Here is a 115,343-nt window from a genome sequence, read left to right on the forward strand (position 1 = left end):
GCCCACAGACTCAACCCGAGGCGGCCATTAGAGCCGAGAACGCACGATGGGCCGACGCCTTCCGGCGCGGGGATTATGAAGCGATAGGCCACCTCTATACGGAAGATGGCGCACTCTTACCGCCCGGGGGCGACAGAGTCATCGGGGCCAGCGCGATCACCGAATACTTCACTAAAGGCTATGCAGGCGCCAAGCCGGATACGGTCTCCTTCAGCCATCCCGAGTTCTATGGCGACGATCGGATCGTGACGGAAGTTTCGGATACCGAGATCCGCGATCACAGTGGAAAGCTTAAATCTCGCGGTAAACAGATTCTCATCTTCCAGAAGCAGGACGGCATCTGGAAACTACATCGCGACATCTGGAATGCTTACGCGCCCGTGAAATCTGACGACCATTGAGCCAGCGGTGAAAGTACTCCGCGCGGCGTGGTTTGAAATCCGTTAGTGCGCCGTCGGAGGATCAGCGCCCCGAGCTCAATCTACTCGTGCGCCGGATCGATTGCGGCGGATGTCCGTGCAGTTTGACGAACGCTCTCCGCATCCGTTCCGGATCGGAAAATCCCACGGCCAGAGCAATCTGTTCAATCGGTTCGCTACCATCCTGAAGGCGCAACCGCGCGGCTTCAACGCGCAAGCGCTCGACCGCCTTGGCCGGTGTTTCACCCGTTTCCCGGCGGAATGCCCGGCCAAATTGTCGCAGACTTAAACTTGCGGCTTCGGCGAGTCGCTCGACAGGTAGCGCCTCCGCCAGATGTTCTCGGGCAAAATTCAAAGCAATGCGAATGCGGTCCGACTCCGGTTCCATTTGCGACATCGCGGAGAATTGGGACTGACCGCCTGGTCGACGGTAGGGAACGACCAAAAGCCTGGCGGTTGCGCGCGCAACTGTCGCGCCCATATCCGCTTCGATCATGGCAAGCGCGAGGTCTATTCCCGCGGCGATGCCCGCCGATGTCCACATGCGTCCGTCCGCTATATAAATGCTATCGCCCTCGACCTTGGTGCGAGGAAAGCGCGACTGCAATTGAGCAGCGTAGCGCCAGTGCGTGGTTGCTCTCCGCCCATCCAGCAAGCCGGTTTCCGCCAGCAGAAACGCGCCCGTACATACGCTTGCCACTCGCGAGGCGTTGGCAGCCAATCGCCTGGCCGCGGTGATGTTCTCTGGTGTCTGCATCGGATCGATATCGCCGCCCACGAATACGACCGTGTCGAACGTGCGCCTCCGCGCGGGCTTCGTCTCGATAGAAAGGCCCGTGTTGCCGACAATCGGGCCTCCGGGCTGCGAGATGACATGGAGAACATAGGGAGTCTGGCCGGCGGCCATTGCCACCTGATTAAACGCCGAAAGTGGTCCGCCAAGATCCAGAGCGTCGTGGCCATCGCACACGAAAAATCCAATTCGATGCGTCATGAGGGAGTTAACCGTCAACACGTTGAATGACGTATTTTACCGAGAACCCTTAGATTGCGCCATTCGAGAATGGCGTGTTCGATGTGGCGCCGAACCTATTCAAACAACAGAGCGATGTCTTCCGCGGTCTCCAGCAACTCTTCACGCGACGCACCGTCGCGCGCCTGGATGGAGAACCCGAGCAGCACGGACGCCAGATGTCGTGCGGTGGATGCGAGCCGAGGATCCTCCAGCCATGGCGTCAGTACCGCAGCAATGTCCTGCCGAATCCCGTCACGGCGCTGCGCCAGTTCCGCGATCAGTTCGTGATGATCGGGGTGCGCGCAGAGCATGCCGCTTGACACCATGCAACTACGTTCACCCTCTTCGGCGGTCACCGTGTCGATCGCGGCGGCCAGCAATCGGCGCACCGCATCGGCGAGCGAATCAGCCTCCTGAACGGCCGACCGGTCGACCAGGTTGAACGCTTGCGAATAGCGGTCAAGCGCGCGACGGTACAAATCGGCCTTGCTGCCGAACACACCGTACAGGCTAGGCGGCGCCACACCAATCGCCTTGGTGAGTTCGCTCATGCCTACACCTTCGTAACCATGTCGCCAAAAAAGCCGCATAGCCGTCTCCACCGCCGTGTCTTCATCAAAAGCGCGCGGCCTGCCGGTCTTACGGGTCGAAGCGGATTTCTCCGCTGGAATCGTCTGTTTCATAGCGATCATTAAAAAACACTTGACGATGCCTGTCAAGGCCACCAGAATGCGTTTTTTAACGATCGCTAATAAATACGTATGACCAGGTCTGATTTCACTTCCACGATGCTCGTCCTGGTGCGTGATGCATGGCACGGCGGCCGCATGATCGATATGCCGCAAGAAACAGCGGATGTGATCGAGCACGCCGGTTTCGTGGTCGGCCAATCCGCCGCGCTAGAGGAGTAGATCATGTCTTCCCCAGCCTTTTTTCCGTCGTTGCAGCGCATCGACATCGAGGCCGGTGATGTGCGGTTTGCCGGCGCGATGGGCGGCGACGGTCCGCCTTTTTTGCTACTCCACGGTTATCCGCAGACCCACATCGCGTGGCGAAGGCTCGCTCCGGAACTCGCGAAACACTACTCAGTCGTCATTCCCGATCTGCCAGGCTACGGTGCCAGTCGGCCCCGCGACATGTCGCCGCGATGGACCAAGCGACGTGCCGGCGATGCGCTTGCCGCGCTCATGACCCATCTCGGTCACGATCGCTTTGCTATCGTCGGTCACGACCGCGGTGCGCGCGTGGGATATCGACTCGCACTCGACCATCCGACGAGAGTAACGGCCTATACCTCGCTTACCGTGATACCGACCGCGGACGCCATGGCAGCGATCGACTATCGCTCTGCAGCGCACGCCTTCCACTGGTTTTTCTTCGCCCAGGAGGCGGACTTGCCCGAGCGCCTGCTTTCGGCCGATCCAGACGCTTTCATTGCACAGGCGCTGGCCAGGATGACCGACGGCCGGGACGTGATTGAGCCGGCAGCGCTGGATGCCTACCGAGCGGCGTTTCGCGACCCCGTTGTGCGACATGCCATCTGCGAAGACTATCGAGCCGCCTTAAACGAAGACCTCGCGCTCGATCATGGCGACCTCGCAGCGGGTCGAAAAATGCCATGCCCGGTACTCGTACTCTGGCCGCAGGTCGATCGCGTGTCGGAGCAACAGACGCCGGTCGATATCTGGCTGCGGTGGGCAAACGACGTAAGCGGGAATGCGACTTCCGGCGGCCATCTCCAACCCGAAGAGGCTCCGCAAGAAGTGTTGGCGTCGCTACTACCGTTTCTCGCACGGCACATTAGCGTCTGATTCGAAAAAATTAGTTAGCGTCGAATGTCCGCTCCATACGGCGCAAATCTTCTTCAATAGTTAGTCATTCTTACGAAGTAATCTGTTCATTTTTTAAGGACTTTATGATGTTCACCCGAATGCTGAATTACCTGTTGACCGCCGCAGTCTCGGTGGCAAGCCTGTTGGCGATCACACCTGACGCAATAGCCACTCCCTCGAACTACATGGTCACATCGAAGGACGGCGTCAAGCTCGCAGTTCAGGAAAGCGGCAATCCAGATGGTCCGCCGATCATTTTCATCCATGGTCTGCTCGGCAGTCGCCTGAACTGGGAAGAACAGATGCAGAGCCCCGAATTGCGTCAGTACCGACTCATTACGTACGATCTCCGCGGTCACGGTCTCTCGGATAAGCCATCCGGCGCCGAGCCTTATCATGACGGGCGCCATTGGGCCGACGACCTCGACGCCGTTATTGAAGGCTCGCATGCGAAAAAGCCCGTCGTAGTCGGCTGGTCGCTGGGTGGCGTCGTGATATCCAATTACCTCGCAACCTATGGCGATCGCCATATCGCCGGTGGTGTGTATGTCGATGGCGTGGTCGAACTTGCGGCGGGTCAGATCGTCGATCATCCCGACGTCTATCGGGACATGAATTCGCCGGACCTGAAGACGCATCTCGACGGCGAACGCACTTTCGTCGGACTGTGTTTCAACCATCGGCCGGATAGCGACACGTTCAGCCGACTGCTCGCGAATGCTGCGATGGCTTCGTGGGACATGCAGAAAGAAATCCCGACGATGACGGACTTCGCCGCCGAGGGGATCAGCAAGGCGCACGTGCCTCTGCTGTTTATCTATGGCGGCCACGATGCGCTGGTCGACACGCCTAGAACACTGGCTCGCGCAGCCGCGCTGAACTCACATATCGCGACCAAGGTGTACCCCGACGCGGGCCACGCGTCGTTCGCTGAAGAACCCGATCGCTTCAATCACGATCTGGCGGAGTTCGTCAAATCGACGTCCGCAAAATAACTCGCGGCGCCATGGCAATCGTCGCCGCTTAAGTGAGGGATCGGCGACATAGGCGAAAGCCGATCGAACTCACCGACCAATGGACGATTCCCTCTCGCCCGCTTCAACGCGGTCCTCCCGAAGCGCAGCCTGCCGCGCCGTTGCATCGCGCTTCGGCGACGTGCCGAACATGCGGGCATATTCACGGCTGAACTGCGAGGGACTCTCATAGCCGACCTCAAACGAGGCCGTCTCGACATTGGCGGCACACGAAATCATCAATCGGCGAGCCTCGAGCAAGCGGAGTTGCTTTTGATACTGCAACGGTGTCAATGAAGTCAGCGCCTTGAATTGACGATGAAAAGCCGACGCGCTCATCTGCGCAATATCGGCAAGATCCTCAATTCGGACCGTTTCCCTGAAGCGACTCCGCATGTGCATGGCGCTGATCACACGGTGCGACGGCCCGTTTGCCAGCGTCAATCTGGCAACGTCGGCGCCATGCGGCCCCGTGAGAAGCCAGTAGCAAATCTCCCGCAGGATGAGCGGAGCCAGCGTGGGAATCGCCTTGGGCGTGTCGAGTAGGCGCGCGAGGCGTAGCGCGCAATCGGCCAACGGTCCCTGGAAGTCGGTCACGAAGATGCCGCGGATCGCCTCCTCGCTGGCGAGAGGCATTGCATCCAGTTGGTCCGCGACACTTCGCATGACCGCGAGATCCAGTTCGAAGGCCAGAACGAGACAAGGCTGACCAGGGCTGGCCTCGACCACACGTCCTATCGAAGGCGTCTCGACGCCGATCAGCAGCGCCTGCCCGGCGCGGTAGACCAGGCGGCTGCCGCCGAACGTCGCCCACTTCGCACCCTGCGCCACGATGCATAGCGCGGGCCTGGAGATCCGGTGCGTGGGTTGCTTGGGGTGGTCTGATCGAAGGATGGCCAGTCCGTCGATCGCCGTCATGAAGGGGCTCTCCCCAGGCTGACGATCGGTATAGCGCAGAAGCGCCTCGGCCAACTGATCCGGCATCTCTGGTCTCCTTTCACGCCGCTTCTGCACTGGGCTCCGGCACGCCCGCAAGGAACGGGCAGGAACGAGTAGGAACGAGTAGGAATAGGCAGGAAATTGGATGGTTTCGGCATTCTCCCACCGGCATGCCGTCGACATAATAAGCCCATACGTCGACAGCAGATGACGGAATCCTAACGGGAAATAAGCTATGCCAGCCAACAAAGTCGCTATCGTCACCGGGGGCAGTCGCGGAATCGGCCGCAACGCGGTACTCCGTCTCGCCAAACAGGGCGTGCATGCCATCTTCACGTACAAGTCGAGTCGGGCAGACGCTGACGAAGTGGTTGCGCTCACCGCGGAATCGGGCGCCCAGGCCATCGCGCTGCAACTCGACGTAGGCGACACGAACACGTTCGACGGGTTCGTGAACGACGTCCGAAAAGCGCTTGCCGAACTCGGTGTCGAGCGTTTCGATTACCTCGTGAACAATGCCGGCACCTCATCCGGCGCGAGCCTCGCAACGATCACCGAAGCGGAGATGGACTCGCTCTATCAGGTCCATTTCAAGGGTGTATTGTTCCTGACGCAGAAGCTGCTTCCGCTCATCAACGACGGCGGCCGCATCGTCAATATCTCCTCGGGACTCGCTCGTGTGGCCATGCCCAATCGCATCGGCTACGGCCCGATCAAGGCGGCCGTCGAAGCCTTGACCCGCTACCTGGCAGTAGAACTGGCCCCGCGCCGGATCGTTGCCAACGTGATCGCACCGGGCGCGATCGCGACGGATTTCAGCGGCGGGATCGTCCGCGACAATCCTCAGGTCAACAAGGCGGTCGCCGATATGACAGCGCTGGGCCGGGTGGGTGTGGCAGACGACGTCGGCCCCGTCATCGCGGCGCTGCTGTCCGACGATTTCGGCTGGGTCAACGCGCAGCGTATCGAAGTCGCGGGCGGCATGCATATCTAGGCGCCAGCACATCGAAAGCGTCAGACCGCCGGGTTTCGGCCGGCGGTCTCTTCCCTTTACTTCGAGATGACTTCCAGCTCAAGCCCCTTCGTGCGCGGCCCCAGCAAGCCAATCGCCAGCATCACGATCAGCATCGCGCCCGCAATAAACACGAACGCGCCAGTATGTTTTGAGGCAAACGATGTGTCACGAACCGACGTCAGTTCAGAACCGTTTCTAGCAAAGGCATCAAGCCGCCGGTCCGGTCAAGCCGCGACAGTTCATCAAACCCACCGACATGTGTTGTACCGATGTAAATTTGAGGAACCGTTCTACGGCCAGTTCTCTCCATCATCTCGGCTTTTCGAGCAGGGTCTTTGTCTACAAAGATTTTTTCAACCTCGTCGACACCTCGAAGTTTCAACAGGCGCTGGGCTTGCTGACAATATGGGCAAACCTGCGTGCAGTACATCGTAATCTTGGACATCTGTGACCTCCTACGAAGATTTCGGGGGAACCATAACCTTTGTAAAACGGCGCTCCCGTTATTTCCGGTCCCCACAACAGCCTATGACCGGAGATGGCGACGTTGCTCGCAATATGACTACGCATGCTGCCAACAACCATAAAACGATTATACCCATGCTCCAGATTTTTTCTCTGCAGGCAATCGCAAAAAATCCAGGCAGTCGCGGACGCGCTGGGAGTCAGAGTCTTCGCATGGATCACGGTGGCATCAAGCGTTTGGCCTCGTCCCTAGAGTCGGAAGGGCGAGTGGCGGCGCAGCAAGATCAAAAATAGCCTCTTCGATTTAGAATAATGCTATTGAACAAATAGAAAGAAACATTCGTAGTGCCAGTTTCGTTGGGCCGAAAAACCGATGACTGCGTGGTGAACGAATGTTGATCTTCTGACAAGAAGATGTCTGTTTTTCTGGCGAAGCAAAAGCGTAGAAAGAAAGTAACAGTTGAGCAGCGCTAGAGCCATGCCTTTCATGATCCTGCTCCAGGCAACCGCCTCGATCGAAACCTGGAAAACGGACCGATCCACTATGTTTACGGCTCGAAGCCTCGCAACGCAGGCTGGATTGGAGCCCCGATACTTCGCTCGACTTTTGCAAGCTGAATGGGCGTTACTCATGGCTCTATGCTGTTCACAGAACTCCGCTCGCCGGCTAGATCAACGTCGCTCGGGCTGCGCTGGGCAAAATATCAGCAGAGCAGCCGACATACGGATGATGCCGGCTGCAATCCCGAACGCTCGCTAGCTTAGTTCAAATCCTTGTCCAGCCGCCCCATGGTCTCCGGAACAATAAGAGCCCCAATCAAAAACAAAACACTTACTGAGACTAGCGCTCCGGCGAGGATCAATGGGAGTTCCTGTGGCGTACGGGCCAGCACGGAAACCACTGTCGGCATAATTCCGCCAATGGCGAATCCGATATTCCATGAAAGCCCAGTACCAGATGCGCGTATCGCAGTCGGGAAGCGTTCATTCAGAAAAATAAGGATCGGAGCATAGCTCGCGCTCCCAATCGAGCTTAGCAAGACCGCATAGAGTCCAATCATCCAGATGTTATCCGTACCGGCCATGGCAAGGTAAAACACGGGAAAACAGACGAGCCGGCCTACCCCAAGCCAGATGAAACTGCGTTTTCGTCCGATCAAGGTGCTTAGGTGGCCGGCCGCCGTCGAGGCCAACACAACTGCCACACTAGACACCAGGAGCACAAGCCCAGCGACGCTGTTAGGTGTGTGGTTGATCACTTTCAGGAAAGTGGGAAGGTACCCGGAAGTCAGATAGTATCCGCTCCCTCCCCCGATAGTTAGCAGCAGGTTCACAAAAAGGATTGACCGGTATTTTCTTGAGAACAACACGCGTAGCGGTGATTCAGCAGGCTTCTCGGCGACGTCCTGAACTGACGCCAGCTCCTTTCGCTTTTCCCTCGCAAGTGCAGCCCAGACCGGCGACTCCTCGAGACTATTAAAGACGAATACTCCGAGTACTGAACTTAAGATTCCGGCAAAGAACATGCAACGCCATCCCCATACGTCGAACAGCGCCCCTGGGAATGCTGCCGACGTTGCCAGATATACGAGGGATGCAAGCAAGGCGCCCAAGCCTGCGCCTCCGCCGCCGACAAATCCGGAAACCGCGCCGCGATACTTGAGGCTGACAGTTTCAGTGCCGATTGTGTGCGTCGAGGCGACAACACCACCCACAAATACGCCCTGCACCAGACGCAGCAGAAGAAATAGGACGGGCGCGAGAAACCCCACCTGTACGACGGTCGGCAACAAGCCGAACGCCGCTGTCGAGACACCGACGCCAACAACTGACACAATCATCGCCCGCTTTCGACCGTGCTGGTCTGCGAACGAGCCGAAGATCGCCGATCCAAGCGGCCGCATCAACAGCGTCACTGCGAATGATGCATATACGGCCGCGAGCGAAAGCATGGAATTCGTCGATGGGAAAAATAGTCGTCCCACGACCGGAGCCACAAACAACACGACGAAGAGATCGAACAGGTCCAATGCCCACCCAAGACAGGACGCCATGACGGCGGCGAAGACCTGTTTCCCGCCGACCGTGCTTACTATTTGACCACTACGAAGAGCCTCTTCCATTTTCTATCTCCATCCAATGTCATTTATTTAGCGATACTATTTATAATGTATATATTTAGAACGTGAATTTCATGTGGCCGGCTACCGCTTGCTGACGTCCGAAACAACCGCCTCGGTCGGGACGTAATCGCCCCCGGACAACTTGCGGCGCAGAATCTTTCCTACGGGAGATTTCGGGATCTCCTCCACGAAGACGTATTCGCGTGGACGTTTGAAATTCACCAGATCGGAATCGCGGCAAAAGGCATCGAGAGCGTCCCCGTCGATATGAGTGGATCGCTTGATAAATGCCACGACCTTTTGCCCCCAACGCTCATCCTTAAGTCCAACGACAGCCACCTCGTCCACCGCCGGATGCAGCGACAGGAGCGATTCGATATCCACCGGCGATATGTTCTCGCCTCCGCTGATGATCATGTCATCAACGCGTCCGGTGACAAAAAGATCCCCGTCGGGGTCGAGATAGCCGGTATCGCCCGTGAAGTACCAGCCGTTCCGCAACGACTTCGCGTTGGCATCGGGACGATTCCAGTAACCTTCAAAAGCTTCGTCGCTGGCCAGTTCGACGACGATCTCTCCTTCTTCTCCCGCTCGTGCGATGTCGTCCGGACCCATTGCATCGAGCCTCACGACGCGAAGTCGAGTGTTGAATCCTGCTCGCCCGGCGCTTCCAGGTTTTTTAGTAGCGTTCTGGTCCACAGCGACCGTGTACACCTCCGACGAACCATAGTGATTGACAAACAGCTTCGGCCTGAAGGCGGCCGAACACCGTTTGAGCAGCCCGTCGTTCATCGGGGCTCCCGCGAACCCTAGCTTGGTGACCGAACCGATATCGGTTTCCAGGAATTCAGGCGCCGCGAGGAGATCGTGATACAGCGTCGGGACGAGATAGAGGCAGGTAAGCCTGAAGCGGTCGATCGAGGCCGCCGCGTACGCTGCATTCCAGCGGCGAACGCAAACAAAAAGACCATCGACCATCGCCATCGCGATAAGCGATCGGACACCCATCGTGTGATAGAGAGGCATGACCCCGAGCGTGCGCTCCCCCCGCTCATAGAGATTCTGGGCAACGTGAGCCAGTGCCGCAGCTCGTTCCTGCCGATGCCGTCGTGGGACGCCCTTTCCCATACCCGTGGTTCCAGACGTATAGAGCATCACCGAATAATCTTCAGGACTGGCCAGCGGGGTCAACGGTCCTTTACCGACCCTGTCATGGACATCCGCAAGGAGATCGTCAAGGCCGTACGACGCGCCCTCGACTCCATCCAGTCCGATTCTGATCGTGCGTTGAGCCGCCTCACTTTTTGACACGGCGTCGCTAGCTATCGGCTCGTACACCATGACCTTTGCACCCGCATCGGTCACAGTGTAATCAAGCTCTTCGGGCTTGGTTCTCCAGTTGATGGGGACCATTACGACACCGGCCATCTGACACGCCCAGTGCAGGGTCGCCATTTCCCATCGGTTCTGAAGAACGGCAATCAAACGATCGCCTCGATTGAGCTCGAGCCGACTCAGGATACTTATGAAATCTCTGATTCGCGTGTGCCACTCCGCGTAAGTCAATTGGAGATCGCCGTCGACGAGCGCCAGCGCATTCGGACTGCGCTCGACGGCCTGCAGGAATGTACGCCCCAAATCAAGCATGAGTCACCTCTTCCACGACACGTTCATTGCGCCGCAAAGCAGCCACGTCAAGCACGGCCTGCACGATTGGGGTGTATCCCGTACATCGGCAAATGTGCCCTGACAGCATTTCGCGCACATCGTCTTCTGTCGGATTGGGTTCGCGCTGCAAATAGTCTTCACACGACATGAGAATGCCGGCCGTACAGAATCCGCATTGAAGCGCATGGCGCCGACGGAATGCCAGTTGCAGGTCGCTCAGCGTGTTGCCGTTCGCGAGACCCTCGACTGTGTCTATCCGACGCCCATCGGCCTGAACCGCGAGCATCAGGCAGGACCTTCCCGCAACGCCGTCGATATGGACCGTGCAGGCGCCGCAGACTCCGTGCTCACACCCTACGTGAGTACCCGTCGCGCCCAGCTCGTTCCGGAGAAAGTCCGACAGGAGTTCGCGCGGTTCACACTCAGCTCGACGCGTACGTCCGTTTAAAGCGAGCGTAACGACGCGTGTCTCTCCTTGCGGATGCGCTGCCTGCAATGGATTACTGCTTTTTCCTCTAATCACGTCGCCTCCTGTATAGCCTTCCAACCAAGCTGTCGAACCAGATGCCTTCGATAAGCCGCACTGACATGAGCATCGTCCTGCGCACAGAGCTTCCATGCGAGGTCATTGAGCGCGCCACGTAGATCATCTCCGTCCAGTTTTGGCAATGTTTCTACGACTGGACGATCAGATACTCCGCCGACGCCAATTCTTATCGCCTCATCCGTCACCACCGCCGCACACGACACCAAGGCAAAGTCGCCGTGTCGTGCAGAGAGTTCGGTGAAACCAAAGCGCTGCCCCGGCCGCGCCAGGGGGAAACGTACGGCGGCAACAAGCTCATCGGGCTCGCGCGCAGTCATCAACATCCCCTGGAAAAAGGCCTCAGCGCTCAAGACGCGCTTGCGCTTTTTAGACCTCAGCATGACGTCTCCTCCAAGCGTCGCCAACGCCAGGGGCAATTCGGCACTAGGGTCTGCGTGCGCGACCGAGCCACACACCGTTCCACGGTTACGAATCTGAAAGTGGGATATATGCGGAAAAATGAGCGTCAATAGCGGAACCTCGTCGGCGAGCGTCTTTCGCCACTCGACCTGCCCCTGCGTCGCCGCGGCGCCAACAACGAGATGACCACCCGGTGTATCGGCCTCCACGACGTTCAGGTCTTCGGTACGGGAGATGTCGACGAGCCAGCGAGGCTGTGCCAATCGCATGTTTAAGACCGCCATAAGCGACTGGCCGCCGGCCAGGACACGCGCATCCGCGCCGCCATGATGCAGCGCCTCGAGCGCATGCTCTGTATCCATCGCGCGCAGGTAACTAAACTCGGGCGGCTTCATGAAGACCTCCTGAACCATCCCGCAATTTTTTTGAACCAGGAATTGCTGCCCTTGATCGGCATTCCGGACGCCTGCCGGCCCAAGGACTCGAACAACTGCGAAAGCACGACTTTTGCTGCACCCTCCAGCATTCGCCCTCCGACCGCGGCCACTTTCCCAGACACCTGCGCCTCGTAGTCGTACGACAGCAAGGTGCCTTTCGCGGTCGGCGTGAGTTCGACGAGGCCCTCGCCCTGAGCGCTTCCTAACGACGACAGTCCCGCGCCGGCCAGACGCAATCTCTTCGGCGCTTCGATATCCGACAGCCCTATCTTTGCTTCGAAACGGGCTTTGATCATGCCTACGCCAACGGTCACATCGGCCCGGTACTGGTTCTCGCCAATGGTCTCCAACGCATTACAGCCCGGAACCACCTTCGCGAGCGCAGCAGGGTCCATCAGAACGGCGAACACTGCTTCCGGCGTGGCTTCGATCTCGACGCTGCCTTGCGCCGTCAGCGCCTTCCCCGCTCCCGCCTGCTTTTTCTTCGGTGTCGCCCCACGATATTCGGGTCGCGACGGTTCCGGTTCGTCGATGCCAATCATCTCCATTACCTTTGCTGGAGTGAGCGGCAGCCGAATATCCTGGACGCCCAGAGCGTCCGCCACCGCGTTAGCCACGCAAGGCGGCGTGCTCATGTTGTTGCCCTCGCCAAGCCCCTTCGCACCAAGCGGCGTGAAAGGCGAAGGGGTTTCCAGGTGGATGATGATCGGGTCGGGCACTTCGCAGGTAGTTGGCATCAGATAGTCAGCGAGCGTGCCCGACTGGAAGCTTCCGTCCGCGCCATATCTGAACTCTTCGTAGAGCGCCGCACCCAGTCCTTGTGCGAAAGCGCCACGAATCTGGCCGTCGGCAAGGGCGGGATTCAATAACTTGCCCGCGTCATGGGTGGTCACGTACCGGTCAATGCGAATGCGCCCCGTCGCCGGGTCAATCTCGATTCCGCACATATCAAATGCGAACCCGTAACAGGCGGACGTATTGATCCTGTCCTCCGCATCGGGCGGTTCCATATTTGGCGGCGTCCAGAACACGGTCTCGCGAAGACCCGGCTCCTCCCCTTCGGGCAACAGTGAGGGAGCCCAGTGAGCTGCATTGCTAGCAACACGGTTGAACGGGAGTGCCTTCTCCGGCTGCTGCTTCGAGAAAATCCGCCCGTCTTCGAAAGCGATATCCTCCGGCTCGCACCCGAATTGAGCAGATAAGATGCGGCTAAGCTTGTCCTTCACTCGCATTGCCGCGAGATGGACCGTCCCAGCTACGGCGCCCGCAAATCGACTCGAGTAGTTCCCGGACGCGATCGACCAGGCATCCTTGTGCGTATCGAACTCAACATTGACGACGATATCCGCCGGGTTCAAACCGAGCGCGTCTGCGACGACCTGCGCGCAAACGGTCATATGGCCTTGTCCCGCCGGCGTGGAGGCCACAGTTACCACAACGCCCCCAAGCAGGTCGACGCTCACGGTCGCGCTGGCGATCGCACCGCTTTTTGGCCCAGCTTTGCGACGAGCCTCGACCGGCAACACGGTCGAGATATATCCCATGTTCGATACCGATGGTTCCACGATTGCGGCGAAGCCTATTCCGTAGAGTCGCCCTTCGCTACGCGCAAGCTCACGGCGCTTAACGAGTTCGTCATAACCTCCCTCAGACAAGGAACGCCGAAGCGCTTCCTGATAATTCCCCGAGTCCAGAAGCGCACCCGCCGGCGTCCGATACGGAAACGCGTTGGACGCCACGAAATTCCGGCGATATACGTCGAGTACATCAAGCTGCAACTCAATGGCGATTCGTTGCACGAGTCGCTCGAGCGCGAAATACACCTGCGGTCCGCCAAAGCCTCGCACGAGCCCGGTCGGCGTTTTGGTTGTCAGGGCGACACGATTGCGCACGAGGAGATTGGGGATTGCATACGCCCCGGTCAGGCATCCATGCATCCGGTAGAAGGTCGCGGGCTCCGGCGCACGCAGATAGCCCCCGCAATCCTCAATCTGGTCGTAGGACAGCGCAGTAATACGCCCATCGCTCTCAACGGCGGCATCGATGGTGCTCCAGCGTGCCGTCGCGGACGTGGCGGCGGTAAGATGTTCGAGCCGGTCCTCGACCCATTTGACAGGCGCGCCGGCCTTACGTGAGGCGAGACACATCAACACGACGTACGGAAAGACGGCTTGCTTCACGCCAAAGCTGCCACCGGAATCACGCGGCGCTTTATGGCGCAAACGATTCGCCGGCACCTTGAGCGCCATCGACATCACCGCGTGGAGCGAGAAAGGCCCCATGAAATTCGACGTCACCTCATAGCCTTCATCCCCTTGCAGATGCTCGGCAATGACAACCGCGCATTCAATCGGCGTACAGGTGTTTCGGGGATAATGCGCCTCAATCGATACGCGATGAGGCGCCTTCGCGAATGCCTCTTCCGGCTCTCCATATCGAAAATTCCGGTCGCTCACGATGTTCGTCCCAACCTTTGGATGCAGGATTGGCGCATCGTCGGCCATGGCCGCCTGAATCGAAGTCACGGGAGCGAGCGGTGTGTAGTCGACCTTGATGCGCTCGATTCCGTCTTCGGCCATTGCACGTGACTCTGCAATCACCACCGCTACGGGTTCGCCGCTGTAACGGACACGGTCGATCGCAAGCGACCAGTGCTCCATGGCCGACTTCACACCAACCACAAACGGCTGCGACCACTGTCGAATATCCTCGCCGGTCAAGACGGCGTGCACCCCTTTTTGTGTGAGCGCCGCGCTGACGTCAATGCCGTTAATCTCTGCGTGAGGATGAGGCGAGCGGAGCACTGCAGCGTGCAATGTGCCGGGCTTGACTGCGATGTCGTCCCCGTACCGACCTCTTCCCGTCAGAATGGCCGCATCCTCAAGCCGTTCCATGGATCGCCCCAGGTAAGGAGTGCGCTCCGGCGTGGCCTCGGGGGTGGCGGGGATGGACGTACGGTTTGCGTGCCGCTCAACCAGTAATTCGGTCACGGATTCGCTCATTTGTGTCTCCTGCATTTTTCGTCGCGCTGCCGCATCAAAATTTGCGACTCGTGTCGCTTGTGCGCGCGCACGGGCATATCTCGAACGACTGATCACCTGACAGTCAGGCGCAGCCACTTTCGACCCGCACGAGAAATGTAACGCGGAGGGGCCGGGATCGGCTTACCTCAACGTCGTCCCAATTACCCTGGAGTCTGATGCTTTGCAGTCGACGCGTTTCCGGCAAAGACGCTTTCGCCGCCCGCAAATCGGGTAGGCGTCGTCGTTTCGCCGGCGGGTTGCAGACGATAAAACCTGGGGGAAATTTTGACCGTCCCGTTCGCTCGCGTCAGATTTCGACCTGATCGAGATTGGGATCGTAGATATCCACGACCTTGCGGTATTCACTCGGCGTAATGCCGAGATGCTGACGGAAAAACCGCGTGAAATGCCCAGGCGCCGAAAATCCCAGGTCGTACGAGATATCGGTCATCGAATTGCTGGTTGAGGACAGGTCTTTGATGGCTGCCTCCATACGCAATACGTTGAGGTAGACGTTGGGGGTGACGCCGGTGCAGCGATGAAACAGCGCGAAGAAGTGAGCACGTGACAAGCCGCAATGCTCCGCCAGTCCGTTCATGTCCGGATCGGCCCCGGTATTCTCGCGAAGCCAGGATATCGCCTTCCGGATGCGAGGGTCACTCGGGCGACGGCTGGCGACTTCCATCTGTCTCGACAATTCACGCCAGCTCTTTCCGGGGTCTATGACCGCGATCATCAAGTCGCAAAGCAGCCCCTCCAGACGCCCCGCAGCGATACTATCGGACCACCACATCTCAAGTCCAAGCTCCTCCGATAGTTTTCGCGCCGAGGCAGACATGGGCACGCAGGGCTGCGGGAAAAACTCAGGGCGTCCAGCGTGTCCGAGCGGATGTTGCACTTGAGCCAACCAGTCGGGCTCGATATACATCGCAAGAATGATCGTGTGCTGTTCCGCCTGGCTATTGTGTACGTAGGCGTGCGACTCCCAAGGATTTACAAGCACAGCCGTATCGGCCGTCAGGGGCTGCAATTCATCACGCACAGCAAAGAATGTGTCAGGTCCGGCCGCTTTTATCAGCAAATGGCAATGGTGATGAGCGTGCTGAACCAGCGGTGCGTCCATATCCAGCAACGCCACCCGACCGAACCTGCCCTGGTAAATTTTGATCGCACTGGACACTTGTCTGGTCCCTCATAGCAGACACATCGCATCGAGCCACGCATGCGATGTGGTTGTCTCCTTCTTACCCGTAGCGCCCTCGACTGCTATCGAAAATCCCGTGGCGGCTATGAGCTTTCTTTCCTCGTATGCGACCCGCACTTCGCCGCGATGTGTCTGCCCGCCCAGATGGACCGGACGAGCAGTCGATTCAACCTTCCTCTGCTGGCCATCAGGGCAGAACACTCGTTGATGCGCCCAGGAAATGGGAACTAATCGCCGTCATTTCAATTCGCAGACGCGCCACGAGAGTATCGCCGGTCATCTCACTGAAGCGTTCAGCGGATCACGTATCGTGCCACAAACGCGACATGCAACCGGTTGGTTGAATCGGGTCGCCTTAGCTACCGTTGAAAACAGCCTTGCGTTTCTCATGGAACGCCTCGACGCCTTCGCGGAAGTCGTTGGAACTACGCAGACGGCTGTAGCTGTGGCCTTCGAGTTCAATTGCAATCGACAACGGAGCATCCTCCGTGTCGTTCAGCAGCTTCTTCGCGGTACGCTGCGCTAAAGGCGAGAACGCAAGCAATTCACGGACAAGAGAATCTGTCGCACTTTCCAGTTCTGCGTCCGCTACCAGTTCGGTCGCAATGCCCCAGTTGTACGCCTGCTCTCCGGTAATGCGACGTGAGCGCATGACGATATCCTTCGTACGCCCGATCCCTACCATTTTCTGCAGACGCGCGGAGCCACCAGAGCCCGGAATCTGACCAAGCTTTTGTTCTGGAAGCGCATACAGCGTCGTCTCTGTTGCGATTCTGAAGTCGCACGCAAGCGACAGTTCGAAACCGACGCCGAAGCAGTACCCCCGATTTTCAGCGATTACCGGCTTACTGCACCGCGCCGGCGCCGCGATGTTCCATGCCAGCTTCGAGACATGTTCAGGCGAGGCTTCGATAAACCCTTTGATATCGCCACCGCTCGAAAAGTGCTCGCCAACAGCGCGAACCACGATCACGCGAACCCTCGGATCATCGTCCAAAGCCTCGAATGCGGCACGCAGCTGATCGCGCTGCAACATGGACACGATATTGAATGGCGGCCGGTCAAATACGATGTCGGCACGGGAGTCCGCCTCTTTAAACTCCACCCGAAAGCCATCGGGTTCCGCAAGCAGTCGTTGAGCGGGATGAACGATTCTGGTCATAGAAGTTCCTGTGTTGACGATGGTAAGGGTTACCCTCTCACTTGACCTGCCACTCGAAGGCATGACGAACGGCGGGATGTCGATCGAGCGTGCAGTCAAGTCTGATCATTGACAGCAATGAGGCCGGTAAAGCGTTGGACGCATTGGCCGCGCAAGTGGAAGATGTCTCGCAAATTATGTTGGTCGTTCCTGCTCAGGGCTCAGCCGAACCACCCGGCACCTGAGGCAGAAAATCGTTAATGCAGTATCGGACAACACTCAAGCGGCTGCTTACCAGCGAGTTCGGCGAGTTACCCTGGAGTCTGATTTTGTGACTCGGCGCGGGTTGACCGCGAAGCGAAAGGGCAATGTTTCGGACGGCGTTGTTGGCGGAATGGCGAATCGGGTCGCCGTAGACAAGAGCGCCAAGCAAGCCCGGCGTCCGCATGCAAACACCGCGCACATCCTATGTCGCAAGTCACCTCAGCCGATAATTCGGAGCTTCCCTGGTGATTTGAACGTCATGCACATGTGACTCGCGAAGGCCTGCACCCGTGATCTGCACCGTTTCCGCGCTGTCCTGAAACTCTTCGACGGCACCGCATCCGCAGTAGCCCATGCTCGCACGCAAGCCTCCAGCCATCTGAAAAATGATCGACGCGATAGGTCCTTTGTACTCAACCCGTGCCTCGATACCTTCCGGAACGAGCTTGTCGAGATTCGCAGAATTATCCTGAAAGTATCTGTCCGCCGATCCGTCTTTCATCGCCCCGATTGAACCCATACCGCGATACGCCTTGAACTGGCGTCCTTCGTACAGAAAAACCTCACTGGGCGACTCTTCGGTACCGGCAAGCAAGCTGCCCATCATCACGGAGTCTGCGCCTGCAGCCAGGGCTTTACTCGCGTCACCGGAGTACCGAACGCCCCCGTCCGAGATAACTGGAACACCTGAACCGCGAATCGCATCAGCGACAGATGCCACGGCAGTAACCTGCGGAACGCCGATCCCCGCCACGATGCGGGTGGTGCATATCGACCCTGGCCCGATACCAACTTTAACCGCGTCCGCGCCTGCGTCGACGAGGGCCTTTGCCGCCGCTGACCCTCTAAGCCTATGAGGCATTGGCTCGGGATTCGAGCGGGTGCATTCCCGCCGGACTGCTTCAATCGCATGCGTCGCAATCGCTGTATGCATTTGATTTTCGATGTCGAACGCCAGCACTTCAGGACGCGGTAGCGTTAGGCCTCAACTGCAATCTATCCCTGAATTTCATGCCGGGTGCAAGTTGTCACCCTCTGTACGGAATCGACGCACTTCGTTCAACGGGCATCGATCTAATGCAGGGATTCTTCTTTTCCAAACCGCGCATTGGAAGCTTGCCCCAGTTCGACAGGAGCTGGTCGACGATATAGAAAGCGCCTCAACGTTCGCGTGATTCGTTCGGATAGTTCCACTCTTTCGCACCCGAACTTCGTCTTCATGGCCCGCCACCTGTCAGGGCGTGACGAAATGTTTCCTGAATGCGCAACACCCGCCCGTTGATCTGTCAGGGCGTGCCCTTCGGAGAGTCATCTGCGCATGATCTCGGCACAATTTCGGCGAAACGTGCACCGGCGCGGGGCCCCTGGCGAGCGGATATCGCGACCTCTTTAAAGGCGGTCGCTGGCTGGATTTGACCAATCCGGCAAATCTGGCACTTTGGCACAGCGATTCAAGCCAAATGCTTCACGCGTCAAGCCAGTTGAGTCTTGTCGGCCCGAAAGTCGCTCTGTTTGCCTCATCTTCCGGCAGGTGTGCCGAAGAATATGAGGAGAGTGAAGATGCGGCTCAACAAAATTCCGACCACGGTGATCACCGGCTTTCTCGGCGCCGGCAAGACCACGCTGGTCAATCACATTCTTGAACATGCGCGCCCTCTCCGCATCGGCATCATCGTCAACGAATTCGGCGAAGTCGGTGTCGATGGCGAACTGATCGTCGCCGACGAAAATGCGCTGGTGGAGATCAACAACGGCTGCGTATGCTGCACTGTTCGCAAGGACCTCGTTAAAAGCGTGTCCGAACTGCTCGAACGCCCGGGCGAGCCGCTAGCGCGTTTGATCGTGGAAACCTCCGGGCTGGCCGATCCCGCCCCGGTGTTACAGACCTTTCTTGCCGACCCGGATGTTCGCGAACGGGTGGAGCTGGAGTCGGTGGTCGCCGTCGTGGACGCGCATCATTTTCACGAGCAACTCCACAATGAGATTGCACGCGAGCAAGTCGTGTTCGCGGACCACATCATCATCAACAAGACCGATCTGGTTGATGCGCAGGAGGTGACGAGCCTCATCGCACGCATCCGCACACTCAACCCTAGCGCAGTTATCGACATTGCTCGTCACGGCGCGATCGACGTGAAATCGGTTATCGGCACACGGCATTTCTCGCTGGATACGTTGCTCGCGGTCGAGCCGGATCTACTCGACGAAGGCGCACATGACCATGAACACGATAGCTCCATCACATCGTGTGCATTCGTTCTTCCAGGGCCACTGGACGCCACGCGCTTCAATCGCTGGGCCAACCAGCTCGTGCAGACCCACGGCCAACAACTCTTGCGCATGAAAGGGGTGCTGAACCTGCACGAAGAGCGTCGTCGCCTGCATTTCCATAGTGTCCACATGTTGCTCGACTCCAGCTTCGGAAAAGCGTGGGCGCGGGACGAACCGCGCGACAGCAAGTTCGTGATGATTGGCCGGGACCTCGACGTGCCGACCTTGCGCGATGGTTTGCGGGATTGCATGGCCTGAGTGCCTATTTTTTTACCCACGTTCACTTACGTCCGGAGTTCAAAGATGAAAAAGTCAGAAGCCTATACCTTCAGCATCGGCGTGCTCGCGGTGGCCGATACATGGCTCACCGCCACCGTCTTTCCAGTGCCCGTGTGGGTCACGTTCATCGCGTGGGCGTCGTTCTTCGTACTCGGCGCGGGACGTGCAGGTTTCGTCAAATCCGTGGCGTCGAATCTGGCCGGCGCGGTGATCAGTTCACTCACCCTGCTTGCCATCGCAACGACTAGCGGCAGCGCGCTGGCGGTCGCTATCCTGGTCGGTGTCGGCAGCGCTGCGATGGTCCAGGCATCGAAGATCAAGCTGCTCGATGTACTGCCGGCGATCGTCTGGGGCTTCGCCTCGACGGTGGGCACAACCGTCGCGACCGGCAAACCCATCACCACGATCGGTCTGAGCAACCCCGGCCTCGTCGCGGCCGCGGCGCTCATAACCGGTGCCGCATTCGGGTTCGCATCGGAACTGCTGGGCAACGCGCTTGCATTCAAACATGAGCACAAGCTCGGATAGGGCGTATGCGCCTCGCTTCCCCTACTCGCTAACTTACTGGAGTCAACTGTGAAACTACAGCACCACCTCGGCGGCGTCGAGAATCTGGGCCCCGTCAATGTCGAACCGCGTGTCTTCGTGGAGCCTTGGGAGCGTCGCATTTTCGGCATTCACACTGCCATGATGGCTGAGAGCAATCACCTCGGCGATGCGTTGCCGGCTTACCCGATCAAGACACTGCCGACCGCATTCAATAGCACATGGACATGGGCGTCGTTGCGCACCGGCGCGGAAGACATGCAACCTTTCGAGTACTTCAAGTACCGTTACTACGAGAAATGGCTGATGGGTATCTCGCAGTTTTTTGTGGATCAGGGGTACATTACGGCCGCTGAACTCGCCGAACGCACTTCGCTCTATCGCGCCAATCCTCTGGCCCCTTTGCCAGAAAAACCCAGCGATCCGATCAGAGCGCAGATCGACGCTTATCTGGAGAAAGGCGATTCCGGCTATCACGAGCCGCGTGCTCCGGCGCGCTTCTCGAATGGAGAAACCGTGCGGATCGCGGATCCCGAAGCGGTCGATCACACCCGTTTGCCCGGGTATTTGCGCTGCAAGACCGGCAAGGTCGTCGAGGTGTATCCCGGCACATTTTCGTATTTCGTTTCAACCGGTGTGGATGGAATCGGCGAGCCGATGGCGGTCTACCGGGTCGCCTTCGACGCCGCCGACATTTGGGGCGAGGGAAAAAGCGAGCCCCACACCACGATCTACGCGGACCTGTACGAAGCCTACCTCCAGGCAACCGTCTAACCAGCGCAAAAAAAAAGGGAATTGTCATGACTCAACTGTTTCAGTATGACGGCGACCGTGAGGCGTCGAGCGCCGCCAAAGTGCGCGCGCTCGAAGCATTGCTGATCGAAAAAGGGGTAATCGGCAGCGACTCCGTCGACGCGGTGCTCGGCCACTTCGAAACCGCGGCGGGCCCGTTCAACGGCGCAAAGATCGTCGCCCGGGCGTGGGTCGACGAGGCGTTCAGGCAACGCCTCGTCGAGGATACGCCAAAGGCGATCGCGGAACTGGACCTGCCGGCCGGCATGTCCGGCGCGGAAGGGGAGCACATGGCGGCCGTGGCAAACGGCGACGGTGTGCACAACCTGATCATCTGCACGTTGTGCTCGTGCTATCCGTGGCCTGTGCTTGGCTTGCCGCCCTACTGGTACAAGGACCCGGTGTTTCGCGCTCGGGGCGTCCGCGAGCCACGAGCGGTATTGCGCGAATTTGGCGTCGACGTACCGGCGGAAACCGAGGTCAAGGTGTGGGACAGCAGTGCGCAGATTCGCTGGTTCGTCGTGCCGGAGCGTCCCGCGAACACTGAACACCTGAGCGAACCTGAGTTGGCCGCGCTCGTGACACCGGAATCGATGATGGGTGTCGCGCTGGTCGCTTCGCCCGCTGCCGCGTGAGGTCGATCATGTTTACGCGCTTCGAGGAATATGCAGCGGCGTCGATGCTCGGCGCTGACGACTCTCCGCCACGGCTGGACGGCAAACTGGTGTTCTCCAGTCGTTGGGAGCGGGATGTGTTCGGCCTTGCGCTGTCGCTTTCGAAAGCGGGCTACTTCGAGTGGGAAGAGTTTCGCCAGTGCCTGATCGCGGCGATCGCGCGCTGGGAGTCGGCGCCGTGCGAAGGTCAGCCACACTGGGATTACTACGAGCGTTTTCTCGAAGCACTGCTGGAGGTGGTCGAGTCGAGCGGAGTTCTGTCGCGCGACGAGCTCACGCAGATACTGGTCGCCAGACGGCCGGCGATAGCAACGGCAACGCATGCGGCAACGAGTCCGGCACACTTAAAAAGTCATTGAGTTTGAGTCTTCCCCAACCAGGAGAAACACATGGAAATGCTTAACGCCGTGATGACACGCGCCAACTCGCCTGCGCGCCGGAAGGTCGTCGCTATGTATGCGGCGCTCGCCCTCATCAACATTGTCGCGTGGGGGTGGGCGTGGATCGTACTGCGAGCGTCGCCCGCACTGATCGGCACCGCGTTTATCGCCTACAGTTTCGGCTTGCGCCACGCGATGGATGCAGACCATATCGCCGCGATCGACAACGTGACGCGCAAGCTGATGAACGACGGAAAACGTCCCGTGACGGTCGGCTTTTTCTTCGCGTTCGGCCATTCGCTGACCGTGGTATTCGGGGCGGTGGCCGTGGCGTTTACGACCAAAGCGCTGGCCCATCATTTCGATGCGTTTAAAGAAACCGGCGAGGCGGTTGGCGCCGTCGTATCCGCGTCGTTTCTGATCATGATCGGCGCGATGAATATCGTGGTGCTGCTGGGGCTATTCCGCGCGTTTGGACGCGTGCGCCGCGGTCAGCGTCACGACGGCGACCTTCGCCTGACGCAGTTCGACGGCAATCTGCTGGCGCGTCTGTTCAAGCCGCTGTTTCGTCTCGTCCGTTCGAGCTGGCTAATGCTGCCGCTCGGCATCCTGTTCGGGCTCGGCTTCGAAACGGCCACCGAAATGGCGCTGTTCGGCACTTCGGCCGCACAGGCATCGGCCGGCTTTTCGATCTGGACCATCCTGATGTTTCCGTGTCTGTTTGCGGCCGGCATGATCACCATCGACACGACCGACGGCATCCTGATGCTAGGCGCCTACGGCTGGGCCTTCGTCAAGCCCGTACGCAAGCTTTACTACAACCTGACGATCACGCTGATTTCCACGGTCGTCGCGCTGCTGATCGGCAGCATCGAGGCGCTCGGGCTGCTGGGCGACCAGTTGAGCCTGGCCGGTCCGTTCTGGCAAGCGATTGCTGGTCTCAACAATAATTTCGGCTTGCTAGGATATGGCATCGTCGCGGTGTTCGTGACCGGCTGGCTGGTGTCCGTTCTGCTTTACAAGTTGAAGGGATACGATCGCGAGACCGCCTCGGCCTGAGCGGGCGCCCACCATCCCCGACGATACCGTGGACGCTCCGTGACCTTGACGACCTGAACGCATGAACACAATGAAGCAGATCAAGATAGGCATGATTGTCTTTCCGGGCTTCCAGTTGCTGGATATCGCCGGGCCTAAGGACGCGTTCGCGGAAGTCAAGGTATTGAGCCAGGGTGAATGCCAATACGAAATGCTGACCGTGGGCACCACGCGCGGCAGCGTGCAATCGTCGAGCGGGCTGACGGTCGTGCCGGATCGTACGATCTTCGACCTGTGCCCGCACTTCGACACCGTGATCGTGCCCGGCGGCCTCGGCATATTCGACACCTTCGACGATCCGGCGCTCAGTGATTGGCTCAAGGAACAGTACAAACACGCCCGGCGCGTGTCCGCCATCTGCAACGGTCTGTTCGCGCTCGGCTCGGCCGGCCTGATCAACGACCGCGTGGTGACCACGCACTGGATGGATGTGCCGCGTCTGGCCGCGACGTTTCCGCGCGCCCGGATCGAGCCGGATCACGTGTATGTGAAAGACGGCAGCGTCTACACCACGGCAGGCGTGACCGCAGGGATCGATCTTTCGCTGGCGATGATCGAGGAAGACTTCGGCAGAAAAATGGCGCTGGACGTCGCCAAATATCTGATCGTGTATCTGCGAAGAGCAGGTGGCCAATCACAGTTCAGTCCGCTGCTCGAAACCCAGGCCGCACCTGATTCGCAAATCGTGGTGATCCAGCAATACATGCTCGACAATCTTGCTGTCGAGCAGACGTTGGCGTCGCTCGCCGAGCGCGCTCATATGAGCGCGCGCAACTTGACCCGGCTGTTCATGAAGGAATGCGGCCTCAGTCCGGCATTGTTCCTGAACAACGCGCGTATCGACGCCGCAAGGCGCTATCTGGAGAGCACCGACCTTCCGTTGCGCGACATCGCCCGACGGTGTGGATTCGATGGTGCGGAGGGACTGCGACGCACTTTCCAAAGGCGGCTGCAGATCAATCCCGCTGACTATCGGAGTCGCTTCCGTTCAGCGGGTTCGCACGATCGTACAAAGAACGTTGCCGCCGAGGGGCGGTAGGCTTGGGTGGGCTACGCACTCCACCTGAGGCCGATGCCGATCGCCGCCTGAGTACGGCCCACTGCACGCAAACGCCGACAGGCGTCGAAACCGCGGCAGGTCAATGGCCGCTTCCTTGCCTGAAAGTCCCCCTGAACGTCCACACCGAATCTTCCCCGCGCCGCGGAGAGACGCAATCTGCACGATTGTGGAAACACCGCTCGCCGCCGTGTATAGCCAACTGGAACTGCACGCCACCGCTGTGCATTGACCGATGCTCTGCTCACTGCGGACGGATTGGTGCTGCGGCGTCACCGAAAGAGGCATAGTTTTCTGGCGGCACACTCTCAGCATCACCCGGGCACGCGCGCATTCGGCCGGCACTTTGGATTACAATAATAATCTTAAACAGTCCCGGCACAGATTGGCGTCGGGCTTCATCTGATGAAATATGGCGAGTTTCATCGCATCTGCACGCGAGGATTGAGGTTATGTTCGAACGTTTAAAGTCTGACGTTTCTTGTTTTCGCAGGTGCGGCCGAAGCTGTCTTGTCGACGGAATATTCAAGGAGCGACGTTGGAGGCAACATGGCAATCGCGTATGAACTGCTCGGCGCGCCGACGGGAAACTGCCAGCGTGTCGCCGTGGCGCTGGAAGAGGCGGAAATACCTTACAAGGCCACCTTCGTTGATTTGTGGTCCGGCAGGCACCGCACCCGGGAACATCTCCGTTTGAATCCGGCCGGCAAGGTTCCCGTGCTCATAGAGCGCGACGACGCGGGCAACACCCGCGTGATATCCCAGTCGAACGCCATCTTGCTGCACGTTGCGCGGAAGGGGGCTGTACCGTTGCTGCCCAATCCGAATGAGCATTCGCATGCGATCGCACTCGAACGCTTCATGTATTTTGTCACCGATGTGATTGGGCCGAACTATGCGGGGCATGTCCTGAATGCGTGGCAGCAACCGCGTCAGGCGTCGTTGTTTCAACAAATGAGTCTGGAAGCATTTGAATTGGCCGAGTTTTACCTGGCAGACTCCCCATATCTCGCCGGTGAGCACTATTCCCTGGCTGATATTTGCGCTGCCACCGTTATCGCTCCAAGCGCCGGTGAGGTCGACTGGGAAAGGCTGGGCAACTTGAAGACCTGGTTTGACAGGGTGACGGCCCGGCCTGGATTTGTCAGGGGCATGCAGGCGTTTAGACGGGGCGCGTAGGCCCCAACGCTCTGAATCCGGGAGCCGTTCGTCGAGATTGAATCCGCTCGATATTCATCATTTTCGTCAGCAATCGATTTCCAGCTGCGATACCCGGCCAACCAGAGCGCTTCCAACCTCCCCTCTTTTCTTTACATACAAACAAGATTACGATAATGCTTTAGATTTCACCGCCTTCTCAACCGAGCGAAGAACCATGGGACACTCTCAAGCAGACAAGCTTGCAACGCATGAGCGTATTGTCAACGTTGCAGCCCAACGTTTCAGAGAGCTGGGGCTTGAGGGCATCAGCGTAGCTGACCTGATGACGGAGGCCGGCCTAACCGTTGGCGGCTTCTACAAGCATTTCGGCTCGCGCGACGAATTGGTCGTCGAAGCTCTAGCAGCTGCCCTGGTTGATTGGGATATCTGGGAGTCGACGGTTAAGACGAGCTTGCGCAAAGCAATTCGTTCATATCTCTCGGATGCCCATCGCGATAACGTCGCGACAAGTTGCGCCTTTGCAGCACTTGTGAACGATGTTAGTAGAAGCAGCGATGCGGCGCGAGACACGTTCGCTGGGCACCTTCAACGCATTTTTGATGCAACGGAAAAGGCGTTGCCGTCGGCCACGTCGGAAAACCGACGGAACAAATCAATCCTGCTGTTCAGCGCTTGCGTGGGCGCGCTTGCCTTGTCACGCTCGGTAGCAGATCCCAAGTTTTCCCAACAGATACTGGACAGTGTCGCCGACGAACTCGTCACGCTGTTTGCCCCCAGAAAAAGCCGCTCCCAAGGGTAGTGGCCAAGCCGGCGCAACAACATAACCTGCAGCCAACTGGGGGCCGACAGCGCCGAGACCCGCAGCGACGTCTTCAACATCGGCGATGACCTCGTCATGCCTCGACAACGCCGTTCAGTGATTCCGTGTTGGGCACAAGGCCGATTTGCACGAATGTGCCTGAAATTTCGAGTTGTTTCGTGTCGCCCGACTGCACGTCCTTGTATGTAATTCCGTTAACCTTCTTGCCGTCACCCACCACTTCCATAATCTGAGCTTGCGTGATCACCAGCACATTCGCCAGGCTATGCAGCTTGCGTTGCAGTACCGCGTCACCGGGTTGAGCCGCAATCTATTGAGCAGATCGCACTTTGTACTGAACTCACTATGCGTTTGTGCTAAACGGTTTGATCTTTCTATTAATGATAGACGTTCGGATTTCTTTCGGGACAATCGATGCGTATCGGAGCCCCAAACTCTGCCCGTCTCGCCCTCGATCCAAACTTATCGTCAGGCTTCGAAAAAAGCCGGCCCTTCAGGTCCACCGTTCGCCTGTTACGTCGCTTAGTGCACTGTTCTCGACGTCGCTGCAGGCTCGAGAAAGTGCTCGGTCGCTGAACGTAAGATCGCCTCGCGCGCGTCGATCGATTTGAGGGTGTGAGCACGTGAACGAGACCGTTTTAAAGGGTACATCTCCTCCAGCTTATCGACATCGAAAAGAGTAATTCCCAATATGGCAGGAAAATACCCGTCGACAATTGTCAGGCAATCCACGTCTTTCCACAGGCTTTGAAGTAATAAATCGGACAGTACGTCGACATCGCTTCCTGACGCTTCGTGCGCAATATTGCCCATCGACTGCGTTAAAAAAAATCGTGCAGAATGCGGGGCAGTCAATACCGCACTCGCTGAGCGCAGCAGCGCTTCACCGAACACCCGATCCTCCGATTCGGCAAGGCGCATTTCCAGCCACCCATGAACCAGGCGAGCATAGTCAGGATGCTTGCGTGCAATAGCAGTCATGCCCAAAACAGCGTCGAAAGAACTGAGCGGTGTCCTCGAAGTTTCCAGAATGTCCAGATACCGCTCCAAAACGGGCGGCCCAAATGCCGAAGCCGCAATGGCGCCCTGGATCGCCGGCACGAAAGACCGCTCGCGGCACAGTCTAAGCGAAGGCGTCCATGAATACCAAGGCAGATCAAACGCCATGTCCTGGAGCCAGGTTCTATCCTTGCTGCTACACACGAGCATCATCAAGGCGCCGATCGCGTCTATCGTTCGCACGTAAAATTGCACCGAATGTTCTTGCGCGATATCCCGCTGCTTCACGCTCTTCTTCAGGCCAGCTCGATCCGCTTCGAGGCGCATCGACGCCAGCGTGATCCACCGATATGCGAGCGGCGCATAAAAATCTATCCAACGTGAAAGCTGACTGAAGGTAGATCGAGTTAGGCTGCCTGGCTCGCCCGTGACGTTGTGTATCCATTCTTGCGCAGTTTCGCGAGCACCTATCTCCCGGATTGCCTCGGCGATCGGGTCGATCTCACCTCTACTCAAGATTGATAGCGGTCGACACGGAGGCGCCAGTTCTTCCGGGTACAGGAGCGAGGTTTCTGCTACTCCCTTTTCATCAAGGAAGACGACCGGTCCCCGTGGATCGATCGCAATCACCCGAACCATCGCGCCATCCTCCCGGAGCACAAGCTCCGAGAACTGCATTGCCAAATCAGGTGACCTTTCCAACCCGATAGCCACTGACAGACGCTCCACCATCGAACCCACGATATCCTGCATTTCCCGCGAGTATTCCGCAATTCCTAATTTTGATCCTTCGATCATGCCTGGCGCCCCCCCGGCGATCACCGGCAAGCACCCGGATGATGCCGCCTCTATTCTGGCTCACAATCATACTCCTCTTATCAAAGAGACGACGGATGCGTAGTGCACGTTTTTAACCTGCAACCGGTCCTCGTCGATCCCTGGCGCAGAAGACCTTTAGACGCAAATCGGGCGGGCGTACCGCTCGAGCCGTCCCTCTTCCGTGCGGCAATCGCCACGACCTATGGTTTGGTCGACCGGGCCACAGGGCACAATCGAGATTCAGTTTTTCTGCGTTTCTAACTGCCTTATGCCGCCGGAACGAGATTGACATTTGCCGCGTCGGAACGCGGAGCAATGCGTCGTTTTTTAAAGCGCATCCTCTGATCAACGAAACGCACCCGAGAGCAAACGTGGATGTACCTTAGCTCTGGAAAAATTGGCGTCGTGGGTGACGAGCTTCCGAGAATTTCCTATAATCCTCAATTGAACTTGTCGGCTGCGAACTATTGCTGACGAACCGATCAGGTAATGCTTCGTAGCGCGAAATTCAAGGTGCTACGAGGTTGATGATGGTGAGAACCATGGACCGGCTACAAGCAATGCACGTATTCACACGCATCGTCGAGATGAACAGCTTTTCTCGCGCTGCCGACTCTCTAGACCTCCCTCCTGCGACCGTAAGCACGATTATCAAGAATCTGGAGTCGCATCTTCACGTTCGGCTCATGCAGCGGACAACAAGACGGCTCAACCTGACGCCGGAGGGCGCCCAGTATTACGAGCGTTGCGTACGAATTCTCGCCGAGGTCGAGGAAACTGAGGGAGCACTGGCCAATACTGGAAACGGACCACGCGGGAAGCTAAGAGTCGAAATGCCGCCATCGATCGGGCATCTCATCGTGATGCCCGAGATTTCTTCCTTCAAGAAGATGTATCCGGATATTTACCTCACGGTTGGCTTCGGCGATCGCCGCGTAGATCTGATACAAGAGGGTGTTGACTGCGCCATCCGCGTCGGCCCCCTGGAAGATTCGACCCTGGTAGCCCGACGCCTTGGAAATCTTCAGACTGTCACGGCGGCTAGCCCCGAATACATCGCTGAATTCGGAGAGCCAAAGTGCATCGATGACCTGCAACACCACACCGCGGTGCACTACTTTTCCAGCAGAACCGGCAGAGTTCTGGATTTTTGCTTCGAATACAACGACAAAACGACCGACGTCAACGTGAACGGAAGCTTGGCGGTCAACGACGCGGAAGCCTATGTCAGTTGCGGTGTCGACGGAGTCGGATTGATTCAACCGCCCAGGTTTATGATTCAGAACCACCTGGATTCAGGAAGATTAATCGAGGTGTTACCAAATTCCAGACCGCGGACGATGCCTGTTTCTGCGGTCTATCCGCACAATCGTCATCTCGCTGCGAAAGTTCGGGTCTTCGTAGAATGGATTGCGACGTTGTTTGATACCAGCCACCTGATGTCGTTGGAGCCGAAAGAATCAGGAAATGCGTACAGGAGCAACGCTTCATCAAATCCCAGTCACGATCGCACTCGCGCCGAAGCTCACGAAATCATCTTATGACAAAACAATGAGGAAGCATTCGACAAGATCTCACACAAATGCGTCGTCTCATCGCGCCAAGCCGCTGTTCGGCTCAGGCAACGCAGGATCACCCAGTCATTTCCATGTTTCCGCAACACATTTCATGCCGTGAAGGACTTCGGACAACGAGTCCCATTCATCGGGCCAGTCGCGGATTTATACGCGGCGGGGTTGTGTGATCCTCCAATCCTGTCAAATCCTTGACGCGGGCACGGCCTTAGGCCGTGCTTTTTTTGCAAATCATGCGGCACGGATCGCATCGGGCTTTCATAGCTCATGGCTCTTCACTGCACAGGCCTTCGCGACATGAAGTTCCAGTTTTTTCCAGGCGGTCAATGATGAATTCTCGATTTGAAGTGGGAACAGGTCGTCGACGAGCTAACGCCCAATCGACGAACCGCCATCTTTAGATCGAAAATCACCCCCGATCGCAGAGAGGGAAAAGTCGATTCCGGCCGTAACACAGAAGCCGCGGAAAATCGTCCGCCTTCCACGTGAATCCGGGCTAGTTCGGTACTTGCCCGTTTAGCAACAATCCCACGCCGAACCGCGAATCACGCTGCAAAAATTTCCCGGCCGGAACGACGGATCTTTATCCACGATAACGTCGGCTTTGACGTTCCCAAAAGTCGTCTCGGGCTTATGTTTGATTCCGTCGTAGAAAGCCTGGATGATGTCTTCCTTGAAATTTCCGCCACGCGGATGCTCACGCACTACCTGCTCCCGCTCGGCATCGCTGTACTGCGAATATGTCAATCCGAGCACGTCCATTTCCACACCGGCAGTCACGAGAGCAACGACCGGGTGCATGTGTTGAGGAATGCCCGGCGTGGTATGCAATGCAATCGCTGTCCATACAGTGTCGATGTCTTGCTGCGATATGCCATGTGTCTTCAGGAAATCGCGCGCGGCATTCGCCCCATCCACTTCGAATCGCTCGTCCCGGCTGCTGTGTTTGTGCGTCAGACCCATGTCATGGAACATGCAGCCGCAGTACAACAACTCCGGGTCGAACTTCAGGCCCCGCTGTTTTCCGGCCAATGCACCGAAGTAGTAGACGCGACTGGAATGGTGGAACAACAAAGGCGAAGCAGTGTCCCTTACCAGCTCGGTTATTTCGCGCGCTATCTTGCTGTCGGGAATTGAAATTCCGTCAACGTTGAAACTCATGGGTGATCTCCTGATAAGTGAACTGGCGTTGGTTGCGGCTGAAGCTCGAACCCCTGCGCCGTCCGCGCGTGGGTTCGAGCAAGCGGATAAGAGAGTGAACTCATCTCCCCACCGGCGTGGGAAGAAGCTTGAGATCCGACTATCAGCTATTCGGATCGGCTTAAAGCTCCGGCTCGGAACGGACGGCCGTTGTACCTGGTGCGTTGAGCGACTCCAGTGCCAGACGAACTCCCACCCCGTACGCAGCATCAGCTCGGGTGCAATGCTCGATATGCAACTCACGGATTGGCGTCGATACGCCGTGCATGGCCCGAGCCGTGTTCTCAAACAGAACCGTCTGTTGCTCGCGTGACATTAGACGGAACAGATCGCCCGGCTGCGAAAAGTAATCATCGTCGACCCTGTGATTCCAATGGTCGGCAGCACCCTCGATAGACAAAGGTGGCTCGCTAAAGTCAGGCTGGTCGAGCCATGCTCCCCGAGTGTTCGGGTTATACGAGGTGGTGCCGCCTTTGTTCCCGTCAACTCTCAAAACACCATCACGGTGGTAGCTGTTGTAGTGCGTCGCGGCACGCGGCGAGTTGACCGGGATCTGATGATGATTGACGGTGAGACGGTAGCGCTGCGCATCGCCATACGAGAACAGACGGCCTTGCAGCATCTTGTCGGGAGAGAAGCTGATGCCCGGGACAACGTTCGCCGGATTGAACGCCGCCTGCTCTACGTCTGCAAACCAGTTTTCAGCGTTCACGTTTAGCTCGAACTCTCCGACCTCTATCAACGGGTAGTCCTTCTTTGACCAGACCTTCGTCAGATCGAAAGGATTCACCTTGCAATTCGCTGCTTCGTGTTCGGGCATGATCTGGAAGTACATCTTCCAACGCGGAAATTCCTTGCGTTCGATCGCCTCATACAGATCGCGATGATGTGTTTCGCGGTCGGCGCCGACTACTTCGACCGCCTCTGCGTCCGTCATATTTTCCACCCCCTGCTGGGTACGCATATGAAACTTGACCCAGAAGCGCTCGTTACTGGAATTGATCAGGCTAAACGTGTGGCTACCGTAACCGTGCATATGACGATACGTACGCGGAATCCCACGATCGCTCATCACGATGGTGACCTGATGGAATGACTCTGGAAGCTGCGTCCAAAAGTCCCAATTCCCCTCGGCACTGCGCAGACCCGTTCGCGGATCACGCTTAACCGCGTGGTTGAGGTCCGGAAATTTGAGCGGATCACGCAGGAAGAACACCGGGGTGTTATTCCCTACCAGATCCCAGTTCCCTTCCTCGGTATAAAACTTGAGGGCGAAGCCACGAATATCACGCTCGGCATCAGCGGCGCCACGTTCGCCCGCAACCGTCGAGAACCGGGCGAACATCTCGGTGCTCTTCCCAACCTCGGAGAAGATCTTTGCACGCGTATATTTTGTAACGTCGTGAGTCACGGTAAATTTTCCGAACGCACCCGAACCTTTCGCATGCATACGCCGTTCAGGTATCACTTCACGATCGAAGTGTGCGAGTTTCTCGAGAAACCAGACATCCTGAAGCAGAGCCGGTCCACGAGGCCCCGCGGTCATCGTGTTTTGATTGTCCGGCACCGGTGCGCCGAACGCAGTCGTCAGCTTGCTCATCAACATTCTCCTAGGGTTCAAGTTGGCGTGAACTATCGTTTCTCTGGGGGGATACGCTCATGGAACTACTTGATATGAGGGACGGGAAAGGTGATCGCGGAACCGCCGCCGTGCCTCAAAAAATCTCACGGGCACGCCGGAACACACATCGAACGGCCTTCAAACCGATCGCGAGGACCGAATGACTACGGCGCTATTGCATAGTCCAATCTTGCCGCAAATGGATGGCGGATGACATAGCAGGACGGCCCATGTTCCGGGACACCAAAAAATCCGTTCCGCGTAGAGATATTGGTCTTCGTGGGGAACGGATAACGTGATCACATCCGCTCGCGCGAGCTGCATGAGTATGAAAGATGGAGATCTGTCGGCACGGACAGCTCGGCGATCGGATGTCGGACCTCACAGTCGTGTGAAAGTAAAGACCACAGCGCTGCTCTCGAACTGACGACGTCAGCGCTCCGCCCTACGACGGATGGACACTGACATATGCACTTGTCGCTGTCGGGACGCTCTGAACGCGAGACTGTCGCGTTCGAGCATTGGCTATCGAACGATGGAACCTAAATGGATTGGATGTTATGAAACTTACTGAAAACACAATCTTCATTACCGGCGCAACGTCTGGAATCGGTCGCGCGCTCGCCGAAGCTTTGCACCGCAAGGGCAATAAAGTCATCATTAGCGGACGCCGAAAAGCCCTGCTGGATGAAGTTGCTGCGGCAAACCCCGGGATCGACACCGTTCAGATGGACGTCACAGACCCCGCTCAAATCGCCGACGCGGCGAAAGACCTGATCAAAAAGTTTCCGTCCCTCAACGTCGTTATCAACAACGCCGGGATCATGCCGCTGGACGATGTAACGGGACCGCTAAACGACGCCGAGTCGATTCACCTGATCAACACAAACCTGCTTGGACCGGCTCGCATAAGCGGCGCGTTTGTCGAACACCTGAAGAAGCAGCCCGAGGCTTACATCATCAACACCAGTTCGGCGTTGGCCTACATTCCGTTCTCCGTTGCGGCACTGTATTCAGCAACAAAGGCGGCGATTCATTCTTACTCGCTTTCCCAGCGTTTTGCATTGCGTGACACGTCGGTACGGGTACTTGAGATCGCACCACCATGGGTTGATACGGATCTGGTCTTCAAGAGCGGAGACCCACGTGCAATGCCGCTTGAGGTGTTCATCGAAGAAACGATGGCGCTGCTGAAAGATGCGACTACTGAAGTCACGGTAGGCACTGGCAAGCAACTCAGAGATGCCGCTGGTCCCAACGAACATGGCTTTGTGAATCATCTGAACCAGATGATTGCCGATAGTCCTTTGCCGACCGCCTGACGCACGCCGGAAGAAACATCGGCAGGCGAACAGCTGCAACAACCTGCTCTGTCGCCTGCTTCACCTGAAATGCGTCTGTCGCCTTTCGTGTTCCACGTTGTTTGCGCCGCACTTTGATTTCGCGTGCGCTCACGCTCAATGAGACCGGGGCCGCACGAACAGCATTCGTGCGGCCCCGGCGTTCATGCTCCCGCCAGATCAGGCATGGCTACCGTCCGGCAGCGCCGGCGGCGGTTCCTGCGGATGCGGCTCGATCACATGCGTGCCCGCCGGCGGTTCATCGTTCGGCGGCTTCACTTTGAACCAGATCGCGTAGAGAGCAGGCAGGAACACCAGTGTGAGCACCGTGCCCACCGCTGTCCCGCCGATCAGCGTGTACGCCATCGACCCCCAGAACACCGACGTGGTCAGCGGGATGAACGCCAGCACCGCCGCCATCGCCGTCAGCAACACCGGCCGTGCACGCTGCACCGTCGCCTCCACCACTGCGTGATACGGGTCCATCTTCTCGTCGTGCACGTTGTTGCGGATCTGCTCGATCAGGATCAGCGTGTTGCGCATCAGGATCCCCGCCAGACCAATCAGGCCCAGAATCGCGTTGAAGCCGAACGGCTGGTGGAACAGCAGCAGCGTCGCCACGGTCCCGATGATGCCCAGCGGACCGGTCAGGAACACCATCGCCATCGTCGGGAACGAGCGAGTCTGCACGATCAGCACCAGCAGGATCAGCATCAGCATCACCGGGAAAATCGGCGCGAGCGCCGCATTCGCCTTGCCCGCCTCCTCGATGTTGCCGCCCATCTCGATCTTGTAGCCCGGCGGCAGTCCCGCGATGATCGGACCGAGTTGCTTCTCCACTTCCATCGACACCTGCGGCGGCTGCATCGTCTCATCGATGTCGCCACGCACCGTAATCGTCGACAGTCGATCACGGCGATGCAGGATCGGCTCCTCCGGACGCATCTCGATGTGACCGATCTGACTAATCGGCACCACCCGCCCATCGTGATTCACCAGGTTCATACCCGACATCTTCGACGGGTCCAGACGCGTGTCGCCGCCGCTACGTGCAACAAGCTCCACCGTCCGGATGTCCTCGCGCACCTGCGTGACCGGAATACCCGTGAGCAGAAACTGGATCTGCTGCGAGGCATCCTCCGAACTCAGCCCAATCTGTCGCAGCCGGTCCTGGTCGAGCACGAAGTGCAGCGTCGGCACCCGTTCCGCCCAGTCCTGGTTCACCTGGCGCATGTGCTTGTTCGCCTGCATCACCGCGAACACCCGTTGTGCGATCGCCCGAACTTGCGTCTGGTCCGGGCCCATCACGCGAAACTCTACCGGGAAGCGCGTATAGGGGCCAAACACCAGTTGCGTCACCCGCACCCGGGCCTCCGGCGCCAGACCATCGGCCACCGCCTGACGCATGCGCAGCTTCAGTTGCTCTCGCGTTTTGGCATCGGGCGTGAGCACGATGATCTTCGCGAACGACGGGTCCGGAAGCTCCGGGTTGTACGCGAGGAAGAAGCGTGGCGCGCCCTGTCCGATGTAGCTGGTGACGACTTTCGCCTCCGGCTGCTTCTTGAGCCACTGTTCAACCTCGACCGTTGCCTTGCGCGTCGCCTCGATGCTCGTACCTTCAGGCATCTGCACTTCGACAAGCACTTCGGGACGGTCCGACTCCGGGAAGAACTGCTGCTTCACCGCACCCATGCCCAGGATAGCCAGTACGAACAGCACCACCACCGTACCCGCCACCCAGAACTTGTGGTCCACACCGGCGCGGACCAGTCGCCGCATGCGCTCGTACATCGGCGTGTGATAGATCGAGTCGTAACCGTGCGCGAGCGGCTTGATATCCGGCAGCAGCTTCACCCCGAGATAGGGCGTGAAGGTCTGGGCCCCGAGCCACGACGTGAGCAGCGCGAACGCCACGATCCAGAAGATGTTGCCCGCGTACTCACCGGCGGTGGAGCGCGCGAAGCCCACTGGCGTGAAGCCGATCACGATGGTCAGCGTGCCGGCGAGCATCGCGGGCGCCACGTGGTTCCATGAGTAGGTCGCCGCCCGTATCCGGTCGTAACCCTCCTCCATCTTCACCACCATCATCTCGATGGTGATGATGGCGTCGTCCACCAGCAACCCCAGCGCAATGATCAGCGCCCCGAGCGTAATCCGGTCGAAGATGCGCCCCGTCACACTCATGATCACGAACACCACGGCGAGCGTAAGCGGCACGGCTGCGGCCACCACGATCCCCACGCGCCAGCCCAGACTCACGATGCTCACGAGCATCACCACGCCCAGCGCGACGAAGAACTTCAGCATGAACTCGTCGACCGCATCCGCGATGTTCACGGCCTGGTCGGTGATCTTGCTGAACTTGTAGCCGACCGGCAGCGACGCCGAGATCTTCGTCTGCTCCTGCTGCAGCGACTTACCCAGTTCAAGACCGTTCCAGCCATCCTGCATCACCACGCCCAGCGCGAGCGACGGTACGCCGTTGTGACGGATCAGGAACGTCGCCGGATCCTCGTAGCCGCGCGAAACCTCCGCGATGTCCGAGAGTTTGAGCGTGCGTCCCTTTGCGACGATCGGCGTATCGCGGATCTTCTGCAGGTCGTTGAGTGCGCCGTCGAGACGCGCGTACACCTGCGGACCGTTGGTGTCGATCGACCCAGCCGGGGTCACCGCGTTCTCCTTCTGCAGCGCGGCGAACACATCCGCCGGATTCACCCCCAGGTTGGCCAGGCGCGCATACGAGAAATTCACGAAGATACGCTCGGGACGCTCGCCCAGAATCGTCACCTTCTTGACGCCCGGCACCTTCAGCATGTCCTGGCGGATGTTCTCGGCTTCGCGCGTCAGCAGTCGCGGCGGCAGGCCCGGCGCTTCGAGCGCGTACAGCGCGAAGGTCACGTCGGAGTATTCGTCGTTCACGAAGGGGCCCAGCACGCCCTGCGGCAGCTTCGCGCTCTCGTCGTGGAGCTTCTTGCGCGCCTGGTAGAACTGCTCCGGCACGTCCTTGGGCGGCGTCGTGTCCTTCAGCGTGAGTTGCATCAGCGCGAGGCCCGGCCGCGTGATCGTTTCGACCCGGTCGTACCAGTCCAGCTCCTGCATGCGTTTCTCGAGCGGCTCGGCCACCAGGTCCTGCATCTCCTGCGCAGTCGCACCCGGCCACACTGCCGTCACCGTCAGCACCTTCACCGTGAACGCCGGGTCCTCGGCCCGTCCGAGCTTCAGGAACGTCAGCACCCCGGTCAGAACCAGCGCAATGATCAGGAATAGCGTGACGGCCCGCTCCCGCACCGCTACCGCGGAGAGATTAAAGCCGCTCATTTTGTGTCCCCTTGCGCGCCGGGACTGCCGCTTACGTCAGCACTTCCTTCCGTCCACTGTTGCGTAGCAACCCGGACCTGCTCGCCATCGGTCAACTGATGGGCGCCGAGAGCCACGACCTTCTGGCCAGCAGAAAGACCCGAAGCCACCGTGGCGGTCTCGGAACCGGCGGAGCGAACCTGGACGGGGCGATATGTCAAATGCCCATCGCTTCCGATCAACCATACGCCCGGGCCTTTTCCGCGGTCCAGAATTGCGCCTAACGGGACAACCATTTCGTTCGCGTTGTCAGCTCGCTGCAAGCTAACGGTTACTGTCGCGCCGAAGGGCGCGTCCGCGGCAGCTCCGCTGAGCACATAGCGAGCGGCATAAGTGCGCGTGAGCGGGTCGGCCGCGTGAGACAACTCTCGCAGCTTCGCGGGGAAGCCCCCCGTGCCGTCGCCGCCGTACAGCGACGCCGTCGCGCCAGAACCGAGCTCCGGACGGACCATTTCAGGCAACGTAACAAGCGCCTCGCGCGGACCGTCCTGAGCCAGTACGAGCACCGTCTGGCCTGCGTTGACGACCTGCCCTGCATCCGCGTTCCGGCTAAGCACGACGCCGTCGACGTCAGCCCTGAGGATCGCGTACTCGTCTGCATTACGAGCAAGCCCGGACTGCGCCTGCGCCGCCGCGAGTTGCGCCTTTGCGCTGCGTGCCGCTTCAACTGCCAGATCGTAGTCCTGCGCAGAGACCGCACCCTGCTGCACCAGACCTTGCAGTCGCGCGAGATCGGCGTCGGCCTTGGCTGAGCGTGCATGCGCCGCGTCGACTGCGCCCTGCTGGGCGGTAACTCCCAGTACGAGATCGTTCGGGTCGAGCCGCATCAATGGATCGCCTCGATGCACGTGCTGACCGACGTCGACATAACGACGGATGATCTTGCCACCGACCCGAAATCCAAGGTCGCTCTCCACCCTGGCGGCAATGACACCGGTAAAGCTACGATCGGAAGTTCCCGCAGGCCTCACCGTAAAAGATTCTACGAGCGGCGGCCCGGTACGCGGATCGGCGGGGTGCGACTGGCTGCAGCCTGCAAGTACCCCGACAACGCCAAGTGTCGCAGCCCGGCGCAAAACGTACATGTGCATGATGGCGCTCCATCCAAGAATGAGATAAAGCGACATTTTGTTGTCGAGTTACGCATGTGTCAACTCGTAACTTGAAAACTTAAGGGGCAAGACTGCGTAAAATGAGACTCGCCACGGCAGCCAGCGCGGTCTCCAGTTGCTCACGCGAGCGATACTGCAAGGCGACCGGGTGCGAAAACAGTCGAAGCCCCTCGGCAATACCTGCCGCGACCTCATCGAGCGGCGTCTTTCGCTCGAACTCTCCGGACTCTCGCCCCGCTTGCACCAACTCCCGCGCCATGGTTTGAAGCGCGACTTCGTGAGCGGTCGCGGCACTCCAGGATTCTTCCATTGCCGAGATCACCAATTCGTGCAATCGCGTGCCGTCGAAAAAAATCGCAAGACTTCGCTCCAACGCAAGCTGCATGAACCGGCGCAGCCGGTGGGTCGCGGCGCCAGGCCCGTCGACGACCTGCCGCAACTCGGCGTCCATCTGACCGAGCACCGTCGCAGACACCGCTTCCCCAATGGCCTGCTTCGACCTGAAAAACCGATAGAGGTACGTGCTGGATACGCCGATAGCCTTGCCGAGATCCGCCACGGAGGTTTTGCGGTAACCGTACAGACGAAAATGCTCGTCCGCCGCCGCAATGATCTGGTGGCGCCGTTCATGGTCCGCGCTGCCGCGCTGCCCCGAGGTCGGCGACTCGGGCGGCCGGTTGGGTGATTTGTTCATGCAACGGATTATGACGTCAATCAGACATTGACAGGAAGTTACTATTTGTTGAAAATGTAACTTTCCTGTTCGGTGTTAACTTGCCATGCGTGCCACAATCAAAATGAGTGCCAGTTCAGCCAGTGCGCTGTTCGCCGCGGCCGTCCTGCTGGCAGGATGTGCGGTGGGCCCCGACTATCACAACCCGTCGGTGTCCTTGCCAGCGACCTTCGCTCACGCCCCCGAAGTCGCAAGCCGTGCCACGGCCCAGCCCGGCCCTTCGCTCTCCACCTGGTGGCAGGGCTTCGCCGATCCCGAAATGAACCGCGTCATCGATATCGCGCTCGCCCAGAACCTCGATCTCGCCCAGGCCATGGCCCGCGTCAGCGAAGTCCGCGCCGGCCTCGAGAGCGCACGCTCCGCGCTACTGCCCTCCGCCGAGTTCGACGCCCAGGCCGCTCGCGCCCATCTCTCGCTCGAAGACCCCAACGTCGCCGCCCAGGCCGCCTCGCTGCCCGGGTACAACCGCAACTCCTACGACTACAGCGTCACCGCCGGCGCCACCTGGGAGATCGATCTCGCCGGCGGCCTGCGACGCAGCGCAGAAGCCGCACGCGCCGACTACGAGGGAAGCCAGGCGGCCATGGTCGCCGCCCGCCTCGAAGTCATCTCCTCCGCCGCCGATACCTACGTGCTCACGCGCACGCTGCAGGCGCGGCTGCAACTCGCCCAGCAGGAAACCGCCACCCAGCAGGACCGGGTCCGCCTGGTCGGGCTGCTCGCCGCGCGTGGTCTCGCGCCCGACTTCCAGCTACAACAGGCAAAAGGCGCACTCGCCGCCGTGTCGGCCTCCATGCCCGCGCTGCAGGCCGGCCTCGTCTCCGCCCGCAATGCACTCGACGTCCTGATGGGCCGCAATCCCGGTACGCCCGACCCCGCGCTTGATTCGGCCGCACCGATTCCCGGCGCGCCCGCAATCAATACCGCCACCGGGCCGGCCGAACTGCTGCGCCGCCGCCCCGACATCGTCGTCGCGGAGCGTCGCCTCGCCGCATCCAACGCCCGTATTGGCGAAGCCCTGTCCGATTACTACCCGAAGTTCTCGCTGTCCGCTCTAGCCGGCTCGACCACTACCGTCGGCGGCCACCTGTTCGAGTCGCCCGCCAACGAGGCGCTCGGCGTGTTCGGCCTGCGCTGGCGCCTCTTTGACTTCGGTCGCGTGGACGCCGAGGTCAAGGCCGCGCGTGGGCGCAACGCGGAAGCGCTCGCCGCTTACCGCCAGAGCGTGCTGCAGGCCAGCGCCGACGTCGAGAACGCATTCTCCGCGCTCGCGAAGTACGACCAGCAGCAGCAGATCCTGAAAGACGGCGAGAACTCGCTCGCACAGGCACGTGCATCGACCTCGGCTGGCTACCGGAACGGCAGGAACAGCCAGCTCGACCTCGTGGAAGCCGATGCGCAGCTTCAGCGCATTCAGGAAGCGCGCATCCTCGCCCAGTCCGCAACCGCCCGCTCGGCGATCGCCTCGTTCAAGGCCCTCGGCGGCGGCTGGGATGCCGACCCCGCCACAGCACCGCAAACCGTCGTGAGCAACTAAATGTGCGGGGCGTCCGCAAAGCTTCAACGGACGCAAGGAAAGAAAGCGCTCTCGAAAGCCGGCGACGCTTTCGTCGACCGCGGCGATCGAGAAGCAGCACGGCCCCCTCTGTTTCCCGCATATCGGCGTGATCAGAGGGACGTGCATTCGATGATCAACCTCGCACCACGTCCGAAGGTCGCCGATTCATGCATACCCACCTTCTTGAACGAACGGGACGATCATGAACGATATGAAGACTGTCGTTTCGACCGAGCGGGTCCCGCCGGCATCTCGCCTGGATTTCTGGACGCGCCACGTGAGAAGTCATTTGACCGAACTGGAGTGCTCCACTCCTATCGACGGCGACTTCCTCGGTTCGATCGTGGCCTATCCCGCTGCCCCGGCGGGTTTAATCGAAATTGAAACGGCCACCCGATGGATTGCGCGGGCAAATCCAACTGCCACGTCAGCCAACAAAGAGCGGGCCTTCGTATGTATCCAGATCAAAGGGGTTGCCATTGTCGAGCAAGACAGCCGTCAAGGGATTCTGCGTGCTGGGGACATCACCCTGCTCGATGCATCGAAACCCTTCGTCGCGGACTTTTCACTCGAAATGGCCCAACTGGTGCTCCAGGTGCCCCGGACTCTCATCCGCAAGCAACTGGGCACGCTGGAGCGCTTCGTAGCAACGGTCGTGCCCTTCGAAAGCCCATTGGGGAAAATGACAGGCGGATTCATTCGCGCATTAACTCAGAATTTCGAGCAGTTCCCCCCTGAGACCGCTCGACGCCTCAATGAACAGGCGCTCGATATGGTGGCCATGGCGTTCATGTCGGTATTTGATAGAAATCAGCCGGCAACGTCTTCTGTCAGCCGATCGATGCTTGCTTGTCGCGCACGGGCGTTTATCGAAACCAACCTCCGGGATTCCTCGCTCTCGCCGACGGACGTTGCTCAACATCTGGGCATTTCGACACGCTACCTAAGCAGCGTCTTTGCCGGCGACGGGCTATCTTTCGAGCGCTTCGTCCGGGAACGGAGACTGCACAAATGTGCAGGGGACCTGAAGGACCATGGCCAGGCGATGCGGCCGATCGGCGATATTGCGTACGCGTGGGGCTTTAATAATGTGACGCACTTCAGCCAATCTTTCAAAACAACCTTTGGAACGACACCCAGAGACTTTAGAAAACAGGCTGCGCCGCAACGTTCAGTCAATTCCTGACAACAAGGCCGGGGGCGAATTCGAATGACCCAACTCGCCCCGGCTTCGAAAACGGATAAGTGCGAAAATCGTGAAGAGCATAATCAACCTGCTTTCATTCGGGTCGGCGCTGCCCGGCGTTGCCTGAGTCTGCAAATGACAACGCTGCCAGACTATTTATCACCCGTTGCGCGTCAGTGCCGACTTCGCGAGAGAGGTCATTCATCGTGCTCTCCCAGAGTTGCATTGCGACCTCAAGTAAATCCCGACCTTGCGGGGTAAGCTCGACGCGTCGGAAGCGGCGATCGCGCTCCACATGCAATTCAAGCAGCGCGCGGCGCAGAAGAACGCCGATCTGAGCCGAGACGCGCGTCTGGTCGCAACCCAGGTTCTTAGCTAATTGCCCGACAGACAGGTCAGTCGTGCCCCGCAACTGCTCCAACACCGAGAACTGCACGGGGGTTAACCGCATCGGCTCGAGAGCGAGGGACAGGCGATGGTGCAGCGTCCGAAAGCCACGCTGGGCAAGCATAAATTTACTCGATATGTGCCCGGCATTGGCGAACTCCGCATTCTCTTCCGAGGGATCGTGTTCTTGCATGATAGATCTTCGAACTACATCGGTTAAACAGTCGTATGGAGCGAGGGGGAGCGACTCTACGTCTATCATCGTCGATGATCCATACGTCGTTGCACTCATTCGGAGTTGAAATGAAAGTTCGGAGGCCGCGAGTCGGCAACCATGTCACGCCACGCAGCGTGCAGACAGCGGGTATGAAGACGTAGAAACATCAAAATTGCAGCAGCGTTGCTTTACGCCTCCCGAGTCGGGGTGCAAGCCACCTCTGGAAAAACTCCGCCACCTCCGCAAGTACGTGGAAGTTCGACGCCACCGTCTCGTGTGAGGCATTCGGGCAATGAAAAATTTCCGTCGGCACGCCTGCGGCACTCAATTGGCTGGCGTATCTCTCACTTTCGGCATGAAGAAAATCGCTTTCCGGGGATCCGATAAACGCTGGAGGCAGTCCTTTCAGGCGCCTTGACTCAATCGGTGCCGCGTACGGATGCATCCCTACCACTGGATCAGGCAGATACGCTCGATACCCACGCGCACACTGGCGAGCGTTCAGATCCGAGGTCCGAGCGTCCCAATCTCCCGCAACCCGTGTCAAGCTCGGGTCAAGCAAAGGTGCGAGAAGCGCTTGAGCTGATATCTTGAATTCTGCTCGGTCGCGCACGACAGCGGCGAGACATGTTGCAAGGTTTCCGCCGGCATCGTGACCCGCCACTCCAATTCTCCCGGGATCTGCGCCCCAGGCTTTTGCGTTCCTAACCGCCCATTGCATGGCAATAAAAGTGTCCTCAAGGGCTGTTGGAAACGGAAACCGCGGCGCCAGTGAATATCCGACGGATACGACCCAAGCGGGTGTGATGCGCGAAATTTGCGTGGCCGCTTCTGCTGCGTCGTCCAGACATCCACTCGTAAAGCCGCCTCCGTGAAAGTAAAGCACGATAGGTAGCCCTTTCCCATCGTCGGGCCTGTAGCTCCGCATCGCGATGACCTGCGAGTGCCCCACCAGAGAAAGTACTTCTGTCCTGATCGTCGAGTCGTTTCTCACGTACATGTCGGATTGGGCGCTGGCGCCCTTTTTCGTTTGCCAAGGACGTGATTTTGACGTCTGGCACCTTTCCGATAAATGCTTTTAATCCAGAACACAATTCGCCAGCGTGGAACAATAAATGTCCGCACCCGGTTCTCCAGGCTTCGCGACATTGTTCTTGCCGCCCCGCGACGTCACGCTGGACAGAGGCCAGCCTTCCATCAGCCCGGCGAGCGGCTCAACTTCTCAACAACACATTGGCGTACTCGCGCAAGCCCTCCACTGCGGAAGACGACGCCACCCGACTGACGAAGGCTGCGCTCAAATCGCAGACTGGTACGTTTGTACAACAGATCACGCTCATCGCTTTCAAGACCTAAGTCGCCCTTCGTCGCAACGCGGTCGAACACCGGCAACAAGATTTGTGGATTTGTTCTATACTCCACATCACGATCTTCCCATGCGAAGGTATGGGGTTGCAGGATTGAATGAGCGCGGAGCGATTTGTGGACCCAGGTGGCCGGGGCGTATCGCTTGTAACGCACGAAGGCTTGAGTATGGCGAATCCGCCGAGGCTAATTTAGCTAACCTTCACGCTGACCGCCGTTGAGACATGACATCGATCCAAGCCTCCTTGACGACTTATTGACGGCCTCTTTCTACCCGACAATTCGCACTTCTATCAACCCGAACGGAAAAAGTATGAACATCTCAACAAAAGCGCTGCTTGCCCTGCTTTTCGGCGTCGGGCCGTTACTCGCAAATGCGCACGACATCCCGAATACGGAACCCGCGGTGATTTCTCATAGCATTGACACCGGGCGCAAAACCACCGGAATAACTGAAGCGGGAAATTCTCCAGAAATGGCGGATGATCTAGCTCGGACGACTCGCTCCACAGAGTACCGTGGTGGCGCTGCGGGACGATCCACGGCAGGCTCCAGAGCAGTGTTCACGCCGACCTCATATTCGCCGCCGGTTTATATCATCCGTTGAACTGCTTCGCTGTTGAATAGATGAAGTATGCGGCGGCGCCCAAGGAAATCAGCTGACGAGAAGTTCCGAGTAGCTGCCGGTACGTGCACCGCGAATCGCGCACAAAATTTATCTTGCTGGATGTAAAGTTCCTTGGTTTCGTTCGCGAGTGCCACCGGCGCCGCCAAGGTTTCTTCCAACCTGTCATCCGGGAAGCGCCCAGAGAGACCTATGGCCGTTTCGCCTTCTCCGGCGCAAATGCAGCGACAAACACAAGTGTTTTCACGTTGCGCAAGCCCTCTGTCAGCCCAGCCTTGCCCGAAGTCGGCCGAGCGAGTCGCGTTGACGAAAAAACACACTCAAGGAGCCAGATGTGATCAAACAGATCCAGGTTTCACAGGTAACGATCTCGACAACCAGACCGTTCGATGACGTGATCCATGCCTTCGAGTCACAAGTGGGTTCGCTGGAAGAAACGGACTGGCAACAGGTCGTTTCCGACTCGTCTGATAAGGGCGCCTTTGAGCAACGGATCAACGAAAGTCTCGGGTCGAGTGGCTTCACACGATTTTTGACCGTCGACCACGGGAAATGGATGGCGCTGCAAGGACACCCATCCAGGTTTGTGACGTATACCATCGGCAATCCGTTCATCGCGATCACGATGCTACGGCATGATGTTGAAGCGGGACTCGATGTTCCCGTACGAATTGCAATCTACGAGCATCGCAGCGGTGACACAAGGTTCACCTACAACATTCCATCCAGCTTATTGAGTGGCATAAACAATCCCTCGTTGCACGAGGCCGCACTAAAGTTGGACTCCAAGCTCATGGCGCTCGCGGAATCAGTCACGGGATCTATTGCCTGATAGTTGCCCGATAGCGGGATCGCCGTCCGTCGATGGAATCTCGCACCGTCTAGCGGGGCATCTGCGTCTGGCCGAATGAGGTCAACGAATCCAATCGGTGGGTAGATGTCAATCAGGATCAAGCGCGCTGGCGTGTCCCGCAATGGGTCTCGTTCAAACTCGCATTGAGTTCTGCCTCCGCTGCCCTAGCCGCATCATTTGCCAAAGTCGCACCGCCGCTTACGAGTGCACCAGCCATCGCGTCATCCAGCAAAATCATCTATCGACGCGATAAATTCACTGAAATCGACTTCCGCGTCTGGCTGGGGATTCCATTGCCGGCTTTCTAAACCAACCGATCGCGTTGCAAGCGCACGAACTCAAGTAACCGCTCCTTGTGCCTCCTCGCAACAAGTCGGATCGGTCATTGCGAAACTTAATTTCCCCTGAAGCCTTGAGAAAAGCGCATCCGTGGAGATACCCCGGACGTCTCGCTGTCTATGCTGTTTTTAGACTTTAATCGCGAGCGGCCCTTCTCTTACCCTCGTCCCCAGGCGAGTCCGTCGCGCTGGAATTGGTATCGGCCGAGCAGCGAGTCGACAGGCAATTGTCTTAACTCAAACCGTTCTGTACAACGTCCGCACTTTCGCAACATTTCACGGAGACTTTCATGCGGCGTTCCGCGACGCTCACCGCCGCGAAGGTGGCAACGTTGAGCAATAACGCAATAATTCCAACGTTCACGTCACGAACTCCAGCCGGTAACTGCCGTAGCAGTGTGCTTAGATGAGCATTGGCAAACGTCATGAGCGCAACTGAGATGGTCCCAACACCAATTCCGGCAATCGCGCCCCTCGCCGTACCCGGGTTTCGTCGCAACAAGCTGGCGAACAATGAGGGTGCAAGCTGAGCAACAAAGTTATAGCCCATCAACAGCAGCGCCACGACAGTCTGGTTCCCCGAAAGCGCAAACACAGTACTAACGACAACGATAATCGGCACTAGCGCCTTTGCCAGACGACCTGAATGATCGTCCGCGAACCTGGGATAGGCAGTAGCCAGAACGTTTCTGGAAAGAAGGATGGCTGTTGTGAGTACCAACATTGACCCAGGAACAATTGCACAGAGCGCTCCCGTAGCGCCCAAAACTGCAATCATCCAGGAGGGCAATGCTTGCATCGACAGCGCAAACAAGCTCAGATCTGCTTTCGATCCTTTCAGTTCGGGCAGCACACCGACCGCGGTAAAGCCCACGAGAAATACCAGGGCGAGTAAAAGACTATAGATAGGAAGCAGGCAAGCATTGCGGCGCAATATCGCCACGCCACCCGATGTGAAGGTAGCGGCAAAAACATGAGGCCACATAAAAAATCCAAGCGCCGACAGAATAATAGTCGAGCTGAACCAGACGGCACTGAACCCGCTTGACGAAATCGCCAGAAAGCCCGGCCTACTGCTGTCTAACGAGGAAAACATGGCAGGAATGCTGCCGTAGAAGTGGATAGGAAGGAAGAGACCGAGAAAGACGACAAGGCACAGAATTAACACGTCCTTGACCGACGAGACCCATGCCGAGCCGTGCACGCCAGACAGCAGCACGTTCAACCCAATGGCGACGGCCCCCAGTAGCACCCCTACCGTCGGAGAGAGCGCACCGTATGAGGCCGTGCCGATAATTATCCCCATTCCTTTCAGTTGCAAGACGATATACGGAATGAGCGCGATGATTCCGACCACAGCCGCAAGCACACTTAAGGCTCGGTTGTCGTATTTTTTTCGCAAGAAATCCGGCAAGGAGACGAGTTGATGTTTCGTGCCGTATCGCCAGATAAGCGGCAAGAGCCAATAGGACAGCGTATATGCGATGCATTCATAGGCCAGGATGTAATACACGGCCCCGCCATGCCCATATGCGAACCCACTCGCGCCGAGCACGGTGAATGTGGTGAAACTTTCGCCAGCCATCAGCAGAAAAACGAACAGTGTGCCAAATCGCCGATTTCCGACGCTCCACTGTTCGAAGTTCATCTGCCGCCCCACGCGCGCGACGGCGCTCAATAGGACCGATGCCAGAATCGTGATGACGATGACAGACACAGAAAGATTCACGACCGCTCTCCACTCTCGGCGTCTGCCTCGGAAGGGCTAAGCAGGTTGATCAAGAATAAAGCCAGAGACGCCGCTATCACACAAGCCACGATCCAGAAAAACAGGAACGGCATGCCGAAAACAAACGGCCTGACCTTATTTTCAAAGAATATTCCGACGAATATGCCTACACACGGGAGGACTGCGATGTAGCCGATCCATGACATGACTCACTCTCTGAGAAGAAACCGTGCATGCTCGGATTCGGTCTGAATGGGTAACAGCTTTCGGACGAGTTCCACCCAGTACGACACTCCGAGGTCAACGAGTTGATCGTTAGATTCATGCTTAGGATGCTGACGCTGGTGTGACGCTCCACCTTCGTCACTGCCCAGCCAGACATAACAACCGGGTCTTTCCCGCACGAAATACGAGAAGTCTTCAGCAGCCATGGACGGCAGCATGCTTTGAAAAACATTGCCCTCCCCGACCACGGTCTCCGCTACTTTTGCTGCGATCCGCGCCAGTTCCAGATCATTAATGGTCGGTGGATAGTTCCGTTGATACCGGATGTCTACGGTCGCACCGAAAGCCGCCGCAACCGAGCGAGAAAGTTCACGAACTCGCAATTCCAGCACTTCCAGCACGGACTCTTTGTGCGCACGCACTGATCCGCTTACCGTCACTCTTTCGGGATGCACATGATATTCATACCCGCCGTGAATTTTTGCAACGCCCACCACCGCAGAGTCTCGCGGGTGGACATTGCGTGTCGGAATCGATTGTAAGGCCGTCACCAGGTGAGAAGCCGCCAAAATCGAGTCAACGCCTTCCTGAGGCATCCCTCCGTGGCAGCCCTTGCCGATCACATCGATATCAAAATAGTCGACGGCCGCCATGCACTCGCCGCTGTGCACTGCTGCGGTACCCAATTGCAATCCGGGCCAGGCATGAAGGCCCCAAAACGAATCGACAGGAAAACGCTCAAGCAATCCGTCCTCGAGCATGGCCTTCGCGCCGTAGGACCCCTCGTCGGCGGGCTGAAAAATCAGGATGAGCGTGCCGTCGAAATTTCTGGAGTCCACAAAGACCTCGGCGGCGCCCAGAAGTATCGCCGTATGAACATCCTGGCCGCGACCGAGCATTCTGCCTTCGCAAAGAGAATGATGTGCGACATCTTGGTGATCGGGAATCTGCAACGCGTCCATGTCCGCCCTCAGCCCAATTCGCAAGCCGCTCGACTTCGACCTCCCTTCGATCACGCCCACCACACCGGTCTGGCCGATGCCCGTGTACACATCTACCCCGAGCTCTTTCAGACGTGCAGCAACAGCAGCAGCCGTGCGATGCTCTTCAGGCACGACGCCCAGACCTCCGCACACATGCCGCCGAACCTGAACCAGGTTATCGATCTCCAATTCCGCTTTCATCATGATGGTAGCTCCATGGCGCGTCAGGTCGGATCGCAAGGTGGGCCCGCAGTACGCTACATGCTTTGTGTTTCTATTTAATGTACGTATCGTAAACTTATATGTCAATGCGGTAAACATATATGTCACATACGAAAACGGCGTGCGCCCGACTCCGCTCTCACACCCACTCAGGAGTTTATCCGCTCTCTTGATCGGTTGTGCGCTCGACGTACGAATGCATGCATTTGTGGGCGTCGACACTTTGCCACATTTTCGTCTGCTTAAACCTCGAAGATCTGGAGATTTGTACGCTCGACGCCTCTCTTTTCGTTACTTCACGTAAAGTAAATATATGGAATGGCGTATACAATGCACGACTGTGGCACGAAACGCCTTGAAAAATAATTCGGGAGCGCTATGAAGAAAGCAAACACTAGCCGGGAGATCCCCGTCGATACAGCCTCGGAGGTCGATCAATCACTCGAGAAGACCGCCCCTACCCGGGGCCGGCCTCGGTCCGAGGCCGCAGCTGCGTCAGTTCTCAACGCGGCGTATGCATGCGCTGCCCAGGAAGATGCACGCAACGTAACCATCGAGGCTATCGCCAAGGCATCCGGGGTCTCGAAGGTGACGATTTACAGATGGTGGGAAGACAAGCAGGCGCTGCTTACCGACGCCTTCCTTTGGCACATCCAGCGTCAGGTTCCGCTTTCAGAAAGCGGCGATCCGATTCGTGCGATCCATCGGCACGCGGTCCTGTACCTCTCGCAATTGAACGGAGAGATGGGGCGTGTCCTGAGGGTAGTCCTCGCCGAGTGCCTGACGAAGTCGGGTGACACATCAGTGTTTTGCGAGCGCTACCTGAATCACCGGCGCGAGCTTGGCGGGCGCGTAATCGCGGCCGGGCAACGTTCGGGCGCAATCCCCTCGAAACGCTCACCGTTTCTTTTGTATGACCAGATCTACGGAACGATTTTTTATCGATTTGTGTTCGGCTTCCCGGGCCTGAACACCCGATTTGTCCGTGAGCTCATCGAGCACACGTTCCACGGCCCATGAATACTGAAAGGCGTGCGCGGACGAGTTGCCAAGCATGCAACTGCGGCGACAGAAGCACGGTCCAGCGGCGGGTTAATGTCGAATGCGGAAACGAGGTCGACGCGTTTATCGACATCGCGTCTAATCTGGGTGATGCCGCAGTGAAGTATGCGGATGGCCAACAATGCGAGGTCTCCCGAAAGTTGGCCGCCCTGTGTCGATAGCTCTCTGCGAGATCAATGCACGCCATCAAGGAACGCGTTGGCCTCTGCCACGAACAGGTCGTGATACTGAAACAACGAGCCATGCCCCGAGTCAGGATAAAGAATCAGGCGCGCGTTCGGAATATGTTGGAACAGCACATACGAGTTGACGGTGGGAATGATCAGATCGTGGCTACCGTTCACGATAAGTACTGGCTGCTTAATCGCCTCAAGTTGCGCAAAATTGGAAGTCGACATTCCCCACGTGATCAGCGCCTTGGCCTGCGCCCCGATCGACTCCTGCGAAGCCTGCTGCTCGACGTCAACGGTATGGTTGTTACTCCGTTTGACATACGCATTCCCCGCAGCGATACCCGCATCAGTCGCTGTAAAGAACAACGCCACCTTCGGATGAACCTTCATTTCGCCGGCCCGTTTAATCCCATCGGCGATCACGCTCTGGAGATCCTTGATACCCTCGCCGCCTTGCGGTCCAGCACCGACGAGAATCATCTTGCGGGGGAGATCCGGACGATCGGCGACTATTTGCTGGGCGACCGAACCGCCAATCGAAAACCCGAGAATATCAACCGACTTCAGGTTCAACGCGTCGATGAATCCTTCCGCCAGATGCGCCATCCCGGCGACAGAGTCCGGCGCCGGGCCAGCCGATGCACCAATGCCCGGATTTGCCAGAATGATGACGCGACGTCGCTTGGCAAGTCCATCGATCAACGCGGAATCCCAATCGTCCATTGTCCCCGTGAAGTGCTGCAACAACACCAACGGCGGCGCGTTTTCACTGGCACCGAGGCTACGGTATGCAAGCCGGACACCATCAACGGTTACGTATTGGTTGGGCGTATTGACGTACTTTTCCGCAGCTTCTGCGGCACCAGGCAGTGCCGCGCTGACCATAGCAAACGCGCCAACCAAACCACCCACCAGCCAGGAAGAGATTTTCATAATTGGAATCCAGTAAAGACATACATCTTTGATATCTCGATGAGAAGAGAACGCTGCCTGCATCCACCCTGAAACCGAGGGGTAGCTTTCATCAGCGCACTTGCAAATTGCAAGTTCAAGACTCTAGGGTATGGACTTGCAATTTGCAAGTGGATTTGGATTATCTTCCAGATCGCCAGATTCGGTGTTTGCCGATCCACGGTCGTGCGGAACGCACGTTAGGGATCACACGAGTCATGAGCGCCGGCGCAACTCCAGCCGCGCTGATAATTGGGATCGGACGTGCTTGGGTCTTTCGAGGCGCAAGAGACGATGGCCGCACGAACAGGATTTGTGTGGCCACGGGATCGGCGCTCCGCTACATCAGGCGTCGCTACCACGTGCCGGACGGCACGCCGAGCGCCTCAGTACGGAGGAAAACGTGCAAATGCACGATGGCGCGCTATGAAAAATGAGCGGCTATTTTGGTTTTCATGTTACGTTTTCTAAAAATCGTAATACACTCCTTCTCTTGCTATGGAGCGAGACTTCGCAAAACGAGGCTGGCGACGGCAGCAAGTGCCGCTTCCAACTGTTCACGTGGACGGAACTGAAGGGCCACCGGATGCGCAAATAACCGCATTGCCTCCGATATACCAACGGCCACCTCGTCGATGGGCGTTTTGCGCTCAAACTCACCCGATGACCTTCCCGCCTGCACCAACTCGCGCGTCATGCCGAGAAGCACGGACTCATGTGTCGTCGCGGTGCCCCACGACTCCTCCATCGCGGAGATCACCAGTTCGTGAAGCCGGGTGCCGTCAAAGAAAATCTCCAGACTGCGCTCAAGCGTCAGTTGCATAAAGCGCCGCAAGCGTTGCGTCGCTGTGCCTGGCCCGTCGACCACGCTTCGCAACTCAGCTTCCATCCGTTCCAGCACCGTTGCGCAGACCGCCTCTCCAATGGCCTGCTTGGAGCTGAAAAACCGATAGAGATACGTGCTGGACACGCCGATTGCCTTGCCGAGATCGGCCACGGAGGTCTTTCGATAACCGTAAAGGCGGAAATGCTCATCCGCTGCCGCAATGATCTGGTGGCGCCGCTCATGGTCCGCACTGCCACGCTGGCCCGGAGACGGCGATTCGGGCGCCTGGTTGGTAGTCTTGTTCATGGCCACGATTATCCCTCAATACAAGGTTGACAGCGAGTTACTACTTTGCAAATATGTAACTTTTCGTGTGTCGGTTAGCCATCACCTATCGATGTCGTTGCCGGCGACCTTCGCTCACGTCCCCCACAAATTCGCAAACCGGGCCGCCGTGGTCACTCCCCGCCTCGAGGTCATTTCGCCGCTGCCGACACCCGACGATGATTTGCCGCCCCCTCCGCATTGCCTCTTCGTCAGCCGCATCCGGGAAAAATCGAAGCAATCAGGAAAATAAACGAAATCCACTTGCAAAACGCAAGCGAAACATTTACAGTGAATTCAACTTGCAAAACGCAAGTGAATAAACGAAGTGCAGACCGCAAATAGTTGAAGCACAGCGCTCCGCAGAATTGCCTCACTTACCTCTAAGCACAACGCGCATCTTTACAGGAGCTTTACCATGAACATGTCCTCTGGCTACGTGACCGCGCCGAATCAATATGTAACGGTTGATGGCGTGCGACTCGCATATCGCAGTATCGGGTCCAACTCGAACGTGCCGCCGCTGGTGTTGTTCCATCACTTCACCGCAACGATGGATGACTGGGATTCGGCGCTCATCGACGGACTCGCGAAGCAACGACGTGTGATTATCCTGGGGAACCCCGGCATCGGCGCCTCCGGCGGCAGCGCACCTGACTCGGTTGCGGAAATGGCGCGATTTTCCGCAGGCTTCATCGACGCACTTGACCTGAAGTCGGTCGACGTAATGGGTTATTCGATCGGCGGAGCCGTGGCGCAACAGGTCGCGACGGATCGGCCGGAACTCCTGCGCAAAATCATTCTGGCTGGCAGCGGTCCGCGAGGTGGCGAAGGCATCGCAAATCTTCAGACCGTGATCAGTACCGGATTCGCGCAAGCCGAGCAGATGAAAGTCCACCCCAAGGTGGCGCTTTTCTTCACGACGACAACGGCCGGCATCGCTGCCGGGAACGAATTCGTCAAACGCATTAACAACCATACCGTGGACGTTGAAGAAGCGGCATCCCAGGAAGCAATGGGGGCGCAGGCCAAGGCGCTGATCACTTGGGGCATGTCGCCGTCGAACTTCGAAGAACTCGCAAATATCAAGCAGCCGGTGCTCATCGTCAATGGCAAGCAAGACCTGATCATTCCGACCGTCAACTCGTACGTGCTGTATCAGCATCTGGCAAATGCACGCCTTGTTCTCTACCCCGAATCCGGTCATGGCGCGCTGTTCCAGTTCCACGAATCGTTCGTCACCGAGGTCAACACGTTCCTGGACGGATCGAATTGAGTCGAACGTCGCACGGTCTCCAGCTTGACCAGATTTCCGAAGAAACGGGAGCCCATGGCGGCTGCCAGCCTAACGAGATATACGCGAAATTCGAGCGACTCGACCGTTGAAACTTAGTTGACGACTGATCCGCATCGGGCCGAGCAGGTACAATCGTCTATCAGCATCATGATGCCGATGACGAAACTACCGCTCGGCCTGCTACCCGTTTTGAAGGATTGCTTAGAGGCACCGCGAAGCAGCAGTGAGCGTCACGTCCTTCAAGTCAAGAACAGGATCGTATTCAATGAAACAAAGGAATAACAGCAACTGCCCGATCTGCTACTCACTCGATATCTTCGGGGATCGATGGACCTTGCTCATCGTCCGCGACATGGTGGCTAACCACAAGCAGTACTATCGGGAATTTCTGGGTTCGGACGAGGGCATCTCCACGAACATCCTGGCCGATCGACTTAAAAATCTCGTCGAACACGGACTTGTGACGAAGGAAGACGACCCCGAAAACAGAAGCCAATCGGTCTATCACCCCACGGAAAAAGCCTTGGCGCTAGGACCAGTGCTCGAAGCCATCATGGATTGGGGACTTAAATATGGTCCGGAGTCGTTGACACCTCCCCCCGGATGGCAAGCGGGCACCGCGGCAAGTTAATCGATACGTAAAGATATGTTCATTTCGAATGGGCGATCCGGCTAACGGAACGTTGAACGACGAATTCAGCTACTCGCGCGAATATTCTGGCGGCGTCAACTCGATGCCGTCGCGCGTTGTACCGCCGCCCCGCTGCGAGATACCGTTTCGCTCCACTCCATAGCGGCGAAACCTCTCGATTTTTGCGTAGCGGCCTGGGGTGATACGCGCTCCTCCCAAGCGCCTTGAGAACCTCAACGCAAAGACTCCTCCCTCGCACAAAACCTATACGGCTTTCCGTTCACTAGCGGACAGTCTCCCTCCGAATCAGCGGTCATAGCGCTCCCTGCCAGCGCACTCTTATCATGACAATTGTCATGTATAATATCGAGGCTAAACGAACGCATTTTGGGGGAAGAATGAAGGTCAGTCGCGAACAGGTTGCCGCGAATCGGCAAAGCATCCTCGAAGCCTCGGGCCGTCTCTTCCGGGAGCGAGGTTTCGATGCCGTCACGGTCGCAGAAGTGATGAAAGCAGCCGGCCTAACGCACGGCGGGTTTTATGGCTACTTCGAGTCCAAAGACGATTTGATAGCACAGACCTTGGCGCATGTGCTCGCGCAGGACGATGAGCGTCCCACAAACCCGATCGAGTACGCCAGGGCATATCTTGCTCCGGCGCATCGTGACGACGTTGCCGGCGGCTGCCCGACTGCGGCGCTTGGCGCAGAAACCATCCGCCAATCTCGTCAAGCTCGCGCGGCAATGACCGAAGGGCAACGCAGAACATTTGAACGATTTAGCGAAGGCTTGCCTGACGCAACTCCCGAAGAGGCACGACGCGCCGCGATTGGAAGTTGGGCTGCAATGGTCGGCGCAATGGTGCTGGCACGGCTTGCTGATGACCCAAAACTGTCCGACGAAGTACTAGACCAAACTTACGCCTGGATTCGCGACAAAAATACTCATACCCTGTCAAACTGACTCGCATCCTGCGGGGAGGCACAGCGGCACGCCTACCTAAATACGAATGTGAACAGCACTCGTAGCCTCGCCGGCGTGCGCAGGCAATCGCGCTGGTTGCTGCGAAACGCCGGCAACCACAAGCTCTTCGCCCATCCTCGCGCTGTCACGCGCAGACAGGTCACCGGCCGCCATGTGGCGCCGGAAAAGCGCCCCCCCCAAATCGGCACCTCCGCCGCGAGAACCCAGGCCAGCAGAGCTTTTCCTGTCGCGCCAGTGGTTAGCCTCACTTCGCCTCTCACTGACGCCTTAGATCGCGACCTGGTAAGCGATGTTTGCGTCACCTCTCTTGCAGAGAAAGTGATGCTTCGATTTACTCGTCCAGGAACTGGATTGCGTGTTTCAGGAAGCGCTCCGGATACTGGAAGTGCGAACCATGGCCTGCGTCGGGATACAAAATAACTTGTGAGTCGGGAATGTTTTGCCCGAGGTAGAACGAATTGACTGTCGAAATCATGATGTCTTCAATGCCGTTTACCACTAGCGTCGGCTGCTTGATAGCTTTCAGATGTTCGTAGGGCTTGTCGCCCCCGATTGGCACCATATAGGCTTGGTAACCGTCCCATTGTGCTGCTGCCACTTCCGGCGAGCTAAGCGGATCGGCATCTTTCCGCTGATGACGGCGCTCCCAAAACTCCAGACCGGCCTTTCGGGCCTGCTCCGAACGGCCGAAGAACAGGAAGAGAAAATCCTCTGCATCATGCACCGGCTTGGGTGCAATCTCAGCCATTCCAGGATCGATCCAGGGATCACCGCCGCGCGGACCCGTACCGAGAAGCAAGAGTTTGCGGACGAGTTCCGGGTGACGCAGAGCGACCTCTTGTGCCTGGAACCCACCAATAGAGAATCCCACGATATCGACCTTTTCGATTCCGAGCGCACGGATCACCGATGCGATGTCATCGGCCATATCTTCGAAACGATTCCGAGGGGCTCCTGACGAACTGGCGATTCCACGACCGTTGTACAGAATGACCTCGCGACCCTCTGCGAGCCCGTCGGTCATCAGCGGATCCCAGTGATCCATGCCGCCGCGAAAATGCTGGATGAAGAACAAGGGCGTCGTGCCCTTCTTCCCCCAGCGTCGATATGCGTAACGAACTCCGTCGACTTCGACAAATTGGGTCGGTGCTGTGACATGCGAGACAGACATAGTGCATCTCCGATTTCTAAAAAATTGACAGTAGTGAAAATTCATAATCATGATGCGCATCATGATTAACGTAATCATGATCACTATCATGTATAGTGTCAAGCATGGGTTGATGGCCCTGGCAAAAAAAGAGGACGTCTGTCACGAGCGGGCTGCCACGGCCCCAAACTTTCCGATGAGGTCTTGAAAGAAACCTATGCGTGGTTTCGAGCCGCCAACGTCGGTTATTCAACAAAGCGACCCGCGACGATGTCTCTGGCCAAACTTGTCGAACGTATGACGACATCGCCGCGTCACCTGATGCGGTTTCTAGTCCCCGGGCGTCTGCCGCTCCTTAACGATAGGCCGGCAAAAGTCGCCTGTTAACTTATATGTGCCTACGGACTGGGACAGTTCGTCGGACACTTACCTTAGGAGAAGTAGACCCATGCAAGCACCAGGATCAGCAGTCACATTTTCGCGTCCGGACGGAAAGAAGGTCGAAGGGTATCTGGCACTGCCCAAAGAGGAAAAGGGAGCACCGGCGGTCATCGTCTTGCAAGAATGGTGGGGATTGAACGACCAGATTCGTGGCGTGGCCGATCGTCTGGCTAACGCGGGCTATATCGCTCTGGTTCCTGATCTGTATCGCGGCGAATCAACCGTCGAAGAGGAAGAAGCACACCACCTCATGGCCGGTCTGGATTTTGCCGAGGTTGCCTCTCAGGATGTGGCCGGCGCAGTGCAATTTCTCAAGGCGAAGTCCGATCGGATCGCAGTAATGGGTTATTGCATGGGTGGTGCACTAACGTTACTGTCGCTGTCCCACAATCCGGAGTTGGTGGCCGGTGCCGTGTGGTACGGATTTCCGCCGATTGAGTATATCGATGCGTCCAGGATCAAGGCTGCAGTGATTGGACATTGGGCCACCCAGGATGCTTTCTTTTCCATCGATACGGTTGGCGAGATCGAGGAACGCTTTCGGGAGGCCAAGGTGGATTTTGAGTTTCACCGCTACCTTGCCCATCACGGGTTTGCCAATGAAACCGCAGTCGGAAACGGACGAATTTCGCGTACCCAGTACGACGCTGCCTGGTCGCAGCAGGCGTGGGATCGAACGCTAACGTTCTTCGGCCGGACACTTTGGTCGTAAGACCGGACCTGACCTGACCTGATTTTCTAGCCATGACGACGTGAACCTACAATCCAGCGACAACAATGTCTCGAGCAAGAGTTCACGTCGCGACCATTGAGTACCGGACGTCGGCGGAGCGGCGAAACGCTTTTAACAGGTAGTGCTCGACCGGTCGAAAGACGAAGAACCAAAGCAATGCCACCCGCTATCGCAGCGGATAGCTGTTCGTCGGCCTAACGCGCTACATTTGACCGCTACCAGCGATGTCGGCCTGTGGTTATCTGACGCTCGTCGTGTCGTACATGTACCGGCGCGACGTGGGAATCGACGTGGCCGGCTTTCCTGCCTTTTGACAGAGAACCTGAAAAATAGCCACGTTGTCGACTGAGAAAGCATGCGCGCACCCGGCGAGATACACGCGCCCGATTCGATACTTTTGCTCACCAATCATGCTGCGGATCTTTGCACCATGACGCTCGTATTCCGCTGTCCACATTTCAAGCGTCTTCCTGTAATGACGCCTCAGGTTTTCGACATCCAACGCTTCCAACCCACCCTCCTGCATACACTTCAGCGCGAACGATAAATGGGGTAGCGCCCCTGACGGAAAGACGTATTTGTCGATAAAAGTGCCCCCGCCAAAAGGTGTATCGCCGCTTTGCGCATCCGTCGACGTGATCCCGTGATTGAGGACGACGCCATTGTCTGCCAGCAGACTATTGATATTTCTGAAGTAGCCCGGGAGGTTGTCGAGACCAACATGCTCGAACATTCCGACGCTGGTAATACGGTCGAATGTGCCGCTCACATCTCGATAGTCCTGCAGCCTTATTTCAACGAGATGATCCAATCCAGCATCCGCCACCCGCTCCCTGGCGAGATCAAACTGACGATCAGACAGCGTGATGCCCACGCACCTGATTCCAAAACGCTCAGCAGCTCGAATTACAAGCGCCCCCCACCCGCAACCGATATCAAGCAGCGTATTGCCGGGCGCTACCTGAATCCTGTTCAAGATATGATCAATCTTCTGCAACTGCGCTTGCTCGAGCGTTTCATCACCGTGCTCCAAGTATACGCACGAGTAGACCATTCGTTTGTCAAGCCAGAGTTGATAGAACTCGTTGGATACGTCGTAGTGGTACGCGATTGCCTCCTTATCTTCTGTCTTTGAGCGAGCAAAGCGTCTTGCGATATTTTTGATGAATCCCTGTTTTTCCGGCACGATCTGCGCGAGTTTGTAGGCCACGCCGATGACGTCGGTGAGACTGCCCTCTACATCGAGTTTCTGTTGAACGTACGCCTCTCCTGGCGTGTCGAGTGATGGACTCAACAATGCGGGAATGACACTGGAATCTATTGCGCGCAGCCTCACCGCCGGCTGATCGAAACGACCCAGCTTGAACGTTTGTCCGGACCAGAGCGCCAGTTCAATGGGCAGATTCACCTCCTGCTTCGGCCTCCGGATCGATCGCTGCGGAAAGTAGCGCTGAAAAACACCGAAGAGCCTAACCCGTTAGTGGTAAAGGTTTTTCACGTTGCGTCAGCTCATCCGAATCAGGCACTTGAACGAACGCACCTGGAACGGCCTTACGCCAATTGGCTTCGCTTGATGCGAGACCAGCCTTCGACAACGTTGACAATGCGCGTCGACCGAGCGTCGAATCTGCTTCGACGATCCTCGCGAGTAAGGAGGAAGGCGCCTGCTGGTCGGCGTGGAACGCCAGCACGGCGATGATGTGCGCAGCGGCGGAAATCCGCACAGTCGTCAGGTCTCGCCAAGAGACTGTTTCTATCACAGTGTGAAATGTCAGTTGACGATGACAGCAAGCTCTCGACTGGCGAAACGGAGGATGACATGAGACTGCGAACGTAGAGGCGACGTGGCACCGTGTGATTCTTCGTCTTATACAAAGAGTGTATTCAATTTGCACAGTTTAATAAGCCGACTCGGCGATATAGACTGAACCTTCTCTCTTCGAGAGCTTAGCGAAGCAGATTCACGACGTGACCAGCGCAATTTGCCGATATCAATCATGGAGTCGTCATGCAGTCAAAGTCTTCGACGGCCCCTTTTGATCGCGCTCCTGATAGCATCTACGTCCGTGTTTGCGAGCGGCTACAGCCGCGCTCCGCAATACAATCCGAGGTTAGGGGCACCCACTCCAAAACGCCGCCAAAGGGTTCAGGCGCTCGCATCAAAGAATCAGTTCACGTTCCGCTCAGACGCCGCTTATGGCCCCCGACAGGCACCGCGACACAGTCTGGAAGCAACGCGTCCGGTTTATATCGGGCAGAGCTGGCGATCGGCCAGTGAAGTGAACCATCAGGACGTCAGCGCTATGACGCAAGCACGATTACCAGACGCCCGTTCGCTTTCGCTGGCAGTTAGATACGATAGTCACGCGAGCCCGGTGAATGCCGTATCTCGTTCGAGCATGACTGACGCGCCCGCGTGGCGTTGGGTTGTTGAGGAACTGGCACTGAGCGATGGTCACTGGAATCCAGTAAAGGAGATTCAAAAACTCGAACGTGCTATCCCTCGGATTGGTGCGCACTCGTTCGCAGAATGTGCTTCGCTATCCTTGGGTCTACCCGACGACGCCAAGGAAGCGGGACGAGGTTTTAAAAGGTTTGCACTCGTCGAGCGAGTTGAAGAAAAAACCGTGTTGCTCTCTTGGGCCGGATCGACTTGCGGGAGATTCACTGATCGGCGCTGGACGCTTTCTCGAAGTAGGGGCGAATTTCGATGCGCCATGAGCGGCATGAAAATAAGTCGCGGCGAGTTCGTATACAGGCCCGCCCCTCAGCGCGGCGAGATTCGGGTGGAAGAAGACGTCATTCTCGCGTCCGTTATTGATTCCGTGGCGCTCGATCAATCGACTGACTGAAAAACATCCGAGTCGGCTCTCGCTATTGCGTATCAGGCACACTCGGCCAGACTTGGCACCCTGGCGGGATGACAGGACGCAACAATACTCGACGGATGTTTTGGAAGAAGAATGGAGCTTCGCCGTTTCATACGTCACCTTGACGGACTTGGACGCACCGCAGCGCCGATACGAACTGCGTGAAAAGTTCAATGCGCTGCGCGGGATGGCGCGAGCCGGTGGATCGTGGCGCATGCTGCCGACCAACTTCCCGCAGTGGTAACTGGTCTAGCAGCCAGCACAACGGTGGCTGAACGCGGGTTGCTTCGAGGCGATGGTCAACGATTTGCGTTCGGTGCTGCGCATGGCGCAGCACCGTCAGGGTCAGCCCAGTGCGGTTATCCGTGGAAATTTCAGCGCACCGGAGATCAAGGCACGCGACGACGCGGGTATTGTGTACTGACCGTAGTGGCTGGCAGCGATCGTCACTCAACTGCAGCCAAACCTTCTCACCGCCTTGCTCTGCGGTCTACTGAGATATCTTCTCCAGTTCAATACCCTTTGTTCGCGGCCCCAACAACCCAATTGCCAGCATCACAACCAGCATCGCACCGGCGATGAAGACAAAGACCCCCACCGCGCCAAATTGCTTTAACACTTCAGCGATTAGGAAGGCCGTGAAAATAGCCGAAAACCGGCTCCACGAATACACGAAGCCCACCGCCCGCGCGCGAATACTGGTCGGAAAAAGCTCGGTCTGATACGCGTGGAAGCTATACGAAATGATATTGCCCGCGAGCGTCAGGCACACACCGAGACTCACCAGCAACACCGCGCCCGACGCCTGACTGAACCACAGCCCGCAAACAATATTCACACCGGCCATCACCACGATCACCGTCTTGCGCTCGAAGCGATCGCCGATAAAGAGCCCGATGATCGGTCCAATCGGCGCAGCCAGTGCAATCACGCTCGAGTACATCAAGCTCGTGGTGATCGTAATGCCCTGCTTGATCAGCAACGTCGGCACCCAGTTCGCGAAACCGTAAAAACCCACCGTCTGGAAGATGTTGAAGATCGTCATCATCAGCGTGCGGTTGCGGTACGGCGGCACCCACATATCGCGGAAGCTGCCGCGCGGCGCCACCGGCACCGCCGGTGCGGGCGGCGGCAATTCACGACCGTATTCGCTGCGCACTTTCGCTTCGAGCGCGCTCATCACGCGGTCGGCTTCGGCGAGACGCCCTTGTTGCGCGAGCCAACGCGGACTCTCGGGCAACGCACGGCGAATCCACCAGACGAACAGCGCACCGTGCGCGCCGATCAGCACGACCCAGCGCCAGCCATCCAGGCCGAGCAAGGTACGCGGCACCAGCAGATACGACAGGAACGCCACCACCGGTACGGCGGTAAAACCCACGGCCTGCTCGCAAGCGAACGCGCGCCCGCGAATCTGCTTGGGCACCAGTTCGGAGATATAAGTACCAATCGTCACCAACTCGACGCCGATACCGATACCCGCGACAAAGCGCCAGAAGTTCAGCCCGGTAGCCGTCTCCTGAAACGCCATCACGACGTTGGCCGCGGTGTACCACAGCAGCGAATACGTGAACACCGCACGGCGTCCGAAGCGATCCGCCAGAAAGCCGCACGCGATCGTGCCGATAAACAGCCCGCTGAATAGCGCGGCGATGAAACTCGCCACCCCGGTCGAGCCGAACAGACCGTGCGTGGTCGCCGTCAGCAAACCGCTTTTGACGAGGCCAGGCGCGACATAGCCCGAGTACAGCAGATCGTAGAGTTCAAAGAAGAAGCCGAGGCTTAGCAGCACGACCAGCTTCCAGATGGAACGCGTGGCCGGAAGCCGGTCGAGGCGCGCGGAAATGCTGCCGGCGTCGAGCAACGCGGCGGGGCTAGCGGTGGCCGCATCAAAAGAGGCAACGCCGGGGCTGCGCTGTGTAGCGGACTCGGCGTGATCGGGGGATGCCATGTTGTTTGTCTCCTGTGTCGACCGGAGTCGGCGTGTCGCCCCGAGCGCTTACCCGGATTCCGAATCGCCTGCTCCGATCCGTGCAACGTGTTGCACGTGATACTGGCGCACCGCAATACGGCGCACCGAAACCAGTCTTGTGCCGGCCTTCCTCTGATTCGCGCATGACGCGCACGCACCACGATGCCGGGCCGCAAGGTCCGGCGAGCATTCTAGCCGCGCGCGCGCTTCAATTGTTCGAAGGTAGTGATTTTTCCGGCCAGCGCACTCGCCGCCACCGTGTACGGACTCGCGAGCCACACGTCGCCCGGTCCCGAACGCCCGGGAAAATTGCGGTTAATCGCGCTGATCGTCACGTCATTCGCGTCGGCGGATTGCCCCGGTCCGCAATTCGCGCACGACCCGCAACCCGGCATCACGAGCGTCACGCCCGCGCGCTCGAACACCGGCAAATAGCCTTGTTCCTCGCAATACCTCCGCACGGCCATGGTGCCGAATTGCAGAAACAGACGCGTGCGATCCGGTACACGAATGCCTCGCTCGACACCCCAGCGCAGCACCTCGTGGTAGTAGTCGAAGTCTTCACGCTTGCCCGCGGTGCACGAACCGCCATAGGCGATGTCGATCGCGATTTCCTGCTCCAGTTGTGGCGCCGGCATGCCGTTGCCCGGGTCGCCTGGACGCGCGAGCATCGGTTCGATGCGGCTCGCGTCGATCCGGATCGTGTCGCGATAGGTCGCGCCCGGATCGCTTTTCATCCAGCTTTCCACGCTGAAATCGACACCGCGGCGTTCTTTCAGAAACGCCGCGGTGCGCACGTCCGGTTCGACGATGCCGGTGAAGCCGCCCAATTCCGCGACCATGTTCGTCAAGGTTGCGCGCTCATCGATCGACATCGCGCGCACCGCCTCGCCGCCATATTCGAACACGAGTCCGATCGCGCCGCCCGAGCGGATCGCGTCCATCTGCAGCAGATAGAGCACCACGTCTTTGGCGGTCACGCCTTCGCGCAGACCACCGTCGATCTCGATGCGCAAGGTCTCCGGCACCTTGCAGCGCACATAGCCCGTCACCCAGCTATTGGCGATTTCCGTTGCGCCCGCACCGAATGCGAGGCAGCCGAGCGCGCCGGAATGCGGCGTGTGCGAATCGGTGCCGCACGCCACTTGCCCCGGCAGCGCGTATTGCTCCGCCATCAGCGCATGACAGATCCCTTCGGAGCCGGGCAGCGTATCGAGCGCGCCGTGCGAGCGCACCGGGTAGTCGCGCGAGAACGACGTATGCCCTTCCATCAGATTGGCGACGCCCGGCAGTAAACCATCGCGCACGTGCGGAATGCTCTGCGCCGCGAGCACCAGATGATCCTGAAACGCGATGATGTGATCCGGCTCATGCAACGGCGCGGGCTTGCCGAACGCGCGATGCATCAGATGCGCGCACATGCCGGTGAAGTAGTCGTGACTGAAGCGCCAGTCGGCGGCGATGAACACACCGTCGCCACGCCGCGCGTTCGTCATGCCGGGATGCAGATGCCGCGCGATGATCTTCTCGACCAGCGTCATCGGCTCGGCGCTCGCCGTAGCGTTTGCATTGGCGTTTGCATTGGCACTCCCCGCCACACGCGGCGCGGGCCAATCCGCGAACTTGCTATACGCCAGCAGGCCGCCGCTGCGAATGATCTGCTGCGTGAGCGCATCGCGGCCTTCGAGAAACGCGTCGATCGGCACGGCCTCGCCGGCCATCAGCCGCTCTAGCACGGAGAAATCGGTGGTGGTGAGAATGCCGATGTTGTCGCAATTCTGCTGGTAAATACGCTCGAAACTCTCCGCGACGATCAAACGGATACCCGCCGACAACTCCGCGAGCGCGCTCGATTCGCGCGACGAACCCTTGCCGTAGCGCTTGCCCGCAACCGTGATCTGGAAGCCGCCGCCTTTCACCGCATTGCGCCCGATCGGCAGACGCTCGCCGGCCTTGAAGCCGACGTACGGATACTGGCCGAGACGTTCGTCGTAAGTGAGCATCACGGTGACGGGCGTGATCTCGTCGGTGGAGACGTTATCGCGCAGCGGACCGGCGGTCGTGCGCGTGAAGTTGCCGCCGGCCAGTTGCGCATCGATCACCGCGGGGTCTTGAGACAGGAACAGCACGCGGCCGTCCAGACGAATCGTATCGCTCATGAGCACTCTCCTTCTGCTCACTATACGGCGCGCGCAAGCGCTGCCGAAGTGCCGTTGCGGCAACGCTGACCTCTCGTTTCATGAGGTTTGCGCATCCTCGTCCCACGTCGCGCAGCACACGAAGCAGCAAATTATTCCGCATAGCCAGTTGACAATAATTCTCATTTACCATAAATTTGTAAGGCTTTAGTCATCTTTATTCATCCAATTCACCTACACGGTCCGCATTTAATGCGAACTGCCAGCCAGGTGCTTCTCGTCACCCAGCCAGCGTACGGGCTCGTTTGATCGGGAGAACCACACGTGCATCACCTCAATACAGCGCGACGTCCGCTGTGCACCATGCTGTCCGGCGTATTTGGCGTCGTCGGTCTTTGGGCCGCGCAGTCGGCTCACGCAGCAGATAACACGCCGGCTCAGAAAGCCACCGCGCAGCAGGTCGCGCAGGCGCCGCAAGCCGCATCGGCGGTACAACTCGCGTCGGGCAGACTGCTCGATCCGGTGACCGTTACCGCCACCCGCACCGCGTCCGCGCAGAGTCGCACGGCCGCGTCCGTCTCGGTGATCACCGACCAGGACCTCGAAGAACAGCAAGCCGAAAACATCAAGGACGCGCTGCGCTACGAGCCCGGCGTCACGGTGCGCCGCACGCCTTACCGGCCTGGCTCGGCAGCCCTGGGCGGCGGTCGCGACAACGATTCGAGCATCAACATTCGCGGCCTCGAAGGCAACCGCATTCTGATGATGGAAGACGGCATCCGCCTGCCCTATTCGTTCACGTTCGGCCCGCTCGAATCGGGTCGCGGCGACTATGCGGATCTCGGCACGCTCAAGCGCATTGAAATTCTGCGCGGCCCGGCCTCGGCGCTGTATGGCAGCGACGGCTTGACCGGCGCAGTGAACTTCCTGACCAAAGACCCGCAGGATCTGCTCGACATCTACAACAAGCCGACTTATTTCTCGGTGCGTCCGAGCTATGAATCGGCCGATCGCAGTTTCGGCGCGACCGTGCAGGCGGCCGGCGGCAACGACATGATTCAGGGCATGCTGATCGCCGACGGCCGGCGCGGCCACGAAGTGGACAACAAAGGCTCGAACAATTCGGCGACGACGCTGCGCACCACGGCGAATCCGCAGGACACGTATTCCGAAACGCTGCTCGGCAAGCTGGTCGTCAAACCGACCGCGCACGACACCTTCAAATTCACCGCCGAAACCGTGCGCGAACGGATCGACACGAACGTGCTCTCGGCGATCAACCCGCCCACCACGCTCGCGCTGACCGGCAACGACAAGCTCGAACGCAATCGCTACAGCCTCGATTACGACTTCAATAACGAGGCCGCGCCGTTTTTCCAGACCGCGCACGTTCAGGTGTACTACCAGGACGCATGGCAGGATCAGAACTCGTATGAGAAGCGTGGCTCGTCCGCTTCGCGCACGCGTTTGAGCCGCTACGGCGAGCGCGTATTCGGCGGCTCGGCGTTCGCGGAGAGCAACTTCCGCACGGGCATCCTCTCGCACAAGCTGCTGTATGGCGGCGACGGCAGTCTCGATCGCGTGACGGCGCTGCGCGACGGCACCGTGCCGGGCGTGGGCGAAGCCGCGTTCCCGAACAAGCCGTTCCCGGATACGAATTACCGCCTGCTCGGCGCGTTCATTCAGGATCAGATCAGCTATGGCGGCCTGACCGTCACGCCGGGTTTGCGTTTCGACACCTACGCGCTGAACGCGAAAACCGGCGACCCGCAGTATCTGGGCAAGCCGGTTTCGTCGAGCGACAACGCGTTGTCGCCGCGCCTCGCGGTGCTGTACGAAGTGTCGCCCGCGTTGATTCCGTACGCGCAATACGCGCACGGCTTCCGCGCGCCGTCGCCGGATCAGGTGAACAACAGCTTCGCGAATCCGCTGTATGGCTACACGTCGATCGGCAATCCGAACCTGAAGCCTGAAACCAGCGACACCATCGAAGCCGGTTTGCGCGGCAAGCTCGGCACCGGCCTCGGCCCACTGCGCTATAGCGCGGCGATCTTCGCCGGCCGCTATCGCGACTTCATCGCGCAACAGACCGTGAGCGGCAGCGGCCGCCCGAACGATCCGCTGGTGTTCCAGTACGTCAACTATTCGCGGGCCTCGATTCACGGCCTCGAAGGACGCGCGGAATGGGCGCTGCCGTACGGCTTCACGGTCAAGACCGCGATGGCCTTCACCAAAGGCAGCGTGGAAGGCGGCACCGGCGCGAATCAGCCGCTCGACACCATCAACCCTTTCTCGGCCGTGTTCGGCCTTCGTTATGAACCGGGCGAACGCTGGTTCGTGCAAACGGATCTGCTGTTCCAGGCCGCGAAGAAAACCAGCGACATCACGCCGAAAAACTGCGCGTCGCAAACCTGCTTCGCGCCGGGCTCGAGTTTCGTCGTCGACCTGCGCGGCGGCTATCGCTTCAACAAGCACGTCGTCGCGTATCTCGGCGTGTACAACCTGTTCGACCGCAAGTACTGGAACTGGTCGGACGTGCGCGGCATTGCGGAGACGTCGCCGGTCAAGGACGCTTACACCGCCCCTGGTCGCAACGTGTCGGTCAGCATGAAGGTCGACTTCTGATGCAGCACGCGCACGCCGCTCTCCCCTCTTTCAACCCGCTATACGGCATTGCGAGGCACTTATCATGCTGAATTCCGCCCGTCACGACGTCGCTGCATTGACTCAGCTTCGTCACGATTTTCAAACTGTGAAAGCCGCGCAGAAACTGCGCAACCGCGAAGCCGCGCACGCGCTCGGCATTAGCGAAGGCGAAGCGCTCGCGGCGTTCGTCGGCGAACACGTGGTGCGGCTCGAACCGAACTTCGTCGAGCTGTACGAACAGATGCCGCAACTGGGCGCCGTGATGGCGCTCACGCGCAACGAGGCCGCCGTGCACGAGAAAGACGGCGTCTTCGAAGACATGAGTCACGACGGCACCGTCGGCCTCGTGCTCGGCAGCGCGATCGATCTGCGGGTGTTCTATCACGCATGGGCGTCGGGTTTCGCGGTGCGCGAAACCACCGCGCAAGGCGTGCAAAAAAGCCTGCAATTCTTCGACAGGCAAGGTCACGCGGTCCACAAGATTTTTCTGCGCGAGCACAGCAATCACGCAGCGTTCGACGCCTTCGTCGACCGCTGGCAAATGCGCGAACAGGCGCCGGGGCTCGCCACGGAAGAAGCGTCCGCGCCGCCCGCATTGAATCTGGATAGCGATATCGACGTCGCCGCGTTTCATGGCGCGTGGGACGCGATGACGGACACGCACCAGTTCTTCGGCATGCTGCGCAAGTTCGGTCTGGCCCGCACCCAGGCATTGCGGCTCGCCGAACGCCGCTACGCCTACCCGGTCGCCAACGACGCGCTGCAAGGCCTGCTCGAACGCGCCGCGCAGAGCACGCTGCCGATCATGGTGTTCGTCGGCAATCGCGGCATGATCCAGATTCACACCGGACCGGTCAGCAATATCCGCATGATGGGCCCGTGGGTCAACGTGCTCGATCCGGGCTTCAATCTGCATCTGCGCGGCGATCTGATCGCCAGCGCGTGGGTCGTGCGCAAGCCGACCAGCGACGGCATCGTCACCTCGCTCGAACTGTTCGACGCGAACGGCGAGAACGTCGCGATGCTGTTCGGCGCGCGCAAACCGGGTCAGCCGGAACTCGCCGGCTGGCGTGAACTGATCGACGGTATCGCGCCTCTCGAAGACGGAGCGGCAGCGTGAACGCCGCCCGCCTGAACGGGCAGCGGCGCCGCCTGATGCTCGGCGGCGGCGCGCTGTTGCTCGGCGCGTCGGCGCCGCGCGCATTCGCGCAGCCGCCGCGGCGCGTGATCGTGGTCGGCGGCGCGCTCGCCGAGATCATTTACGCGCTCGGCGCTCAGGGTAACGCGACCAGCGCGGCCAGCGTGCTGGTCGGCGCGGATACGACCTGCAGCTATCCGGCCGCCGCGCGTGCCTTGCCGAAGGTCGGCTATCAGCGCGCGTTGTCGGCGGAGGGCTTGCTGTCGTTGCGGCCCGATCTGATCCTCGCGTCGGCGGAAGCCGGGCCGCCCAACGTGCTCACGCAGGTCAAACAGGCGGGCGTGTCGGTCGTCTCGTTCGCGGAACAGCACAACGTGGACAGCGTGCGCGACAAGATCACCGGCATCGCCAAAGCGCTCGACGCGAAGCCGCGGGGAGACGTGCTACTGACGCGCTTCGACGGCGAATGGCAGCGCGCGCGCGAGGCCGTCGCGGCGTCGCCGCTCGCGCGCCGCGCGCAACCGCCGCGCGTGCTGTTCGTGCTGAATCACACGGGCAACAGCGCGATGGTCGCCGGCCAGCACACCGCCGCCGACGCGATGCTCGCCTATGCCGGCGCGCGTAACGCGATGCAGGGCTTCAACGGTTACCGGCCGCTGTCGGCCGAAGCGCTGGTGAGCGCCGCGCCCGATCTGATCCTGACCACCGACGAAGGCCTGAGCGCGGTCGGCGGCGCAGCGGCGATGCTGGCGAGCCCCGGTTTCGCGGCGACGCCCGCGGGACAGAACAAGCGCGTCGTCGCGCTGGACGCATTGTTCCTGCTCGGCTTCGGCCCGCGCCTACCCGGCGCGGTGACCACGCTGAACCAGAAGCTGCAGGAGGCGTGATGGAGTCGGACCTCGTGGCGTCAGCGTCAGGGCCAACATCAGCGCCAGGGCCAGGGCCGTCAAATCGCTATCAGCCGAAGTCGGCCACGCTGGCCGAGCGGCGACGACGCACCGCCCGTCTGCTGCTCGGGACGCTAGCCGTCGCGCTCGGTCTGGCGACGCTCGTCGCGATCTGCATCGGCGCGTATCGCATCAGCCCCGCGCTGGTGTGGTCCGCGTTGCTCGCGACACCCGCCGAGCTGGCCAACGATCCGGCGCTTCAACAGGCGCGCGCGGTCCTGCTGCAAATCCGTTTGCCCCGCGTCGTGCTGGCGCTGCTGGTCGGTGCGGGCTTCGGCTCGGCGGGCAGCGCGCTGCAGGCGCTGTTTCGCAATCCGCTCGCCGATCCTGGGCTGATCGGTATTTCGAGCGGCGCGGCGTTGGGCGCCTCGACGCTGATCGTGCTCGGTCCGATGATCGGCGCCTTGAGTCTCGTGTGGCTGCCGGCCGCCGCGTTCCTCGGCGCGCTGACCGTGGCGGCGCTCGTCTACCGGCTCGCCGCCGCGCGTGGCCGGCTCGCGCTGCCGCTGCTGCTGCTCGCCGGCATCGCGATCAATGCGCTGGCCGGCGCCGCGATCGGCCTGCTGACCTATCTCGCCGACGACGCGCAATTGCGGTCACTGACCTTCTGGAGTCTCGGCAGTCTCGGCGGCGCACAGTGGCCGGTGCTCGGCGCAGTCGCACCGTTCGTCGTGATCGGCGCGCTAGTCATCGCGCGTAACAGCCACGCGCTGAACGCGCTGCAACTCGGCGAAACCGAGGCGCAGCATCTCGGCGTGCCGGCTCAAGTGGTCAAACGCACGGTGCTGGTGGCGTCGGCGTTGGCTGTCGGCGCGCTGGTGTCGTGTACCGGCGTGATCGGCTTTATCGGGTTGGTCGCGCCGCATTGCGTGCGGCTCGCCTGCGGTCCCGATCAACGCGTGGTGATGCCCGGCGCGATGCTGCTCGGCGCCACGCTGACCGTGCTCGCCGATCTCGCGGCACGCACCGTCGCCGCGCCGGCCGAAGTGCCGCTCGGCATTCTGACCGCACTGATCGGTGCGCCCTTCTTCCTCGCGTTGCTGTGGCGCAGCCGCAGTCAACTCGGTCTGTGAGCGATCCAGACTTCCTGACGGAGAGCATCCGATGCTCATGACCAGCCACCTCTCGATCACCCGCGGCGACCGGCCGATTCTGCGCGATCTTTCGCTGACGGTTAAGCCCGGCTGCCTGACTACGCTGCTCGGCTGTAACGGGGCCGGCAAGAGCACGTTGCTGAAAGCGCTCGCGGGCGAGTTTCATGGCGGCGGTTCGACGCGGCCGCCGCAGTTGAGCGGCACGACGACGCTCAATGGCGAGTCGCTCGACGGTATGTCGCCGAAGCGTCTGGCGCGGTTGCGCGCGGTGTTGCCGCAAGCGTCCAACCCGGTGTTTCCGTTCACGGTCGAGGAGATCGTATTGCTCGGCCGCTATCCGCATGCGGCGAGCGGCGCCGTGTCGCGCAACGATCGGCGGATCGTCGACGAAGCGTTAGCGCTGGCCGGCGCTGAAGCTCTCGCGGGCCGCGACATCACCACACTGTCCGGCGGCGAGTTGGCGAGGGTGCAGTTTGCCCGCGTGCTGGCGCAGATCTGGCCGCAGGACGACGACGCCGGCGACGCTCGTGGCACATCGGATCAACCGACCCGCTATCTGCTGCTCGACGAGCCGACTGCCGCGTTGGATCTGGCGCATCAGCATCGCTTGCTGGAGACCGTCAGGGCGTTGACGCGCCGTTGGCGGATCGGCGCGCTGGCTATCGTGCATGATCCGAATCTGGCCGCGCGCTATGCCGATGCGATCGCGTTGCTGGCGGACGGCACGATCATCGCGCAAGGCACGCCGCGGGAGATCATGCAGCCGGCGCTGATCGAGCGATGCTTCGGGTTTGCGGTGCGGATGCTGGATGCGGGAGATGGGTCGGCGCCGGTGGCGGTGCCGGCTTGAGGTTGCGGGTTTATTGCGGCCTGATTTCGGCCTGATTGCAGGCTTAGCCGTAAATCAGGCGCCACTCCCCAAAAACCCCACCAACGCCGCCGCACTCGCACTCAACTGCTCGCGCGCTTTAAAAATCACGATCAACCGACGCACCGCCCACGCATCGCTCAACGACAGCAAGCGCACGTCGAGCGCATTCACATAAAGCAAACCCACCTGCTCCGGCACGATCGCGATACCGAGTCCCGCGTGCACCATCCGGCACAACGCATCCAGACTGCTCACGCGGATCCTCACATCGAGTTGCCTGCCCTCCGCGGCCGCCTGTTGCGCGAGCATCTGCGTGAGCGCGCTCTCGCTGCGCAAGCCGACGAAGCTATCGCCGAGCAAACCGTTGAACGCCACGCGCGCCATGCCGGCGAGACGGTGACCGCCCGGCACCAGCACCGCTAACCGGTCCTGCCGGTACGGCACCTGCTCGAACGCTTCGCTGCCCGCCACCGGATTGCAGATACCAAAGTCCGCCGCATGCTCGGCCACCAGACGCAGCACCTCGGCGCTGTTCTCCTCTTCGAGTTCGATCGACACCTCCGGAAACGCGCGCCCGAAAGCGGCCACATCTTCCGGCAGAAACTGCACGATCGACGACAGATTCGCCACCACCCGCACCCGGCCCTTCGCGCCCGATGAAAAGCGCGACAACTCCGCGCTCATCTGTTCGATGTTGCCGATGATCGCCAGCGCGTAACGCAGCACCGTCTCGCCGACCGGCGTCACCGTAATGCCGCGCGATTGGCGCTGGATCACCGGCAAGCCGATCACTGCCTCGATTTCGGCGATGCGCCGGCTCACCGCCGACGGCGCGATGAACTCGCGTTCGGCCGCCCGCGCGATATTCCGTTCCTGGCAAACGGCGACGAACAATCGCAGCGAAGTGAGATCGAGTTTCTTGAGAAGATTTTCCATTGAGCTTCCGTCACCGTAACGCCGAACCGAACCGACCAGACCAAACCAAGCCAGACTCAGCCCGATCGTCTCGCCGGCACTCGCGATAGTAAATCGTTCGAGTTCATCCTCGGCGCGCGCGCTTTGTTTTCGCGGCCTTATCCGCTATCTTTGCGCACGCCGCATTTTGCACGCCGCGCTCGACACAGCGGCCTGAAGCGCGCCCACTCATCGCCGATTGGAGACCCATGAACGCCGTTCGACTCAGCCGCGCAACTCGCGCCGATGCCGCCGATCTGATCGCCGCCAACCGCGCGAATCAGGACTACCACTTGCCGTGGGTCGCCTCCTTTACTGATCAAGCCGGCTTCGACGGCTGGTTCTCGCGCACCCTGACCGGACCCAACGTCGGACTGGTGGCGCGGGAAACGGCATCGAACGAGATTGTCGGCATTATCAATGTCAACGAGATCGTCGCGGGCGTTTTTCAGAGCGCTTATCTCGGCTACTACGGCATGTCGGGTTTCGCGCGCCAAGGCCTGATGACCGACGCGCTGCGCGCGGCGGCGAGCTATGCGTTCGGCGAGATGGGCTTACATCGGCTGGAAGCCAACATTCAACCGGGCAACGAGGCGTCGATCGCGCTGGTGCGCCGGTTGGGCTTTCAGAAGGAAGGATATTCGCCGCGCTATCTGCGCATCGACGGCGAATGGCGCGATCACGAGCGGTGGGCGCTGCTGGCCGACACACCCGCCGGCAACGCGATCTAAGCGCCTAACGCGGGCTACACACTGCCCCGTTGCGCGGATGCCAGCGCAGCGCGCCGGTTCGAGACGCGAGCCATCGTCTTGCGGACCGGCGAATGGCGCGCGCCATCCGGCACGAACACGTAACCGTGACTGCGCACGGTCTGGATAAACCTCGGCGCGGACGGGTCGGCCTCGAGAATTCGCCGCAGCCGCCACACCTGCACGTCGACGCCACGGTCCGTCCGTTCGTCTTCCGAGCCGTGCAGCAATTCGAGCAGGCGCACCCGCGTCAGCGTCCGCATCGGATTCTCCACGAACACCTTCAGCAACGCGAACTCCGCCGCGGACAGAAAGAACGCGCCGCTGTCCATCTCCAGGGTGCGTAAGCGCAGGTCCAGCGTGAACGGACCGAATACGATCGCGCGGTCTTCTTCCCGCGCGGTGGCCGGCAGGCACGTATTGCAGCGCCGCAGCACTGCCCGCACACGCGCCAGCAGTTCACGCGGATTGAAGGGTTTGCCAATGCAGTCGTCCGCGCCCATTTCGAGGCCGATGATGCGGTCGACGTCGGTGGGTCGCGCCGTCAGAATCACCGGCACCTCGTTGCCCGCCGCGCGCAGTTTGCTCAATGCGTCCAGACCTTCGGTGCCGAACCGGATCTGATCGAGCACGACCAGATCGGGCGACGTCTGTTCGATCCTTTGCGCCAGCAAACTCACGTCGCGCAGGACGGAAACCGCCATGCCCGCCCGTTCCAGCAGGGTGGTCAGCACCTCGACGAGTTCGACATCGTCGTCAACGACCAGTATTTGTGCATTCATATCAAGGAGTCTGACGCGCAGGATGGCAAGCGGGTTTGCAATCACGCTAGCGGTCGACTCGCAGTGACCGGATCTTGAGGTTGGCTTTCAACGCCGCTTTCAAAACCGTCAGTCAGATGCAATCCATGCGCAAACGTGCTGCCCAGATCTCTTGAACGGAGCGAACGGAGAGAATCCGTCGCTGAATGACTAATTATTTGCGTGGCGTCGCGCCGGTCGATACGGTAAGGCGCGGGGTGGCCGCTGGAAAGCTGTCAGTAAGCGTGTTTTCAGGCTGCGGCCAGCAAGTGCGCCGACGCATCGAAGGTGACTTCGTCGCGGAGCATTTAAACTTCGCCGGTGGCTTTCTGGTCACGAATTGCCAGCTGATCCCATTCACCCGGCGGTGCTATCGAAGTTCGAAGCGCCATGCCCTTCGGAGAGATCCATGCCGTTGCACATGTCGAGATTGATTCTTTATGTCCACGACGTCGCGCTGCTGAAGTCCTTCTATCAAACCCATTTCGCGCTGCCCGTCAGCGAAGAAATCGAACACGAATGGGTCGTGCTGCAAGCGGGCGCGGTCGAGATCGCACTGCATCGGGTCGGCGAGCCGTATCGCAAGCTGTCGGCCAAACCGAATCATTCGAATGCGAAGCTGGTGTTCTCGGTGGAGTCCGGGTTGACCGAGTTGCACGACAAACTCATGCGCGCAGGCGTACCGATGCGCGGGCTGAAACGCTACGACGGTTTCCCGCAATGGATGTGCGACGGCGAAGATCCCGAAGGCAACGTGTTCCAGCTTTCGCAAGCGGACTGACCGGGTGTCGCGGCCTGATGTCCGCTTATGAACCCGGTCGATTCCGCTAACGTCGCGATCACGTTGCGATCACGTTCCGCTCACGCGCAACCGTCGATATCGCAACTCGGCCCGCTCTCCGGCGCCGATGAAGCCGTAGCGGACGCCGAAGCCCCCATCGAAGCGCCGGTCAAACGCGCAAGCTCGCGCGCCCATTCGACCGGCCGCCCGAGATACGCGCGAATATCGACGACACCGACCCGACCGTGCGCATCTTCCAGCGCGAAGGTCGGAAAGCCGTGGCCACCCACGTCGTCCAGCAAACGACGGCTAGCGTCGATATGCTGCTGCGTCGACGCCCCGCTCTGCTGCGCGAAGGCCGCGCGAAACGCGTCCGCCGGCAAGCCGATTTCCACGGCCAGTTCGTGCAGCACGGCGGCGTCGCTGATGCGCTTGCCTTCCTGATAGTGCGCGCGCTGCTGACGGTGAATCATGTCGAGCCCGCGTCCAGCGACCGCTTCCGCCGCCAACGCCGCCGTAATCGGCGGCTCCGAATCCATCACCGCGCGCTCGTCGCGCAGCAGGTCGTCGAAATAGCCCGCGCCGAACGGCTGACCGGTCAAGTCGGCAATGCGCCGGTCGTGCGGCATCACGTAGTCGCGCCATTGCGGCGTCACGCGACGTCGCTGCGAACCCGCGAGCATGCCGCCGCCGTGAAACGCCAGCGAGAGACCGGGCACGGCACGCGCCGCCTCGACGAGCGGCGCGGCGCCATAGCACCAGCCGCACAGCGGATCGTAGATGTAGTGCAGCGTCGGCATCATGCGCCTCCTTGCGCGGCGGGCGTGCCGTTCGCGCGTTGACCCGCAGCGGGCGCCGAGCCCGCGGCGGCAGGTTTGCTATCCGACGCCGCCGGCGCCGGCCATTGCATTTCGCCCTTGATGACCTTCGCGCTCAACTCCAGCGACGACACGCCGCCCAGGTCCGGATACGCCCGCTTCATCGCATCGACGAGTTCGGTCGAATTCTTCGCCTTCGCGGCGGCGCTGTCGAAGGTCTTCAGATAGTCCGCGGTAAAGCGCACTGCCTTGATACCGCTCGGCATCGGGCCGGTGAAGTGTCCGGGCACAACTGTGGCCGGCTTGAGCGCGACGATACCGTCGAGCGTACTCAACCACGCCGCGCGCGACGCCTCGGTCTGCGTATCGGCGATCCACACATGATCGCCGCTATTGACCACCACGCCGCCCGCCACCGTCTTCAACGACGGAATCCACAGATACGTGCGCTCGGGAGCCGGGCCCGTGAGGCCTTTGATTTCGAGGGTCCGGCCTTCCAGCGTCAGGCGATCGCCATGCAGCGCTTCGGGCAACACGAGACGCTTCGGCGCATTGTCCTTCAGCACCGGTCCCCAGTAAGCGAGCTTGCCGTCCATCGTCGCCTTGATCGCGGCGACGGTTTGCGGCGTCGCGACGATCTTCGCGTGCGGGAACGCGTCCTGAATCACGTCGAGGCCGAAGTAGTAATCGGGATCGCTCTGGCTGATGTAGACCGTGGTCAGCGTCTTGCCGCTGGCCTTGAGCTTCTGCACCAGCGCTTCGGCGTCGCTGCGCTGGAACTGCGCGTCGATCAGCACGGCGTCGTGCGCGCCCGTAACAATCTCCGACGACACCGGAAACACGCCCTTGTCGCCTGGGTTGTAGACCTCGAGATGAAGCAGCGCGGCGCCGGCCGCGTGAGCGGCGAGGCCGACGCTCAGCAGTGCGGCGGGCAGGATCTGATGGAGTGGGGCAAAGCGGAAAGAGCGCGACATGGATTCTCCAATAGCGGGTTCTGAAACGATGCCGCCATTGTAAATTTCTTCGATCGATCTAAAAGCCGCTTATCATGCGCATATTTGTTGCATGAATCGATCGAATCATGGACCGTATCACCGCCGCCGAAGTTTTCGTGACGATCGCCGAACGAGGCAGCCTGACGGCCGCCGCCGACGGTCTGGACATGTCGCGCGCCATGGTCACGCGCTATCTGGCGCAGATGGAAGCGTGGTCGGGCGCGCGGTTGCTGCATCGGAGCACGCGGCGTATCAGCCTGACTTCCGCGGGCGAAGCGGCCCTGGCGCGTTGCCGGCAGATGCTCGAGATTGCCGGCCAGATGGCCGTGACCGACGGTCCCGAAGCGGAGACGCCGCGCGGGCTGTTGCGCGTGGCCTGTGCGCAGGTGCTGGCGCAGCAGGTGCTCGGCGCGGCGATGACCGCGTTCCTGAAGCGCTATCCCGCTACTGCGGTCGATCTCGTGGTCGACGGCCGTACGGTGAATCTGGTGGAAGAGCGCATCGATCTGGCGATCCGCATCACGGAGCAACTCGACCCCAGCCTGATCGCGCGGCCGCTCGGCGTCTGCCCGTCGGTGGTGTGCGCGGCGCCGTCGTATCTCGCCGCGCACGGCACGCCGCGCGACGTCACGGAACTGGCCGTGCACAACTGCCTGACTTACTCGTACTTCGGCAAGAGTCTGTGGAAGTTCAAGGACACGGCGAGCGGCGAGCCGTCGGCCGTGGCGGTGGGCGGCAATCTCAGCGCGAACGACTCGATGACCTTGCTGGCGGCCGCGCGCGAAGGCGCCGGCATTGCAATGCAACCGGTGTTCGCGGCGGCGCCGCTGATCGCGAGCGGACACCTGGTGCGTTTGCTGCCGGGTCACGAAGCGCAATCGCTCGACATTTACGGCGTCTATAACTCACGACGGCAAATGCCTGCGGCGCTGCGTGTGCTGATCGATTTTCTGGTGGACTGGTTCGCGAAGCATGTAGCGACGTGAGGCATGTGACGGCCTGACGCGCCCGCGCCTCAATGGTCCGGGCTAAAGCCGCGCGCGTAGGCCAGCGCTTCGGCCAGCACGTCGACTTCCGACTGTTTTTCCCGCAACTGCGCGCGCAGTTCGGCGATCTGCTGAACCGCGTCCAGCACACTCGCGACATCGACCGGCTCGTGACCCGATGCCGCGCCCCCTTCGTGCGAGTGAAGACGACCCTGCGTTTTCCATCCATCGAGATTGCTCGATCCGGATAACGTGCCCGCAGGCCGCTGACGGCGCACTCTGCCGCGCCCGGCGTCGTGATCTTTACGGCAGTCGTTTTCCGCAGCCTCACAGGACGCGCGGCGCCGGACGACTCGGGTGTGACGCGTAGCAAACAGCATGTTCTTCTCCGTTCCGGGGTACGACCGAACCACGCAAAGCCGCGCAGGCCCAAGCATACCCAGGACTTTATTTACGTTACTGGAACTGATACAGATACCCGACGCGCGCGGCGGGAATGAAGCGCCTGCCGACCAGCGGGCTATCGGCGATGCCGCTGCCGAGGCGCGTCACCTGCAGATCGAGACTCACCGACTGGCGCGGCGCGAGCTGATACGCGACGCGTGTGCCGATCGTCGCATTCAGTGCCGAACTGCCGTCATACGCGGGCCGACCGGCGCGCGCCTCCGACGACGTCACGCCGTAGTAGTAGTCGACGTATTTGCCGGCGAACCAGGTGGCGTCGGCATGCGGCTCGATGCTCCAGCGTCCCATTTCGAACGCCTTCTTGAATTCGAGGCTGGCCTGCTGGCCTTTGTTGCCGCCCAGCAGATAGCTGCCGGTGAGCGTGCCGAATGCCGTATGCCAGCCCACCACCGGGCCGTACCAGAACGTCAGGCTGTCGCGATTCGGCAGGCCGTTCAGGATCGGCGCATCCGAGGCCCGATAGCCTTCGAGAATCCCCACGCGCGCGCGCAATGCAACTGTCACGCCGCTCCATTGTCCGACCTTGAGATCGAGCCGCGTGGCGTACGCGTTGATCCATTTATTGTCGATGTAGAACAGCGGGATCGGTGTGATGCGCGCCTTATCGCCGCGATAGGGCGACGCATCGACGCCCACGCCGGCGCCCAGGCCCCAGTGCGTCACGTTGGTCGCGTTGCTCAACACGGTGAAGCCGGAATCGGCCTCGTTGTCGACGCCGCCCGCCCACGCGACGCGGGAACTCATCAGCAGCGCGGCGGCCAGCAGCAGCGGATAGTCGCGGCAACAGACCTTCTTCACGACGTCGGCAATACGACGCGTGGATTTCGACGAACTCGCCATTCAGTAACCTCCAATCAGAAGCGGCGAGATTACTCAGGCGATTCGACGCCATGATGTGCGCGATATTTCGAGCCCGATACAATGTGTCAGCCCTGAAATATTGACGGGGCACGGCTGACATAGATTAACGGCCGTTCAGGATTAGCATTTGGGAATGACTTATATGCCGCACGTACTGGTGGTTGACGACGAAGAGGACATCCGGTCCTTATTGACGGGGTTTTTTCGCCGACATGGCCACGAGGTCAGTATCGCGACCGACGGCGTCACGCTCTTCGAAATGCTCAACAGCCGACCCATCGACCTGGTGATTCTCGACGTCATGCTGCCCGGCGAAGACGGCTTCAGCCTGTGCCGGCGTTTGCGCGCCACGTCGAAAGTGCCCGTGATCATGCTCACCGCGGTGGCCGATCACGTGGATCGCGTGGTCGGCCTCGAAATCGGCGCGGACGATTACCTGGTGAAACCGTTCGACGCGCGCGAATTGCTCGCTCGCGTCAAAGCCGTTTTGCGTCGCACGACGCAATCCGATGTCGCGGTGGCGAGCACCGGCACGCGGCCGATGCTGTCGTTCGCCGGTTGGCGGCTCGATATTGCCCGGCGCGAATTGCGCTCCACCGACAACACGCTGATGATCCTGTCCAGCACCGAATTCGATCTGCTGCTGGCGTTCGCGGAACACCCGCAACGCGTGCTGTCGCGCGAGCAGTTGCTCGATCTCGCGCATGGCGCGGCGCATGAGGTGTACGACCGCAGCATCGACGTGCAGGTCGCGCGTCTGCGCCGCAAGCTCGATCTCGACGACAAGGAACCGCCCGTGATCCGCACGGTGCGCGGCGGCGGCTATATGTTCACCCCCACGGTGCGGCGCGGATGAAATTCAGTTTGCGGCCGCCCGATACCATCGGCTGGCGTATCGCGCTCACGGTCGGCTCCGCGATTGTCGGCGTGCTGCTGCTGAGCGTGGTGTTCAATCATTTCGCGGGCGTATGGGCACGGCCCTCGGTCGAGGAAACCGCGCTGCTCGGCCGGGCCAACGACATCATCCTGATGGTCGAGGCCGTACCCGACAGCTATCGTCAGCCGGTGGCCAGCGCTTCACGTATTCCGACGACCTCGGTTGACTGGTATCCGGTGAACTCGCCGACCGCAGCCGTGCTCGCCACGGCGCCCAGGACAACCCGCGCCGACGCGGAACTGACGCAGTGGTTCGCGGCGAACGGGCACCCGCGCACCGTGTTGCTGTTCAAATCGGACGACGGTCTATCCGGCCGCTTGCCGCGCTATGACCGCACGCGCGACCCGCATGCGTACTTCATGGCCGCCGGACTGAGCGACGGCAGTTGGCTCGTGTTCACCGCCACCCGCCGCGCGTGGGGACTGCCGCGGCCGGCACAGATCGCGATTGCGCTGGGGTTCGTGGCGCTCTCCATTCTGGCGGCCTCGGTCGTGGCCACGTATTACCTGTCGAAGCCGTTACGGCGTTTTGCCGACGACCTGCGCCGTTTCGGCGGCGATCCGCGTTCCGGCCCGGTGCGCGAAGCGGGACCGCGCGAACTGCGCGCCGCGATCGCGGCGTTCAACGCGCTGCAGGCGCAGTTGCGCAAGTTTGTCGAAGACCGTACCGCGATGCTGGCGGCCATGTCGCACGATCTGCGCACACCGCTCACGAAAATCCGGCTGCGCGGCGAATTTATCGAAGACGACGATCAGCGCGAGCGCCTGTTCCGCGATGTCGACGATTTGCAGGCCATGGCGGATTCCGCGCTGTCTTTCTTTCGCGACGACTACAAGGACGAAGAGGCGACCGTGTTCGATTTCGCCGGCCTGTTGCGCACCATCGCCGACGACTACAGCGATCAGGGCAAGCCGGTTTTCTACGCCGGCCCGGAGCGTTTCGCGTTCAGCGGACGGCCGTTTTCATTCCGGCGCGCGTGTGCGAACCTGGTCGACAATGCGTTGAAATACGGCAACCGCGCGGAGCTGGAGCTCAAATGCTCGGCCACGCAGATCCACCTGAAAGTGATCGATCACGGCCCCGGCATTCCGTCGTATGCGCTCGAAAAAGTGTTCGCGCCGTTTTACCGTCTTGAGCAGTCGCGCAACCGCTCGACGGGCGGCATGGGTTTGGGGCTGACGTCGGCGCGTGCGGTGATTCAGGCGCATGGCGGCGATATTTCGCTGAGCAACCGGCGAGGCGGCGGGTTGGAAGTGAACGTGACGCTGCCGGCGATGTCTTGAGCGATTGACTGCTGCAGGGGCGCGGCGCGCGGCGCGCGGGGCCGCCATCGTCAGCGACCCCACGCCCACGCGCCCTTCTCACGCTACGACAGGTGATGCACCTCCTGCAGCCCGAACACAGGCGTCGCAATCCCCTCCATGCGCGCTTTGAGTTGCAGCGACAGATACTGCGAGTAATGACGCGACTGATGCAGGTTGCCGCCATGAAACCAGAGCGCCTGCTGCTGCGTGGGCTTCCACATGTTGCGCTGCTCGCCCTCCCACGGCCCCGGGTCTTTCGTCGTGTTCGAACCGAGTCCCCACACCTTGCCCACCTTGTCGGCGACCTCGCGCGAAATCAGGTCGGCGGCCCAGCCGTTCATCGAGCCATAACCCGTTGCGTACACCACGACATCCGCTTCGAGCTCGCTGCCGTCGCTCAGCAACACCGAATGTTCTTTCAGCTCGACCACGTCGACGCCACTCTTCAGTTTGATCTTGCCGTCGGCCACCAGTTGCGACGCGCCGACGTCGATGTAATAGCCCGAGCCGCGCCGCAGATACTTCATGAAGAGGCCCGATTCGTCGTCGCCGAAATCGAGCATGAAGCCGCTTTTTTCCAGCTTGGCGTAAAACTCGGCGTCGCGCTCGCGGATCGCGTTGAACACCGGAATCTGGAACTCGTGAAGAATCGCGTACGGGATCGACGCAAAGGTCAGATCGGCCTTCGCGGTCGTCATGCCGGCCGCGACCGCGCGCTCCGAATACAGATCGCCGAGCGCGAGCTCCATCAGCGAATCCGACTTGACGATATGGGTCGACGAACGCTGCACCATCGTCACATCGACGCCCGCTTCCCAGAGCGCGGCGCAAATGTCGTGCGACGAATTGTTCGCGCCGATCACCACGACCTTCTTGCCGCGATAGTTGTCCGGACCGGGATGCTGCGACGAGTGATGCTGCTCGCCCTTGAACACATCCATGCCCTTGAATTTCGGCAGATTCGGCTTGCCCGACATGCCGGTCGCGAGCACCAGTTGCTTCGGGTGCAACACGATCGTGCGGTCGCCACGCTGGACTTCCACCGTCCATACGCCCTTGGTTTCGTCGTACACGGCGGACTTGCAGGTCGTGCCGCCCCAGTAGTTCAGCTCCATCACATTCGTGTACATCTCGAGCCAGTCGCCGATCTTGTCTTTCGGCGTGAAGACCGGCCAGTTGTCCGGAAACGGCAGGTAGGGCATATGGTCGTACCAGACCGGATCGTGCAGGCAAAGCGTCTTGTAGCGCTTGCGCCAGGCGTCGCCCGGCCGCTCGTTTTTATCGATGATGATGGTCGGCACACCAAGTTGCCGTAACCGCGCGCCGAGCCCGATACCACCCTGCCCGCCGCCGACAACCAGGCAATACGGCTGCGTGGAAGTGCCGAGCGCGTCGAGTTCGGCCTCGCGATTTTCCTTCCAGCTCGTGCGGTTCTCACGCGCGCCGTGTTCGGCGCCCATCGGCCGCTTCGCTCCCTTCGGCTCTTCGTGGCCTTTGAGTTCGGCCATGGTGGTCAGCAGGGTCCAGATGCGGCCGTCCTTCAAACGAATGAAGCCGCTGCCGCGCGCCGCCTCCGTTTCGAACGTGATCCAGCCTTGCGTGACGCCGTTCGCGTCGGTGGCGGGTTCCGGCTCCGCGAGCTTGAAATTCGACGGTTTGATCGCGCCTAGTTGCGCGCTCAACATGTCCGCGATTTGCTCGCGGCCTTCCAGGGTTTTGATATTCCACGTGAACGCGACCAGATCGCGCCAGTAGCAATCGGGCTGGAACAGCTCGACGGCGGCCGCGACATCGCCGCGTTTCAGCGCGCCTTCCAGCGTCTCCAGCACGCCGGATATCGTAGGTTTGAGGTTATTTTCAGGCATGGTTGCTCCTCCATACAGAACGGATGATCGAACTTCGATGGGAAACGCGGGTTCTACGCCCGCTAAAGGAATCGGTGCAGCGCGGCTAACACTTGTGCGGCGGTTTGATGCCCAGCCGCGCAATGCGCCGGTACAAGGTGGCACGCGAGATACCCAGCGCCTGCGCGGCCAGTTCGGTGCGCCACTTCGCGTCGCTCATCGCGGCGACGATGCGGCTGCGTTCGAGCGCGTCGTTGTCGGACAGGGGCGGCGTGGTCTGCGCTGCGGTCTGCGTCGCCGTCTGCGCTGCGGCGAGATCGCGTGCCGTTTGCGCTGGTCGTCTTGCCGTGCGCGCGAGCAAAGGCGGACGCACCCGCGCATACAGCGGCGAGCCGGTGTCGTTCAGCCTGAGCGAGACGAGACCGCGCGTCGCCTTCGCGTCGAACAGGCGCTCAGCAGGGATGTCGAACAACGTCGTCACATGGCGCGGCAATTGATTGAGCGCCGGCACGCATTCGCGCGCGCGCCGGTTCGCGGCGATCGCGTTGCCGCAGGCGTCGACGGCAATCAGGATTTCCGGCTGCGCTTCCACGTAATGGCGATTGCGGTGCGCGAGCAGCACCCAGCAGTCGGTTGCGGCGTTGAGGAAATACGCGTCTTCGATCAGCAACGCGCTCTGCCGCACGATATGGTTGACGAGCCGCTGGCTCTCGCGTTCGTCGGGGGACCGCACCGCGGACGCATCCAGCACGCCGAGCAGTTCGCCATGCAGGCCGAAGATCGGCGACGCGCTGCAGGTCAGCGTCGTGAACGCCGCGCGAAAATGATCCATGCGATGCACGGTGATCGGCTCGGCGTCGAGCAGCACGCTGGCCACGCCACAGGTGCCCTCCTCGCTTTCCGACCAGCACGAACCGAGATACAGGCCCGCGCGCTTGAAATCGTGACGCCGCTCGCGGTCGACGCGGTAGTCGATCGTCACGCCTTGCGCGTCGGTCAGCATCACGCAGTAGTCGGCTTCGCGCACCATTTCATGCAGCCGCGACAGACACTGCCCGGACGCACGCAGAAACGATTCCTCGCGATGCTGGACGTCGCGCAATTCGGGCACGGTAAGCACGCGCGGCCCGACGGTCGCGCCCGGATCGAGGTGATATTGCTCGAGCGACCGCCGGTACGAGGACGCGAGCCGCGCACCGTCCACGCCAGGACGCACCATCCGCCCTTCGATGACGTTGCACACGCGGTCGATATGTCGGGTTGACGGAACGTACGGCATCGCGAGTCTCCGGCGAATTCAGCGCTTGTCGGGTGCTGGAGGCATTGTGCGCCACCTGGGGCGCCGCATCGTCTCCAAAGCTGAAACGTATGGGACGATTTTTAGCACGCGTGCCGCAGGAGATCACACCGCAGTGCACCATCGGCGTCCGTGAGAATTTTTTCTCAGGCGCGGCGCCGGCAAATTCAGGCGGACAGGTATTGCTGGGGCGCGCTGCCGGTGATCTGGCGAAACATCACGATAAAAGCGCTCGCGCTGCTGTAGCCGAGCTCGCCCGCCACGCGCGCCACGGGTTGGCCGAGCGTGAGGCGCGAAATGGCTTCGTCGACCCGCATATGCTGACGCCACAGACCGAACGTCATGCCGGTTTCGTCCTTGAAGCGGCGCGCGAACGTGCGGCCGCTTGCGCCCATGCGTGCGGCCCAGAAATCGAGCGACGTGTCGCTGCCGGGGTCGTTCATCAGGTGTTCGCAGATCTTCAGCAGGCGCTCGTCGTGCGGTAACGGCACACCGCTTTCCGGCATCGTAGCGGCTTCGGCGATGACCTTGAGCAGCAATGGCGCGGACAGCGCAGCCTGGCTCGTGGGCGCGTAGTCGTCGCCGCCGGCACTCAGATTGAGCGCGAGTTCGCGCAGCAACGGCGACGCCGACAGCGCCAGCGGTTCGCTCCACTGCCACTCGAACACTTCGGGTTCGATATACACGTTGCACAACTCGACCGCGCCGACCGCGTGCAATTCGTGATCGACGTTCGACGGCAACCACAACGCGCGCGATTGCGGCAGCGTCCAGGTGTGCTGCGGCGTCAGCGCGCGCACCACCCCGCGCACCGCGAACACCAGTTGCCCATGATGATGCTGATGCCACGAAATCCGTTCGCCGTGCCGATGCTGCGTCAACGATGCCATCACGCTGCGCGGCAACGGCAACCGCGTCATCGGATAACGCTTCAGTAAAAACTCTTTCATCGGTTCCTCTTTGCCGGGCGGGACGCGTGCGTCGTGTTCACGTGACCACCGCCGGGATGTTTCATCCCGCCTATCCCGATGATTGGACACATTTTGTCCAAAAATCGACATCGATTGTCGGCCTTTCGTGCCGCGCAACCGATATTCTCCTTGCCTATCAACGCTTAGGCCGCAGCCCGCGAGATATTAGGAATGAGTCTCATTATCCAATTGGACGCCATCTTAACCGGAAAGAATGCGTCTGGCATGGGTGTGACTGCCCTCGCGAGCACCACGCGCGGCACCGGCTGAAATCCGGCGACACCATTCGCCGGATCGAATAACGACGCACGCGCCTCCCCGACTCGTTTCAGGAAATCCGCTTTCGGCCGGAAGGGCATTGCTCGTCCCTCTATTTTTAAACGCACCCAGTTCTTCACCCGATCTTCACCCGATGAAAACAACGACAGACCAGGCCCGACGCCACGTTCCACCACGACGTTTCAGCGCACCGCCCATGACCTGCCTCGCACTCGCGCTGCTCGCCGCGTGGTCGCTGCCGACGCACGCGCAAACCGCTCTGCCGGGCACCACCTTGCCCGCGGTTAGCGTGACGTCCACCGTGGATGCCGATGCCTCGACCGAAGGCAGCGGCTCGTATGCGGCCCGATCCGCGACGGTCGGCAGCAAGGTGCCGGTCGCCATCAAGGAAACGCCGGCGTCGGTGTCCGTGCTGACGCGCCAGCGTATGGACGATCAGAACATGGTCACGATCCAGGAAGCGCTGCGCTATGTGACCGGCGTCGAGTCGGTCGATTACGGCGACGGCACCGCGTACTTCAAGGCGCGCGGCAACATGCTCGGGGTCGAGTTCGACGGCGTGCCGATCGTCAGCGGCCTGCAGTATCTGCAGCAGTTCGATCTGGCCATGTACGACCGCGTCGAAATCATGCGCGGTCCGTCCGGCGTGATGGACGGCGCGGGCGATCCGGGCGGCACGGTCAATCTGGTGCGCAAGCGCCCGCTGGACACCTTCCATGTCTCGACCGAAACGCAGGCCGGTTCGTTCGGCTCGATCCGTCAGATGGTCGACGTGACCGGCCCGCTGAACAAGGACGGCTCGTTGCGCGGCCGCGCGGTGCTGGTGGGCAGCGACGGCCTGCAGTCGGTGGACGGCGTGCGCGAGAAGGAAGTGATGGCCTACGGCGCGCTCGACTACGACATCACGCCGCGCACCACGTTGTCGCTGTCGGCGGGGTATCAGAACAACCCGATTTCCGGTCTCGACTACGGCGCGAGCGGTATCGTCAACAGCGACCAGACCGCGTTGATCGGCCGCGTGCCGGGTTCGTATTCGCAGAACTTCAGCCCGAGCTGGAACTATGGCTACACGTCGGTGCAGGAGGCGAATGCGAACCTCGTGCATCGCTTCGAAAGTGGCTGGCAGTCGCAGACCACGCTGTTCTATCGCCACGAATTGCTGAAGGCGGACTACGCGTACGCCGGTCCGGGTGCGAGCGCGAGCGGTCTGTCGTCGTACGGCGAGCAGCGGCAACGCAACACCTACGACTGGTTCGGCGCGGACACCAACGTGTCCGGTCCGGTGCAACTGTTCGGGCAGACCCACACGCTGACGTTCGGCGCGAACTACACGCTGCAGTCGAATACGCAGAGCTCGGGTTTCGTGCTGGCCAATGGTCCCTTCGCCGACGGGACGTTTAGCCTGTACGACCCGAACGCGGTCTCGAAGGTCGACGTGCCGTTCAGCTACGGCGCCAACAACCGGTTCGAGCAGTTAGGCGTGTATGGACAGGCGCGGATTCACATTACGCAGCCGCTCACACTCGTGCTCGGCGCGCGCGAGGCGTTCTACCATCAGACCGCGCAAACCACGCTGCCGACCGTCTCCGACTGGGCGACGCAGGCGCAACTGAATCACCGCTTCCTGCCCTCCGCGGGACTCGTCTACGACATCGTGCCGTGGCTAACCGCGTATGCCAGCTACTCGAAGTTCCTCGCCGCGCAGACCGCGACGACCTATACCGGCGTCGGCCTCGCGCCACGCACGGGTGAACAGTATGAAGCGGGCCTCAAAGGCAGTTTCCTGCACAACCGCCTCAACGCAACGGTCGCGGTGTTCAACATCAACGACAACAACCGCGCGATCACCGACCCGGATCATCCGACCGGCTCGATTGCGGGCGGCAAGTCGCGCGATCAGGGCGTCGAACTCGAAATATCCGGCCAGCCGTTGCCGAACTGGAACGTCTACGCGGGCTACACCTACCTGAACGTCAACTACGAAAACGACGTGCCAAATCTGACGGACGGCACGGACCCGAAACATCTGTTCAAGTTGTGGACGAACTATGCCTTCAGGCAGGGCATGCTGAGCGGCGTGACGATAGGCGGCGGGATGCTGGCGCAAACGCGTATTACGCGCGGCGTCGAACAAGGCGCCTATGCGATCTTCAACGCGCAGGTCGGCTATAGGTTCAACAAGCATGTCGAGGCGTCGCTGCAGTTGAACAACCTGTTCAACCGCGATTACTACATTCGCCCGCCGGGCAACTTCTATAGCGTGTTCGGCGATCGCCGCAATGTGATGCTGACGCTGCGCTCGGACTTTTAAGGGCTTCGTTCTGCTTTGCGCGGCCTGGTTTGGCTTCGCCTGCTTGCGTTCGCCTGGCGCCGCAGGGGTTCAGCGGAAGGGATCGGTCTTGACGGCACAGGTCCCGTCCGCGCACTCGGGAACGGCACGCACGCCGAGCCATCTAGAGATGCGCATGCGGTTGCGGGCGAAGCCACGATACAGCGCCTTGAAAGCCGGACGCATTACCGTGACGCGCAACGGCGCGATCATCCAGCCCCGTCCGACCAGCGTGTAGGCGGCGATGAAGCTGTCGATTCCCACCACACACTCCCCGCCCGCGGTCCACCCGTGCAACTGACGGTTCAGATCCGCCAGCTCGACGCCGAGCGGCGCCGGATCGAAACCCGGCTGCGCGATATCGACGAAGCCCAGCCGCGCGTGCCGATCCCATTGACGCAGGCGGTTCGACTCGGCAACGCAAAGCGGACAGTTTCCGTCGATGTAAAGCGTGAGTTCAGGATGCGTCATGATCGATCTCCTTCCGTGGATTCCGTTTATTCCGTCGTTTCTGTCATAACAGAAATTAGATCGGCGCGAGTTTTCCGTCAAGCGTTATTTCTGTCTTGACAGAAATAACTGAAGGAAATAAAGTCCGGGACATGGAACTCACACCGATCGCTGAACGATTCATCCTCCACTGGGGCGAAATGGGCTCGCGCTGGGGCGTCAACCGCACGGTCGCGCAAATCCACGCGCTGCTGTATCTGCTGGGCCGCCCTATCGCGGCGGACGAGATCGCGGACACGCTGGGCGTCGCCCGTTCCAATGTGAGCACGAGTCTGAAGGAACTCCAGTCGTGGCGCCTCGCGAAGGTGGTGCACGTCATGGGAGACCGGCGCGATCACTTCGAGACGTCCACGGATATCTGGGAACTGTTCAAGCTGATCGTCGAGGGGCGCCGCCAGCGCGAGATCGATCCGACGCTCACCATGCTGAAAGACAGTCTGGACAGCCCGGAAATGGCGCAGGAAAGCCGCGACACCGAGCAGCGCATTCGCGACACGCTGCAGTTTCTCGAAACCTTGACCACCTGGTCCGACGAGATGCTGCGCATGAAACCCGAAACGCTGATGAAGACACTCGGCATGGGCGCAAAGCTCAGCCGCACGATGAGGCGGACGAAGAGTTAGCACGATGGCGCGGACGATCGGATCGTCCGTTTTTTTGCCCTGTTATTTCTGTCTATACAGAAATAACAGTAATTAAGAGAATGAAAATGAGCCAAACGCTGACGTTCGCTTGCCCGACCATCGCACCGCGCAGCATGAACATCCTGGTCTGCGGCGCGGAAGGTTTCATCGGCCGAGCGCTGTGCGACGCGCTCGTGCGCGGCGGGCATCGGGTGCGCAAAGGCGTGCGGAACGCCAGTCACGACGACGAAGTCGCGATCGACTACACCGCCGATCTCGACCCATCGGTCTGGCTGCCCAGGTTGCGCGATATCGACGTGGTGATCAACGCTGTCGGCATTCTGGTCGAACGCGGCGATCAGACCTTCGACCGGATCCATCGACGCGCACCGGTCGCGCTGTTCGAGGCGGCGTCGAACGCAAGCGTCCGGCACATCGTGCAGGTCTCCGCGCTCGGCGCGCAAGACGGCGACACGGCCTACTTCACCAGCAAGCGCGCCGCCGACGCGTATCTGCTGTCGTTGCCCGTCGCGCACCATGTGCTTCGGCCGGCGCTGGTGTATGGGCCGCGCGGTACATCGGCGCGCTTTTTTCGCAGCGTCGCGAGCTTGCCGGTCCATCCGTTGCCGGCGGGCGGTCATCAATTGTTGCGGCCGATTCATCTCGACGAACTCGCCGAAGTCGTCGTGCGCCTGGTCGAGGGCAGCGTCACGGATCAGCCTGTGCTCGATCTGGTCGGCGGCACGCAACTCGAGTATCGGCAGATGCTGGCGACCTATCGCGCGTCGATGGGACTGACACCCGCCAGAAGCATCGGCATTCCCGCCGCCGCGATCGGCTTGAGCGCGGCGTTGCTCGATCGCGTGCCGCACGCCATGCTCACCCGCGACACGTGGCGCATGTTGCAGTCGGGCAGTACCGCGCCGGTCGCAACGACCGCCAGGTTGTTGGGTCGCGAGCCCGCCGGGATCGAAACCTTCGTCACCCCCGCCGACGCGCTGCCGTTGCGTCACCAGGCGCTAGCCGCGTGGCGCCCGGCCGTGCTGCGTGGCGCGCTGGCTATCACCTGGATCTGGACGGCGCTTTGCAGCGCATTCATCTATCCGCAGGCGGCCAGTCTCTCTCTGCTCGCCCACGTGCATCTGCACGGCGGCGGCGCCATCGCCGCGCTCTATCTCGCCTCGGCGCTGGATCTGGGCTTCGGCGTGGCCACGCTGGTCCGTCCGGGACGACGCCTCTGGGCGATGCAGGGCGGACTGATCGCCGCGTACTCGCTCGCGATTGCGATCGCCATGCCCGAATTTCTCTGGCATCCGTTCGGCCCGCTGCTGAAGAACCTGCCGATCCTCGCGCTCCTGCTCATTCTGTTTAGCGAAGAAGCCCAACCATGAACCTCTATCTCGCGATCAAGACCTTGCACATCATGTCGTCGATGCTGCTGGTGGGCACCGGCTTCGGTACGGCGTTCTATCTGTTCTTTGCGAACCGCACGCGCTGCGTTCCCGCCATCGCGACCGTGTCGCGGCTGGTGGTGCGGGCCGATCTCTGGTTCACCACGCCGGCCGTCGTGTTTCAGCCGCTGTCGGGCCTGTGGCTCGCGCACACGGCCGGCTGGCCGTGGAGCACCCCCTGGATCGTCGCGGCCGTCGGCCTGTATCTGGTAGCGGGCGTCTGCTGGCTGCCGGTCGTCTGGCTTCAGTTGGAGATGGCAAAGATCGCCGCCAGCGCGAACACGAGCGGCGTAGCCACATTGCCTCAGCAGTACTGGCGCTATGCACGCTACTGGGAATGGCTGGGCTATCCCGCGTTCGTGGCGATGGTGGCGGTCTACTGGCTGATGGTATTCAAGCCCGCGTTGTGAGCGATTAGCGCCCTCGCTCCGATCGATCGACTCCGGCAATGAAATCATCGACAATCGCGGCTCGGCCGTCACGTGACGGCGCACCGCTGCCGCACACACCGAGACGATCGACCTCATGCCAGCACTGCCCGAGAACCTTGGACTCGCTACCGATCTCCTGCTACATGCGGAAACCGGCAGCGTGGAATCGACAGATCGCTATGTGGTGGTTCGCACGCCTCAGGCGCCGGACTACTTTTTCGGCAACCTGCTGGTGTTGAGCGAAAGGCCGTCGGCCAGCGATATCGACCAGCTGGAGGACGATTTCGCGCGGCTCGTCGGCGTCCCGCCGGCGATCGCGCATCGCACGTTTACGTGGTCTGAAACGTGGCCTGAAAACGATGTGGGCACCGTGGATCTCGCGGCGTTTGTCGAGCGCGGCTACGACGCCACGCTGTACCGCGTACTGACGACAACGCCCGATCGAATCCGCCCGGCCGTCGCCCGCCCGAACCTCGAAGTCCGCGCATTCCACTCACAGCGCGACTGGGACGATTGGGCCGCCATGCAACTCGCGAATATGCCGGACCCAGCCGACCCCACCTCACAGCGCTACATGGCGCAGCAGCAGATCGCCCATAAAAACGTCATCGCCCGCGGCCTCGGCGCATGGTGGGGGGCATTTATCGACGGCGAGCAGGTGGGTAGTCTCGGGCTGTTCTTTTTCGGCCGTATCGGGCGCTTTCAGGCGGTCATCACCAGCGAGCAGCATCGCAATAAAGGGATCTGCAAAATGCTGGTCAGCGAGGTTATCCGCGCGACGGCGGGTTCAGCCGATCACCTGGTGATGGTGGCGGACGAGAGCTATCACGCCGGAAAAATCTACGAATCGCTCGGCTTCGCGGAGCACGGCCGGCTCGGCAGCGTGTGCCGCGAGCCTGAGCCGGCGAGCGGAACACCATAAAAAGACTGACGACGTATTTCGGGGAGATGCCTCGAATGTTGGATCCCGCTGTGGCCGTCGCCAACGCCGCACCCATGAGCCTGGTACTGCTGGTGCTGCCCGTCTCGCTGCTGATCGTCGATCTCGATGACGCGAAGCGCTCGGGACGCGACAGGATATGCGTGCATCAGCCGCTCACGAACGGCGCCGGGCAGCCGCCGCGCGACAGCGCCGAACCCGCGCTTGCCCGTTGAACGGCCGCGCGCGAAGTCCCGGCGAATTTAAGCGCTGGGACCGAATTGCGCCAGCTTGTTGTGCAATTCCAGCGTCAACGATTCAATGCGTTCGCTCATCTGCTTGGTCAGCGCGGTGAGCTGCGTGTTCTGCTCGAGCAACGCCACCAGTTGCTCGGTCTGACGCGCGGCCAGCGCCTGACGCTGCTCGCTCGCCGTGGCGATATCCTCGCGATGACGCGCGTCGGCATCCGCATGAACTTTGTCGCGATCCGCCTGACGCGTTTGTGCGAGCAGGATCAGCGGCGCGGCGTACGCGGCCTGAAGACTGAAGGCGAGATTCAGCAGGATAAACGGGTAGACGTCGAACTTGGTCCAGCCCAGCATGTTCACGACAATCCACACCGCAACGATCAAGGTCTGCGCTATCAGGAAGGTCGGTGTGCCGAAGAATCGCGCGAAGGCCTCCGCCTTCAGCGCGAACCAGTCGTCGCCGAATACCGACGTGAGATGAACATGCGGCAGATGGAATCGATAATGATGATTGCCCTGCGCGTGTGATGGCTGGGGCTTCTCGTGTTTCGCGTCGCTCATGATGGTGGTCCGTTGACTGAAGGGATAAGGTCCATACCGGCTGCGGGCATTGGCGCGATTTTGCGTCTACTCTGCGGCTGCTCTGCGTCGATTTTGTGTCTACGCCTGTCGCGACCGACTATACCGGGCTGACCTATCGATCCTCTTACACGGCGAGCGGCGTGCTGCCCATCGCGGCATCTCGCGGTTTGCGCCGGCCGGTAAAGTAAACTTGCACGCCGGGCTTGCCGGCCTATGCTGTTCGACGAGACAACGCCGTTCACGAGGAGCACTTCATGCCAACGCTATTTTCCTATCCCGATCTGTTCGGCGTAGCGGATAACAATCCGTTCGGCCTGAAAGTTTTCGCGTTCATGCGCTTGTGCGGAATGGACTTCGAGCATCGCCATATCCTGGACACCCGCCTCGCGCCGCGTGGCCAACTGCCTTATCTCGCCGACGGCGACGTAACGATCGGCGACAGCGACGGCATCATTCTCTATCTGAAGGAAAAGTACGATTTAGGCATCGACAGCGCACTGTCGCCGGGACAACTGAATCTCGATTTCCTGGTCCGCCGGACGCTCGACGATCTGTACTGGCCGATGAGTTTTTCGCGCTGGCGCGACGAGCGTTTCTGGCCGTCTTTCCGCGAGGCCATTCTCACCACGCACGCCGACATCACCGCGAGCGACCTCGAAGCGGCGCGTGAATACAATCGCTTGCGGTATCACTACCAAGGCATCGGCCGTTATGAGCCGGACCAGATCTATGCACGAGGTATCGACGATCTGCGCGTCGTGGCGGACCTCCTCGGCCCTGACGGGTTTGTTTTTGGACCTCGCCCTACCAGCGTCGACGCAGCGATCTATGGCTTCGTCGCGAACATCTACTATTACGACATCGACACGCCGTTAAAACGGTACGTGCTATCGCGGCCCGCACTCGTTCGACATTGCAAAGCCATTCATGCGCGGATCGAATCGCCGCGCGGCGGCGGCCAGAAGGCTAACGACACGACGACCACTCTACTAACCTGACTTTTACGGAGTCTCTCCTTGCACGAACTTCATATCGAAACGTTGCAGGTCGGCGCGCTGCGCATGCGGGTCGCCAGTCAGGGCAGCGGGCCGCTCGTGCTTTTATGCCACGGGTTTCCCGAGTCGTGGTCCGCGTGGCGGCATCAATTGGCGGCGCTCGCCGCCGCGGGTTTTCGCGCGGTCGCACCGGACATGCGCGGTTACGGCGGCACCGATGCGCCGCCCGAGGCGGATGCCTACACCCTGCTGCATCTCGTCGGCGATATGGTCGAGCTGGTGAATGTTCTCGGTGAGCGCGAGGCGGTGATCGTCGGTCACGACTGGGGTGCGCCGGTCGCCTGGCATGCGGCCATGTTGCGGCCGGACCTGTTCCGCGCGGTGGTCGGTATGAGCGTGCCGTTTTATCCCCCTGCCCGCGACGATTTGCTGACGGCACTGGAACGGCAAGGCGTGCGCACCTTCTACATGCAGTACTTCCAGACGCCCGGGGTGGCCGAAGCCGAGTTCGAGGCGGATCCCGAAGCCGCCATTCGGCGCGTGACCTTCAGCATGTCGGGCGATGGGCCCGATCGTATCGTCGCCGGGATATTGGCCCCGGGCGCGGGATTTCTCGACAACACAGTCGATCCGGAAACGCTGCCGGCATGGCTCGATCGTGAAGAGATTGCTTATGTGGCCGGCGAGTTTGCGCGCACCGGTTTTCGCGGCGGCCTGAACTGGTATCGCGCGATTCGGCGCACGTCGGAATTAATGGCCGCGTGGCGCGGCTGCGTGATCCGGCAGCCTTCGCTGTTCGTGGCCGGCGCGAAAGACGACGTGCTCAAGTTTCCCGGCGCGCAGGCCCGCATCGACCATCTTGCGAGCGTGCTGCCCGGCCTGCGCGGCTGCCATATTCTCGACGGTGCCGGCCATTGGATTCAGCGCGAGCGCGCAGCGGAAGTGAGCGCTCTGCTCGTGGCGTTTCTGAAGGGTTTGTAGATTCGCAGGCGGCTGGCGGATTATGAGTCGCGGGTCGCGGCAACGATTCACATTGCCGCGAAACTGCAATCGCCCGCTTCACTCGACGCCGCGCTTGTCAGTCGGCGAAATAATCCAGACCCAGCGCGCTCTTCACCTCGGACAACGTCGCACCCGCGACTTCCCGCGCGCGCATCGTGCCGCTGCGCAGCATGGCCATCACTTCGCCACGGTCCGCTTCCATCTCGCGACGGCGTGCGGCGATCGGCGCCAGCATGGCTTGCAGGCGCTCGTTGAGCGCGCGCTTGACGACGCTGTCACCCAGTCCGCCGCGGCGATAGTGAGCCTTAAGTTCATCGACCTTCGCGACGTCCGGTTCGAACGCGTCGAGGAACGAGAACACCACGTTGCCTTCAACCTGGCCCGGATCGCTAACGCGCAGATGATTCGGGTCCGTGTACATGTTGTTCACGGCCTTCGTGATTTCGTCGGGCGTTGCGCCGAGCGGGATCGAGTTGCCGAGCGATTTACTCATCTTCGCCTTGCCGTCGATACCCGGCAGCCGCGTCACGTTCGAGAGCACCGCTTCGCACTCCACCAGCACCTGGCGTTCGACCGTGTTGTTGAAGCGCCGCACCAGTTCGTTGGTCTGCTCGATCATGGGCAACTGGTCGTCGCCGACCGGCACCTGAGTGGCCTTGAACGCGGTAATGTCCGCGGCCTGACTGACCGGATACGTGAGGAAGCCGGCCGGAATATCCCGCTCGAAACCGCGCAGAACGATTTCCTGCTTGATGGTCGGATTGCGTTCGAGGCGCGCGACCGTTACAAGGTTCAGCAGGTATTGCGTCAGTTCGGCGAGTTCAGGCACCTGCGACTGGATGAAGATGGTCGACTTCGCCGGGTCGATGCCGACCGCGAGATAGTCGAGCGCGACTTCAATGACGTTTTCCGTGACCTTCTGATGCCGGCCGACGTTGTCGGTCATGGCCTGCGTGTCGGCCAGCAGCAGAAATTGCTGCGCTTCGTGCTGCAATTGCACGCGGGCGCGCAACGAGCCGATGTAGTGGCCGAGATGCAGCGGGCCGGTCGTGCGGTCGCCGGTCAGAATGATGCGTTGCTTAGGTGTTTGGGTTTCTTGGGACATGATCCGAGTGTTCCGTGTTGATCGACACTACCAGTTTCTAGCGCGCCAAAACGACGATGCCGCCAGGCTGGCGGCATCGTCGTTTTCAATGTGTGTTCGGAAACGGGCCGCCTCGTTCAGGCGCGCCACCAGCGCTTCAATTGCAGCGGGATCCATGTCGTTTCCATCGCGCGAGTATACCGTCGCTTGCGCCGATGTGCCACCCGGGCATGAATCCGGGTGGGTTTTGCCGGGTTCCGCCGGCTTTTCCCGACGTCATACCTCGCCTAACCGTGGTGAATGTCCGTGAGCATGGTGCGTACGCCGAACGTCATCATCGCCAGAAAAACGAGCAACGCCAGATAATAAAACGCGTAGCTGAACTTGACCGAGGCCGGCAACGCGTAATACCGCACGTTCTGCGGATCGGCGGCGTCGTAGTGCCAGGCGCGCTTCAACTGCGGCAACGCCAGAATCGCCATGATCACCAGCAGCGGACTCGGGCGGTACAGGAACAGCGCGAGCAGCACCGGCACGCCGGCAAACCAGATACGCGGCGACAGCACCGCCGTGATGCGGCCGCCGTCGAACGGCGATAACGGAATCAGGTTGAAGAGGTTCAGAAAGAACCCGGCATACGAGAGCGCCAGCAGCAGATTGCTATCCGTCCGACGCGCAATGAAATAGCAGGCCAGCGCCGCCAGCGTGCCCGCAAACGGACCCGCGAGTCCGACATAGGCTTCAGTCTCCGCGTCGTGCGGCAGTTCCTTGAGCTGGATCCACGCGCCGACGAACGGCACGAACGTCGGCAAGCCGACGTCGAGGCCGCGCTGCCTCGCGGCAACGTAGTGCCCGGCTTCATGCACGAACAGAAGCGCGACGAAGCCGGCGGCAAATGGCCAACCGTAGAACGCGGCATAGACGGCGATGGTCAACAGCATCGAGCCGGTCGTCGTCAGCACCTTGCCGAGCTTCACGCCTCCCAGCAACAGGATCAGCAGTTTGCTCATTGCGCGCGCCTCATCGGGGCTCCTGCCGGTCCGTTGTGACGGACGCCACCGGCGGCGCGGGCACGCGTTTTTTGAAGCGCCGCCTGATCGCGGCAGCGGCAAACGGCAACACCACGCCGATCTTGGCGAACTTGGCGACGAACGCGAGGAACACGGCCAGTAGCCCGAGTTTTTTCGCCGCGACGCCGACGACCAGCGCGGCAAGACCGTATTCGGCGACGTGATCGGTCGTCTTGTCGAAATCCGCGTAGTGCTTGCCGTTATCGAAGTCGATGTCGGCCAGCAATCCGTCCGCGATGATTTTGCTCTGGTTGAACGCGGCAAGGTGCGAGGCGACGCCTAACAGCAGGTGGCCGTCGCGGCCCAGCGCCACCGTCTCATAGTTGACGTACCGATGCGCGTCGTCATCGGGTTCGCCCTGCTTGTGAGAGATCGCCGCCCACATCACGCGGTGCATCGTCGTGTCGTACGTGGGCGGCTGTGCCCAGCCTTCGACGTCCAACTCCGGAACGCCGTGCGACTTGCGGACCGGATTCGATTGCGCCTGAAGGACCCGCATTCTGCGAAGCAGGTCGTCCGCCTTCCAGTTTTGCGCGTCGTCGTCGCGCACATAGCCTTCTTTGGCGAACGAGAGAACCGCGCCCCAGCCCCCCTCGTCCCGAGCGGGAAATACCATGCCGACCAGCACCTTCTCGTTGACCGCTTGTCCGTAGGCTCGCATCACGCGCGCCGCCGCCTCGGCGGGAAGGAATACATCGCCCGCCGGCAGCGAAAACGTGGCTTCATCGGATATCTTGATGCTGCGCGGACCCGCGAGCGCCGACTTCTCGACAATCGCCTTGATTGTCGCCATGGTGGCCTCGTATTGCCCGCTTTGCGCCGACGCTAATGAAGACGTCAACAACACGGCAATAGACAACGCGCATTTCAGGAATGCTTTCACACAGCCCCCGCTCGAAAATTTTAATTCTTATGTGCTCGCCTGATGAGTCTATTGATTTTCTATTCGGCGAGTCTGACTGGTTTTCTACAGCACTCCGCTAACGAACTACTTTCAGTTCGTTGAATTCGCAACAGATATTGCAATTCACCACGACGCAATCGCGATGAAAGCTTATCTCCGTAGAATCCCGCCACGACAGCAATCCAACCAATAAATCAACTATTCTGAGAGCTCGGGGAATTAATGAAACTCGCCAAATACCTCCTTTTGCCGACGCTTGGCGTCCTGTCGAGCCTGGCTCACGCGCAAAGCAGCGTGACGCTGTACGGATCGATCGACGAAGGATTCGAATACATCAGCAATCTGGGCGGCCATGCTGACTATGCGCTGGTGAGTAACACCCAGCAACTGGGCAGCCGTTGGGGTATTAAAGGCACCGAAGATCTGGGCGGTGGCGTCAACGCGGTCTTTCAACTCGAAAACGGTTTTAGCCTGAATAACGGCAGCGCTCTGCCGAATGGGCAGATGTTCGGCCGCCAGGCGTATGTGGGGATCGGCTCGAACCAGTTCGGGACGGTGACGCTCGGACGGCAGTACGACTCGGTAGTCGATTATGTCGCGCCGCTGGCGGCGGTGGGAAGCTGGGGCGGTACGTTGTTCTCGCATCCGTTCGATGCCGACAACCTTAACGAAACCATCCGGATCAACAACTCGGTGAAATACACCAGCGCCGACTACGCGGGATTGCAGTTTGGTGGCTTGTATGGCTTCAGCAATCAGGCGGGTGCGTTCGCGGATAACCGGGCATGGAGCGTGGGTACGCGATATCAGAACGGTCCGTTGTCGGTCGCCGCGGCGTATATGAATATCGACGGTGCTAGCGCTACAACGACCGGCGCCGTCGTTGCGTCGCCCTATCTGTCGGCACAACAGCGCGTGGCGGGCGTCGGCGCGAACTACACGATCGGACCGGCCGTGCTTGGCCTGGTTTACACGCATACCGATATCGTCGACCGGCCGACCTTTCCCGTCAGCACGGTCAAGTTCGACAACATCGAGTTCAACGCTAAAGTCAATATCACTTCAGCGTGGTATCTGGCCGCCATGTATGGCTACACTCACGCTTCCCTCACGTATTCAGGCGGACGCGACCATTCACACGACAATCAGGTCGGTCTGATGGCGGACTATCGCCTGTCGAAGCGAACCGATCTCTACGCACAGGGCGTCTACCAGAAGGCTTCGGGGAATCGTATTATTGCCTTGATCGGCAATAACAGCGGATCGTCAGATTCGAACCAGACCGTCGCTCGCGTCGGCATCCGCACTTCGTTCTGATTTGCCGACACGATAACAAGTCGGACATAGACGCGAATCCGGGCGGTTCGCGTCTGGCGGTCTGGCTGGACGGTGCTCAACACCGCCAGCCAGGCCGCGTCATCTGGCGCGCCGACTCACGTCGACCTCACTGAATGTGTTCAAACCCGTTGACGCCCCGCAGTGCAAACGCCCGTGGCGTCACGCCGAACCGGCTATGAAACAGCGTGATAAACGCCGACGTCGACTCATACCCCAGCGACGCCGCCACGCCAGACACCGCCTCGCCTCTCTCCAGCAACGGCAACGCCGCGAGCAGACGAACCGCCTGCCGCCACTCGGTGAACGACAAGCCCGTATCGCTGCGGAACACTCTCGATAGCGTGCGACGGGTCGCGCCCACATAAAGCCCCCACTCGTCGAGACTACGCGGATCGCCTGGATTAGCGTGCAACGCGCGCGCGAGTTTCAGAAGCCGCGGATCCGTCGGCATAGGCACGACTAACGGCGCCGGCCGCAAGCGCCTGATGCGGTCCGCGAGCAGGCACACCAATGCGCCGTCCGGACCGTGCGTATCGTAATGAACGGGCAACTCGGAAGTCGCCAGCACCAGTTCGCGTAGCAGTGGCGTCATGCAAAGCAGCGCGCACTCGCTCGCGAGGCTGGCGCCCGTCAAACTGTCGTCGAGATACAGGCTATGAAACGCCACGCATTCGCGCGTGACCACCGTATGCGCGACGTGCGGCGGAATCAGCATCGCGTAGTGCGGCGGTAGCAGATGGTGGCCGTGCGGCGTGCTCACTTCCAGCACGCCGGCCGTTGCGTACATGAACTGCGCCCACGCGTGACTGTGCGCGCTCACCGTGCCATTGCCCGGTATCGCGAAAGCACGCACGAATAACGGTCGCGGCAGCGCGCTCATCGGCGGCACCAGGTATTCGTCTTTCGTTTTTCCCGCGAGCAGCATAACGTGTCCCCCCAGCGCAATTCCACACAGGAGGCGGATGATAACGTGACGCTCCTTTATCAGCATCGGAGAAGTCGAATGAGCACGCACAAGGCCGCGACACGCAAAACCACGATAGATATCCGCGCACTCAAAGGCGCGGGACGTCTGGTTTCTCTCACCGCGTATTCCGCGCCGATGGCGAAACGGGTGGACCCGTACGTGGACGTGATCATCGTCGGCGATTCAGTCGGAATGGTGCTGTACGGCATGCCGAGCACGCTGGGCGTGACGCTCGACATGATGATCGCGCACGGCAAAGCCGTCGTGCGCGCGTCGGACAACGCGTGCGTGGTGGTCGATCTGCCGTTCGCGACGTATCAGGCGTCGCCCGCCGAGGCATTTCGTTCCGCCGCTCGCCTGCTCGCCGAAACGGATGCGCAAGCGGTCAAGCTCGAAGGCGGCGTCGAAATGGCCGAGACGGTGCGCTTTTTGTGCGAACGCGGTGTGCCGGTGATGGCGCATATAGGCCTGATGCCTCAGCAGGCGAACGCCATGGGCGGCTTCAAGGCGCAAGGTATCGACGAGCGCTCCGCCCAACGGATCTTCGACGCGGCGTTAGCCATGGAACAGGCCGGCGCATTCTGCGTGGTGATCGAAGGCACGGCCGAAGCGTTGGCGAAGCGCATCACCGAAGTACTGCAAGTGCCGACGATCGGCATTGGCGCGTCGCCGGCGTGCGACGGGCAGGTGCTGGTGGCCGAAGACATGCTCGGCGCGTTTAGCGCCTACACGCCCCGCTTCGTCAAGCAATACGCGGAGACGAACGCCGTCATGGAAGTCGCGATCAGACAGTATGCTGATGAGGTTCGTAGCGGAGCGTTTCCTGAGTCGAAGCATTGCTTCGCGTACGGGAAGCGGCTGGCGATTTCTGGCAATGACGTACTTCGCACGGCAGCCACATTGCCCGTGTGATCGATGAGGTGCGGCGCAGGCAGGGGCCGACGTTCATTGTTTCCAGCGGGATATCGGACCGATCATTCGTTCCGGACGGCCCCATCGCCGTATCTGTACGGTATCAGCGAAGCTATCGCGCCGGCCCAGAGAATCAGCCCCGCGCAAAACGGACCTGAAGAACTCGCGGGTCCCGCATCCGTCAGATGGGGGTAGACAAGCGCCACCAGCATCAAGGCAATTCCGATCACGTACCGTGCCTTCGACTTGAAGACAACCCCAATAGGAATGAAATGCGCGCCGATCGTAAAGATCACGAACGGCATTATCCAGATGCTTTGGTTCAGTTTCGTAAGCACTGTGGCCCCGACGATAATGATCGCCCACTGAGCCGCGTTGATGATGTTAAAAGCTCGCGATTGCCTGAGCCTGCGCGGTGTGCCTTGATTAGCACGATAGGCGGATCTATTACGCCGGAACTGGGCAGACGAGAGCAGAAGAAGACCGACGCCCGCTGCCACGATGATCAGCAGGACGCCGAGCGCTGCACCGTACACCTGCAGGCACCCTAAGACCAGCCAGGCTGCGCCGAATACAGTGAAGAAGATCGCACCGATCGCACGGCTTGCGCGCACCTCCGATTGCTGCGAGGTCTGATCGGTTTCGATATGCTGGACAGCGCTCATATACCGCCTATGCATTTAGGTAGGTCACTAACAGAAAGCATCTTTAAGCTGAGAAGAAACGTTCCGTTCTTATCCACATCAAAAGCTGGCTGATTGTACACATCACTACTATTCCGACGCCTCTATTTATAGGAGCTTATTACCTAATTATTGCGCGCGGAAAAGTCACCTTGCCAAACCAAATCGCATATAAAGACAAATCCACCGAAAGAAAAAGAAGCCCCTCCTGGAGATGGTCCCCGCGTCGGACGGACGCGTATTGGACCCGGACAACACGATCGTGCGAATGCCGCCGGACCCGCCCAGAAGAAAGCGCGCCTTGAGTCGCGCAGGCAGCGTTCGATGTGTCTCCGGCAACATTAGGCTTCTATATGGCCACTATCACCGCCGGGTTCAAAGTCGGCGGCACCGCTTTGTCTGATGCTGCTGCCCCCTCTGATTGCGCTGCTCGCTGCGTTATATGTGCGTGTCCTGGATGCACACGAAGCGCATTGATGAACGGACACGGATGCGTGGCTCTTTGTGGTGAGTCATTGACTCATTCGTGACGCGTCGTTTAATGCGCGCTTATGTTTAATCTATTTGGCATCGTCTTTATCGTCGATATCCGTCGATGCAATTCGATGCGTCATTGCCTTGGGAGCCATTTGTTCCGGGCATCAATAGAAGCGCTAAAGCGCATTGAATCCGATGCCTGCGTCGATCGTCATGTCACGTTACGCCGAGTGGGAACAGTGTCCTGTTCTCTCGTGACACGCGACACACGCAACGCGAACGCATGCCGTTCAACCCGCCTTTAACCCGCGCTGTAGCGACGCCCCGCCTCGTCGCGACGACGAAGTGCCAATTGGCACGTTCTCTGCAGTTACACGCCTCGCATTCACCTCAGCGGCACTAACCAACACAGAGAGGCAGGGCGATGGAAAAGAACTTCGCAGGGACTGCGGTTACCGCAATAGCGTTGTGCGCGGCTGCAGCATTCGGCATGGCTGCAAGCGGAGCGGCCATGGCAGATTCGACGGTGCCGAGCGCCGGGCTGACATTGGGCGTCGGCGCGGGCGTGACGCCTGGCTCGATTGCGTTGGGCGTCGTCGGCGGTGGCACGGCCACGGCTAACGACGTCACGGTGACGGTGGGTGGCGCGGGCGGTGTCGCGATCAATTTCGGCAACCAGCCGCTTGCTCCGTTGACGGGCTTGCTGGGGACGGTGACGGGGAGCTTGCCGGGAGTGGGCGGCACGAATCCGTTGGCGCCGGTGACGGGTGCAATCAACTCGGTGACCGGTGCACTTTCCGGCGCTGCTGGTGGTAATCCGCTCGCGCCAGTAACGGGCGCCATCGGGACTGTCACGAGCGCGTTATCGGGCGCAGCCGGTAGCAATCCGCTGGCACCCGTGACGGGTGCAATCAACTCGGTGACCGGTGCACTTTCCGGCGCTGCTGGTGGTAATCCGCTCGCGCCAGTAACGGGCGCCATCGGGACTGTCACGGGTGCGTTATCGGGCGCAGCCGGTAGCAATCCGTTGGCGCCGGTGACGGGTGCAATCAACTCGGTGACGGGTGCACTTTCCGGCGCTGCTGGAGGCGATCCTCTCGCGCCAGTAACCGGCGCCATCGGGACTGTCACGAGCGCGTTGTCCGGCGCAGCCGGTAGCAACCCTCTGGCACCGGTGACCGGCGCAATCAACTCGGTGACGGGTGCATTGTCTGGCTCAGCCGGAAGCGATCCGCTCGCACCGGTCACAGGTGTCGTCAACACCGTCACGGCTTCGCTCGCCAATGCCACGAGTGGCAATCCGCTCGCCCCGGTGACTGGTGCGGTCACCTCAGCGACGGGTGCACTAACCGGCGCAATCGACTCCGGCACAGGCAGTCTGTCGAACACGATCAACTTGACCACCGGCGTACTCACCACGGCTGTCGATTCGACCACCGCCAACGTGGCGAACAGCGTCAATGGAACGACAGCCGTCGTCGCTAACGCGGTGGACTCAGGTGCGAGCACGGTGTCGACCGCCGTTAATTCGCTGACCGGCATCGTCACGGGCGCAGCAGGTAGCAATCCGTTAGCGCCTGTCACGGGCGCGGTGAACTCCGTGACGAGCACGCTTGCCGGTGCTGCTGGGGGCAATCCGCTGACTCCCGTTACGAGCGTAGTCAACTCCGTGACGAGCACGCTCGCTGGTGCAGCCGGAAGCAATCCGTTGGCTCCCGTCACAGGCGTAGTCAACTCCGTGACGAGCACGCTCACTGGTGCAGCCGGAAGCAATCCGCTAGCTCCCGTTACGGGCGTAGTCAACTCTGTGACGAGCACACTCGCTGGTGCAGCCGGAAGCGATCCGCTGGCTCCCGTCACAGGCGTAGTCAACTCCGTGACAAGCACGCTTGCCGGTGCAGCTGGAAGCAATCCGCTGGCTCCCGTCACAGGCGTAGTCAACTCCGTGACAAGCACGCTTGCCGGTGCAGCTGGAAGCAATCCGCTGGCTCCCGTTACGGGCGTAGTCAACTCCGTGACCAGCACCCTCGCAGGCGCCGCAGGCAGCAACCCGATCGCCCCTGTAACAAGCGCCCTCAGCTCGGCAACCGCGCCGATCAGTGGAGTGGTCAACAGCGTGACGAGCACCCTCGCCAGCGCTAACCCGATCGTGCCGATCACCAGCGCGCTCAGCACGGTCACGGGGACCGCCGGCTCGTTGACGGGCACCTTGTCGGGTATCGCGAAGAGCAATCCGATCGTGCCGCTGGCCACCACGGTGACGACCACGCTCGGCAACACGCTCGCCTCGACGACCGGCATTACCGCGTCGGTCACGGGTCTCGTCAACGCGGGTGTCGGTGTATCCAGCAGTGTCGTCAACGCCGGTGCAGGCGCAGCGGCGACGACAAGCGGTTCGACAAGCTCGGCGGCATCGGGTCTGCTCGCCCCCGCAACCGGTCTGGTCGCCGGGCTGACCTCAGCCGCCTCGCACACGGGCAGCGGCACGACCGCGCTCGCACCGGTGACGAACCTGCTCAGCGCCGTAACCGGCGCATTGCCCAAGTAAGCGGGCGGCGCTTTCAAAGCGGGGCCGGCTTCGTTCTCCTGCAAGGGGATGAAGCCGGCCCCGCAACGTCATCACGAATTCGCCGGCCCCGCACCGCGGCACGAGAACCAGCGCCGCGGCGTCTTCGGCGCGTCGGCAACCGCTGCAACGTCGACGGCATCGACGACCTCGACCACCTTGCGCCACCACCGCTCGCCGCGATGCGGCGCGGCGAGATCCAGCCGCTCGCCCATACGCGGCGTCGACAGCGCAATGCCGCGCACAGCGGCCAGTCCGATCACGCGCTCGAACGGCTCGTACCACCGATGCATCGCCAGATCGAACGTGCCGTTATGAATCGGCACCAGCCAGCGGCCGCGCAGATCGGTATGCGCCTGCACGGTGTCGTCGGGCTGCATGTGGACGTACGGCCAAAGTTTGTCGTACGCGCCGGTTTCGACGAGCGTCACATCGAACGGACCCAGCCGCTCGCCGATCGTCTTGAAGCCGTCGAAGTACCCGGTATCGCCGCTGAAAAACACCCGCAGATCGCCGTCGACGATCACCCACGACGCCCACAACGTGCTGTTGCCATCGAACAGGCTGCGACCGGAGAAATGCTGCGCGGGCGTTGCCGTGAACGCGATGCCGTCGATCTCCACACCCTGCCACCAGTCGAACTGGCGCACCTTGCGCGCGTCGATGCCCCATTCGATCAGCCGGTCGCCGACACCCAGCGGCGTCAGAAACACGTTGGTCGTGGCGGCGAGCGCCAGCACCGTCTCGCGGTCCAGATGGTCGTAGTGATCGTGCGACAGGATCACGCCGGCCAGCGGCGGCAGATCGGCCAGCGCAATGGGCGGCGCATGAAAGCGCTTCGGCCCGAGCCGCCGGAACGGCGACGCGCGTTCGGCGAACACCGGATCGGTCAGCCAGAACTGCCCGCGCAGCTTCAGGAGCAACGTGGAATGCCCGAGCCGGTAGAGGCTGCGGTCGGGCGCGGCGTCGAGCTGCGCGCGCGTCAACGTGTCCACCGGCAGCGCACCCGTCGGCACGGTGCCCGACGGTTTGTTGACCAGCACGTTCCACGCAATGCTCAAGGTCTTGGCGAACCCTTCCACCGGCCGCGGCTTGACGTTGCGAAAGCGCTCGCCGTCATGCTGCGCCGACCCTGGCGAACGTTCGCGCCCGCGTCGTGCGGCGGTGAAACCCAAAGCATGGCGGATGGAACCGATGAGCGAAGTCATGTAAGACGCCTCGACGCAAAAAGTAGACTACCCAGTGTAGTTTATTTTTGAGAAAAGTAAACTACCCGGTGTAAAATTTCGCGATGGACCCGAACGACACGCCCCAACGCCTGACCGACCGCAAGCGCCTCGCCATCATCCGCGCGGCGATCGAAGAATTTCTCGCGGCCGGTTTCGACGCGACCAGCATGGACCGCATCGCCGCCAGCGCGACTGTCTCGAAGCGCACGGTGTACAACCATTTCCCCAGCAAGGAAGCGCTGTTCGCGGAGATCCTGCGGCAGTTGTGGGAGGCCAGTCACGAAGGCGAGCCGCCCGCCTATCGCGGCGACCGGCCGTTGCGCGCGCAACTGCTCGCGCTGCTGTCGCGCAAGCTGAAACTGATTAACGACGACGCGTTCCTGTCGCTGGCGCGGGTCGCGATCGCGGCGGGAATTCATTCGCCGGAGCGCGCGCGTGAGATGGTGGCGCGGCTCGGCGAACGCGAGGAAGACCTGACCGTCTGGGTCCGCGCAGCCGCTGCCGATGGACGTCTCGACACGACGGATCCGCTGTTCGCCGCGCATCAGTTGCAAGGCCTGGTGAAGTCGTTTGCTTTCTGGCCGCAGGTGGCGATGGGGCAGCCGCCGCTGGGTCTGGATGAACAGCAGCGGTTGGCGGAATCGACGGCCGATATGTTTCTCGCGCGCTATGCGAGCGCGTCGGCGGGCACGCAGGATTGAGCGGCATGCGGGCGTCTGGGGCGTGTGCGGTCGATCCGCGTTCGCTCGCGTCGGATGGTTCGCGCGTCAAACCCGTTAGCGCGATTCAGCGGCCAGCTTAGTCCACGACTCAACCGCTAACTCAGCGCCCTCGCCCACTCAACGCACCCGGCCGAAGCCGCGAAACTGCCTTAGCGCCGCGCTGAAATAAGCCTCATCCTCAACCACAACCGACGCTGACGCCGACGCCGCGCCAAGCTCGCGCGCCAGCGCCGGAAGCGCCGTCCACGGCATGGTGGGATGCCGGTGATGCAACTGGTGCAGATGATGATTCATCAGCACCCCTTGCCAGACGACCGGCACACGAAAGTTGCGAGCCCGCTGCGGAGTGTCGAGCGAAACGTCGTAATGCGGCAGGTTGTCCGCTATCGAGAGCCACACGCCGCGCAAATACATCGTCACGGCAAGCGCCGGCCACCACGCGCCATACAGATAGAACGCGCCGCCATGCAGCACGATCGACAGTAGCCAGTCGCGCCGAATGCGACCGCGTCGCTCCGGGTTGCCGGCAAAGCCGGTGAACAGCCGCTGCACGTCGTCGCCCGCCGGGCCTTCATTGCCGATCTGCGACGCGACCAGCCGGCACGTCCACCGTGCCGGCAGAAACGACAGCAGCGGCAACGCCATTTCCGCCAGATACAACCCGCCCAGCAAACGCAGCGTATAACCGGCCCGGGCATAGGCGCGAAGCGTCGTGCCGTCGTGGACGTCCGGTTGATCGTAGGGCTCGCGCGTAAAACGATGATGCATCAGATGACCGAAACGCACGGCGTCGAACGGCAACAGATAGGCGATGGCGAGCAAGCGGCCGAGCGCTTCGTTGAGCCGCCGCTGCGGCAGCAACTGGCCGTGAATCGCTTCATGGATCAAGCCCCAGTGCGTCGGCGCCAGCACCACGAGCGGCACGGCAAAACAGAGCGCGGCCACGCCCCAGTGCCGTAACAGAAACGGCCACGCGACGAACTGCAGCACCATCGCCGCGCCGACGAGCGTCAGCAGCGTCAGGTTCGCGCGGCGGTCGATCGCGACCTGGCGCGGCGCGCGCCGCACGCGTGCCGGCTCGGACACATCGGGTTCTGCTGCGGCGCATGCCTGTGAGTCCATCGGTTCTCCGTCGACGACAAGTCGTCGCAGAACTTAGCAATGCGTTGTGACAGTCTGAAGAATTGCGCCCGCCCCATGCGCGATTCGAGCGGCACCGCCGCTTGCCAATTCTTACGCGTCCATCCGGCGACGACGTTTTATCTCGACGCTTCCTCTCGCGATACCGCCATGACAGCGACCTCCGCGCCTCTGTACGCCCGGCCACACAGGCTCGTGAGGCCTCCATGCACAATCGGGGCGATATCCGGGCGGCCGCCCCCTTTCCGCGTGGAGCAACCATGGGTTGGAAGAGTTGGAAGAGCCTTGCCATCGAAACGCCGGTCTGGCTGGCCGGCCGCTTCTATCCGCCGCGCTTCGATCCGCGGCGCGCCATGCCGCGCGAAATTCTCGTGCTGCGTCCAAACGACTTCGGCGAACTTCTGACCACCACGCCGCTCTTCGAAGCGCTGCGAAAGCGTTTTCCGACGACGCGCCTGATCGCCGGCATCGGCGCCTGGGGACGGCCGATCCTCGAGAACAATCCGTTCGTCGATGAAATCGTCGAGATCGACGCGCCCTGGAACAACAAGCTGGTCGACGACCGCTCGCATCGCAACGTCCTGCGTTTTCTATGGCGCTCGCCGCAGGTCGCCGCATTGCGCGCGCGCGGCGGCGTCGACGTCGGCATCGACGTGCTCGGCAGTTATATGGGCGCCGTGCTGCTGATGCGTGCCGGCGCGCGCTATCGCATCGGCGTGCGCGGTTATCGCGGCGGCTGGAGCGGCTGTCAGGCGCACATCGAATTCGCCGCGCGTCAATGCGGACGCGCGGCACTCGCGCAAGCCGAGTTGCTGGGCGCGACGGAACTGCCCGAAGCGCGCCCGCAACTCTTCCTGACCGACGACGAACGCGCTCACGCCACACGCATCTGGAGCGCCTGCGCGGATGCGTCGGGCCGCCGCGTCGTACGGATCGTCGCGGGCGTGGGCGCTGGCGTGAGCAGCAAGGCATGGGACGCGCGTCAGGCAGGCGCCGCGCTCGCGCAGATCGCGCGGGCCATCGGCAAAGGCGGCGATGTTTGCGACGTCGTGATCGTCGGCAGCGTAGCGGATCAGGCGCGCGCCGCCGAAGCGATCACCACGGCGGGCATGGGCGTATCGATCCGCTCGGTGGCGGGCCAGGCGCCGATGCGCATCACCTTCGCGCTCACCGAACAGGCCGACGTCGTGCTGACCAATTCGTCGATGCTGATGCACGTCGCGGCGGCGTTTCACCGGCCGACCGTGGCAGTGATCGGCGGCAGCATTACGCGGCCCGAGCGGCACGATGCGATCTGGGGTTATCCGCCGCCGTATCGCAGCGTGTCCCCCGAGCAGGTTGTAGCGGACGAACCCGCGCGCAACTGGCCGGGTGTCGAGCGGGTCGTGCAAGCGGTGCTGGAATCCATCGGCAGGCAACGCACGCCGGCGGCGGATGCGGCGGCTTGAGGTGAGCTCGAAGTGAGCTTGATGCGATTGAGCCAGACCCAAAACAGAAGGGTTGCGTCGATCCCGACGCAACCCTTCCGAGCCCACCTAACCTGCTGACCGCTCGCTACACACCGGGCGGTCTTTCATCGCTTAAGGCTTGTACCCGTCGTTCAAGGTCTTCAGGAACGCGATGATGTCCTTGATATCCGCATCCGTCATGGCCGGCTTATCGCCGAATTTGCGGTCGAACGGTGCATCCTTATCGTCGATGTTCGCCTGGTACTTGACCGGCAGATCGTCGTACTTCTGAACCTTGCCGTCCGGTCCGAGCGGATAGAACTTCTTCGGATCGGTATTGCGATCGTTGTAGAACGCCATCACGTCTTCGAGCGTCTTATACACGCCGTTGTGGAAGAACACCTGGCGCGTCGACACATTGCGCAGCGTCGGCGTGAGGAACATGCCGCAGTACTGCGTCTGGTCCTTGATGTCCGTCCGGAACGGACCACAGATGCCCATATCGTAGAAGCTGTGATCCTTGTTGACGGCCAGATGCGGATTGCGCGGCACGCCGAGCGCTTCGTACTGATAGTCCGTGAACATCGGCGGCAATCCGTCCGTACCCGGCTTCGAAAGATGGCAGCCCGCGCAGTTCGCCTTGTTCGGGTCGTTGAACAAACGCAGTCCGTGCAGTTCGGCCTGGCTCAAGCGCGCCTTGCCTTCCAGCCAGTAGTCGTACTTGCTGGTGTACGGATGGAACGCCTGCTCTTCCACCTGATAGCGCGCGACCGCGAACATCGCTTCCGACATCGCGAGGTTCGTGTTCTGGAACACGTTGGGACCGAACAACTGCAGGAAGTCTTTGCTGTACTGCGTGTGCTGAAGCTTCGTCAACACGTCGCCCGCATTCGCGTTGGCCATCTCGACCGGGTTGAGCATCGGACCGGACGCCTGCAATTGCAGCGTGTCGGCACGACCGTCCCAGAACAATCCGCCTTGCGGCACCATCGCGGGCGCGGCCGGCGCTACGCCGGCATTCTTCTGCGCGCGAGCCACGCCGGTGGCCGCACTCGCAGCCGCCGTCAGATCCGGGGCAACGTCCGCGTCGCCCTGATCCGGGCCGATGCTGAAGTTCGGCTGACGGTACAGGTACATCAGCGATTGCGGCGGCCGATAGCCTTCCAGCGTCAGATGCGCGCCGCCCAGTTGCACTGCCAGATCGTTCGGCGGACCAAACGCATGGTCGGGGCTATGACACGAAGCACACGACTGACGACCCGACGCGGACAGCGTCGGATCGAAGAAAATTTTCTTGCCCAGTTGCGCGACGGCACTCAATTGAGGCGGTGCAACGGGACGCTGAAGCGCGATCGGCGTGGCGTTCGCGCCGGTGAGGTCCTCGACCATCATGCCGACGGCCGCGGGCACGCGCGACGGATACAGCAGCGCCCACACGCCAAACACGACGGCGGCGAGAATCACTGCGACGACAAGCTGCACAAGCAAACGCCGGATACCGGATCCGGGCGGGTTCTGAATAGGACTTGTTTCCGTTGGGCGAGCTGAGGAGGCGGGCATATGAGCGACGACAAGGGAAGCTGAAAGCGAAAAATGTTGCCAGCCCAAATGGACTGGCAACACGGGGATACTGCCTGCTTCGCATCGACGCAACCGCGCCGATGCGATTCACGACTTTTAGATAGCCGGGACCGACGAGACCACCGTGCCCAGATTCGGGTCGACGAACACGGTCGGGTTGTTGCCGCTGCCGCTGAAGTTGAACAGGCTCATGATGCTGCCTGCCGTGGCGTCGAACGAACCGCCGCCCAGGCGTTGGCTACCGAGCCAGTTGTCTTCGATGAAACGAACCACGGATGCCTGGCTGATCGGCGTGTGGTCAACATAATTGACCTTGGCCCACGGCGAGATCACGAGGAACGGAATACGCGTACCCGGGCCGCAACGGCCGTTGACCACGCCACCATTCACGCCCACCGGAGCCGTACCCGTGCCGCACTTGCCGGCGCCGTTCAGCTGGTCAGCTTGCGAGTCGAACGACGAGCTCGTCGTGTTCGCGAACGCATGGTCGTACCAGCCGTCCGAATCGTCCCACGCCACGATCACAGCGGTGCTCTTCCAGTCCGGCTGTTGCTGCAGGAAGTTGACCACCTTGGCCGTGAAGGCCTGTTCGTCCAGCGGATCCGAGTAACCAGCGTGGCCGTCCTGGAACGCCGGTGCCTTGATGAAGCTGACCGACGGGTAGTTACCGGCCTTCACCGACGCGAAGAAGTCGTCCGTGTCGTACTGGTGGTTAGCCGGTTCAGCGGTCTTGCCGTCGGCTTCCAGCGAGTAGCCGATCTGGGCCGTCGCGCTCGGGCGCAAGTGTTGCGGGTTAGCCGTCGACGCGAAGTACTGGAACCAGTTGTGGTGCGGGATGTAGTCGTTCGTCGGCTGACCGACCACCGGCGACACCGTGCTGCGCAGGCAGCCCGTCGTATTGTTCGCGTTGACCGTGCTCAGGTTGAAGCCGCCCATGAAGCCGCCCCACGTGAGGCTCTTCGCGTTCAGCAGATCGCCGATGTTCTTGCCGGTCATCATGATCTGATCGGTCGTGCTCGAGCAGGTGTCGCCGCCCGGGTCCGCGTCGTTGATCAGCGTGAAGCCGCCTTGACCGTCGTTGACGTAGTACGAGCTCGACGCCGTCGTCAGATTGAATACCGGGTGCGAGGTCTTGATGATCTTCACGCCGTTGTTCTGACCGGAAACGACTTCGAGTGCGCCCGGCGTCGACGGACCGTACGTGTCCGTGTACGCGTTGTCGCTCATCGAGAAATGCTGGGCATAATTCCACAGCGCGCCCACGGTGTTGCCGTCGTAATAGCCCATCACCTGGCCGCTCGTGCCGAATGCGCCTGCGCCGCCGCTCGAGCCTTTACCCGTGTACTTCGGGAACAGGTCGGCCAAACCGTTATCGTAGGCTTGCTGCTCTGCCGTGTAGGCGTGGTTCTGGTCGGCCGTTGCCGCTTGCGTGCGGTCCAGGCGGAACGGGTTCGCCGCGCCGGCGCCGTTCAGCGTGTTGGTCAGGTTCGGGTTGGCGGTGAGCAGCGTGCCGCTCAGACCGTTGACCGTCGGCGTGCCTGCGGCTGCGCTGAACGCCGGTTCACCCGTCGGGTTCCCCGCCACCGGGTAGGTCGCGAAGTAATGGTCGAACGAGACGTTCTCGTTATAGATCACCACGACGTGCTTGATCGGCGTGGACGTAGCGGCCTGGTTCTGCACGGAGATCGGCGACAGCGTGTTGCCGTTTCCGTTGTTGCCGCCGCATGCGTATAGCGAGACCGCTAACGCAATGCCGGACACGCCAAACAGGAATGCTCGGGAAAACATAGGTGTTAACTCCGGATGTCGTTCTGCTAGTTATTCTTTAACCGCTTTCTATTGCACTTGAGCGGCCGTGTGGGGAGCGTTTCAATACCCGACGACATTGGAACACCGCGCCGTTACGGGGAAATGGCGCTTTGCTTACCTCGACATTACGGATTTTGCGTGACTGGAGGCAGATTGAAGGGTTTGGCGAGGCCCGGCTTGCTTAGGAAATCAGCGCCGCTGCCCTGCCCGCAGAATGCGCTAACGATGTAAAACGATTGTGAACGCAACCTTCTTGCAACCGGTTTTTTTGAAGCGCGAATTTGAAGCGCCGATATGAATTGGCTCCATTCGCCCGCTTCTATCCAATACAAATAATTGAATTGTTACGTCATCCAGAATGTTCATAGGATTCTGAAAATACCTCCTATGATGGGAAAACCAACTTCGGGGGAGACAGACAATGTGCACCGACTTTCTTCTTAAAGCCGCTGATGGAAGCGTAGTGAATGGCCGCAGCATGGAGTTCGGCGCCGAGCTGAATTCCAGAATTCTCGTGATAGGCCGGGGTACACCCATGCACAGCACGACGCCGGATCTTTCGCACGGTCTGCGCTGGACCTGCAAGCATGGCATGGTCGCGATCAACGCGTTCGGCCTGCCCATTGCAACGGACGGTGTGAACGAGGCCGGCTTGTCGGTCGGCGTGCTATGGCTGCCGGGCATTACGCAATATGCCAGTACCGCAAGCGATCCTTCGCGCGCCCTGTTCGTCGGGCAACTCGCGAACTGGCTACTCGCGAGTTTCGCTACGGTAGGCGAAGTGAGAGAGAGTCTGTCGGGCGTCGATATCTGGGGTGGCGGCAAAGCGGTGGAGCAACGGCTTCCCGTTCACTTCGCGATTCATGACAGGCACGGCCATAGCATCGTGATCGAGTTTACGGACAAGTCCGGCAAGCCCACGGTCTACGACAATCCTGCGGCCGTGCTGACGAATGCGCCGGCGTTCCCGTGGCATCTGTCGAATATCGATAACTTCGTGGGCTTGCATGCCCGCGACGCGGAACCGCTCGAAGCAGGACACACCGCGTTCAGTCCGTGCGGCCACGGCAGCGGCATGAGAGGTCTGCCGGGCGATTCGACGCCGCCGTCCCGCTTTATCCGGGCGTTCTATCTGAAGCGCTTTGCAACCCAGCCCGCCGACGCGGCGTCGGCGCGCAATCTCGCGCTGCATCTTCTGAATACCGTGGATATTCCGCTGGGCACCAGCCGCTCGCTGCCGGAAAACGGCAAGACCGAAGACGATTACACGCAATGGGCGGTGGTCAAGACGCTCACCGCGCCGTCACTCGGTATCCGCACCTACGGGAACACGACGCTGATGGAAATCGATCTGAAGCAGATCGACCTGGAGACGCCCGGAGAGCGAACCTACCCGGTGCCGACCGAGCCTGTCGCGATCAATATCAGTGTGACGCTTCGGCCTCAGTAACGCCGCTGTCGGTGAGCGGGCCGCGCATCGGCACTTGAGTTTGCCGGTGCGCGGCCGCGTCGGTTACGCCGGCTGAGCGAACAGCTCCGCGATATAACCCGCTGCTTTGATACCCGTGCCGGTCAACAACACGACCGTTCGCTCAGTTGACTTGATGGTGCCGCGACGGGTCAACTCGTCGAGTGCGGCGGCGGCGTGCGCGCAAGTCGGTTCGACGAAAATGCCTTGAATCGCGAGCTTTTTAAGCGCGGCGACGATGTCGTCTTCGGCAACCGCAACGGTGGAGCCGCCGCAGTCGCGAAGTGCCGCGACCATTTCCCGCAAGCGAAGCGGATGCGCGATCGCGGTGCCTTCGGCAATGGTCTTCGAAACAACGCGCGCCACCGGCACATCCAGACCCGCCTGGAACGACGCGTCGAGTGGAGAACAATTCAACGGCTGCGATGCGAAGAGTCGCGGCAGCTTCTTGATCTGCCCCGCCGCCAGCAACTCCTTGAAGCCGATATCGCAACCCAGCAGATTGCTGCCCGCACCGACCGGAATGATGATGTTGTCCGGCGCTTCGAAATTGAAGTCTTCCCACAGTTCATACGCGATCGACTTGGTTCCTTGCAGGAAGAACGGTTGCCAGTTGTGGCTCGAATAGAAGATCTCCGCCGACTGCCGGATCGCCTCGGCCTGCGATTCCTCGCGCGGCCCGTCGACCAGTTGAATCTGCGCGCCATACGCGCGGACCTGCGCGACTTTGGCCGGCGACGTATAAGCCGGCGCGAGAATCTTCACGCCCATGCCGCCCGCCGCGCCGAACGCCGCGACCGACGCGCCGCCATTGCCGGAGCTGTCCTCGAGTACCGCGTCGACACCGATGCCGCGCAGGAACGACAGCATCACCGCCGTGCCGCGATCCTTGAAACTGCAAGTCGGGTTGAACCACTCCAGTTTGAAGAACGGACGCAAGTCGTTCCACTCTTTCTGCACGAGCGGCGTGCAACCTTCGCCCATCGAAATCGGTTTGGCGATATCGACCGGCAGCGCCGCCCGGTAACGCCACAGCGAGCGATTAGCCCGGTCGATGTCGTCGCGCCCAATGCCGGGCTGCGCGGTAATCAGCAGCGGCGTCTGCGTATCCGAACACCAGCGCGGCACGTCGAACGGATAGTGGGTTCCAGTGAGCGGATCGATGTATTGAGCTTGAGACATGATTTCTCTCGGTAGGGATGGGTACTTCAAGCGGGTACTGCCGGACAGCCTCGCAACCGCACTACCACGCTACCAAGGCCATGGAATGCTGGACCCCACTCGCCCGGCAAGCGCCCGCTGATACAGCATTCGCGCGACGGTCAGATCCTGCAACGCAAGACCCGTCATATCGAACAGCGTGATATCGGTCGGCTGCCGGTGGAAGCTTTCTTTGCCCGTGAGCAGGTCGCCGAGTTCCACGCTGGGTGTCGACGGCGCCCATTGCATTTCGCCAATCCGCTTCGCCTGTTCACGGTCGTCCACGACGAGCGTCACGCGCGCCAGCACGCCCTCAGGCAGCTCACGTTTGCCCTGTGTATC

The 115,343-nt window shown here is 60.5% G+C and carries 99 protein-coding genes and 4 pseudogenes (2 of these 103 running past the window's edge); 51 read left to right on the plus strand and 52 right to left on the minus strand.

The window, feature by feature from the left end:
• A protein-coding gene (locus HWY05_RS03170; protein ID WP_176057365.1) for an SgcJ/EcaC family oxidoreductase crosses the window boundary here: on the plus strand, positions 1-401 show its 3' portion. 82 nt of this gene lie to the left of the window's left edge; 401 of the gene's 483 nt are visible here — the last part of the coding sequence; its start codon lies beyond the left edge, outside the window; its stop codon occupies positions 399-401.
• Between the two features lie 61 nt (positions 402-462).
• Here HWY05_RS03170 and HWY05_RS03175 read toward each other — a convergent pair whose 3' ends face one another.
• Positions 463-1,413: a helix-turn-helix domain-containing protein gene (locus HWY05_RS03175; protein ID WP_176057366.1), complete on the minus strand. Its 951-nt coding sequence runs from the start codon at positions 1,411-1,413 to the stop codon at positions 463-465.
• 95 nt (positions 1,414-1,508) lie between these two features.
• The gene (locus HWY05_RS03180; RefSeq protein WP_208459073.1) at positions 1,509-2,324 is read right to left on the minus strand and encodes a TetR/AcrR family transcriptional regulator; all 816 of its coding nucleotides are present in this window, start codon (positions 2,322-2,324) and stop codon (positions 1,509-1,511) included.
• 24 nt (positions 2,325-2,348) lie between these two features.
• Here HWY05_RS03180 and HWY05_RS03185 point away from each other — a divergent pair, with 24 nt between their 5' ends.
• Positions 2,349-3,245 carry an alpha/beta hydrolase gene (locus HWY05_RS03185; RefSeq protein WP_176057367.1) on the plus strand — a complete coding sequence of 299 codons (897 nt, stop codon included), beginning with the start codon at positions 2,349-2,351 and terminating at the stop codon, positions 3,243-3,245.
• 107 nt (positions 3,246-3,352) lie between these two features.
• Positions 3,353-4,261, plus strand: a complete 909-nt coding sequence (locus HWY05_RS03190) for an alpha/beta hydrolase (RefSeq protein WP_176057777.1) — start codon at positions 3,353-3,355, stop codon at positions 4,259-4,261.
• A 69-nt stretch (positions 4,262-4,330) separates the two neighbouring features.
• Here HWY05_RS03190 and HWY05_RS03195 read toward each other — a convergent pair whose 3' ends face one another.
• Positions 4,331-5,263, minus strand: coding sequence for an AraC family transcriptional regulator (locus HWY05_RS03195; RefSeq protein ID WP_176057368.1), 933 nt, complete (start codon positions 5,261-5,263; stop codon positions 4,331-4,333).
• A 190-nt stretch (positions 5,264-5,453) separates the two neighbouring features.
• On the opposite strand from HWY05_RS03195, the gene HWY05_RS03200 reads away from it, so the two are divergent.
• Positions 5,454-6,212, plus strand: coding sequence for an SDR family oxidoreductase (locus tag HWY05_RS03200; protein ID WP_035558279.1), 759 nt, complete (start codon positions 5,454-5,456; stop codon positions 6,210-6,212).
• Positions 6,213-6,411: 199 nt separating this feature from the next.
• Here the strand turns inward: HWY05_RS03200 and grxC are convergent, their stop codons facing one another.
• From grxC to HWY05_RS03245, 9 genes are all read right to left on the minus strand, one after another.
• Entirely contained in the window at positions 6,412-6,678 is a 267-nt protein-coding gene (grxC, locus tag HWY05_RS03205; RefSeq protein WP_035558282.1) for a glutaredoxin 3, read from the minus strand.
• Between the two features lie 781 nt (positions 6,679-7,459).
• Positions 7,460-8,821, minus strand: coding sequence for an MFS transporter (locus HWY05_RS03210; RefSeq protein WP_035558285.1), 1,362 nt, complete (start codon positions 8,819-8,821; stop codon positions 7,460-7,462).
• 81 nt (positions 8,822-8,902) lie between these two features.
• On the minus strand, positions 8,903-10,468 hold the full coding sequence (locus tag HWY05_RS03215) for an AMP-binding protein (protein ID WP_035558287.1): 1,566 nt from the start codon (positions 10,466-10,468) through the stop codon (positions 8,903-8,905).
• Positions 10,461-11,009, minus strand: a complete 549-nt coding sequence (locus HWY05_RS03220; protein ID WP_176057778.1) for a (2Fe-2S)-binding protein — start codon at positions 11,007-11,009, stop codon at positions 10,461-10,463. Before HWY05_RS03220 ends, HWY05_RS03215 begins: the two co-directional genes overlap by 8 nt.
• A complete protein-coding gene (locus HWY05_RS03225) occupies positions 11,009-11,830 on the minus strand; it encodes an FAD binding domain-containing protein (RefSeq protein WP_176057369.1) in 822 nt (273 codons plus the stop codon). The genes HWY05_RS03220 and HWY05_RS03225 overlap by 1 nt, the downstream gene beginning before the upstream one ends.
• Positions 11,827-14,874 carry a molybdopterin cofactor-binding domain-containing protein gene (locus HWY05_RS03230; protein WP_176057370.1) on the minus strand — a complete coding sequence of 1,016 codons (3,048 nt, stop codon included), beginning with the start codon at positions 14,872-14,874 and terminating at the stop codon, positions 11,827-11,829. The genes HWY05_RS03225 and HWY05_RS03230 overlap by 4 nt, the downstream gene beginning before the upstream one ends.
• A gap of 328 nt (positions 14,875-15,202) precedes the next feature.
• On the minus strand, positions 15,203-16,075 hold the full coding sequence (locus tag HWY05_RS03235) for an AraC family transcriptional regulator (RefSeq protein ID WP_035558296.1): 873 nt from the start codon (positions 16,073-16,075) through the stop codon (positions 15,203-15,205).
• Positions 16,076-16,454: 379 nt separating this feature from the next.
• Complete coding sequence (locus HWY05_RS03240) at positions 16,455-17,261, minus strand: enoyl-CoA hydratase/isomerase family protein (RefSeq protein WP_035558301.1); 807 nt, start codon at positions 17,259-17,261, stop codon at positions 16,455-16,457.
• Between the two features lie 457 nt (positions 17,262-17,718).
• Positions 17,719-18,438, minus strand: coding sequence for an IMP dehydrogenase (locus HWY05_RS03245; RefSeq protein WP_176057779.1), 720 nt, complete (start codon positions 18,436-18,438; stop codon positions 17,719-17,721).
• Between the two features lie 626 nt (positions 18,439-19,064).
• Here HWY05_RS03245 and HWY05_RS03250 point away from each other — a divergent pair.
• The 9 genes from HWY05_RS03250 (at position 19,065) to HWY05_RS03290 (ending at position 26,561) form a co-directional block, all read left to right on the plus strand.
• The gene (locus HWY05_RS03250) at positions 19,065-20,033 is read left to right on the plus strand and encodes a GTP-binding protein (RefSeq protein ID WP_176057371.1); all 969 of its coding nucleotides are present in this window, start codon (positions 19,065-19,067) and stop codon (positions 20,031-20,033) included.
• Between the two features lie 45 nt (positions 20,034-20,078).
• The gene (locus tag HWY05_RS03255; RefSeq protein WP_035558306.1) at positions 20,079-20,582 is read left to right on the plus strand and encodes a DUF1097 domain-containing protein; all 504 of its coding nucleotides are present in this window, start codon (positions 20,079-20,081) and stop codon (positions 20,580-20,582) included.
• 48 nt (positions 20,583-20,630) lie between these two features.
• Complete coding sequence (gene nthB / locus HWY05_RS03260; RefSeq protein WP_176057372.1) at positions 20,631-21,374, plus strand: nitrile hydratase subunit beta; 744 nt, start codon at positions 20,631-20,633, stop codon at positions 21,372-21,374.
• A 26-nt stretch (positions 21,375-21,400) separates the two neighbouring features.
• Positions 21,401-22,027 carry a nitrile hydratase subunit alpha gene (nthA, locus tag HWY05_RS03265; RefSeq protein ID WP_035558311.1) on the plus strand — a complete coding sequence of 209 codons (627 nt, stop codon included), beginning with the start codon at positions 21,401-21,403 and terminating at the stop codon, positions 22,025-22,027.
• A gap of 8 nt (positions 22,028-22,035) precedes the next feature.
• A complete protein-coding gene (locus HWY05_RS03270; RefSeq protein ID WP_176057373.1) occupies positions 22,036-22,425 on the plus strand; it encodes a nitrile hydratase accessory protein in 390 nt (129 codons plus the stop codon).
• A gap of 30 nt (positions 22,426-22,455) precedes the next feature.
• A complete protein-coding gene (locus HWY05_RS03275; protein WP_156126736.1) occupies positions 22,456-23,505 on the plus strand; it encodes a HoxN/HupN/NixA family nickel/cobalt transporter in 1,050 nt (349 codons plus the stop codon).
• A gap of 61 nt (positions 23,506-23,566) precedes the next feature.
• Complete coding sequence (locus tag HWY05_RS03280) at positions 23,567-24,583, plus strand: GlxA family transcriptional regulator (protein WP_244146474.1); 1,017 nt, start codon at positions 23,567-23,569, stop codon at positions 24,581-24,583.
• Between the two features lie 567 nt (positions 24,584-25,150).
• Positions 25,151-25,780, plus strand: a complete 630-nt coding sequence (locus HWY05_RS03285; RefSeq protein WP_035558319.1) for a glutathione S-transferase family protein — start codon at positions 25,151-25,153, stop codon at positions 25,778-25,780.
• A gap of 37 nt (positions 25,781-25,817) precedes the next feature.
• Complete coding sequence (locus HWY05_RS03290) at positions 25,818-26,561, plus strand: TetR/AcrR family transcriptional regulator (RefSeq protein ID WP_244146475.1); 744 nt, start codon at positions 25,818-25,820, stop codon at positions 26,559-26,561.
• 78 nt (positions 26,562-26,639) lie between these two features.
• Here the strand turns inward: HWY05_RS03290 and HWY05_RS03295 are convergent.
• Both HWY05_RS03295 and HWY05_RS03300 read right to left on the minus strand, forming a co-directional pair.
• Positions 26,640-26,874: pseudogene (locus HWY05_RS03295) on the minus strand (alkyl hydroperoxide reductase subunit F); the annotation flags it as partial.
• Positions 26,875-27,104: 230 nt separating this feature from the next.
• Positions 27,105-28,379 carry a hypothetical protein gene (locus HWY05_RS03300; RefSeq protein ID WP_176057375.1) on the minus strand — a complete coding sequence of 425 codons (1,275 nt, stop codon included), beginning with the start codon at positions 28,377-28,379 and terminating at the stop codon, positions 27,105-27,107.
• Positions 28,380-28,942: 563 nt separating this feature from the next.
• On the opposite strand from HWY05_RS03300, the gene HWY05_RS03305 reads away from it, so the two are divergent.
• Complete coding sequence (locus tag HWY05_RS03305) at positions 28,943-29,944, plus strand: LysR family transcriptional regulator (protein ID WP_051981370.1); 1,002 nt, start codon at positions 28,943-28,945, stop codon at positions 29,942-29,944.
• Between the two features lie 546 nt (positions 29,945-30,490).
• Here the strand turns inward: HWY05_RS03305 and HWY05_RS03310 are convergent.
• Positions 30,491-31,135 carry an HD domain-containing protein gene (locus HWY05_RS03310; protein WP_176057376.1) on the minus strand — a complete coding sequence of 215 codons (645 nt, stop codon included), beginning with the start codon at positions 31,133-31,135 and terminating at the stop codon, positions 30,491-30,493.
• Between the two features lie 160 nt (positions 31,136-31,295).
• Complete coding sequence (locus HWY05_RS03315) at positions 31,296-32,774, minus strand: catalase (protein ID WP_176057377.1); 1,479 nt, start codon at positions 32,772-32,774, stop codon at positions 31,296-31,298.
• Positions 32,775-33,355: 581 nt separating this feature from the next.
• Here HWY05_RS03315 and HWY05_RS03320 point away from each other — a divergent pair.
• The gene (locus tag HWY05_RS03320; RefSeq protein WP_176057378.1) at positions 33,356-34,117 is read left to right on the plus strand and encodes an SDR family NAD(P)-dependent oxidoreductase; all 762 of its coding nucleotides are present in this window, start codon (positions 33,356-33,358) and stop codon (positions 34,115-34,117) included.
• A gap of 198 nt (positions 34,118-34,315) precedes the next feature.
• Here HWY05_RS03320 and HWY05_RS03325 read toward each other — a convergent pair whose 3' ends face one another.
• From HWY05_RS03325 to HWY05_RS03335, 3 genes are read right to left on the minus strand one after another with little or no spacing between them, the layout of a single operon-like run.
• Positions 34,316-37,453 carry an efflux RND transporter permease subunit gene (locus HWY05_RS03325; protein ID WP_051980895.1) on the minus strand — a complete coding sequence of 1,046 codons (3,138 nt, stop codon included), beginning with the start codon at positions 37,451-37,453 and terminating at the stop codon, positions 34,316-34,318.
• On the minus strand, positions 37,450-38,619 hold the full coding sequence (locus HWY05_RS03330) for an efflux RND transporter periplasmic adaptor subunit (RefSeq protein ID WP_347880796.1): 1,170 nt from the start codon (positions 38,617-38,619) through the stop codon (positions 37,450-37,452). Before HWY05_RS03330 ends, HWY05_RS03325 begins: the two co-directional genes overlap by 4 nt.
• Positions 38,620-38,662: 43 nt before the next feature.
• Positions 38,663-39,298 carry a TetR/AcrR family transcriptional regulator gene (locus tag HWY05_RS03335; protein WP_035558333.1) on the minus strand — a complete coding sequence of 212 codons (636 nt, stop codon included), beginning with the start codon at positions 39,296-39,298 and terminating at the stop codon, positions 38,663-38,665.
• Between the two features lie 85 nt (positions 39,299-39,383).
• Here HWY05_RS03335 and HWY05_RS03340 point away from each other — a divergent pair, with 85 nt between their 5' ends.
• The gene (locus tag HWY05_RS03340) at positions 39,384-40,874 is read left to right on the plus strand and encodes a TolC family protein (protein ID WP_244146476.1); all 1,491 of its coding nucleotides are present in this window, start codon (positions 39,384-39,386) and stop codon (positions 40,872-40,874) included.
• 223 nt (positions 40,875-41,097) lie between these two features.
• The gene (locus tag HWY05_RS03345; RefSeq protein ID WP_035558337.1) at positions 41,098-42,081 is read left to right on the plus strand and encodes a helix-turn-helix domain-containing protein; all 984 of its coding nucleotides are present in this window, start codon (positions 41,098-41,100) and stop codon (positions 42,079-42,081) included.
• 94 nt (positions 42,082-42,175) lie between these two features.
• Here HWY05_RS03345 and HWY05_RS03350 read toward each other — a convergent pair whose 3' ends face one another.
• Together HWY05_RS03350 and HWY05_RS03355 are read right to left on the minus strand one after the other, a co-directional pair.
• Positions 42,176-42,661 carry a MarR family winged helix-turn-helix transcriptional regulator gene (locus HWY05_RS03350; protein WP_156126738.1) on the minus strand — a complete coding sequence of 162 codons (486 nt, stop codon included), beginning with the start codon at positions 42,659-42,661 and terminating at the stop codon, positions 42,176-42,178.
• A 190-nt stretch (positions 42,662-42,851) separates the two neighbouring features.
• Positions 42,852-43,718: pseudogene (locus HWY05_RS03355) on the minus strand (alpha/beta hydrolase); the annotation flags it as partial.
• Positions 43,719-44,363: 645 nt separating this feature from the next.
• On the opposite strand from HWY05_RS03355, the gene HWY05_RS03360 reads away from it, so the two are divergent.
• Both HWY05_RS03360 and HWY05_RS03365 read left to right on the plus strand, forming a co-directional pair.
• A complete protein-coding gene (locus HWY05_RS03360; RefSeq protein ID WP_156126739.1) occupies positions 44,364-44,657 on the plus strand; it encodes a hypothetical protein in 294 nt (97 codons plus the stop codon).
• A 352-nt stretch (positions 44,658-45,009) separates the two neighbouring features.
• Entirely contained in the window at positions 45,010-45,507 is a 498-nt protein-coding gene (locus tag HWY05_RS03365) for a DUF302 domain-containing protein (protein ID WP_176057380.1), read from the plus strand.
• Between the two features lie 591 nt (positions 45,508-46,098).
• On the opposite strand, the gene HWY05_RS03370 is transcribed toward HWY05_RS03365, so the two are convergent.
• Positions 46,099-47,595, minus strand: a complete 1,497-nt coding sequence (locus tag HWY05_RS03370; protein WP_035558342.1) for a sodium:solute symporter — start codon at positions 47,593-47,595, stop codon at positions 46,099-46,101.
• Between the two features lie 209 nt (positions 47,596-47,804).
• Positions 47,805-49,007 carry an amidohydrolase gene (locus HWY05_RS03380; RefSeq protein WP_231585064.1) on the minus strand — a complete coding sequence of 401 codons (1,203 nt, stop codon included), beginning with the start codon at positions 49,005-49,007 and terminating at the stop codon, positions 47,805-47,807.
• Positions 49,008-49,403: 396 nt separating this feature from the next.
• Here HWY05_RS03380 and HWY05_RS03385 point away from each other — a divergent pair, with 396 nt between their 5' ends.
• Complete coding sequence (locus HWY05_RS03385; RefSeq protein WP_176057381.1) at positions 49,404-50,045, plus strand: TetR/AcrR family transcriptional regulator; 642 nt, start codon at positions 49,404-49,406, stop codon at positions 50,043-50,045.
• A gap of 215 nt (positions 50,046-50,260) precedes the next feature.
• On the opposite strand, the gene HWY05_RS03390 is transcribed toward HWY05_RS03385, so the two are convergent.
• Entirely contained in the window at positions 50,261-51,193 is a 933-nt protein-coding gene (locus tag HWY05_RS03390; RefSeq protein WP_176057382.1) for an alpha/beta hydrolase, read from the minus strand.
• A gap of 514 nt (positions 51,194-51,707) precedes the next feature.
• Positions 51,708-52,343 carry a TetR/AcrR family transcriptional regulator gene (locus HWY05_RS03395; RefSeq protein WP_035558348.1) on the minus strand — a complete coding sequence of 212 codons (636 nt, stop codon included), beginning with the start codon at positions 52,341-52,343 and terminating at the stop codon, positions 51,708-51,710.
• On the opposite strand from HWY05_RS03395, the gene HWY05_RS03400 reads away from it, so the two are divergent.
• From HWY05_RS03400 to HWY05_RS03415, 4 genes are all read left to right on the plus strand, one after another.
• Entirely contained in the window at positions 52,342-52,614 is a 273-nt protein-coding gene (locus HWY05_RS03400; RefSeq protein ID WP_176057383.1) for a hypothetical protein, read from the plus strand. The two genes, HWY05_RS03395 and HWY05_RS03400, sit on opposite strands and share 2 nt — an antisense overlap.
• Before the next feature lie 165 nt (positions 52,615-52,779).
• The gene (locus tag HWY05_RS03405) at positions 52,780-53,637 is read left to right on the plus strand and encodes an alpha/beta hydrolase (RefSeq protein WP_176057384.1); all 858 of its coding nucleotides are present in this window, start codon (positions 52,780-52,782) and stop codon (positions 53,635-53,637) included.
• 286 nt (positions 53,638-53,923) lie between these two features.
• Positions 53,924-54,289 (plus strand): helix-turn-helix domain-containing protein, encoded by a 366-nt coding sequence (locus tag HWY05_RS03410; RefSeq protein ID WP_051980909.1) that lies wholly within the window; start codon positions 53,924-53,926, stop codon positions 54,287-54,289.
• A gap of 356 nt (positions 54,290-54,645) precedes the next feature.
• Positions 54,646-55,251: a TetR/AcrR family transcriptional regulator gene (locus HWY05_RS03415; protein ID WP_231585065.1), complete on the plus strand. Its 606-nt coding sequence runs from the start codon at positions 54,646-54,648 to the stop codon at positions 55,249-55,251.
• Positions 55,252-55,603: 352 nt separating this feature from the next.
• Here the strand turns inward: HWY05_RS03415 and HWY05_RS03420 are convergent, their stop codons facing one another.
• Entirely contained in the window at positions 55,604-56,443 is an 840-nt protein-coding gene (locus HWY05_RS03420) for an alpha/beta hydrolase (protein ID WP_035563541.1), read from the minus strand.
• A gap of 427 nt (positions 56,444-56,870) precedes the next feature.
• Between HWY05_RS03420 and HWY05_RS03425 the strand changes: the two genes are divergently transcribed.
• Positions 56,871-57,575 carry a dienelactone hydrolase family protein gene (locus tag HWY05_RS03425; RefSeq protein WP_176057385.1) on the plus strand — a complete coding sequence of 235 codons (705 nt, stop codon included), beginning with the start codon at positions 56,871-56,873 and terminating at the stop codon, positions 57,573-57,575.
• Positions 57,576-57,834: 259 nt separating this feature from the next.
• Here HWY05_RS03425 and HWY05_RS03430 read toward each other — a convergent pair whose 3' ends face one another.
• Positions 57,835-59,004 (minus strand): cyclopropane-fatty-acyl-phospholipid synthase family protein, encoded by a 1,170-nt coding sequence (locus HWY05_RS03430; RefSeq protein WP_244146477.1) that lies wholly within the window; start codon positions 59,002-59,004, stop codon positions 57,835-57,837.
• Between the two features lie 991 nt (positions 59,005-59,995).
• Between HWY05_RS03430 and HWY05_RS03435 the strand changes: the two genes are divergently transcribed.
• Entirely contained in the window at positions 59,996-60,448 is a 453-nt protein-coding gene (locus HWY05_RS03435) for a DUF3331 domain-containing protein (RefSeq protein WP_176057386.1), read from the plus strand.
• A 52-nt stretch (positions 60,449-60,500) separates the two neighbouring features.
• Positions 60,501-60,830, plus strand: a pseudogene (locus HWY05_RS03440) (transposase); the annotation flags it as partial.
• 126 nt (positions 60,831-60,956) lie between these two features.
• Here HWY05_RS03440 and HWY05_RS03445 read toward each other — a convergent pair.
• Complete coding sequence (locus HWY05_RS03445; protein WP_035558363.1) at positions 60,957-62,417, minus strand: MFS transporter; 1,461 nt, start codon at positions 62,415-62,417, stop codon at positions 60,957-60,959.
• Positions 62,418-62,629: 212 nt separating this feature from the next.
• Entirely contained in the window at positions 62,630-64,597 is a 1,968-nt protein-coding gene (locus HWY05_RS03450) for an aconitase family protein (protein ID WP_176057387.1), read from the minus strand.
• Between the two features lie 342 nt (positions 64,598-64,939).
• Here HWY05_RS03450 and HWY05_RS03455 point away from each other — a divergent pair, with 342 nt between their 5' ends.
• The 5 genes from HWY05_RS03455 to HWY05_RS03475 all read left to right on the plus strand — a co-directional run bounded on the left by HWY05_RS03455 (position 64,940) and on the right by HWY05_RS03475 (position 71,251).
• Positions 64,940-67,201 carry a TonB-dependent hemoglobin/transferrin/lactoferrin family receptor gene (locus tag HWY05_RS03455; RefSeq protein WP_176057783.1) on the plus strand — a complete coding sequence of 754 codons (2,262 nt, stop codon included), beginning with the start codon at positions 64,940-64,942 and terminating at the stop codon, positions 67,199-67,201.
• 64 nt (positions 67,202-67,265) lie between these two features.
• Positions 67,266-68,342 carry a hemin-degrading factor gene (locus HWY05_RS03460; RefSeq protein ID WP_051980913.1) on the plus strand — a complete coding sequence of 359 codons (1,077 nt, stop codon included), beginning with the start codon at positions 67,266-67,268 and terminating at the stop codon, positions 68,340-68,342.
• A 35-nt stretch (positions 68,343-68,377) separates the two neighbouring features.
• Positions 68,378-69,247 (plus strand): ABC transporter substrate-binding protein, encoded by an 870-nt coding sequence (locus tag HWY05_RS03465; RefSeq protein WP_176057784.1) that lies wholly within the window; start codon positions 68,378-68,380, stop codon positions 69,245-69,247.
• The gene (locus HWY05_RS03470; RefSeq protein ID WP_176057388.1) at positions 69,247-70,380 is read left to right on the plus strand and encodes an iron ABC transporter permease; all 1,134 of its coding nucleotides are present in this window, start codon (positions 69,247-69,249) and stop codon (positions 70,378-70,380) included. The genes HWY05_RS03465 and HWY05_RS03470 overlap by 1 nt, the downstream gene beginning before the upstream one ends.
• A gap of 31 nt (positions 70,381-70,411) precedes the next feature.
• On the plus strand, positions 70,412-71,251 hold the full coding sequence (locus tag HWY05_RS03475; protein ID WP_035558379.1) for a heme ABC transporter ATP-binding protein: 840 nt from the start codon (positions 70,412-70,414) through the stop codon (positions 71,249-71,251).
• A gap of 54 nt (positions 71,252-71,305) precedes the next feature.
• Here HWY05_RS03475 and HWY05_RS03480 read toward each other — a convergent pair whose 3' ends face one another.
• Positions 71,306-72,208, minus strand: a complete 903-nt coding sequence (locus HWY05_RS03480; protein WP_176057389.1) for a LysR family transcriptional regulator — start codon at positions 72,206-72,208, stop codon at positions 71,306-71,308.
• A gap of 227 nt (positions 72,209-72,435) precedes the next feature.
• Here HWY05_RS03480 and HWY05_RS03485 point away from each other — a divergent pair, with 227 nt between their 5' ends.
• Positions 72,436-72,957 carry a GNAT family N-acetyltransferase gene (locus tag HWY05_RS03485; RefSeq protein ID WP_176057390.1) on the plus strand — a complete coding sequence of 174 codons (522 nt, stop codon included), beginning with the start codon at positions 72,436-72,438 and terminating at the stop codon, positions 72,955-72,957.
• Between the two features lie 89 nt (positions 72,958-73,046).
• On the opposite strand, the pseudogene HWY05_RS03490 reads toward HWY05_RS03485, so the two are convergent.
• Positions 73,047-73,757: pseudogene (locus tag HWY05_RS03490) on the minus strand (response regulator); the annotation flags it as partial.
• Positions 73,758-74,184: 427 nt separating this feature from the next.
• Between HWY05_RS03490 and HWY05_RS03495 the strand changes: the two are divergent.
• A complete protein-coding gene (locus HWY05_RS03495; RefSeq protein ID WP_176057391.1) occupies positions 74,185-74,556 on the plus strand; it encodes a VOC family protein in 372 nt (123 codons plus the stop codon).
• A gap of 80 nt (positions 74,557-74,636) precedes the next feature.
• Here the strand turns inward: HWY05_RS03495 and HWY05_RS03500 are convergent, their stop codons facing one another.
• A complete protein-coding gene (locus HWY05_RS03500) occupies positions 74,637-75,356 on the minus strand; it encodes a DsbA family protein (RefSeq protein WP_176057785.1) in 720 nt (239 codons plus the stop codon).
• Positions 75,356-76,348 (minus strand): MBL fold metallo-hydrolase, encoded by a 993-nt coding sequence (locus tag HWY05_RS03505; RefSeq protein ID WP_176057392.1) that lies wholly within the window; start codon positions 76,346-76,348, stop codon positions 75,356-75,358. Before HWY05_RS03505 ends, HWY05_RS03500 begins: the two co-directional genes overlap by 1 nt.
• A 107-nt stretch (positions 76,349-76,455) precedes the next feature.
• On the opposite strand from HWY05_RS03505, the gene HWY05_RS03510 reads away from it, so the two are divergent.
• Positions 76,456-77,355 (plus strand): LysR family transcriptional regulator, encoded by a 900-nt coding sequence (locus HWY05_RS03510; RefSeq protein WP_176057393.1) that lies wholly within the window; start codon positions 76,456-76,458, stop codon positions 77,353-77,355.
• Positions 77,356-77,384: 29 nt separating this feature from the next.
• Here HWY05_RS03510 and HWY05_RS03515 read toward each other — a convergent pair whose 3' ends face one another.
• Positions 77,385-77,735, minus strand: a complete 351-nt coding sequence (locus tag HWY05_RS03515) for a hypothetical protein (RefSeq protein WP_176057394.1) — start codon at positions 77,733-77,735, stop codon at positions 77,385-77,387.
• Positions 77,736-77,811: 76 nt separating this feature from the next.
• Positions 77,812-78,660 carry a MipA/OmpV family protein gene (locus tag HWY05_RS03520; protein WP_176057395.1) on the minus strand — a complete coding sequence of 283 codons (849 nt, stop codon included), beginning with the start codon at positions 78,658-78,660 and terminating at the stop codon, positions 77,812-77,814.
• A gap of 154 nt (positions 78,661-78,814) precedes the next feature.
• On the opposite strand from HWY05_RS03520, the gene HWY05_RS03525 reads away from it, so the two are divergent.
• Both HWY05_RS03525 and HWY05_RS03530 read left to right on the plus strand, forming a co-directional pair.
• On the plus strand, positions 78,815-79,537 hold the full coding sequence (locus HWY05_RS03525) for a response regulator transcription factor (protein ID WP_081936250.1): 723 nt from the start codon (positions 78,815-78,817) through the stop codon (positions 79,535-79,537).
• Entirely contained in the window at positions 79,534-80,901 is a 1,368-nt protein-coding gene (locus HWY05_RS03530; protein ID WP_176057396.1) for a HAMP domain-containing sensor histidine kinase, read from the plus strand. The genes HWY05_RS03525 and HWY05_RS03530 overlap by 4 nt, the downstream gene beginning before the upstream one ends.
• Before the next feature lie 83 nt (positions 80,902-80,984).
• Here HWY05_RS03530 and HWY05_RS03535 read toward each other — a convergent pair whose 3' ends face one another.
• From HWY05_RS03535 to HWY05_RS03545, 3 genes are all read right to left on the minus strand, one after another.
• Positions 80,985-82,787 carry an NAD(P)/FAD-dependent oxidoreductase gene (locus HWY05_RS03535; RefSeq protein ID WP_176057397.1) on the minus strand — a complete coding sequence of 601 codons (1,803 nt, stop codon included), beginning with the start codon at positions 82,785-82,787 and terminating at the stop codon, positions 80,985-80,987.
• An 85-nt stretch (positions 82,788-82,872) separates the two neighbouring features.
• Positions 82,873-84,045 carry a GAF domain-containing protein gene (locus HWY05_RS03540; RefSeq protein ID WP_176057398.1) on the minus strand — a complete coding sequence of 391 codons (1,173 nt, stop codon included), beginning with the start codon at positions 84,043-84,045 and terminating at the stop codon, positions 82,873-82,875.
• Positions 84,046-84,230: 185 nt separating this feature from the next.
• Complete coding sequence (locus HWY05_RS03545; RefSeq protein WP_051980919.1) at positions 84,231-85,013, minus strand: helix-turn-helix transcriptional regulator; 783 nt, start codon at positions 85,011-85,013, stop codon at positions 84,231-84,233.
• 496 nt (positions 85,014-85,509) lie between these two features.
• Between HWY05_RS03545 and HWY05_RS03550 the strand changes: the two genes are divergently transcribed.
• Positions 85,510-87,624, plus strand: a complete 2,115-nt coding sequence (locus tag HWY05_RS03550; RefSeq protein WP_244146478.1) for a TonB-dependent siderophore receptor — start codon at positions 85,510-85,512, stop codon at positions 87,622-87,624.
• Positions 87,625-87,693: 69 nt separating this feature from the next.
• Here HWY05_RS03550 and HWY05_RS03555 read toward each other — a convergent pair whose 3' ends face one another.
• Positions 87,694-88,113 (minus strand): DUF393 domain-containing protein, encoded by a 420-nt coding sequence (locus HWY05_RS03555; protein WP_176057400.1) that lies wholly within the window; start codon positions 88,111-88,113, stop codon positions 87,694-87,696.
• Between the two features lie 131 nt (positions 88,114-88,244).
• Here HWY05_RS03555 and HWY05_RS03560 point away from each other — a divergent pair, with 131 nt between their 5' ends.
• The 5 genes from HWY05_RS03560 to HWY05_RS03580 all read left to right on the plus strand — a co-directional run bounded on the left by HWY05_RS03560 (position 88,245) and on the right by HWY05_RS03580 (position 91,812).
• Positions 88,245-88,775 carry a MarR family transcriptional regulator gene (locus HWY05_RS03560; RefSeq protein ID WP_176057401.1) on the plus strand — a complete coding sequence of 177 codons (531 nt, stop codon included), beginning with the start codon at positions 88,245-88,247 and terminating at the stop codon, positions 88,773-88,775.
• A gap of 80 nt (positions 88,776-88,855) precedes the next feature.
• Complete coding sequence (locus HWY05_RS03565; protein ID WP_244146479.1) at positions 88,856-90,166, plus strand: SDR family oxidoreductase; 1,311 nt, start codon at positions 88,856-88,858, stop codon at positions 90,164-90,166.
• Complete coding sequence (locus HWY05_RS03570; protein WP_176057402.1) at positions 90,163-90,636, plus strand: DUF2269 domain-containing protein; 474 nt, start codon at positions 90,163-90,165, stop codon at positions 90,634-90,636. The genes HWY05_RS03565 and HWY05_RS03570 overlap by 4 nt, the downstream gene beginning before the upstream one ends.
• A gap of 202 nt (positions 90,637-90,838) precedes the next feature.
• Positions 90,839-91,579 (plus strand): GNAT family N-acetyltransferase, encoded by a 741-nt coding sequence (locus HWY05_RS03575; protein ID WP_244146480.1) that lies wholly within the window; start codon positions 90,839-90,841, stop codon positions 91,577-91,579.
• Between the two features lie 35 nt (positions 91,580-91,614).
• Positions 91,615-91,812, plus strand: coding sequence for a hypothetical protein (locus HWY05_RS03580; RefSeq protein ID WP_176057404.1), 198 nt, complete (start codon positions 91,615-91,617; stop codon positions 91,810-91,812).
• 27 nt (positions 91,813-91,839) lie between these two features.
• Here the strand turns inward: HWY05_RS03580 and HWY05_RS03585 are convergent, their stop codons facing one another.
• Positions 91,840-92,385, minus strand: coding sequence for a DUF1003 domain-containing protein (locus HWY05_RS03585; RefSeq protein ID WP_035558413.1), 546 nt, complete (start codon positions 92,383-92,385; stop codon positions 91,840-91,842).
• Positions 92,386-92,660: 275 nt separating this feature from the next.
• Between HWY05_RS03585 and HWY05_RS03590 the strand changes: the two genes are divergently transcribed.
• Both HWY05_RS03590 and HWY05_RS03595 read left to right on the plus strand, forming a co-directional pair.
• Positions 92,661-93,404, plus strand: a complete 744-nt coding sequence (locus tag HWY05_RS03590) for a glutathione S-transferase C-terminal domain-containing protein (RefSeq protein WP_051980920.1) — start codon at positions 92,661-92,663, stop codon at positions 93,402-93,404.
• Positions 93,405-93,422: 18 nt separating this feature from the next.
• Positions 93,423-94,382, plus strand: a complete 960-nt coding sequence (locus tag HWY05_RS03595) for an alpha/beta hydrolase (RefSeq protein WP_081936251.1) — start codon at positions 93,423-93,425, stop codon at positions 94,380-94,382.
• Between the two features lie 97 nt (positions 94,383-94,479).
• Here HWY05_RS03595 and trpS read toward each other — a convergent pair whose 3' ends face one another.
• The 4 genes from trpS to HWY05_RS03610 form a co-directional block, all read right to left on the minus strand.
• Positions 94,480-95,508: a tryptophan--tRNA ligase gene (gene trpS, locus HWY05_RS03600; protein ID WP_176057405.1), complete on the minus strand. Its 1,029-nt coding sequence runs from the start codon at positions 95,506-95,508 to the stop codon at positions 94,480-94,482.
• Positions 95,509-95,535: 27 nt separating this feature from the next.
• Positions 95,536-95,664, minus strand: a complete 129-nt coding sequence (locus HWY05_RS38605; RefSeq protein WP_279614070.1) for a hypothetical protein — start codon at positions 95,662-95,664, stop codon at positions 95,536-95,538.
• 110 nt (positions 95,665-95,774) lie between these two features.
• A complete protein-coding gene (locus HWY05_RS03605) occupies positions 95,775-96,497 on the minus strand; it encodes a site-2 protease family protein (RefSeq protein ID WP_035558419.1) in 723 nt (240 codons plus the stop codon).
• 10 nt (positions 96,498-96,507) lie between these two features.
• The gene (locus HWY05_RS03610) at positions 96,508-97,350 is read right to left on the minus strand and encodes a DUF2167 domain-containing protein (protein WP_051980921.1); all 843 of its coding nucleotides are present in this window, start codon (positions 97,348-97,350) and stop codon (positions 96,508-96,510) included.
• 333 nt (positions 97,351-97,683) lie between these two features.
• Between HWY05_RS03610 and HWY05_RS03615 the strand changes: the two genes are divergently transcribed.
• Positions 97,684-98,778 (plus strand): porin, encoded by a 1,095-nt coding sequence (locus HWY05_RS03615; RefSeq protein ID WP_035558426.1) that lies wholly within the window; start codon positions 97,684-97,686, stop codon positions 98,776-98,778.
• A 127-nt stretch (positions 98,779-98,905) separates the two neighbouring features.
• On the opposite strand, the gene HWY05_RS03620 is transcribed toward HWY05_RS03615, so the two are convergent.
• The gene (locus HWY05_RS03620) at positions 98,906-99,724 is read right to left on the minus strand and encodes a helix-turn-helix transcriptional regulator (protein ID WP_176057406.1); all 819 of its coding nucleotides are present in this window, start codon (positions 99,722-99,724) and stop codon (positions 98,906-98,908) included.
• Between the two features lie 78 nt (positions 99,725-99,802).
• On the opposite strand from HWY05_RS03620, the gene panB reads away from it, so the two are divergent.
• Positions 99,803-100,678 (plus strand): 3-methyl-2-oxobutanoate hydroxymethyltransferase, encoded by an 876-nt coding sequence (gene panB / locus HWY05_RS03625; protein WP_176057407.1) that lies wholly within the window; start codon positions 99,803-99,805, stop codon positions 100,676-100,678.
• Between the two features lie 62 nt (positions 100,679-100,740).
• Here the strand turns inward: panB and HWY05_RS03630 are convergent, their stop codons facing one another.
• Positions 100,741-101,343 carry a hypothetical protein gene (locus tag HWY05_RS03630; RefSeq protein ID WP_176057408.1) on the minus strand — a complete coding sequence of 201 codons (603 nt, stop codon included), beginning with the start codon at positions 101,341-101,343 and terminating at the stop codon, positions 100,741-100,743.
• Between the two features lie 1,006 nt (positions 101,344-102,349).
• Here HWY05_RS03630 and HWY05_RS03635 point away from each other — a divergent pair.
• Positions 102,350-104,386 (plus strand): hypothetical protein, encoded by a 2,037-nt coding sequence (locus HWY05_RS03635; protein ID WP_244146481.1) that lies wholly within the window; start codon positions 102,350-102,352, stop codon positions 104,384-104,386.
• Between the two features lie 71 nt (positions 104,387-104,457).
• Here HWY05_RS03635 and HWY05_RS03640 read toward each other — a convergent pair whose 3' ends face one another.
• A complete protein-coding gene (locus HWY05_RS03640) occupies positions 104,458-105,612 on the minus strand; it encodes an MBL fold metallo-hydrolase (protein ID WP_035558442.1) in 1,155 nt (384 codons plus the stop codon).
• 83 nt (positions 105,613-105,695) lie between these two features.
• Between HWY05_RS03640 and HWY05_RS03645 the strand changes: the two genes are divergently transcribed.
• The gene (locus HWY05_RS03645; RefSeq protein ID WP_176057410.1) at positions 105,696-106,334 is read left to right on the plus strand and encodes a TetR/AcrR family transcriptional regulator; all 639 of its coding nucleotides are present in this window, start codon (positions 105,696-105,698) and stop codon (positions 106,332-106,334) included.
• Between the two features lie 138 nt (positions 106,335-106,472).
• Here HWY05_RS03645 and HWY05_RS03650 read toward each other — a convergent pair whose 3' ends face one another.
• Complete coding sequence (locus tag HWY05_RS03650; RefSeq protein ID WP_208459074.1) at positions 106,473-107,477, minus strand: fatty acid desaturase; 1,005 nt, start codon at positions 107,475-107,477, stop codon at positions 106,473-106,475.
• Positions 107,478-107,755: 278 nt separating this feature from the next.
• Between HWY05_RS03650 and HWY05_RS03655 the strand changes: the two genes are divergently transcribed.
• Entirely contained in the window at positions 107,756-108,943 is a 1,188-nt protein-coding gene (locus HWY05_RS03655; RefSeq protein WP_176057411.1) for a glycosyltransferase family 9 protein, read from the plus strand.
• Between the two features lie 132 nt (positions 108,944-109,075).
• Here the strand turns inward: HWY05_RS03655 and HWY05_RS03660 are convergent, their stop codons facing one another.
• A complete protein-coding gene (locus HWY05_RS03660) occupies positions 109,076-110,503 on the minus strand; it encodes a cytochrome c peroxidase (protein WP_035558450.1) in 1,428 nt (475 codons plus the stop codon).
• Positions 110,504-110,620: 117 nt separating this feature from the next.
• Positions 110,621-112,312, minus strand: a complete 1,692-nt coding sequence (locus tag HWY05_RS03665) for an alkaline phosphatase family protein (RefSeq protein WP_035558454.1) — start codon at positions 112,310-112,312, stop codon at positions 110,621-110,623.
• A gap of 442 nt (positions 112,313-112,754) precedes the next feature.
• Here HWY05_RS03665 and HWY05_RS03670 point away from each other — a divergent pair, with 442 nt between their 5' ends.
• Positions 112,755-113,783 carry a linear amide C-N hydrolase gene (locus HWY05_RS03670; protein WP_279614071.1) on the plus strand — a complete coding sequence of 343 codons (1,029 nt, stop codon included), beginning with the start codon at positions 112,755-112,757 and terminating at the stop codon, positions 113,781-113,783.
• 63 nt (positions 113,784-113,846) lie between these two features.
• Here HWY05_RS03670 and HWY05_RS03675 read toward each other — a convergent pair whose 3' ends face one another.
• The gene (locus HWY05_RS03675; RefSeq protein WP_176057413.1) at positions 113,847-114,983 is read right to left on the minus strand and encodes a pyridoxal-phosphate dependent enzyme; all 1,137 of its coding nucleotides are present in this window, start codon (positions 114,981-114,983) and stop codon (positions 113,847-113,849) included.
• Between the two features lie 69 nt (positions 114,984-115,052).
• Positions 115,053-115,343, minus strand: the 3' portion of a protein-coding gene (locus HWY05_RS03680; RefSeq protein WP_176057414.1) for an ornithine cyclodeaminase family protein. Its footprint extends 681 nt past the window's final position; 291 of the gene's 972 nt are visible here — the last part of the coding sequence; its start codon lies off the right edge, out of view; it ends in the stop codon at positions 115,053-115,055.

It is taken from the genome of Paraburkholderia sp. BCC1876 (genome assembly GCF_902833695.1).
GTDB lineage: Bacteria > Pseudomonadota > Gammaproteobacteria > Burkholderiales > Burkholderiaceae > Paraburkholderia.

Coding starts and splice junctions, on each gene's coding strand:
- HWY05_RS03175 (WP_176057366.1), bottom strand. CDS start 1,413: ATGACGCATCGAATTGGATTTTTCGTGTGCGATGGCCACGACGCTCTG.
- HWY05_RS03185 (WP_176057367.1), top strand. CDS start 2,349: ATGTCTTCCCCAGCCTTTTTTCCGTCGTTGCAGCGCATCGACATCGAG.
- HWY05_RS03190 (WP_176057777.1), top strand. CDS start 3,353: ATGTTCACCCGAATGCTGAATTACCTGTTGACCGCCGCAGTCTCGGTG.
- HWY05_RS03195 (WP_176057368.1), bottom strand. CDS start 5,263: ATGCCGGATCAGTTGGCCGAGGCGCTTCTGCGCTATACCGATCGTCAG.
- HWY05_RS03200 (WP_035558279.1), top strand. CDS start 5,454: ATGCCAGCCAACAAAGTCGCTATCGTCACCGGGGGCAGTCGCGGAATC.
- grxC (WP_035558282.1), bottom strand. CDS start 6,678: ATGTCCAAGATTACGATGTACTGCACGCAGGTTTGCCCATATTGTCAG.
- HWY05_RS03210 (WP_035558285.1), bottom strand. CDS start 8,821: ATGGAAGAGGCTCTTCGTAGTGGTCAAATAGTAAGCACGGTCGGCGGG.
- HWY05_RS03215 (WP_035558287.1), bottom strand. CDS start 10,468: ATGCTTGATTTGGGGCGTACATTCCTGCAGGCCGTCGAGCGCAGTCCG.
- HWY05_RS03225 (WP_176057369.1), bottom strand. CDS start 11,830: ATGAAGCCGCCCGAGTTTAGTTACCTGCGCGCGATGGATACAGAGCAT.
- HWY05_RS03230 (WP_176057370.1), bottom strand. CDS start 14,874: ATGAGCGAATCCGTGACCGAATTACTGGTTGAGCGGCACGCAAACCGT.
- HWY05_RS03240 (WP_035558301.1), bottom strand. CDS start 17,261: ATGACCAGAATCGTTCATCCCGCTCAACGACTGCTTGCGGAACCCGAT.
- HWY05_RS03245 (WP_176057779.1), bottom strand. CDS start 18,438: ATGCATACAGCGATTGCGACGCATGCGATTGAAGCAGTCCGGCGGGAA.
- HWY05_RS03250 (WP_176057371.1), top strand. CDS start 19,065: ATGCGGCTCAACAAAATTCCGACCACGGTGATCACCGGCTTTCTCGGC.
- HWY05_RS03255 (WP_035558306.1), top strand. CDS start 20,079: ATGAAAAAGTCAGAAGCCTATACCTTCAGCATCGGCGTGCTCGCGGTG.
- nthA (WP_035558311.1), top strand. CDS start 21,401: ATGACTCAACTGTTTCAGTATGACGGCGACCGTGAGGCGTCGAGCGCC.
- HWY05_RS03270 (WP_176057373.1), top strand. CDS start 22,036: ATGTTTACGCGCTTCGAGGAATATGCAGCGGCGTCGATGCTCGGCGCT.
- HWY05_RS03275 (WP_156126736.1), top strand. CDS start 22,456: ATGGAAATGCTTAACGCCGTGATGACACGCGCCAACTCGCCTGCGCGC.
- HWY05_RS03280 (WP_244146474.1), top strand. CDS start 23,567: ATGAACACAATGAAGCAGATCAAGATAGGCATGATTGTCTTTCCGGGC.
- HWY05_RS03285 (WP_035558319.1), top strand. CDS start 25,151: ATGGCAATCGCGTATGAACTGCTCGGCGCGCCGACGGGAAACTGCCAG.
- HWY05_RS03300 (WP_176057375.1), bottom strand. CDS start 28,379: ATGATCGAAGGATCAAAATTAGGAATTGCGGAATACTCGCGGGAAATG.
- HWY05_RS03305 (WP_051981370.1), top strand. CDS start 28,943: ATGGACCGGCTACAAGCAATGCACGTATTCACACGCATCGTCGAGATG.
- HWY05_RS03310 (WP_176057376.1), bottom strand. CDS start 31,135: ATGAGTTTCAACGTTGACGGAATTTCAATTCCCGACAGCAAGATAGCG.
- HWY05_RS03315 (WP_176057377.1), bottom strand. CDS start 32,774: ATGAGCAAGCTGACGACTGCGTTCGGCGCACCGGTGCCGGACAATCAA.
- HWY05_RS03320 (WP_176057378.1), top strand. CDS start 33,356: ATGAAACTTACTGAAAACACAATCTTCATTACCGGCGCAACGTCTGGA.
- HWY05_RS03325 (WP_051980895.1), bottom strand. CDS start 37,453: ATGAGCGGCTTTAATCTCTCCGCGGTAGCGGTGCGGGAGCGGGCCGTC.
- HWY05_RS03330 (WP_347880796.1), bottom strand. CDS start 38,619: ATGTCGCTTTATCTCATTCTTGGATGGAGCGCCATCATGCACATGTAC.
- HWY05_RS03335 (WP_035558333.1), bottom strand. CDS start 39,298: ATGAACAAATCACCCAACCGGCCGCCCGAGTCGCCGACCTCGGGGCAG.
- HWY05_RS03340 (WP_244146476.1), top strand. CDS start 39,384: ATGCGTGCCACAATCAAAATGAGTGCCAGTTCAGCCAGTGCGCTGTTC.
- HWY05_RS03345 (WP_035558337.1), top strand. CDS start 41,098: ATGAACGATATGAAGACTGTCGTTTCGACCGAGCGGGTCCCGCCGGCA.
- HWY05_RS03350 (WP_156126738.1), bottom strand. CDS start 42,661: ATGCAAGAACACGATCCCTCGGAAGAGAATGCGGAGTTCGCCAATGCC.
- HWY05_RS03360 (WP_156126739.1), top strand. CDS start 44,364: ATGAACATCTCAACAAAAGCGCTGCTTGCCCTGCTTTTCGGCGTCGGG.
- HWY05_RS03380 (WP_231585064.1), bottom strand. CDS start 49,007: ATGATGAAAGCGGAATTGGAGATCGATAACCTGGTTCAGGTTCGGCGG.
- HWY05_RS03385 (WP_176057381.1), top strand. CDS start 49,404: ATGAAGAAAGCAAACACTAGCCGGGAGATCCCCGTCGATACAGCCTCG.
- HWY05_RS03390 (WP_176057382.1), bottom strand. CDS start 51,193: ATGAAAATCTCTTCCTGGCTGGTGGGTGGTTTGGTTGGCGCGTTTGCT.
- HWY05_RS03400 (WP_176057383.1), top strand. CDS start 52,342: ATGGCCACGATTATCCCTCAATACAAGGTTGACAGCGAGTTACTACTT.
- HWY05_RS03395 (WP_035558348.1), bottom strand. CDS start 52,343: ATGAACAAGACTACCAACCAGGCGCCCGAATCGCCGTCTCCGGGCCAG.
- HWY05_RS03405 (WP_176057384.1), top strand. CDS start 52,780: ATGAACATGTCCTCTGGCTACGTGACCGCGCCGAATCAATATGTAACG.
- HWY05_RS03410 (WP_051980909.1), top strand. CDS start 53,924: ATGAAACAAAGGAATAACAGCAACTGCCCGATCTGCTACTCACTCGAT.
- HWY05_RS03415 (WP_231585065.1), top strand. CDS start 54,646: ATGTATAATATCGAGGCTAAACGAACGCATTTTGGGGGAAGAATGAAG.
- HWY05_RS03420 (WP_035563541.1), bottom strand. CDS start 56,443: ATGTCTGTCTCGCATGTCACAGCACCGACCCAATTTGTCGAAGTCGAC.
- HWY05_RS03425 (WP_176057385.1), top strand. CDS start 56,871: ATGCAAGCACCAGGATCAGCAGTCACATTTTCGCGTCCGGACGGAAAG.
- HWY05_RS03435 (WP_176057386.1), top strand. CDS start 59,996: ATGACTGACGCGCCCGCGTGGCGTTGGGTTGTTGAGGAACTGGCACTG.
- HWY05_RS03445 (WP_035558363.1), bottom strand. CDS start 62,417: ATGGCATCCCCCGATCACGCCGAGTCCGCTACACAGCGCAGCCCCGGC.
- HWY05_RS03450 (WP_176057387.1), bottom strand. CDS start 64,597: ATGAGCGATACGATTCGTCTGGACGGCCGCGTGCTGTTCCTGTCTCAA.
- HWY05_RS03455 (WP_176057783.1), top strand. CDS start 64,940: ATGCTGTCCGGCGTATTTGGCGTCGTCGGTCTTTGGGCCGCGCAGTCG.
- HWY05_RS03460 (WP_051980913.1), top strand. CDS start 67,266: ATGCTGAATTCCGCCCGTCACGACGTCGCTGCATTGACTCAGCTTCGT.
- HWY05_RS03465 (WP_176057784.1), top strand. CDS start 68,378: ATGCTCGGCGGCGGCGCGCTGTTGCTCGGCGCGTCGGCGCCGCGCGCA.
- HWY05_RS03470 (WP_176057388.1), top strand. CDS start 69,247: ATGGAGTCGGACCTCGTGGCGTCAGCGTCAGGGCCAACATCAGCGCCA.
- HWY05_RS03475 (WP_035558379.1), top strand. CDS start 70,412: ATGCTCATGACCAGCCACCTCTCGATCACCCGCGGCGACCGGCCGATT.
- HWY05_RS03480 (WP_176057389.1), bottom strand. CDS start 72,208: ATGGAAAATCTTCTCAAGAAACTCGATCTCACTTCGCTGCGATTGTTC.
- HWY05_RS03485 (WP_176057390.1), top strand. CDS start 72,436: ATGAACGCCGTTCGACTCAGCCGCGCAACTCGCGCCGATGCCGCCGAT.
- HWY05_RS03495 (WP_176057391.1), top strand. CDS start 74,185: ATGCCGTTGCACATGTCGAGATTGATTCTTTATGTCCACGACGTCGCG.
- HWY05_RS03500 (WP_176057785.1), bottom strand. CDS start 75,356: ATGCCGACGCTGCACTACATCTACGATCCGCTGTGCGGCTGGTGCTAT.
- HWY05_RS03505 (WP_176057392.1), bottom strand. CDS start 76,348: ATGTCGCGCTCTTTCCGCTTTGCCCCACTCCATCAGATCCTGCCCGCC.
- HWY05_RS03510 (WP_176057393.1), top strand. CDS start 76,456: ATGGACCGTATCACCGCCGCCGAAGTTTTCGTGACGATCGCCGAACGA.
- HWY05_RS03515 (WP_176057394.1), bottom strand. CDS start 77,735: ATGCTGTTTGCTACGCGTCACACCCGAGTCGTCCGGCGCCGCGCGTCC.
- HWY05_RS03520 (WP_176057395.1), bottom strand. CDS start 78,660: ATGGCGAGTTCGTCGAAATCCACGCGTCGTATTGCCGACGTCGTGAAG.
- HWY05_RS03525 (WP_081936250.1), top strand. CDS start 78,815: ATGACTTATATGCCGCACGTACTGGTGGTTGACGACGAAGAGGACATC.
- HWY05_RS03530 (WP_176057396.1), top strand. CDS start 79,534: ATGAAATTCAGTTTGCGGCCGCCCGATACCATCGGCTGGCGTATCGCG.
- HWY05_RS03535 (WP_176057397.1), bottom strand. CDS start 82,787: ATGCCTGAAAATAACCTCAAACCTACGATATCCGGCGTGCTGGAGACG.
- HWY05_RS03540 (WP_176057398.1), bottom strand. CDS start 84,045: ATGCCGTACGTTCCGTCAACCCGACATATCGACCGCGTGTGCAACGTC.
- HWY05_RS03545 (WP_051980919.1), bottom strand. CDS start 85,013: ATGAAAGAGTTTTTACTGAAGCGTTATCCGATGACGCGGTTGCCGTTG.
- HWY05_RS03550 (WP_244146478.1), top strand. CDS start 85,510: ATGACCTGCCTCGCACTCGCGCTGCTCGCCGCGTGGTCGCTGCCGACG.
- HWY05_RS03555 (WP_176057400.1), bottom strand. CDS start 88,113: ATGACGCATCCTGAACTCACGCTTTACATCGACGGAAACTGTCCGCTT.
- HWY05_RS03560 (WP_176057401.1), top strand. CDS start 88,245: ATGGAACTCACACCGATCGCTGAACGATTCATCCTCCACTGGGGCGAA.
- HWY05_RS03565 (WP_244146479.1), top strand. CDS start 88,856: ATGAAAATGAGCCAAACGCTGACGTTCGCTTGCCCGACCATCGCACCG.
- HWY05_RS03570 (WP_176057402.1), top strand. CDS start 90,163: ATGAACCTCTATCTCGCGATCAAGACCTTGCACATCATGTCGTCGATG.
- HWY05_RS03580 (WP_176057404.1), top strand. CDS start 91,615: ATGTTGGATCCCGCTGTGGCCGTCGCCAACGCCGCACCCATGAGCCTG.
- HWY05_RS03585 (WP_035558413.1), bottom strand. CDS start 92,385: ATGAGCGACGCGAAACACGAGAAGCCCCAGCCATCACACGCGCAGGGC.
- HWY05_RS03590 (WP_051980920.1), top strand. CDS start 92,661: ATGCCAACGCTATTTTCCTATCCCGATCTGTTCGGCGTAGCGGATAAC.
- trpS (WP_176057405.1), bottom strand. CDS start 95,508: ATGTCCCAAGAAACCCAAACACCTAAGCAACGCATCATTCTGACCGGC.
- HWY05_RS38605 (WP_279614070.1), bottom strand. CDS start 95,664: ATGGATCCCGCTGCAATTGAAGCGCTGGTGGCGCGCCTGAACGAGGCG.
- HWY05_RS03605 (WP_035558419.1), bottom strand. CDS start 96,497: ATGAGCAAACTGCTGATCCTGTTGCTGGGAGGCGTGAAGCTCGGCAAG.
- HWY05_RS03610 (WP_051980921.1), bottom strand. CDS start 97,350: ATGGCGACAATCAAGGCGATTGTCGAGAAGTCGGCGCTCGCGGGTCCG.
- HWY05_RS03615 (WP_035558426.1), top strand. CDS start 97,684: ATGAAACTCGCCAAATACCTCCTTTTGCCGACGCTTGGCGTCCTGTCG.
- HWY05_RS03620 (WP_176057406.1), bottom strand. CDS start 99,724: ATGCTGCTCGCGGGAAAAACGAAAGACGAATACCTGGTGCCGCCGATG.
- panB (WP_176057407.1), top strand. CDS start 99,803: ATGAGCACGCACAAGGCCGCGACACGCAAAACCACGATAGATATCCGC.
- HWY05_RS03630 (WP_176057408.1), bottom strand. CDS start 101,343: ATGAGCGCTGTCCAGCATATCGAAACCGATCAGACCTCGCAGCAATCG.
- HWY05_RS03635 (WP_244146481.1), top strand. CDS start 102,350: ATGGCAGATTCGACGGTGCCGAGCGCCGGGCTGACATTGGGCGTCGGC.
- HWY05_RS03640 (WP_035558442.1), bottom strand. CDS start 105,612: ATGACTTCGCTCATCGGTTCCATCCGCCATGCTTTGGGTTTCACCGCC.
- HWY05_RS03645 (WP_176057410.1), top strand. CDS start 105,696: ATGGACCCGAACGACACGCCCCAACGCCTGACCGACCGCAAGCGCCTC.
- HWY05_RS03650 (WP_208459074.1), bottom strand. CDS start 107,477: ATGGACTCACAGGCATGCGCCGCAGCAGAACCCGATGTGTCCGAGCCG.
- HWY05_RS03655 (WP_176057411.1), top strand. CDS start 107,756: ATGGGTTGGAAGAGTTGGAAGAGCCTTGCCATCGAAACGCCGGTCTGG.
- HWY05_RS03660 (WP_035558450.1), bottom strand. CDS start 110,503: ATGCCCGCCTCCTCAGCTCGCCCAACGGAAACAAGTCCTATTCAGAAC.
- HWY05_RS03665 (WP_035558454.1), bottom strand. CDS start 112,312: ATGTTTTCCCGAGCATTCCTGTTTGGCGTGTCCGGCATTGCGTTAGCG.
- HWY05_RS03670 (WP_279614071.1), top strand. CDS start 112,755: ATGTGCACCGACTTTCTTCTTAAAGCCGCTGATGGAAGCGTAGTGAAT.
- HWY05_RS03675 (WP_176057413.1), bottom strand. CDS start 114,983: ATGTCTCAAGCTCAATACATCGATCCGCTCACTGGAACCCACTATCCG.